Genomic DNA, 115343 nt, shown 5'->3' with positions numbered 1-115343 from the left:
GGGAACCGTGATCTGGGGCAAGCCGGCGTGACCGGCGATCGAGGTCAGCGCCAATGCCCTTTGATAGAAGGCGCCGATCTCCTCGCCGTTGGCGTCCTTCCGCAGGGCAGGCGAGGGTGCCGTTGGGATCACCAGCCCTGTGCCATCCGCAAGCTTCGCCCGGACGCGCGCCGCGAAGGCCGCGCGAATCGGCGTCCAACGTGCGACCTCTGCTGCGGTGATGGACGCTGCGTCCGCAAAGCGCGGGGCGATGTTATCGCCGAAGGCCGGCTTCGTTGCCGTGATCCAGGCGCCCAGCTCGCGCCAGATTTCTGCTCCCTGAAGCACCCGGTAGCATTCGCGCCAGTCGTCGCCACGGTCGTCAAAGATCGTGATCTCGTCGCTGACGCCGAGCTTTGTGCAGGCGTCGCGCATGACCGCGCCGACCGAGCCATCGGCCAGCTCGAGCGCGTCGCGCACGGCGATCAATCTGGTGATGCGCGGCGGCGAGGTCATTGGCAGCAGGACATCGCCGACCGCGGCGAGCGTTGCGGCTTCGCGCGCGAACCAACCGATCGCGTCGTAGGACGGTGCGAACGGGACGACGCCCGTCAACGGAATCGCGTTGTGGGTCGGGCGGAAGCCGAACAGGCCGCAGAAGCTTGCCGGCACGCGCACCGATCCGCCGGTGTCGGTGCCGAGTGCGACGTCGACCAGGCCGGCGGCCACCGCGGCGGCCGAACCTGACGATGATCCGCCGGGGATCCGATCCGGGCAGGCCGCATTCAGTGGCGTCCCGTAATGGGCATTGACGCCTTCGAGGCTGAAGGCGAGTTCGTCGGTCACGGTCTTGCCGCGCAATGAAGCGCCCGCGGCCAGAAGCCGGTTCACGGCCGGTGCCGAGCCTGCCGCCGGCGCGTGCGTGCGCTGCCAGTCGGGGTTGCCGCCGCCGGTGACATGGCCTGCGACATCGATCAGGTCCTTCACTGCGAAGGCCAGGCCACGCAGTGGCCCGGCGGCCGTCGGCTCCAGCGCAACCGGTGGTCCGGGAACGAATGCGCCGATATCGGCATCCGGTCCGCGTCCCGTCGTGTCGGCCGTACCCACGTCAGCCGCGCTTTTCGAGCGCGCTGATGATGGCCGAGGAGTCCGTGACGAAGCCGAAGCACTTCTTCACATTCCACACCGTCGCCTCGGTGCAGAAGTCCGGTGACGAGGTGGCGCAGCAATCTTCGACCAGGAGACAGCCATAGCCGAGGAAGTTGGCATCGGTCAGCGAATGCATCACACATTGGTCGGTATTGACGCCGGCGAAGAGCACCGATCTGACGCCGAGATTGCGCAGGATACTGTCGAGCGGCGTGTCCCAGAAGCCGCTGATGCGATACTTGTCGACCTTGATGTCCTGCGGCTCCTGCGGCAGCTCATCGACGATCGCAGCGGCCCATGAATCCTTCTCCAACACGTGCGCGCCGCTCCCGGGCAGGGGATCACCCAGCCCGACGCCGGTGCCCTTCGGCTTGTAGAGGTGAATCTGGTTCGGCGGCATGTTGGCCAGATCGGGCCGATTGCCCCAGTTCACCCAGATCACCGGCACGCCGGCCTTGCGCAGGGCCGGCAGCAGGCGTTGCAGGGGGTCGATCGGCTTGCGGTCCGGGCGATAGTCGCCGCCGATGTGGTCGACCCAGCCGCCGGCCGCGCAGAAATCGTTCTGCATGTCGACGACGATGATCGCGGTGCGCAGCAGATCGACCGTGACGTTCTGCGGCGCGCAAGCAATGGTCACGGGAACCGGCGTCGGCTGCGGCATCGCCATGTTCACGTCGGTTTCGGTCGCCCACCACGTGTATTGCCGGCCGAGCCCAAGCCGTCCGCCCGAGGTCGGCTCCGCGCGTTGTTCACTCGTCTTCATCGTCTTCTCCTCAGGCGAGGCCGGCGTGCGGATCGCGTTGCGCGCTCGGTGCATGGATGGCGATGAGGAGGTGCAAATTCGCTGCCAGAGATATTTCGCGAGGATTTTCAACGCCGGCTCGCTTGCGCGCCGGTGCCTTTGCCCATGAATCCGACAAACGCTCACGCGGTCTGGATAAAAAGTAAGCATTTGTTTGTTTCGAGCGGACTTCTCAATGTGATTATTGAGTGAAATCAATGCATTGAATCTCTGGCATGCCGCTTGCTGCGCGAAAGTCGCCGGACGATTTAACGCAGTGTGCAAGAGGTTTTTCCATGAGGTCATGCCGTTTGGTTCTTCAGGCCGCGCTGCTTGCCGCAGCGCTCGCGCTTTCCGCAAACGCGGCCCACGCCGATCCGCTCAAGGTCGGCATCCTCATTCCGGGATCGAAGTCCGACAAGGGATGGATGGAGTCGTCCTACGACGGCCTGATGGCCGCCGAAAAGAAGTACGGCGACAAGGTCCAGGTGCAGATGATCGAGAACATCAACTACGCCGACATGGATCAGGCGCTGACCAATCTGGCGAGCAAGAATGAGCTCGTGATCGGCGTCGGCGGCCAGACCCAGGCGTCGGTGTACAAGATCGCGAAGCGCTTTCCCAAGGTGCACTTCTCGATCGTCGGCGGCAATGACGGGGAGAGCGCGCCGAACGTCGCCGGCTATGACGTGAAGCAGGCCGAGATCGCCTATGTCGCCGGTGCGGCGGCCGCGATGCTGTCGAAGACCGGCGCGATCAGCTATGTCGGCGGCCTCGAAATTCCCTCGATCGTTAACGCCGGCAAGGAATTCGGCAACGGCGCGAAGTCGATCAACCCGAACATCAAATATACCGAGAACTATACCGGCGATTTCGACGACGTCGCCAAGGCCAAGGAAGCAACCCTGGCCGCAATCGCGCAAGGTGCCGACATCCACTACCACATCCTGAACCTCGGCCTGCGCGGAATGGAGCAGGCCGCGAAGGAGAAGGGCACCCACATCATCGGCAGCTACACCGATCGCTGCGGCACCGATCCGCTCTACGTCGCCTATTCGATCACCGGCACCGGCTACCAGGTGCAATATGCGATCGACGAGGCGGTGAAGGGCTCGTGGAAGGCCGGCTACAAGGAGTTCGGTCTCAAGATGGGGCCCGAGGCTTCCAGCATGGTGATCTGCGGTGCGACGCCCGAGCAGAAGGCGAAGCTCGATCAGATCATGAAGGACCTGCTCGACGGCAAGATCAAAGTGCTGAAGGGCTGAGGCCTGATGACCGTCATGTCCCAGGCATCGGTCGCAGCCGCAGCCGAGCCGCTGCTCACCCTGTCGGAGGTGACGAAGCGGTTCGGCAGCTTCACCGCGTTGTCGGAGGTCTCGCTCGAGCTCCGGCGCGGCGAGGTGCACTGCATCCTGGGAGAGAACGGTGCCGGCAAGTCGACGTTGTGCAACCTGATCTTCGGCGTGCACCGGCCCGATGGCGGCGTCATGCGCTATCGCGGTGCGCCGTTCCAGCCCGCCGGGCCGGCGGACGCATTGGCGCAGGGCATCGCGATGGTGCACCAGCATTTCAGCCTTGTCGACGACATGAGTGTCGTCGACAATGTGCTGCTGGGCCGCGAGCGCGGCATTCTCAACCGCAAGCAGTGCGCGCAGCAGCTCGAGAAGGTTGCCGCCGAATACGGCCTGCCGCTCGACCCGTTCGCAAGGATCGAGCAGCTCTCCGTCGGCGAGCGGCAGCGGGTCGAGATCGTCAAGTGCCTGATCCGCGATCCCCAGCTGTTCGTGCTTGACGAACCGACCGCGGTGCTGCTTCCGGATGAAATCTCGGCGCTGCTCGATGTCTGCCGCCGGGTCGCGGCCGGCGGCCGCGCGGTGGTGCTGGTGACCCACAAGCTCGCCGAGATCAAGAAGGTCGCCGATTGCGTCACGGTGCTGCGCGGCGGCCGCACGGTGGCAACATCGAGCGATCCGGCCGGCGATATCGACGCGCTGGTGCGCGCGATGATCCAGGGCAATGTCGACGCGCTCGACACCTCCGCGGCATCGATCCTCGGGCTCGAGCCCGTCACGCATGTCGGTCATGGGCCGGCTGCGAAAACCAGGATCGAGGCGCTGCAGATCGACGGCCTGACCGTGAAGGACAGTCAGGGTGTCACCCGGCTCGACAATTTCACGCTCACGGTCGATCGCGGCGAGATCGTCGGCGTTGCCGGCGTCGAGGGCAACGGTCAGAGTGAACTGACGGCCGTGCTTGCCGGCATGATGGAGGCGACCGAGGGACGCATCCATCTCGGCGCGACCGACCTGACCGGCCGATCGCCGCAGCAGATCACGGCGGCCGGCATTGGCATCGTGCCGGAGGACCGGCATGCGGTCGGTTGCGTGCTCGGCATGAGCCTTGCCGAGAACATCTATCTCAACCGACTCGATGAATTCACTCGTTTCGGCTTCCTCAACCGCGCCGCGCTGGAGCGCGAGGCGAACGTCCTGATGCAGCGCTTTGACGTCCGCGCCCGCGGACCGGGATCGCTGTTCTCCTCGCTCTCCGGCGGCAATCAGCAGAAGGCGGTGCTCGCGCGCGAGATCACGCTGCCGAACCTGTCGTGCCTGGTTGCAGCGCAGCCGACCCGCGGCCTCGATGTCGGTGCGGTCGCCGCAGTCTACAGCCACATCCGAGAAGCCTGCGGTCGCGGCATTGCGGTGCTGCTGGTGTCATCCGAGCTCGATGAGCTCCTGACCGTTGCCGACCGCATCATCGTGCTCTACCGGGGCCGCATCATGGGATCCTGCCCGGCCGATCCGGCGCGAAAAGAAGCGATCGGCGCCATGATGGCGGGGCAGCCGCAATGACCGCCGTGAATCAGGAGCGTCCGCCGGCGGCCTTGCCGCGATTTGCGCTGCGTCCGGCACTCATCGTGCCCGTGCTTGCGGTGGCTTTCGCGTCCGCGGTCGGGCTCGTCTTGATCGCGCTGATCGGCGTTTCCGTGCCGAAGGCGGTCGCAGCGTTCGTTGACGGGACCCTCGGTTCGCCGTTCGCGCTCGCGGCGTCGCTCAACCGCAGCTCGGTGTTCGCGCTGGTCGGTTTCGGCTTCGTGCTCGCCAACCGCGCCAACCTGACCAATGTCGGCGGCGAGGGCCAGATCGCGGTCGGCGGCATCGCGGCCACCGCGGTCGCGCTCTATGGCCACGTCAGCGGGCTGCCGCTGGGCCTGGCCTTCATCCTGCCGACGCTTGCGGCTGTGCTCGCCGGCGCGCTATGGGGCGCGCTTGCCGCCGTGCTGAAGGTGAAGTCGGGTACCAACGAGGTGATCTCGACCCTGTTGCTCTCCTTCATCGGGGTCTGGCTGCTCTATTGGTCAGTGCAGTCTCCATCGCTGTTGCGCAAGCCGATGACGAGCTCGGCGACATTGCCTGAATCGCTCGAGATTCCGGAATCGACGCAGCTTCCGCTGCTGACCGGCGACTATTCCTTCCCGGTTCACGTCGGGCTGCCCCTGACACTGATCCTCGCTGTCATCGTCGGCGTGGTCCTGTCGCGAACCATCCTGGGCTTTCGCCTGCGCGCGATCGGTCTCAATCCCGTCGCGGCCAAGCGAGCCGGGTTCTCCTACGCCAGGACCGTCATTTTCGCGCTCTCCACGGCCGGTGCGCTCGGCGGTCTTGCGGGCGCGCTGATGCTGCTCGGCGAGCAATACACGCTGAAGGACGGCTTCTCGTCCGGCTATGGCTTCGACGGCCTCGTCGCGGGACTGCTGTCGCGCGGCTCGATTCCGGGCGTGATCGCCGCGTCGCTGCTGTTCGGCTTCATGCGCTCCGGCGGCATCAACATGGAGATGGTCGCCGCGGTGCCGACCGCGCTGGTGGTGGTGATTCAGGGCCTGATCGTCGTGACGCTGGCGGGCGCCGGCCTCTTCATCGAGAAGTGGGAGCAGCGATGACCTGGGAGCTGTTTGCGGTCTTCTTGGGCTCTTCGATCCGGCTGGCGACCCCGCTGCTGCTCGCCGGCATCGGCGAGATGGTGTCCGAGCGTGCCGGTGTGCTCAACATGAGCATCGAGGGCATGATGCTGATGTCGGCGTTTGCCGCCGCTGTGGGCGCCTGGGCGAGCAGCGATCCGCTGATTGGCCTCCTGATCGGCATCGTCTCGGTCGTCCCGGTCGCGCTGCTGCAGGCGTTCCTCAGCAACACGCTGCGCGCCAACCAGATCGTATCGGGCATCGGCATCAATATCCTGGTGCTCGGCGCCACCACGCTCGCCTATCGCGAGATTTTCGGCGCACGGTCGCGCGCGGAAATACCCGGGCTTGCCAAGGTCAGGCCGCCGCTGCTCGGCGACATTCCGTTCATTGGTCCGGCCGTATTCGATCAGGTGTGGTTGCTCTACGCCGGCGTCGCCGTGATCATCGTCACCGCGCTGGTGCTGCGCTACACGTCGATCGGTCTCGCGATCCATGCGGCCGGCGCGGAGCCCAAGGCCGTCGACAAGTCGGGCCTGTCGGTCGGGAGCATCCGATATGCCTGCGTGGTTTTCGCGGGCTTGATGGCGGCGCTCGCCGGCGCCTTCCTGTCGATCGGCGACATCCACACCTTCACCGAGGGCATGACCCGCGGCGCCGGATATCTTGCGATCGCCTCCGTCATCTTCGGCAAGTGGCGGATCGGCGGGACCGTATTGGCCTGTTTGCTGTTCGGGGCGGCGACCGCGCTGCAATTCCAGTTGCCCGCGCTCGGTGTCGGCGTACCCAACGCGCTGCTGATCATGCTGCCGTATCTTCTCGCCCTGCTGGCGGTGGGCGGCCTTGTCGGCCGTCAGGCGGCGCCATCGGCGTTAGGTGTTCCATACCGGCGCTGATGGCCCCCGGTTCGATAGGCCACTGGCCGGCGTCACGCCGGTTCCATAGAGCGATACGGGTGGAGAGCTAGACGACGATCCCAGCCGGGGTGCTCCTTTGCATGGGGTTGTTTTCGATATTTGAGTTGGTGCAGGCCGCCAGGTTATCAGAAGCGAGCCCTAGTTGCTCCGCTGCCTTGTTGAACGAACACCGGCACTCCAGGCATATGGAAGGGTCTCGCCGTTCAACTCGTACGCGCCGATCGCGCGGAGCTTGAAGATCGCGGGGTTGTGGGAAGCGATGGTCCGGGCATTGCGCCAGTGCCGATCGATGGCGAGCGTCTCCGAGCTGAGCGAGGCGCCACCTACCTCGAAAAGCGTGGTCACTGCGTCGAGCACGAGCTTGATGACGGTCACCTGGGCCTGCGCCGCCGCAAGTTCTGAGGCATCGAGCTGTTGAGGGTCCTGGTGACGGCCGTCAAGCGTCCGCGCCAGCTCGTCGACGGCGGCGAGCACCGTTGCCCGCGCGCCAAACGCCGCGCTGAGGAGCTGGCCGATGACCTGCTGCACCAGGGGATCGTTGCGTGGCAGATCAGCGACCGCATGGGTGAACGTGCGCGTTCGTGCCTTGATCCAGTCGCCGGTATCCGCCGCGGCGCGCTTCGCAATCCCTGCGAGGGTGGCGAGCAGGATCAGCTGGACGTGAGCCGTTCCGAATACTCGGCCTTCCGTTCCATAGCCGGGGCCGATGATCCGGTCCTCGGTCACCGCGACATCCTTGAACTCCGCGGTGCCGCTTGCCGTGAGCCGCTGGCCGAAGCCGTCCCAATCGTCCGCGACGCCGACACCTGGCTGGCCGGTATCGACAATAACGGTAACTCGTTTGCCGTTCCGGTCGGCCGCGACGAGCAGGTGATCGGCGTACAGCGTGCCGGTCGTGTAATACTTCAGCCCATTGAGCCGAAGCCCAGTTCCGTCTGAAGTGATGGCGGTCCGATAACGATCGACCGCGCCAAGTCCTGGCTCGGTAACGGCGACACCGAAAAGGGCGCCCTTTGCAATTGCGCCGAGCCACCGAGCCTTGATGGCCTCATTCTCGTTCAGTTGCAAGTCTTCAACCAGGTTGACGTGTGCCCGCAGCGCCTGCGGCAGGTTCGAGTCCGCGGCGGCGAGGTCGATCAGCAGGTCAAACGTCTGGCGGAGCGTTGCGCCGAGCCCTCCGAACTCGATCGGCACGCGCAGGGCTCCGAAGCCCGCCTCCTTCAACAGTCTGATCTGCTCGGTCGGCAACGTGCGGTTTCGTTCACGCGCCACCGCGCCCGCTGCGATCGTCTCAAAGATTGGAGCGAAGCGCTTGTGAAGGGCGTCGTCGGTGATGTTCGGTATGCCGGGATGAATAGTCATCGTGCTGTGTCCGATCGCTCGATCGGTCCTTGAATGGACGGGTCTTGTTGTTCCGAAGAATAGTCCGCGGGTCGACGAGAGCCAGACTGAATTTCAGTTCTGATGGAGCACGATCGTTTGGAGCGGCAGGATGCGCGGAGAACGATTCTGCTGCGCGGGCATTCTGCCCGATGCCCGCAGTGAGGTGAAGTCGCACATCGAGGTTGCGATGTCCGCGATCATGATCAGCTCATAACACGCCATCTCATCGACGCCAGGTCTATGCATCGTCTCATGCGATCGAAGCGAAGCCTGTTATCTTCGGTGCATATATCGAGAGTTGAGCTGCATGATTTCGATGTCAGGCTCGAGTACGAAGAGTGAGTTTCTCATCCGGTAGCGAGGTACAACGAAAGAAGCGTCTCGAAAGAGATCGATAAACGCGATGGACGATCGATCGCGTCTTGTGGCGAGATGTCGCGCGAAATGAGCCAACGGTGTCGCGCCAAGCGACACGACGGAGAAGTGCGAATGGCGCGACAGATCAGGTTCAATGCGTTCGACATGAACTGTGTCGGCCATCAGTCTCCCGGCGTCTGGGCGCATCCGCGAGATCGTTCCTACAAGTACAAGGATCTCGACTATTGGCAGGACCTCGGGCGAACGCTGGAGCGGGGGATATTTGACGGCATCTTCATCGCCGACGTGATCGGCTACTATGACGTCTACAAGAACTCTCTGTTCCATGCGCTTGAGCAGGCCGCGCAGATTCCCGTCAACGACCCCTTGCAACTGGTCGCTCCCATTGCCTTGGCTACCGAACATCTCGGCATCGGCATCACGGCATCGACGTCATTCGAGCATCCCTACACGTTCGCGCGCAGGCTTTCGACTGCGGATCATCACAGCAAGGGGCGCGTCGGCTGGAACATCGTGACCTCGTATTTGGAGAGTGGGGCAAAGAATATCGGCCAGGGCGGTCTGCGCCGACACGACAACCGCTACGAGGTGGCGGCCGAATACACCGAGGTGCTCTACAAGTTGTTGGAGGGCAGCTGGGAGGAGGGGGCCGTCCTGCGCGATGCCGGGAAGCGGATATTCACCGACCCGTCGAAAGTTCACGAGATCGCGCACAAGGGGCGATACTTTGACGTGCCGGGCTATCATCTCTGTGAGCCGTCGCCGCAGCGGACGCCGGTGCTGTATCAGGCCGGTGCCTCAGGTGCCGGCAAGGCCTTTGCTGCCGGGCACGCCGAATGCGTGTTTGTCGCCGCTCCGATCAAGCCGGTCCTGAAGTCCTACGTGGCCGAGGTACGGCGGCTGGCGGTTGAAGCCGGCCGCGATCCGCGCAAGGTCCTGACCTACAATCTGGTTACGGTGATCGTCGATGAAACCGACGCCAAGGCCGAGGCAAAGTTCAGGGAGTATCAGCGATACGCCTCTTATGACGGCGCGCTGGTGTTCATGTCCGGCTGGAGCGGCATCGACTTCGGGCAATACGCGCCGACCGATCTGGTCAAGAAGGTCGAGACCAATGCGATCGTTTCCGTCGTCGACAATCTCGCCAGTGGCAGCAAGTCCTGGACCATCGAGGAACTGGCGCGCTGGGGCGGTATCGGCGGGCTCGGTCCGGTGTTCGTCGGCTCGGCGTCGACGGTGGCCGATATCCTGCAGCAGTGGGTCGAGGAGACCGACGTCGACGGATTCAATCTCGCCTACGCGGTGACGCCGGAGACCTTCGAGGACGTCGTCAACCTGCTGGTTCCGGAGCTGCAGAAGCGCGGCGTCTATCCGAGCGGCTATCGTCCCGGCACTCTGCGGGAGAAGCTGTTCGGAGAGGGCCCGTATCTGCCCTCGAGTCATCCCGCTGCGGCCTATCGCGACATTGAGGCGGTCAAGCGCCGCGAGCGCGAGGCGGCCGGCGTCGCTCCGCGGCAGCCCGTCGAGGCGTGATGAGCGATGGCCGAGCCCATTCTGCAGTTGCGTGACGTCTCGCTGTCGTTCAAGGGGATCAAGGCGCTCAATGCCCTCAGCTTCGATGTGGAGCGAGGCGAGATTTGCGCGCTGATCGGGCCGAACGGAGCCGGCAAGAGCTCGCTGCTCAACATCATCAACGGAGTCTACCGGGCCGACAGGGGCAGCATCACCTTCAATGGTGAGCAATTTGTCCGCATCCGCCCGGCGCAGGCCGCGCATTTGGGCATTGGCCGGACCTTCCAGCACAATGCCCTGTTCCGGCATCTCAGCGTGCTCGACAACGTGCTGGCCGGACTGATCCGGCATTGCCGCTCGACGATGCTCGAGCACGCCTTCGGTGTCGGTCGGGACCGGCGCGAGTCGCGCGAGTTCAACCAGCGGGTCGACGAGATCGTCGCCTTTCTCGACTTGACCAAACACCGTGACCGGGTTGTCGCGACGCTTCCTTACGGTGTCCAGAAGCGGGTCGATCTTGCGCGTGCCCTGGTCGGTGGCCCCAGCCTGCTGCTGCTGGACGAGCCGATGGCCGGGATGAACCAGGACGAGAAGCAGGAGATGAGCCGCTTCATTCTGGAGACCAACGCGAGCCTCGGCACCAGCATCGTACTGATCGAGCACGACATGAGCGTCGTGATGGGGCTGTCGCATCACGTGGTCGTGCTCGATTACGGCCGCAAGGTCGGCGATGGGTCTCCGGAGGACGTGCGTCGGAACCCGGACGTGATCTCCGCTTACCTGGGCACGACACATTGAGGTCCAGATGAGCTTCTTCGTCGAAACGCTGGTTGGCGGCCTGCTTGCCGGAGTCATGTACTCGCTGGTTGCGATCGGATTTGTGCTGGTCTTCAAGGCATCCGGCGTTTTCAATTTCGCGCAGGGGTCGATGGTGCTGTGTGCGGCGCTGACCTTCGTGACCTTGCGCGACAAGGGTATCGATTTCTGGCTGGCCGCGCTGATCACGCTTTCGGTCATGGTGGCGCTCGGGATCGCGGTGGAGCGCGTCGTGCTGCGGCCGTTGGTCAACCGGCCGCAGATCACGCTGTTCATGGCGACGCTGGGTGTCTCCTTCGTGATCGAGGGCGTCGCGCAGATCGTGATGGGCGCGAGCGTGCACGAACTCGATCTCGGGATCGTCGATACCCCGATCGAGATCGGCGGAGTTCAGATCAGCCAGTTCGACCTGGCGGCCGCGGGCACGGCCGGCATTCTCGTGATCGCGCTCTCGATCTTCTTTAACAGGACACGCGTTGGGATCGCGCTGCGTGCGATCGCCGACGATCCCCAGGCCGCCCTCTCGATCGGGATTCGGCTCCAGACGCTGTGGCAGATCGTCTGGAGCGTTGCCGGCTTCGTCTCCCTGATTGCGGGGCTGCTCTGGGGTGCACGCCAGGGCGTTCAGTTCGCGCTCACCCTGGTCGTGCTCAAGGCGCTGCCGGTGCTCATCATCGGCGGATTCACCTCGATCGCCGGCGCGATCATCGGCGGGCTGATCGTCGGCGCCGGCGACAGCCTCGCTGAAATCTATCTCGGAAGCCTGCTGGGCGGCAGCGTGTCGACCTGGTTTGCCTATGTGCTGGCGGTCGCCTTCCTTCTGATCCGCCCGGCCGGCCTGTTCGGCGAAGCGCCGATCGAAAGGATTTGATGCATGTCTGCGATCGGCACCGACGCCATCGAAGGGTTCAGCGCGACGGATAATACCGCTCAGGCGATGCGGGATCGGCTGCGCGTCGGCGCGGCGGTGCTGCTGCTCGCAGGGCTGCTCGGCATTCCGCTGGTGGCGAACGACTATTGGCTCAATGCCGTTCTGATTCCGTTTCTGATCATGTCGCTCACCGCGCTGGGGCTGAACCTGCTGATGGGGTACGCCGGTCAGGCCTCGCTCGGCACCGGCGGGTTTATGTCGGTCGGCGCGTATGCGACATACAATCTGCTGCTGCGCCTGCCGGAACTGCCGCTGCCGGTCAGCCTGCTGCTCGGCGGCATCATCTCCGGGCTTGTGGGGGTCGTAGCCGGGCTGCCAAGCCTGCGGATCAAAGGCTTCTACCTCGTCGCATCGACGCTGGCGACGCAATTTTTGCTCGAATGGTTGTTCAATCAGTATGGCTGGTTCTCGAACTACTCGACCTCAAGCTCGATCTCGGCGCCGCGGCTTGCAGTCTTCGGCCATGATCTCTCGAGCCCGACGGGCCGCTATTTCCTGACGCTGGCGACCGTCGTCGTCGTGACGGCTGTCGCGACGCGGCTGGTTCGCAGTCAGACCGGCCGGACCTGGATGGCGATCCGCGACATGGATACCGCGGCCGCGGTGATCGGTATTCCGGTTTCCGCCGGAAAACTGAAGGCGTTCTTCGTGAGCTCGCTGGTGATCGGAATCGCAGGTGCACTCTGGGCCTTTGCCTATCTTGGCACGGTCGATGCGCGCAGCTTCAACCTGGACCGTTCGTTCCAGGTGATGTTTGCGATCATTATCGGCGGCATGGGCAGCGTCAGCGGCAACTATCTGGGCGCCGCCTTCATGATCCTGCTGCCGATCCTGCTCGATCATGTTGGGGGTGGATTGTTCGGGGGCGCAATCGATGCCGGACAACTCGAGAATCTTCAGAGGGCGCTATTCGGTGCGTTGATCGTCTGGTTCCTGATCAAGGAGCCGAGAGGGCTCGCTGCGTTGCTGTCGCGGGCATGGACGCAGCTGGCTTCGCGCTTCGACCGCTAGCAAGCGGTCAAACCATCATGCGCGGATGTGAACCACAGCCGCGTCGACCTGAATTCTGCATCACATGGAGGGTAAGCAGATGTCTTTGCGGCAACAGACACGGATCACGAGCAGGGCGATCGGGCTGGCAGCACTGGTGCTGTCGGCGGTCGCCGGCACCACCGCATCGGCGGAAGAGCCCAAAACACAATACTTCCCGCTCGCGACGTTTCGTGCCGGAGCCTACGCGTCGAGCGGCATTCCGGTCTGGGCCGGCGAGATCGACTATTTCCGCTACATCAACGAGGTCGAAGGCGGCATCAACGGCATCAAGCTGGTCTGGGACGAATGCGAGACCAACTGGGAAGTCGAGAAGGGCGTCGAGTGCTATGAGCGGGTGAAGGCGGGCAAGAACGGTTCGCCGGTGCCGATCTTCCTGCCGCATGGCGACCCGATTTCGAAGGCGCTGACCGAGAAATCGGTGGCCGACAAGATTCCGCTGGTGACGATCGCCTATGGCCGCACCGAGGCGATCGACGGGCGGGTGTTCCCGTACAGCTTCCCGGTCGTGTTCAGCTTCTGGAGCGAGGCGTCATCGGCAGTCAATTTCATCGCGGAGAAGGTCGGCGGCAAGGACAAGCTGAAAGGCCTGAAAATCGCGACCGTCTATCACGACTCGCCCTATGGCAAGGAAACCCAGGTCCCGCTTGCCCATCTTGCCAAGACGTATGGCTTCGAGGACATCCAGATTCCGGTGCCGCATCCGGGCAATGAACAATCGGCGCAATGGGCCAAGATCCGCCAGCTCAAGCCTGACTGGGTGTTCTTGCGGGGCTGGGGCGTCATGACGCCGGTTGCGATCAAGACCGCTGCCAAGGTGGGCTTTCCGGTCGATCACATCATCGGGGGCATCTGGTCGGGCTCCGAGGAGGACGTTCGTCCCGCCGGTGCCGTGGCCAAGGGCTATCTCGCGATCACGCCGTTCCCCGCCGGCGCGAATTTCGAGATCCATCAGAAGCTCAAGCAGCACATTCTCGACAAGGGTCTCAGCGATCTCAAGGACCCGAAGAGTTTCGGCTCCGTCTACTACAATTCCGGCGTGGACGAGGCGATCGTTGCGGTGGAGGCGATCCGGACCGCCCAGGCGCATTTCGGTGTGCGGCCGATCAACGGCGAGGAAGCGCAGTGGGGCCTCGAGCATCTCGACCTCTCCGAGAAGCGGCTTGCGGAAATCGGCGCTACCGGTCTTCAGCAGCCGCTGAAGCTCTCGGCGAAGGACCACGAGGGCGGCGGCGCAGGCAAGGTGCTGCAGTGGGACGGCGAGAAGTGGAACGTGGTGTCCAACGGTTGGGTGAAATCCGACCGCGAGCTGCTGTTGCCGCTGATCTATGAGCGGGCCGCCGCCTACGCCAGGGAAAAGGGCATCACGCCGCGCGATGCAACCAACTGATGTTGCCTTGAAGGGTTCGCCGAAGGGATCGCCAAAGGGATCACCATGACCACGTCGCAATTTCTCGAAGTCGATGACATCGAGGTCCTCTACAGTCAGGCGATCCTGGCCTTGCGCGGCGTCTCGCTCAGGGTCGAAGAGGGATCAATCGTTGCTCTTCTCGGCGCCAATGGCGCCGGGAAGACCACTACGCTGAAGGCAATTTCGAATCTGCTCGCGTCCGAGCGCGGACACTTGAGCCGCGGCACAATCACGTGGCGCGGCGAGGTCACCGGAACGCTGGATCCCGCCGACCTTGTCGCCAGGGGGGTGGTCCAGGTTCTCGAAGGCCGTCACGTCTTTCCCCAGCTCACGGTCGAGGAGAACCTTCTCAGCGGCGGGTTCGTGCGCCGACCGAGCCGTCGTGCGCTCGCCGACGACCTCGAGCGCATCTACAGCTGGTTTCCCCGACTCAAGCAGCGCAGTGGCGTGCGTTGCGGCCTGACCTCGGGCGGCGAGCAACAGATGGTCGCGATCGGGCGCGCGATGATGACGCGGCCGACCCTCGTGCTGCTCGACGAACCCTCGATGGGCCTTGCGCCGATCATCGTGGAAGAGATATTCCACATCATCCGCGATCTCAACAGGAATGAGGGCGTCAGCTTTCTGCTGGCCGAGCAGAACGCTCATCTCGTTCTTCAATTTGCGGATCACGGCTACGTGCTGGAGAACGGCAGGGTGGCCACTTCGGGCACAGCCGCAGAACTCGCCGGCCGGGACGATGTTGCCGAATTCTATCTTGGTGCTGCAGCGGCCGGAGCGGCGGCTGCGGAGCCGGTCCAAACCCCGATTGCATGAGCAGGAGCTGCGCATCATGGCGATTCGTTTCGGATATTGGATGCCGCTCGGCAGCGGCGGCTTCGTCATCAGCAATGTTCCGCAGCGCACCGACTGGACGCTGGATTACAACGCCTCGCTCGCGCGCGAGGCCGAACAGCTCGGCTTCGAGTATGGCTTGGCGCCGGCGCGCTTCATCGCGAGCCATGGCTGGGAGTTGCAGCAGGAGGCGATCACCTGCACTGCAGTGCTCTCCGCGCAGACCTCGCGGCTGAAACTGATCAGCGCAATTCACACCGGCTTCTGGCACCCGGCCATGATCGCGAAGGTAGGCTCGACGATCGACGTCTATTCCAGGGGCCGATTTGCGATCAACATCCTCACCGGCTGGTTCAAGGACGAGTTTCGTGCCTTTGGCGAGCCCTGGCTGGAGCATGACGAACGGTATCGCCGCTCGGAAGAGTTCATCCAGGTGCTCAAGGGCCTCTGGACCCAGGATCGCTTCACCTTCAAGGGCGACTTCTACAGCATCAACGACGCCTGGTTGAAGCCGAGACCGATCTCGCAGCCGCACCCGGAGATCTTCCAGGGCGGCAATTCCAAGGCCGCACGCCGCATGGCCGCGAAGTATTCGGATTGGTATTTTCTCAACGGAACCACGGTGGAGGGGGCCAAACAGCAGATCGACGAGGTCCGCGCGCTTGCCAAGGCGGAAGGCCGCACCGTCAAGTTCGGGCTCAATGGCTTCGTCATCCAGCGGCCGACCGAACGGGAAGCGCTCGAGCAGCTCGAAGCGATCATCGCCGGCGCCGATCCCGAGATCGTGCAGGCCTTCGCCGATCAGGTGAAGCAGGCCGGTGCGTCGACTGCCGAAAAGATCGGAATGTGGGCAGATTCGAGCCACGCCAATCTGGTCCAGCCGAATGACGGCTTCAAGACCCGTCTGTTCGGTCCCCCCGAGCTGATCGCGGAGCGCATCCGTGCCTATGAGGCGATCGGCGTCGACATGATCCTCTGCGCGTTCCTGAATTTCACCGACGAGCTGCCGGCGTTCGGCCGCGAGGTGATTCCTTTGTTGAACTCGACCAAAGCGAGCCGGGCCCACGACCATGAGCCTGCTTGAACCTGGCGATCAAGCAAGCGGCGCCTCCCGATTTGTCGGTCTGAGACGCGGTGCTGCGAAGGTCCGTGTCCACGTGCTCAGATATGAATTGCATGCCCAAGCGATTTCAGCGCGGCCTCGTGAAAGGCCTCGCCTTGGGTTGGATGGGCATGGATGGTCATGGCGACATCCTCCAGGCGCGCGCCCATCTCCAGCGCAAGGCTGAAGGCGGCCGAAAGTTCGGCGATGCCGGCGCCTACGCCCTGGATCCCTAGCAAGAGATGGTTGTCGGCTCGCGCGACGGTCCGGATGAAGCCGTCTTCCCGATCGAGCGTCAGTGCGCGGCCGTTGGCCTTGAACGGAAAGAGGTCGGTCTTGACATCGAACCCCTTTTCGATCGCCTCGCTCGGTGACAGGCCAACGGTCACGATCTCTGGATCGGTGAAGCAGATCGCCGGGATCGAAACCCGATCCCAGGCGCGGCGCTGGCCGGCGATGATCTCGGCCACCATCTCGCCTTGCGCCATGGCACGATGCGCGAGCATCGGCTCTCCCGTGACGTCGCCGATCGCCGAGATGCCGTGCATTGAGGTCCGGCATCGGTCGTCGATGCGGATAAAGGGGCCGTCCATGTCGAGATCGAGTTGATCGAGGGCCAAACCGCCGGTCGCGGGTCTGCGGCCGACCGTCACCAGAATCTTGTCGGCACCGAGCGTTGTCTGCTCGCCGGCAGCGGTCTCGATCGCGAGTGCCGTGCCGTCGGCGACCAGCGCCTTTGCCTTCGCGCCGGTCAACACTGTAACTCCGAGCGCGGCCAGGCGCCTGGCGACGGGCGCGCTCAGCTCAGCATCATATTGCGGCAGGATCCGCGGCGCGGCCTCGACGATGGTGACGGCCGCCCCCATTTTCGCGAATGCTGTGCCGAGCTCGAGGCCGATATAACCGCCGCCGACCACGACCAGCCGCCTCGGAATGTTGGCAAGAGACAGTGCCTCGGTCGATGAGATCACGCGACCGCCGTAGGGAAGCAACGGCAGTGGGACCGGCTCGGAGCCCGTCGCGATCACCACCATTTCGGCATGGATGGTTTGTCGGCCGGATTGGGTTACGACCTCGACGGTCTTGCCGTCGCGAAACGAGGCGCGGCCGGTTACATACCGGGCGCCGGCTCGTTTCAGCAGACCGGCCACGCCGCCGTTCAGACGCCGGACGACATCGTCCTTCCAGGCGATGGTCTTGGCAAAGTCGAGCGTCGGCGTCGTCGTGGAAATGCCGAGCGCATTGTTGCCTTCTGCCGCGCGCGCAATGGTTTCATATTCGCCGGCCGCATGGATCAGGGCCTTCGAAGGAATGCACCCGACATTGAGACAGGTTCCACCGGGCTTTTCGGCCTCGACGACGACCGTATCGATGCCGAGTTGGCTGGCGCGGATCGCGCAGGTGTAGCCGCCGGGGCCGGCGCCGATGACGAGGAGCTTGCAGGTGATTTCGGTCATCGTCCTACGCGTCAATGAAGATCATGGCCGGCGTTTCCAGAAGCAGCTTGATGCGCTGCACGAACTGAGCCGCGTCGAACCCGTCGATGACACGATGATCGAAGCTTGACGACAGGTTCATGGTCCGGCGCGGCACGAACGCCGTACCGTCCCAATGCGGCCGGATGGCAATTCGGTTGACGCCGATGATCGCGACCTCCGGATGATTGATGATGGGGGTCGTCGCAAGCCCGCCCAGGGCGCCGAGCGAAGTGATGGTGATGGTCGAGCCGGTGAGTTCGTCGCGGGTGGCGTTGCCGTTCCGGGCGGCTTCCGCGAGCCGGGCGACTTCTGCGGCACAACGCCAGAGGTCGAGCGCTTCCGTGTGCCGGACCACGGGGACCACCAGGCCGGTCTGTGTCTGGGTGGCGACACCAATGTGGACGCCCGCGTGCTGATGTACGATCCCGGCCTCGTCGTCGAAATGCGCGTTCAGGATCGGCTGTTCGGCGATCGCGCGCACCATTGCGCGCATCAGGAACGGCAACAGCGTCAGCTTCGGCCGATCGGATCGTCGCTGGCCGTTGAGCTTGCCACGCAGATCCTCGAGCGACGTGACATCGACCTCCTCGACATAGGTGATGTGCGGGATCCGCGCGCTTGCGATCGACATCTTCTCGGCGATCCTGCGCCGCAAGCCGACGATCTTGATGTCTTCGACCGCGTTTTTCGCCTGATAGGCCGCCGCCGTGGCGGCAGGGCTGCGCGCCAGATGGCCATCGAGGTCATCGTGGGTGATCCGTCCAGCCGGACCTGTGCCGCGAAGCTGGCGCAGATCGACGCCTGCTTCGCGCGCACGCAGCCGGACCGCGGGAGCGGCCAAGGGCCGTTCGCCTGCGCGCTCGAACGGCGTTGCGGCGGGCTGCGGCCTTGGCGGCACGGGCGGCGCGCTCGCTTGCGGGCGCAGGGCGCTTGCGGGATCGTCAGGCTGTCCGGCCGAAAGGCTTGCCGCATGCGGTGGCGGCTTCTTTGTCTGCGTCACCGGTTCGCTGTTGCCGGTCACCTCGAGCCGAACGAAATCCGAGCCGACGGCCAGAACGTCGCCCACCTTGCCGGCGAGCCAGCTGACGCGGCCATCCGCGGGCGAGGGAATTTCCACGGTCGCCTTGTCGGTCATCACGGCGCCGAGCACGGCGTCTTCCCGCACGACGTCACCGACCTTCACGTGCCATTCCACGAGCTCGGCTTCCGCAATGCCCTCGCCGACGTCGGGCAGCCTGACGATGCGCTCGGCCATCTCAGGCCTCCAGCGTTTCGATCAGCGCGCGTCCGATCCGCGCCGGTCCGGGGAAGTAGTCCCATTCCTGCGCATGCGGATAGGGCGTGTCCCAGCCGGCGACCCGGACGATCGGCGCTTCCAGATGGTAGAAACACCGCGACTGCACCAGCGCGCAGAGTTCGGCACCGAAGCCCGAGGTCAATGTCGCCTCATGCACGATCACGCAACGTCCCGTCTTCTTGACCGAGGCCTCGATGGTATCGAGATCGAGCGGCAACAGCGTGCGGAGGTCGATGATCTCGGCATCGATTGCCGTTTCGGTCACCGCGCTCTCGGCGACATGAACCATTGCGCCGTAGGCCAGGATGGTGACGGCGCTACCCTGTCGTCGGATCGCGGCGCTGCCGAGCGGAATTGCGAAATGTCCATCGGCGACTTCGCCGAGATCGTGTTTGGACCATGGGGTCACCGGCCGGTCGTGATGGCCGTCGAACGGACCGTTGTAGAGTCGCTTCGGCTCGAGGAAGATCACGGGATCCGGATCTTCGATCGCCGAGATCAGCAGACCCTTGGCGTCACTCGGGTTCGATGGCACCACCGTCTTGATGCCGCAGACATGGGTGAACAGCGCTTCCGGGCTCTGGCTGTGCGTCTGGCCGCCAAAGATGCCGCCGCCGGTCGGCATGCGTACGACGAGCGGGCAGGTGAACTGGCCGTTGGATCGGTAGCGCAACCGCGCGGCTTCGGACACGATCTGGTCGTAGGCCGGGTACATGTAGTCGGCGAACTGGATTTCGACACAGGGTTTCAGGCCATAGGCGGCCATGCCGACCGCGACGCCGACGATGCCGAGCTCGCTGATCGGCGTGTCGAAGCAGCGGCTGGTTCCGTATTTGGCTTGCAGTCCCTGGCTTGCCCGAAACACGCCGCCGAAATAGCCGACATCCTCGCCGAACACGACGACATCGCCGTCGCGCGCCATCATGACGTCCATGGCATCGCGGATCGCCTCGATCATGGTCCGTCGCGGCATGGCTCAGACTCCGGCCTCTTGGCGCTGTCGGCGCAGATGCGGGGGCATCTGCGAGAAGACGCCTTCGAACATGTCGCGCGCTGAAGGCCGCTGCTCGGAATGCAGCGTGCCATAGGCTTCGGCTGCTTTCTGCGCCGCGACCACGGTGTCGAGGATCTCGGCTTCGGTCTGCTTGTGCCGCTCCTCCGACCAGGCGCCGCGGACGATCAGATGGTTCTTGAGCCGGATCACGGGATCCCCCAGCGGCCAGGCATCGGACTCCGTCTTCGGCCGATAGCCCGCCGGGTCGTCGGAGGTGGAATGCGCGCCGACCCGATAGGTCACGTGCTCGATCAGGGTCGGGCCGAGATTGCGGCGCGCCCGCTCGCAGGCCCATTTCGCCACCGCATGAACCGCGAGGTAATCGTTGCCGTCGACGCGGAGCGCCGGAATACCGAAGCCGAGGCCGCGCGCCGCGAACGTGCCGGAGCCGCCGCGTGCGATGCCCTGGAAGGTCGAAATGGCCCATTGATTGTTGACGATGTTGAGCACGACCGGCGCGCGGTAGGTCGAGGCGAACACCAACGCGGCGTGGAAGTCGGATTCGGCCGTTGCTCCATCACCGATCCAGCCGACCGCAATCTTGTTGTCGTTCTTGATCGCAGAGGCCATCGCCCAGCCGACGGCCTGGATGTATTGGGTGGCGAGATTGCCCGAGATCGAGAAGAACCCGTGCTCCCTGGCGGAATAGAACACAGGAAGTTGGCGTCCCTTGAGCGGATCGTGCGTGTTGGAATAGATCTGGCAGGCCATATCGACCAGCGAATAGCCGCCGGCGATCAGGAGACCCGCCTGGCGGTAGGTCGGAAAGTTCATGTCTCCCGGTAAGAGAGCCTTGCGAAAGGCGCAGCTGACGGCCTCTTCGCCCATATGCTGCATATAGAAAGACGTCTTGCCCTGGCGTTGCGCCATCTGCATGCGCGCATCGAATGCGCGCAACGTCATCATGTGGCGCAGGCCCTCGAGCAATTCGCTATCCGAGAGCGAGCCGGCCCAGGGGCCGACGGCTTTGCCGTCGCGATTGAGCACGCGAATGACGGAGAACGCGAGGTCGCGGATCGCCTCCGCGTCGACGTCGACTTCGGGGCGATCGACCTTGCCCGCGCTCGGGATCCGGATGTTCGAGAAATCCGGCGTGCCGCCGGGGCGCACCGCGGGCTCCGGCACATGCAGTTGCAGCGGCGCGTGCTCCGCGGGTCGCGCCGCCTCGTGCTGCGGGATCATGGTGTCGGGCATGATGTTGGCGTCGGGCATTGGTGTCCGCCTTTCACCTCGATCGCATCGATGCAAAACAGCGCGCCGACGCGGCGGGCGAGCCGCTCGATGACGTCGCGGTCCTTGACGTCTATGGAAGCCGAGATGCGGCATTCGTTCGCTTCCGCTCGGGCGCTGACGGCCGCGAGCCGAAGCCCCGCAACGCGCGTCTGGTCGAGCAGGCGGCCGAGCGCAGCGTGAATGTCGCTGGTCTGGAGTTCGAGAAGAAACACCGCAAAAACCCCGCTTTGTCAGTATATACGTACTGCTAAATCGCGGGATTGTTGTTCTTTTTGTCTGGGTGTATATAGGATTTGCGATATAGAAATTCTGCACTTCGCCTACACGACCAGAATGGAGTTCTTGGTATGGTTTCGGTCGGACGTGCCGCTGCGCCGGTCAAGGCCTCGCGCAAGGACGCGCTTCGGCTCGATGAGATCGATCGCAAGATCCTGCGCGCCTTGCAGCAGGATGCGCGCCTGACGACGGCGCAACTGGCCGACAGGATCGGGCTCTCCACGACACCGTGCTGGAACAGGCTGAAGCGCCTTGAGACCCAGGGTTACATCGATGGCTATGTCGCGCTGCTCAATCAGGACAAGCTCGGCCTGCCTGAAACGGTGATCCTGGAGGTGACGCTCGACCGCCACGACGAGGAAGTGCTCGAACGTTTCGGGCAACTGCTCGCGGACTTGCCGGAGGTGATCGAAGCCTATCTCACCACGGGTGATTACGATTATTTGGTGAAGGTCGCGGTCGAAAGCACCGCCGGCTATGAACGCTTCCTGCGCGAAAAGCTCTATCGCATTCCGGGCATCCGCCACAGCCGGTCGTCGTTCGCGCTGCGTTGCCTGAAGAAGCTGACGTCGGTCCAGGTATGAAGGTGCGCGAAGCGCCGCCTCAACGTGCCTGCGCCGCTGCGGGCAATGCAGACGTCACCCGGTTGACGTCCGCTGCTCATGTTCGCCTTGAAAGCGGGCGGCGCGTCAGAAGGCGGTCTTCTTGCCGATGACGCCGACATAGCTCGATCGTACCAGAGCGCCCCAGCGCCCATCCTTCTTGACGATCACATAGAAGGAATCGGCCGACAATATCGGCTTGTCGTTGGCGTCGTAACGCGTGAACCGCGTGACGAAGTGGAGCTTGTCGTCTGACTTCTGCACCAGCTTGCGAACTGTCCAGGCTGAGCGAGCCCAAGTCGAGGCCTGCGCCAGCTGCGACGCATCGTTCGACTGCGCGTATTCTTCCGGCGTGTTCCAGACCTGCACCTGTCCGCCGGCGATCCGGATGTGCGGATAGTGGACGGTCTTGGCCCAGGCCGCCGCATCTCGCGAATTGAACGCCTTCATGAACTCGTCGAGATAGGCGCATCCCTGCTTCAAGAGCTCGTCGTTCCCGGGATTCAGGCACTCGTCGTCCGCCTGACTTTGAGCGAACGCTGCGCCGCTCATGCCAAACAACACACCCGCAAGCGCCAGCAGTTTGCGAATCTTCACGGTTAGACCTCCCTGATCGGCCAGGTTGACCTGGCTTCGTTGTGATCGACGCAAGCGACGATCGGATTTCCATCTTAGGTAGGCCGAGTGATGAAGCAATGCCGGAGCAGCGCAGTATTTCTGAACAGGGCCTCAGCATTTCTCAATGCAACACCGGGTTCCAGCGGGAAGCGTGGGTAGATCAGAAAAGCCAAACAGGGGTTCAGAAAAAGCGCCTTGCAAGCAGCAGGGCGAGATCGCTTGTCTTGCCGGACAAACAACAACCAACTTCAGGCAGGAGACGATGGTCGCGGGCGATCAATCTGGCATGAGAGGCCGGCTCTGTCGCGTTTCCGAATACCGGACCGGCGGCGGTCGAGTAGCGCGGCAAATCCGGATCGGACAATGAGCAGTTCGGAGCATCTCGGGCGCAGAATGCGGTCGTTCAAGCTGACGCAGGAAGAGGTGATCTTCTGTATCACGCTCGTCCTGATCGGGGCGTTCTCGCTGTTCCTGCCGAAATTCCTCACCGCCGGAAACATTCTCACCCTGCTGAACAACGTCGCAACGCTCGGCATCCTGGCCGTCGGCATGGCGCTGGTTGTCGTCGGCCGCGGCATCGACCTGACCATGATCGCGGTCATGGTGATCGGTGTTGCGTTCAGCATCTGGCTGTCGACCACCGGGGTGCCGTTCGGCTGGTCGCTTGTCGTGGGCGGGCTTCTCGTCATCCTGGTCGGCATCGGCACCGGGACGCTCATCGCCGTGGCCGATGTGCCGCCGATCTTCGCGACCCTCGGCCTTGCATCGGTGATCTACGGTGCCGGACGGATCGTATTCAAATCCGACGTCGTTTACGCCCCGACCGGGCATGACTGGTTCACCTTCCTGGGCACGGGGACGATTGCCGGGATTCCCGTCTCGGTCTGCGCGGCGGCGTTGCTCGCTGGGCTGGTCGCATTGTTCCTGCGCAAGACCCGGTTCGGACGATTCATCTACGCGACCGGCGACAATCCGTTTGCAGCGCGTACCATCGGACTGCCGACCCGCCCGGTGATCATCTCGCAATACGCCGCCAGCGCATTGATCGCCTTTCTCTCGGGCATTCTGATGTGTGCGGTGGTCTCCGGCATCAATACGCGTTTGTACAATTCGACGCTGATCTACGACGTGCTCCTTGTCGTTGTGCTCGGAGGAATCGGCCTCAGCGGCGGGCAGGGCGGCGTCCGCAACGTGGTCGTCGGCACGGTTCTGGTCGGGGTTCTCACCAACGGCATGACGATTCTCAACATCAGCTTCACCGCCCAGAACCTGATCAAGGGCGTGATCCTGCTTGCTGCTCTGGCAATCGATGCGGTGCTCAATCCGCGCGATGAGCAGACGTCGCAAAGCGGCGACATCTAGGGCCGCGTCTCAAGAAACTTCAAACCGGGAGAGGGCATCATGATTTCCATTCTGCGCAGATTGCTGTTGACCGGCCTCATGCTTGGCGGGCTTGCGTCCGCAACGCCGGGCATGGCCGCTGAGGTTCAGCAGGTCGGACGCGAGGCATACCTGAAAGCCCTCAAGGGCAAGAAGGTGATCTTCGTTCCGATCTCCCAGGGCTTCGATCTCAACCAGGCCTGGGTGACGGTGTGGGAACGGCATGCCGCACGCTACGGCTTCACGCTTGAGGTGCGCGACCCCAACATGAACACCGAGGCCGGCATTCGTGCCCTGACGGGTGCGATCGCCGAGAAGCCGGATCTGCTGATCGTGCAGAATCCGGACGTGCAGACCTACGCGCGACAGCTGAAACAGGCTCAGGAGGCCGGAATTCCGGTGCTCCAGGTCAACATGCAGTCGGCGACCCAGACCGATTCCTATGTCGGCAACGACTGGATCGAGATGGGCCGCCTCGAGATGGGCGAACTCGCCAAGGCCTGTGCCAAGGGCAGGGGCCCGTCCACCAAGGTCGTCTGGCTTGCGGGCGTCGAGACCGGGGCGGCGAACATCTACATGCGCCAGGGCATCAACGAGGTGTTGGCCGCAAATCCGGACCTTCAATTGGTGTCGGACCAGGCCGCCAATTATGACTCCGACAAGGCGCGCCAGATCACCGCGACGGTTCTCCAGCAGCACCCCGATCTCTGTGGCGTGATGGGCATCTGGGACAATGCCGAGGTTGGCGCCGGTGCGGCCGTCGCGGCCGCGGGCAAGACCGGCCAGGTCACGATCGTCACCAATGGCGCCGGCAGCCAGACCGGTTGCGACAGCGTCAAGAAGGGACTCTTGACCGTCATCTACAACTTCCATGCCGACATCCAGGGCGAGGTCGCGGCAAGCCAGATCTCCGAACTGCTGCAGAGCAACCGCAAGGCGGGGGCCGTCAAGGACGTCTTCTTCGGGCCGATCACGCGGGTCGACAAGACCAACGCGACCGGCCGCAATTGCTGGACGCTCGACGAACTCAAGTGAGAGAGATGCAGCGCGTCCGGTCGCAAGCCGGCGTACGCATGGAACAGGCCAGATGAGCTTTTCGTCGGATATCGTTCGGTGGCGTTACAGGCTTCTCCCCGATCACGTGGTCGGGGAGGTGCTCACCAAGAAATGGGTCGACAGTGCGATCCCCTTTCTGGCGCTGTCGCTGCTCGTCTTCGGTCTGGGGCCGTTCGTCCCGCACTTTTTCGAATGGACGACGCTCGGCAATCTCGCGCGCCAATTTGCCGAGTTCGGACTGATCGTCCTCGGTCTGACGATCGTGATGATCTCGGGCGGCATCGATCTGTCGGTCGGCTCGGTGTTCGCGCTGTCCGTGCTGATGTCGTTGATCGGCATGAACGTCGAGGGCTGGAACGCCGGCGCCGGGCTTCTGGCCGCGCTGGCGGTCGGAGCCATATGCGGTGCCCTGAACGGGTTCCTCGTCGGCTATGTCAGGATGCGGGCCTTCCTGACGACGTTGGTCAGCCTCATCATCTTTCGATCGCTGTTCGAGATCATCTTTCCGCAGTTCTCGACTGCGATCGTGACCAACGTGTCGGACTCTGCGGTCTTCGAGTATCTCGGCACCGCACAGATCGGGCTGTTGCCGGTTTCGTTCCTGATCACGGCCGTGATCGCAATCGGTATTCACATCGTGCTGTCCCGCACGCGATATGGCTGGCACCTGCTCGCCGTCGGTGGCGCGCGCCGCTCCGCGTACAATGCAGGCATCAACGTCCGCTGGACCATCTTCAGCGCTTACGTCTGCTGCAGCACCCTCGTCGCGCTGTCCGGTTTCCTGTTTGCGAGCCGCATCGGAAGCGCGGCATCGGATGTCGGAGCAGGACTCGAACTGCAGGCGCTCACCGCCACGGTGCTGGGCGGCATCTCTCTTGGTGGAGGCCGCGGCACGGTCGCGAAGGCGACCATGGGAGCGGTTTTCGTGCTGCTCCTGTCAAACAGCTTCCTCGCGCTCGCGATCTCCGGCCCCGGGACCGATCTCGCGCTGGGCCTGATCCTCGTCGCCGCGGTCTTCCTCGACGTGCGTTGGGTCAAGAACCGCCACAAGCTGCTGCGCAGCGTCTACATCTCGCCTGCTTACGCCCGGATGCCCGACGCCATTGCGACCGAGCAGGGCGCCGGCGCGATGGCGCCGAACGATACGCTGCGCGACGTCGGCGTCATCGGCCTCGGCATTCTGGAGGGCGCGGAGGACGTCATCTTCGATCGCGACGACAATCTCTACACGGGCAACCGTCACGGCGACATCCTGCGCTGGTTTCCACCCGATTATCAGCGCTGGGAGGTGTTGGCGCATATCGGCGGGTCGCCGCTCGGAATGGCGTTCGATCGCCAGGGGCATCTCAATGTCTGCGTCGCCGGAATGGGACTTTATCAGGTCGAGATGAACGGCACGGTGCATCGGCTGACTGCGGAGACGAACCGGAGTCTGTTGTCGATCGTCGACGATTCCAACATGAAGCTCGCGGATGACCTCGACATCGCGCCAGATGGCGCGATCTATTTCAGCGAGGCGACGACGCGGTTCGAGATGCACGACTGGTATTCCGACGCACTCGAGAGTCGAGGCAACGGCCGCATCATCCGTTACGATCCGAAGACCAGAAGAACCCGGACGGTGCTGAAGAACCTGGTATTTCCGAACGGCATTTGCATGTCCTACGACAACCAGTCTCTGCTCTTCGCGGAGAGCTGGGCCTGTCGGATCAGCCGGTACTATTTCGACGGACCGAAAAAGGGCCAGGTCGAGGTCGTCATCTCGAATCTTCCCGGCTATCCCGACAACATCAATCGCGCGTCCGACGGGAGTTACTGGCTGGCGTTGATGGGGATGCGCACACCCGCGCTCGACCTGTCACTCGAATTGCCGGGCTTCCGCAAGAGGATGTCGCGGCGCTGTTCCGAAGACGCCTGGCTGATGCCGAACCTGAATACCGGATGCGTGCTCAAGTTCAGCGAGCGCGGCGAGATCCTCGAAAGCTACTGGGATCAGGGCGGCGAGAAGCATCCCATGATCACCTCGATGCGGGAGCACAAGGGCGTGCTTTATCTCTGCGGGATCTTCAACAACCGGATGGGGACTTACCGGCTGCAGGGGGCGGACCCCGCATTTTGCGGCGTGGATAGCTATTGGGGCCGTCGCTCGTGAAATGGATCGACAAACTGCTCGGGCGTCGCGAAGGGGCCGTTACAGTGCCCGTGCTCGACGGACCGTTCCTGCCGAACCAGAAGCTCGAACTGGCTCCGGTGCTCTGCGAGGTCGACGAGGTCGATAATCTCGTCGCGATCGACGCTGGGTTGTTTGCCTCGAAAGGCTCGGAGTTGCTTCGTCTCCAACCGGCCTCCTCGGGCCCGGAGAGACTGGCAGGGTTCGACGCGCCGATCTCGGCGATGGCCGGACTGGGTGAAGCGCTCGCGATCGGGTTGGATGGCAAGGGCATCGTCGTGCGGGGCGCGGCCGCTTCGACGGCAAGGTGGTGCAGCCGTCAGGCGACGTCCTGCGATGCCCGACCGCGATCGCATGGCTGGACGAGTCGACGCTTGCGGTGTGCAACGGGTCGAAGCGGTTGGGCGCGCATGACTGGCGACGGGCATTGATGATGCTGGACAGTTCCGGTTGCGTTGCCGTCGTGGATCTGGCCGAGGACCAGATCAAGGTCGTGGCCACTGGATTGGCGTGGCCAGCCGGCGTTGCCGCATCGGCAGGTCGGTTGATCGTCTCCGAGTGCCTCAAGCACCGCATCGTTGCGGTGACGCTTCCGGACGGCAAGCTTCTCGAACTGGCCGCGGGCCTGCCTGGTTATCCGGCTCGTCTGACCCGTGCGGCCGCCGGTGGCATGTGGCTCTGCTTCTATTCCGTGCGCAATCAACTCGTGGAATTCATCCTGCGCGAGGATGAATACCGGACGCGCATGGTGAACGAGGTGCCGGAACAGTACTGGATGGCGCCTTCACTCCGCTCCGGCCGCAGCTTCAAGGAGCCGATGCAGGGAAGTCAGCTCAAGCAGATGGGCATCCTGAAGCCCTATTCCGTCACGCGGTCCTACGGGCTTGTCGCCTATTGCGACGCGAACACGACGCCTGCCGGGTCCTTTCACTCGCGCGCGGACGGCACGCGGCATGGCGCCGTGGCCGCAGCCGAATACGCCGGCGCGCTCTATGTCGCCAGCCGCGGCTCGAACGCGGTTCTGGAGATTCGCGATCCGGCGGCGGTCCTTTCGGAGTAGATCGAATGCAGCCCATCCTCGAGATCCGCAAAGGAACCAAGCTGTTCGGAAAGATCCCGGCTTTCCAGGACGTCGATTTCGCCGTTTCGCCCGGAGAGGTCCACGCAATTCTGGGCGAGAACGGTGCCGGCAAATCGACCCTGACCAAGATCCTCGCCGGGGTCTACAAGCTCAGCTCCGGAGAGATGTTTCTCAATGGCGCGCCGGTGAGTCTTTCGACGCCCGCAGAAGGCCTGAAGAACGGCGTCGTCATGGTCTATCAGGAAACCAATCTGGTGCCGTCGATGACGGTGGCCCAGAACATCTATCTGGGCGAGGAAAAGACCTTCAATCGGCTGCGCGGCCTCTACATCCAGGCCCGCCAGTTCCTGGCCGGCATGGGATTCCAGGTCGATCCGACCGCGCAGGTGTCGCAGCTCGGAGCTGCGCAAAAGCAGATGGTCGAAATTGCGCGCGCCGTTCATCACAACGCGAAGGTGATCATCTTCGATGAGCCGACGGCGACGCTGACGCCGGAAGAAAAGCGGCATTTCTTCAATCTGATCCGCCGTCTCGTGGCCGACAAGGTCGCGATCATCTTCATTTCGCACGCACTCGAAGAGGCGCTGCAACTGGCCGACCGCATCACCATTCTTCGCGATGGGCGGCTTGTTGCGTCGGATGTGAAAGCAGCGTTCACGCGCGATACCATCATTCAGGCGATGGTCGGACGCAACCTGACGGAAACGCTGCATGGTGACCGCGGCCGTCCGCCCCGGCCGTACGGAGAGCGGGTGCTCAGCGTCGAGAACCTGTCCTTGGGCACGATGGTCCGCAACACGTCGTTCTCGATCTTCGCCGGGCAGGTGACCGGCGTGTTCGGACTGGTTGGCGCCGGCCGGACCGAAATGATGAAAGTGGTCGCGGGCGTGCTGAAACGCGACTTCTTCCATGGCGGCGAGATCAAGTACTGCGGAAAATCGGTTAGCTATCGGGTGCCGCGCAAGGCGGTGCGCGACGGCATCGTCTACGTCACGGAAGATCGCAAGTTCGACGGTTTCTTCGAGACGATGACGGTGGCCGAGAACCTCCATTTGGGCGAGCTCTCGCGCCTCTCGAACCCATTGTCCGTCATCTCCATGACGCAGGCGAAGGAGCTGGCGCGGCAATGGGCCCGCCGGCTTCAGCTGCGGTCGAACAACGACAAGGCCAGGGTGATCGAGCTCTCCGGCGGCAACCAGCAGAAGGTCGTCATCGCGAGATCGCTGATCCAGAAGCCGAAGCTCATCATCTTCGATGAGCCGACGCGCGGCGTCGATGTCGGCGCCATTGTCGAGATCCACCAGTTCATCAATGGCCTTGCCGATGAAGGCCTCGCCGTGGTCGTGATCTCATCCTACCTGCCCGAGGTGCTGGCACTCTCGGACCGCATCCTGGTCGCAAAGCGCGGCAAGATCGTCGAAGAGATCAAGGCTACCGAAGCGACCGAGCAGCAGATCATGTACGCCGCCGTCCACTAGCGAATGGACTCCCAGCACGATCGTGCCGCAGGGCACGCGGACCGCCGTCCGGTCCAACCAGAGATGTGAATGATCAGCGAGGTTACCGTGAAGAGAGTGGGAATCATCGGAGTCGGTCTGATGGGCCATGGCATCGCGAAGAACGTTCTCGCGCGGGGCGGCTTTCCTCTGGCCTTTCTCGATCATCCAGGCAACCAGCCCGTCGACGATCTCATCGGCCTTGGCGCCACCGCCTGCAACAGTCCAGGCGGATTGGCTGACCTGTCCGACCTCATCATCCTCTGCGTGACGGGCTCACCCCAGGTCGAAGCGGTTCTCACCGGCGAGACCGGCGTTCTGTCGCGGCTGCGCAAGGGGACCATCATCGTCGATTGCTCGACCGCGCTGCCGGAATCGACGTTGCGGATGGCTGCTGCCGTCCGGGCGGCGGGCGGACGCTTCCTCGATGCGCCAATGACGCGCACGGCAGTGCATGCGGAGAAAGGGACGCTGAACCTGCTGGTCGGCGGCGATGAAGAAGACCTTGAAAATGTCCGCGCGGTTCTTGCATCCTTCACCGAGAGTGTTGAGCGGGTAGGCCCGGTGAGCTTCGGCCATCGGCTCAAGCTGCTGCACAACTATGTCTCGATCGGATTCATGGCGCTGCTCGGCGAGGCCGCCGCGCAGGCTGCTGACGCCGGCGTGGACCCGGCGGTCTTCGTCGATGTGCTCGCCAAGGGCGGCGGCGCCGGCGCCGCGCTGCAGCGCTTGACGCCCGCCATCGTAAACGACGACGTCGCTGCGGTGCCGTTCTTCATCGGCAATGCGCTGAAGGATATCGACTACTACCGGACGATGGCCGGTACATCGGGCGCCTCCAGGACGATCGCCGACGGCGTTGCCGGCGCGCTCGCGGCAGTCGTCGAGCGCGGCCGCGGCCAAGCCTACATTCCCGAGCTCGTGCGCTTGCTGCGGAAGCAGCAGCCGGCTGCATAGAGGCGGTTCGCGGAGGGCGATCGCCGCCACGAGAATATGAATCAAACGAAGGCGAGGCGTTCGCCGGCCGCCTCAGGTGAGACAGGAGCAGACTGATGACAAAGACCGAAATCCGATTCCCCATCGATGGACAAACCCGAAAGATGTTCATCGATGGCGCATGGGTGGACGCCCGTTCAGGGGAGGTGTTCGAGACGCGCAATCCCGCGACCGGGGAAGTGATCGGTCGCGTTCCGCGTGGCGATGCGGCCGATATCGGTCTTGCCGTCACCGCGGCTCGTCGCGCCTTCGACGGGCCGTGGAGCCGCTTCAAGCCGTTCGAGAGGCAGGCGCTGCTGTTGCGGATCGCCGAGCTGTTCGAGAAGCACTGGGAAGAGATCAGCCAGTCCGACACCGCCGACATGGGAATGCCGATCGTCAGGACACGGGCGAACAAGCTCCGCGTGCTCGGTATGCTCAGATACTACGCGGGCATGGCGACGGCGCTCCACGGCCAGACGGTCGATAATTCGCTTCCGGGCGACATCGTCTCGTTCACGCGGAAAGAGCCGGTCGGCGTGGTCGGAGCCATCATCCCGTGGAACGCGCCGACGGCGGCGTCGGTCTGGAAGATCGGACCGGCGCTTGCGACCGGCTGCACGATCGTGCTCAAGCCCTCCGAGGAGGCGCCGCTGACGCCGTTGCTGATCGCGGATTTGATGAACGAGGCAGGCGTGCCTCCCGGTGTCGTCAACGTTGTGACCGGGACCGGACCGGAAGCGGGCGCGCCGCTCGCCGAACATTCCGGTGTCGACAAGATCGTCTTCACCGGCTCCACCGCAACCGGCCAAGCCATCATTCGCGCCTCGGCCGGCAATCTCAAGCGGGTGTCGCTGGAGCTTGGCGGAAAATCACCGGTCATCGTCTGCGCCGACGCGGACCTCGACAAGGCTGTCCCGATTGCCGCGATGGCTGCGTTCGCCAATTCAGGCCAGATCTGCATTGCAGGTTCGCGCTTGTTCGTCGAGCGAGCGGTCCACGACGAACTGGTCGAGCGGCTCGGCAGGTTTGCCGCGGCCCTGAAAATCGGCGACGGCGCCGATCCCTCGACCGAGATCGGACCTCTGGTTTCCGAGCGGCAGCTCGACAAGGTCGAAGGCTTTCTGAGAAGCGGACGCGACGAGGGCGCGCGGGTGGTGACCGGCGGCCGAAGAGTGAGGGAGGGGAATCTCTCGAAGGGTAACTTCGTCGAGCCGACCGTGTTCGCCGGTGTCTCCGACAGCATGCAGATTGCCCGCGACGAAATCTTTGGCCCGGTCATTTCGGCGCTGCCGTTCGACACGCTCGACGAGGCGGTGACGCGAGCCAACGCGACGCCATACGGGCTCGCTGCCGGTGTCTTCACGCGCGACGTGAGCAAGGCCCACGTCATCTCGCGCAGCCTGCGCGCTGGATCGGTCTGGGTGAACACCTATCACGCCATCGATCCCGCGATGCCGTTCGGCGGCTACAAAATGAGTGGATACGGCCGCGAGGGCGGCACCGAACAGCTCGATGAATACCTCAACACGAAGGGGGTCTGGATCAAGCTGGATTGATCCGACATTCGTCCGCGACGTCATCATCACCAGGCACAATTTATCGAGCGAGTATCATGAAGGACACTTACAAGATCGCCGTCGTACATGGGGACGGTATTGGACCTGAAGTCGCTCGTGCGGCAGTCGCGGTGCTGCAAGCCGGGGTCCAGACCGGCACACTCCAGTTTGTGGAGTATCCGGCGGGCGCCACCCACTTCCTTGAAGCGGGGGATTCGTTTCCGGCAACCTCGTTTGAGGGCTGTCGTGCCGCCGACGCCATTCTCCATGGCGCCGCCGGCATTCCCGGCGTGGTTCATCGTGACGGCACCGAAGCCGGACTGGACTTCACGCTGACGCTGCGCTTCAAGCTCGACCTGTTCGCCAATGTGCGGCCGATCAAGCTCTACAAGGGCGTGCCGTCGCCGCTCGGGCGGCCGGGTTCGATCGATTACGTCATCGTGAGGGAGAACAGTGAGGGCCTCTACGCCGCGCGGGGCGCCGGGGCGCTGTTGCGCGAAGAAGTGGCGGTCGATACGCTCGTCCAAACCAGGAAGGGGATCGAGCGCATCGTCCGGTTCGCGTTCGAACTTGCCAGATCGAGGAACGGGTCGCCAAAGGACGGACGGCGCCGGGTGACCTGCTGCGACAAGGCCAACGTGTTGCGCACCTATGCGTTCTTCCGTGCCGTGTTCGACGAGGTGGCCAGGGATTATCCCGATATCGAAGCCGAGCACGTCCTGGTCGACGCGATGACGGTTCACCTCGTCAACAAGCCATCCCATTTCGACGTCATCGTCACCGAGAACATGTTCGGCGACATCATTTCCGATCTCGGCGCCGCGACCGTCGGCGGCATGGGCATGTCGCCATCCGAGGAGGTTGGTGACGGGATTGGTTTCTTCCAGGCTTCGCATGGCTCTGCCCCCGATATCGCCGGAAAAGGACTTGCCAATCCCTATGGAACGATCCTCGCATCGATCCTGATGCTGCGGCGTCTGGATCAGCGCTACCGTGACAACCGGTTGCGGCTTGGTGCCGACAGGATCGAAGCTGCTGTCCGCGCCGGGCTGGAGGACGCCGCGCTGAGGACCCGTGACATCGGCGGACATGCGACGACCGGTCAGGTCGTCGACGCGCTTCTGAAATTGCTCTGAGCGCGAGGGCGTCAGCGCAGCTGGGCGAGACTCGAACGGATCACAATGAAATCAGTTGCTCGGTGTTCGGACGCCGCACCGGGCCGCGCGTGGTGATCAGACCGATTTGGCGTAGCTTGACGTGGTCGGAGATCGGCACCACGCGAAACTGCTGCGCGCCGGCCTGCACCAGAGCGACCCGCGGTACGATTGCGATGCCGAGGCCCGAGGCGGCCAGAGCCAACGCCGTGGTGGCCGCCTGAACTTCGAATTGCACGTCGAGGCGAACCGCGAGCGTCTCCAGCGTCTCATCGATCAGTCCCCGGACGGCAGTCGTCTTCGAGAGCAGGATGACCGGCTTCTCGACGAGATCAGCGAAGCCGATGCTCGATTGCCCCTCGTCGAACGCCGGCGGGACACACGCGAAAAGCGGATCCTCAAGGATCGGCTCGAACTCATAATCCCCCATGTCCGCAACTTGCGGGCCGATGCCGAACTCGACATCCTGGCGTTTCAGCAGTTCAAGCATCGGCGCCGTGGATATCTCCATCAGCTGCACCTGGCTTCGCGGATAGCGGACCTTGAACGTTGCCAGGATATTGGGGAGCCATCCGGACGCAAGCGTTGGAACGCAGGCCATCCGGATGTGGCGGCTGCGGGACTGCGCTGATTCCGTCAGCAAATCGAGCCCGGACTGCACTTCCTGTAACGCTCGCTTCGCCTGCTCGAACAAGATCCGACCCTCAGGCGTGAGCAGCACTTTCTGCGGCGTTCTACGAAAAAGCAGGACGCCGATCTGCTCCTCCAAATCGCGGACCTGCATGCTTACGGCTGATGGGGATCGGTTCGATTCTTCGGCTGCTTTCCGGAAGCTTTCGTGCTCTGCAGCGAGCAAGAAGGTATGCAGAAGCTTGAGATTGATGTTCGACAAGTCTTGGATACCTCGGTCGATGCCTACTTGTTCTGGAATGCAGAGCGACCCCAGCACCGATCGATATATATCTGGCGAAAGAGGCTGCCGTCTTGGAGAAAACAGGACACAGTTGCGGTGCAGCATACTCGGCGATTAGCCAACTTGCGCATGCCGGTGGGAAAAGAAAAGATGACGCCGATGCGACGCTTCGCCGAGCCTTCCGAGGTCGCCTACACGATCCGTTCCTCGCCAGCGACGGCGCAAGCTATGTAGCGGGACCCATTCTTCTCGTCGACGGCGGATACATCTGCTGGTGATGGTGCAGTCAAGCGTGCAGCTTGCACCTTCATGGCGCAGATCGTGAAAATGCAGATCCTCGATCTTCAACTCGGTCTCGCTCATCAGACTTTCCGACCAGACCCAGGTGGTTGAGCGCGAAGCGGGCCAGGCGAACGGCAGCGCGCGGCTTGAGGGGCGCTGGCGATCAAGGCTGCGCTCCATGTCGAGCGGCCAGTCTTCGCCGTCCTTGCGGCGGCGAATGATCTCTGCTGCCACGTAGCGGTTCCTGCGGCGGACCTGGACGCGCCAGTTCCCGGACGGCAGCTGAATGAAGCTGGCCGCGGCCGTGTGTAGTCCCTATTTCGTGTGCGCGACGTGTGCACTGACAGGTCAAAACGGGTACATCCGTGTGCAATTTCGGCTAATTTGGAGTGCACATGGCCATGGTTCATTCTGTTGAAGTCTAAGGTAAATAATTGAAATCGCAAGACTATCGCTTTTCCGTGGCTCCGATGATGGACTGGACTGACCGGCATTGCCGCGTCTTCCATCGCCTGATGTCGCGCAGGGCGCGGCTTTATACGGAGATGTTGACGACTGGCGCCATCATCCATGGCGACCGGGCGCGGCTGCTCGGCTTCGATGCCCGCGAGCATCCGGTGGCGCTGCAACTCGGCGGTTCCGATCCGGCCGATCTCGCCACCGCAGCCCGGATCGGCGAGGAGTTCGGCTACGACGAGATCAACCTCAATGTCGGCTGTCCGTCCGATCGGGTGAAGGACGGCCGCTTCGGCGCCTGCCTGATGGCGGAGCCGGCGCTGGTGGCCGCAGGCGTCGCGGCGATGAAGCGCGCGGTGCAAATTCCGGTCACGGTGAAGTGCCGGATCGGTATCGACGACCAGGATCCGGAGGTCGCGCTCGATACCCTGGCACGCGGCGTCATTGCCGCCGGTGCGGATGTGCTGGTCGTGCACGCCCGCAAGGCCTGGCTGAACGGATTGTCGCCGAAGGAGAACCGCGACATCCCGCCGCTCGACTACGATCGGGTCTATCGCCTCAAGGCGGCGCTGCCGGATGTGCCCATCATCATCAATGGCGGCATCACGAGCCTTGCCGAAGCAAAGCAGCATCTCGCGCATGTCGATGGCGTGATGCTGGGGCGGGCGGCCTATCAGGAGCCGTGGCGGCTGCTGACCGTCGATTCCGAGCTGTTCGGCGAAGCGCCGCCGCACGCGACGATGAAGGATGTGTTCGCGGCGATGCTGCCCTATATCGCGCGGCAACTGGCCGAGGGCACGCGGCTGCATTCGATCACGCGCCATTTCGTCGGCGCCTTCCACGGCGTCCCCGGCGCGCGCGCGTTCCGCAGGCATCTCGCGGAGAACGGCGTTCGGCCGGGCGCCGGGATTGATGTGCTCCGCGATGCGATCGCGCTGGTTGACGATCGCGCACGCGCAGCGGTGGCGGCCTGACGATTCAACCTGGCGTCATCGCGCGAGCGCCTTCCCGTTCCGATCAATCGGAACGGGGCTCTGGACTTTTGTATTGACGCGTTTTCTTCACGCGAACCGCTATCCACTTCGCTCGAAAACGCGCTAGCGCTAGTCGACCACCGTGCGCGGGCGCCGGTGGCGGCTCGGGGTGTTGATGCTGCCGGTGACGTCGGGATAGCCGGTCAGGCTCAGCGTGTCGGAGCGGACGCCCCAGCTCTCGAGCCGGTCGAGGAAGCTCATGCCGAGCAGATTGGTCTTCATCTGCCCGCGCTGCACCACCAGCGCCGGGACCGATTTCTCGACCAGCTTGCCGACCGCGAGACGATCGAGCGTCAGCCGCGCCGCCTTGGTGTGACCGCCGGCGGTCTCGAGGTCGACATTGTAGTCGAGCATGTCGGTCGGCAGCCCGATCGCCTTGGCGGTTTCCCAGGTCAGCACCACCGAGGTCGCGCCGGTGTCGATCACCATCGGCGCACTGACACCGTTGATCTTGGCGCGGAAGGCGAACTCGCCGCCCTGGCTGCGGGCGATCTGCACCGCGGGGGCGGAGGTGGACGTGGACGCCGAGGCGGTGATGCTGCGGCCGAAGATCTGGGTCAGGTTCTCCCTGGCGCGCGCGATCTGGTCGGGATCGCCATAGGCGACGACGGCGCCGGCGGTTGCCATCAGAAGCAGGATCACGAGGAGGATGCGGGTCACCATGCACCTCCGGCCGCGGCGGTGCTCAGGCGCGCGTCGGACGCGGCTCCATGCGCTGGAGCCCGGCCTCGGTCATCCGTGCCGGCAGCGCCGCCATCACCGACCGCCGCTCCGTGCTGTCCATCTTGTGCCAGCGCGCGATCTCCGGAAGCGTGCGGCCACAGCCGAAGCAGAGCTTCGTCCTGGGGTCCATCATGCAGACTGCGATACACGGTGTCTCTGAGCTCATTCTTCAACTGTTGAACCGTTTCGGCCGCCAGTGCAAGCCGGCCGAAGCGGGATGCGCCATCACGCCCCGGCTTTTTGTCGCGAGCATGGTCGTCGCGCGAACGCCTTGCATTTATTGGCAGCCAAGACCGCGTCACGTGTTTCCGCGACATGCTCTACAATCCAGTGCCGGCACTCATGATCGACTTGCGGCGTACGCTTTTCCGGTCGGCGGCCATCGTGGGCTCGGCGGGCTCCGGCTGCATCGGCGGCGATTCTTCCGCCATCGGTGCCAGCGCGCTCATCACCCGCTCCGGCGGCAAGGTCACGATCACCTCGGTGCCGATGCGCAGCTTCGATTTCAGCGTGAAGGTGCCGCCATGCATGTCGATCAGGCTCTTCGCGATCGGCAGGCCAAGGCCCGCACCCTGTTCCGCCGACTTGATCGAGTTGGAGCCCTGGCCGAACGAGGCCAGTACCACCGGGATCTCGTCCTCGGCGATGCCGCTGCCGGTGTCCTTGACGCTCAGATACTGCCCGCCCGACGCGGTCCAGCCGACCTTGAGCCAGATCTCGCCGCCCTGCGGGGTGAACTTGATCGAGTTGGAGAGCAGATTGAGCACGACCTGGCGGATGGCGCGCTCGTCGCCCCAAATCCGGGGCATGCCGTGCTCGAACACCTCGTGGATGGTGATGCCGCGGCTCGAGGCGCGCAGCTTCAAGAGATGATGGCAATCGGCGACGACATGCACCAGCGCCACGGCCTCCTCGTTCAGCTCGTAGCGGCCGGCCTCGATGCGCGACAGGTCAAGGATCTCGTTGATAAGGTTGAGCAGGTGCACGCCGGAATTATGGATGTCGGCGGAGTATTCCTTGTAGACCGGCACCGCATGCGCGCCGAAGATCTCGCTCTTCATCACCTCGGAGAAGCCGAGGATGGCGTTGAGCGGCGTGCGCAGCTCGTGGCTCATCTGGGCCAGGAAGCGCGACTTGGCGACATTGGCGGATTCGGCGCGGTGCCGTGCTTCGTCTGAGATCGCCTTGGCCTGTTCCAGTTCGCCGATCAGCGCATCCTTTTCGGCGCGGGCCTCCAAGGTTGCCAATGTGGTCGAATGCAGGCGGTGCGCCAGCAGGGCGAAATAGCCCTCGGCGGCGAGCGCCAGCAGCGCCAGCACGTAATTGTCGAATGCGCCGTTGAGCACGAGGTCGAGCGCGATCCCGACCGTCACCGGAACGGTCGCCGCGAGCGCTGCGATCGGCAGGCTCGCCGCCAGCATGCTGGAGACCGCGATCACCAGCAGCATCAGGAACATCATCAGCGTGTTGGAGGCGAGATCGCGCCCCGCGGGGTGGATCAGGATCGCGGTCCAGCACAGGCCGTAGAGCAGGTCGAGCAGCACGAAGCGCGTGCGCCATTTGCGGGTCACCGCGACCGAGGTCGGTTCGGCGAGGAAGCGGGCGCAACTGCGGATGATCGCGACGTGGACGCAGAGGATGCCGACGGTCCAGGCGCCGGCCACGATCGGCTTCATCCAGAGGCCGAACAGCACGCCGGTGGCCACCACCAGCAGCATCACGACGTAGGAGGCCGAGATCCGGGTCTGGGCGTATTGGCGGAGCAGCTCGGCGTCGAACGCCGGGCGGGTTCCACTGGTTGACGTTAACCGATCCCGCGCCTCGCGCACCCGCTGCGCGGCGACGCGCCGGCTGTTCACCGGCACCGTCACCTGAGGTCCTGCCGGAAGCGCGACAACTTCAGGCTTTTCTGCGGGATTACTCATAAACAACACAAATCCTGCCAGCGAACCGCGCGGGCCTTTTGCATTGTCTATCTGTGACGCCAAATCATTAAGCGATGACTTAAAGAGCTAAAGAAACTCGTTAACCGGAGGTTAAATTAACTTTTGCGCGGGCGGTGCGCCGTTGCGCAAAGCCGCGCACTTGCACGCGCCGCAGCGCTTGTGAACATCGGGAGATGCCGCCGCAGGGCAGGTGACCCGCCTGCGAGGGTCGCCATGACCGGATGCAAGGAGGCGTTAACGCTGCAGACGCGCCAGCAGGCTCGACGTATCTCGAGATTGACAGTGCACTAAACCGCCCGACTAGAAGTTGAGTGCACTCCAGCAGTGTCAGCGCAATTCAAAGAATGCTCCCGACACGCCGGGCACGCGTCCAAGCACAGCCACTTGGTGTTCTTGCGGACGAACGAAATCTCCGCGCTGAACCGGCGGTCAACGTGGTGGCCTGGAGAACGATGACGGTTCTAACGCTCGTCCCGCATATATGGACTTCGCTGGGAGACGAGTCGCAAGTCTTGATCCGCTGCTATCGTCTTTGGCCCGTACATGTGCGGCACGCTCACCGGATTGCCCCACAAGGTCCAAGCAATAGCGCCACTGGCAAGTATTCCACCGCAGATCGCCAAAAGGTCCTGCCTCATTGCGCGCCTCCATATACGGTCGGCAATCTCGAAGCATAAATCAGGCCACCCCGTCGCGCACGGCAGGTCGAGGGCATATGATGGATCCCTGATTTCGGAACCGCACAGTCTGCTCAAATCCGCAGCCGGTAGCCTAGCAAATCAGCTTGCTGGGACTGCCCGGGACCGAGATCCGGCGCGGGAATATTGTATTGTTGTCCACAGTGGGTATCGCGCAACACCGCGCGGGTTGGAATCGCCGTAAGGTACGTGCGGGCTTTTCCCACTTGAACCCGTTAGCGGTTCAATGCCTTTGTGGCGGCGACGCTGCCCGAGCATTTGCCAGACAATTGTAACGCATTGCGACTTCATTTCCAGAACAATGGCGCGGCTGGCGTGGACCTATTTCGAGCTGAGAAGATCGCCACGGTCCCGGACCGGTCACATCATGACTGCCGCTTTTGTGGAGCTACACTTACCCTTGTCAGAACAATCATGGAATCTGAAAGCGGAATTGTCGTTCATATGTTTGAATGCGGGCGGTGTGGGGACCGTACTTGGACCGACTAAAGGTTAGCAGCAAGCGCAAGACCGAGGTCAATCGCTCACCACAACTGGGACAGCACCGATCCTCATAAACGCACCAGCGTCCTGCCTGGTGTTGAAGTTGCGCAAGCATGTAGCGTTCACCGCTGCGCACAGAGAGCTTCCCCAAACTGCTAGACAGTGCACCGATCGGTCTGAGCGGAACTCGCCAAACCGGCCCGAGCCACCGGTCAACGCACAACGTGACGGCGGCCACATCGCGCAAAAGTTCCCTGCATAACTTCCTCGCACACCATTACCACTCGCTTGCCTGCAGGCGTGGCAACTGCTGGATTTGTATGCTGCGAACTCGTTGCCAAGAAGTCACGCCGCCGAACCGAATGGACAGCTGACGTCATTATCGTGGCGGCGCTCGCGCCCGCAGCTTATTGATGAGGGATAGATGGGGCGGCATTTTTTCTGAGCCCCACGCAATCTGTTTCTAATGCGTTCATTGATCAGAGCTCGAGTTGGCAAGAAACCCATTTCAGATGTCATGGAGCATGTTGCGAAATGAATCTTGACCATCAGTCTATCACCAATCATTCAGGCCATCCGCAGTCAGCGATGTCCGCTGCCGCTCAAGCGGATGGAAACCAAAGCAACAAGACGCGCTTTGGATTCAAGGCGACTGACCTCATCGTCTACCCTGCGCACGGTGTCGGTCAAATCGTTGCGATCGAAGAGCAGACTGTAGCCGGCGCCTGCCTCGAGTTCTTCGTCGTCTATTTCGAGAAGAGCAAGATGACACTACGCGTTCCAACGAGCAGAGCGGCCAAAACCGGAATGCGTCGGTTGTCCGACCCCAGCACCATCCAGCACGCACGACGAATCCTGGGTCAACCACCTCATAAGGCGCGGGGCAACTGGTCCCGGATTGCTGAAGAGTACGAAAGCAAGATCAATTCGGGTGATATCGTTGCAATTGCCGAAGTGATGCGCGATCTCCACAGGCGCGCTGCCAGCCCTGACCAGAGCTACGCCGAACGGCAGCTCTACACGACGGCCGTTGATCGCTTGTCCGAAGAAGTAGCTCTTGTTAGCGGCATCACCGAACAAGAAGCGGCGAAAGAACTTGAAAACGTGATAGCCGCCGAAGTCAGGCGCAGCGCCTAATTGAGGCTTCTCGAACCAGTCGCTATTCGCCTGAAACGAGCCCCAGCGAGAGCGCAAGCCGGGGCCTTTAACCTCAGCAAACGGCCTCAGCGTCCGGCAGGGAGCTGAGGCCGAGGAGCGCCCGTGGGGTAAGGGAAAGATTCTGGACACTCCCAAGGTCACCTAAGACTGCCGCTCGCGTGACGGGCATTTGCATATGTAAATGAGCGCTCTGATTTCTCCCAGGGACGGCCCGCGCCAAAGGAAAAGGGGCCGCCTGACGAGACGGCCCCTTAACCGGAAACATTTTGAAACATCGATCTTAATGAAATAACCGGCAGCGAAATCCTACTTTCATTCGCAATCGCAGCAATTCCGCAGAAATAGCTACCCCAATAGAAGTAGGTCCGGACTTGAGAGCAGACCCAAGGGTGACCGTCGGAGAATTTCGTGGACTGATCCAGTTCCACTTCGGAAGCATGTTCAGCTGATCAACAGAGCGCCGACGCCTACGATGAGCGCTGCGAACGATATCGCCGCCAGCGCTATGAATCTGTACTCGGCGCCATCCGTGCGATGATCGTATCCGCCGTACATCGCCGCACGTTGCGCTCCGGCTGTAGTGCCCGCATTCACAACGAAGCAGTCGGAAGCGAAGAACGGCCCCAGCACGTTGGGGGCCTAAATTGGCCGATGCTGGGGCCGGTCGCCTATCCGGGGCTAGCAAGGATTAGGCATCGACACGCTGATGGCCTTCGCGGGTTCCGACACTAACATGGGTTAAGTCTGGTGCGTTTCCCCCCGCAATTGCGCGGACATGATTGCAAAAATTGCGTCGTGCTATGAACCGGGTCGGCTATCTCACTCAGCACGGGACGCCCGGCCCAGGCTCGCTGCCGGTCATCTCGAAAGAGACGAGCGTCGATTGGCGTTCGGCTGGACAGCGACCAGCAAGGACACCTGGCAGCTGTGCTCAGCTCCCAGAGGGCCCCTCCCTGGCCGCGTCAGGCCTCCGGCGGGACAGGCGAAGGGATACTGGGCGGGCGCGAGCTGTCCCTGAAGGAGCGGGATTCTTAATCAACCGAGAGTTTTGGGCTTGCCGCCGCACATCTTCTCGAACATCCGGCATTGGCAGGAGCGAGCCGGACGGATAGGCTTGGTCTTATTTTAGCGAAACACTTTCAGTTCGTCTCACGGGAGGAGTGCGGTGAGGCTGATTTGGATCTCCGTCGGACTCTTGATTGGATTTGGTTGTTCCTCTATTTCCGCTGCCGCGAAGCCGGTCGTTGAACTTCTAGCAGCCTGCGATCAAGTTGCGGCTCATCCATTTGATAGTACGCGACCGGCGGGAGTCGCTGGCGTCAGTTCTGAAAAGATCGTCGCACAGGTCGCAATCGATGCATGCGAGCGCGCAGCGAAGGTGGCTCCAAACGAGCCCAGGATTGCCCTCCAGCTCGGTCGGGCATATCAGGCCGCAAAGAACTTTGATGCGGCCCGGCGGCAATACGCCAAGGCGTTCGAGGGTGGCAGCGTTCAAGGTGCGGCCAACCTGGCGTCGCTTTATCTGATTGGCGAGGGCGGCATCCCGAAGGATGACGCCGAAGCGCTCCGCCTCTCGAAATTCGCTGCAGATCACGGGAATGCGCAAGGTCAAAACGACCTTGGAGTTCTTTATCTAGGGGGACGCGGCGGGCTGCCCCAAAACGATAGTGAAGCCGCCCGTCTTTTCGGGCTTTCCGCAGATCAGGGCTTCGCGCCGGCGCAATATAATCTCGGCAGATTATATCAAACGGGACGTGGCGGCTTGGCCAAGGATGAGTACGCGGCCGCCCGTCTATACAGAACGGCAGCAGAGCGTGATAACGCCTTCGCGCAAGTCTATCTCGGGATCTTTCATCTCGAGGGACGCGGCGGGGTCACCAAAGATGAACGCGAAGCGGGCCGCCTGTACAAATTGTCGGCCGACCAAGGCAATGCTCTCGGAGAGGCCTACCTCGGGCTTGCCTACGCGCGAGGTCACGCAGGGGTATCGAAAGACGAGCGCGAAGCCGTACGACTTTTCAAGCTTTCGGCCGACCAAGGTAACGCCGTTGGCCAGGTGAACCTCGGATTTGCCTATGAGCGTGGAGCGGGCGGGCTGGCAAGAGACGATCGTGAAGCTGTGCGCCTCTACAAACTGTCAGCTGAACAAGGCAACGATCAGGCGCAAACCAACTTGGGCGCGGCGTATTTGCGCGGCTCCGGTGGGTTAGCTAGGGACGAGGCCGAAGCAGTACGGCTTTATAAGCTCGCAGCAGAACACAGGAATGCGCAGGCGCAGGCGAATCTAGGACTTGCCTATTTGGGTGGAGTCGGAGGACTGCCGAAAGATGTCGTCGAGGCAGTTCGGTTCTTCAAAATGGCTGCAGAGGGTGGCAACGCTCAAGGTCAGGCAAATCTGGCAGCTGCATACGAGCGCGGCGATGGCGGGTTGGCAAAAGATGAGCGCGAAGCCGTCCGCCTGTACAGGCTAGCCGCAGACCACGGAAATCGTTTTGCCCAGGCGGCATTGGCCCGTCTCGGCGTGCTTCGGCCCGCGGCACCTCAGATAGCGACCGAACTATCCGCGGGCGACGTGCGCGTGAGGATGGTTTCAGGCAACGGGACCTTTTACGTGCCCGCTCTCATAAACGACACCTTGAAGTTAAACTTCGTTGTTGACAGTGGAGCCTCCGACGTTTCGATCCCGGCCAATGTTGCTCAAACCTTGATGAGGACCGGCACGATCAACGAAAGCGACTTTACTGGATCGGCGAACCACCGCCTTGCTGATGGTTCGATTGTCTCATCGAGGACATTCATCATCAGATCTTTGAAGGTTGGAGATCGAACGGTGACCAATGTTCCCGCAAGCATCGCACGCGCCAATGCCCCTTTGCTGCTTGGACAGTCTTTTTTGAATCGGTTCAGATCTTGGTCGCAGGACAACGTAAACCACGAACTTGTCCTTCAATAAGGTCTCACACTCAGGGGTGATCTCATCGGCACGTACGACCACTATGGCGAGTCGCCGCCGACGCGTTCCTTGCCGCACCTTCTATGGAGCAATTCTACATCAGAACATCGAGGGGACCGGTGCGGATGGCCCGTATGACTGCCGAGTTTGCTGCCGTTCGACTGAGAAGGAGACAAAAGCGGTGAACGTCTTCAAAAGCGCAATTGAGGGGAACGATTGTCTTCCGTCGTGTTCGTTGAAGATTATGTCCAGCTAGTGTTCGACGGTGACGTCCCCACGATGTTTGTCTGTAATTGCGGTGACAGTGCATTCAAGTGACAGACCACGCCCCGACGTGCATCATACGGCATGGCTCGCCTTGCCCGTGTCGTGATCCCCGGTTGCCCGCACCATCTCACGCAGCGTGGCAATGGCCGCGCGCGGACCTTCTTTGGCGACGGCGACTATGCGCTCTACCGCGACCTGCTCGCCGCCCATTGCGCCGCGGCCGGGGTTGAAGTGTGGGCCTGGTGCCTGATGCCGAACCACGTTCACCTCATCCTGGTACCGTCCGATCCCGACGGGCTGCGCCGCGCGCTGGCGCGCGTGCATCGCATCTACGCCGGAACGATCCAGGCGCGGCGCAAACGCACCGGTCATTTCTGGCAAGGCCGGTTCGGCGGCGTCGCGATGGACGAGCCGCATCTTGCCGCGGCGCTGCGCTACGTGTCACTCAATCCGGTGCGGGCGCGTCTGGTGCAACGCGCCCAGGACTGGCACTGGTCGAGCACGCGCGCGCATCTGCGCGGCAAGGACGACGGCGTCTCGGCGCTGGCGCCGGTGCGCGATCGCTTCCCGGATTTCGCCGATCTCATGGCATGCGAACCGGAGGCGGATCTGTTTGAGAGCCTGCGTGCCGCCGAGAGCATCGGGCGGCCGCTCGGTGACGAGCGTTTCCTCGCCCGCATCGAGCGCAAGACGGGCCGCATTCTCAAACCAGGCAAACGCGGGCCTAAGGCGTCTGTGGAGCAGCACGATTGAGCGCGAAGAATTAAGTGCACCGTCACCGTAATAATGTGATCGAACTCGAACATGCTGCTCAGTCCGAGGCAGGATGATGGTTCCCGCATTTCCTTATGCACGGCAGCAAGGCCGACTTGTTGCTCTATGTGATTGCGGGATTTTCCAATCGGTCCAGACTACTCACATGTCACCAGCTGAAATGATGAAACGTGCCGAAGCCTATGAAGCAATGGCTGGATGGGCTGACCAGTTGAACCGGACCCGCTTCCATGAGGTGGCCGATAACTGGAGGAAGGTTGCTTGCCAGGTCGAGGCTCTTGAACGATCTTCCGTCTACCGGATGATCCGCCGAGCCTCGCATCCACACCCCGAGCCGGTTCTTCGAGCGGAGCGCGCGGCGAAGCAAGGCGTTGGCGCTTGGCAACCATGAAGCTACTAACAGAGTATATTGAGCGCGCTTTGCAATTTGAGCGCCTCGCCGCCGCGGAGAGTGATCCCAGGCTGAAAGCGCAGTTCATTCAGCAGGCAAAGGACTATCGGAAGTTGGCCGCCGATCGGGCCAAGCGCTACGGGCTCCCCCCACCGAGCCCTTCGTCTGAGGCTGAGTAAGCCTTGTTGCATCCTTTCCGGCGTTACAGAACCGTCTCGATCAGACCCAACGTCTTCGCCTCCTGCGCCTCCAAATACCAATTTGACGGCGCCTTCTGCATGACCTCATCGATCGTTACGTTCGAGCCCAGTATAAGATTTTGAAAGCCCTCGTTCTGTATGGCGATCGAGCATTCGATTTCGTTGAGCGTCGCTCTCACAACCGCAATGCATGTTGTTAAAGGGCCATCGATCACCAAGCTCTTCGAAAGCTTGCGTTCATGGATCATCAGTCGCGTGCCGCGCGCGAGGTACCTGTTCGGCCGCGCAAAGAAGCTCATGAACGTAACGCCCGCCGAATAGATCACAGCCTTACCGAGGAACACGAAGCGACGTTGCGGCTCCGTCTCGCTCGCGAACCGCACGTCCTCCCCCATCATTCGGGCGACCTCGGGGTCGCCGCCCAAGGTCGACAGTTCGATCACGACAAGATCTTTATCGGCCGCGTTGTCGAACTGCGTTCGAAAGGCGGTGTACATGTTGTAGTCGACAATGCCCGAGAGGCTAATGGCCGGCGACTTGAAGGCTGTGGCCGGTAGCGTTGCGAGTTGCATCTAACAATCCCTTGGCGGCTTTCGTCCTGGACTACACGCAGATGCCGTAACTGGTTCCCGATCGGCCCACGGACCGGGCGGACGCGGCTCCAAGAATCTGCAATTACTGCTGGCATTTCATCATTGGAGAGGTTCATGCCAGCAGGATCGTGGTCCGCTGAAGAAGAGAACGGAGCTATTGCAATTGATCCGGGAGACCGGGATGACACGGCGCGAGATCGCCCAGAAGCTCGGCCTTACCGAGGCGGCGGTCAGCGCCCGGCTGACTATCATCCGAAGGCGGAGTAACGCGACCTATGACGCTGATAGGTTCGGCTAGTCGTGCCGATTGTTCAGTTTCTCCTCCACTTCTAGCGAAGCCGCGAGGGCTGCTTCGCTCGCAGCCAGGACACGATAACTGTGCTCCATCCGCTCGAGAAAATAGCGAGTGAACGTGTCGTCGGCCGTCTCTTTGGCCCGCCGGTAGTGTTCCGCCCTCACCAGGTAATCGCCCGCGCTCATGACCGGAAAATCCATCAGCGTCCGGAGCGTTCCAGAGCGCCGGGAGGGACGCCGCCCTAGCGGACCGCCCGCTAACCGTCTCTGTCCTATGCGCGATCGGTCGATGCCAGCTCAGGTCGCCTAAAGAAAGCGACCCCAGCATCCGGATCATGCTGGGGTCAATCTGGATCGCTGACAGTAGCAGCCGTCTTTAGTTTAGGGCTGAAAAAATACGAAATGAAAATCACCTGCCCCTCGGGGTTATCATCGCGTAGGCCGGCCGCTGCAAAAATAACCCGTGTGAATCTGCTCCCAGATTTTCTCAATACACGTGGAGGAGCCGGAATTTTGTTCCTTTCGCGGAACCATACTGCCGACCTCGGCAGTATCGTCGTCTTTTGCCCCTGCGGCTGAGGTTAGACCTTCTTGACCGCCTTCTTCACAGACGCCGCAGACTTGCCGGTTTTCCGCGCCTCGTAGCCTCATAGGACCCCATAGTCCTGCGACTACGGTGGCAGTGCATTAACCGCCGACTACCAGCTACAATTTCGGAATAATGGAAGTGTGCCCCTGATTTGCCCGACATGTCAAGCTGCCAAATCGAATGCCGGCGGCCGGCCCGCTCCTTTGCATGGGGTTGTTTTCGAAGTTTTGGTAGCGCGCACCTTCAAGGGGGAATTCTCCATGGCAGACGCCGCCGCAGGGCAGGTGACCCGCGGGCGCGGGTCACCGTGGCCGGATGCGAGGCGTTAACGCTGCAACCGCGCCAGCAAGCTCGACGTATCCCAGCGCTTGCCGCCCATCTTCTCGACCTCGGCGTAGAACTGGTCGACCAGCGCGGTCGCGGGCAGGGTAGCGCCGTTGCGGCGGGCTTCGGCCAGCGCGATCGAGAGGTCCTTGCGCATCCATTCGACGGCGAAGCCGAAATCGTACTTGCCCTCGTTCATGGTCTTGTAGCGGTTCTCCATCTGCCAGGATTGCGCGGCGCCCTTGGAGATGGTCTCGATCACCGCGGTGACGTCGAGGCCGCTCTTCTTGGCGAAGTGGATGCCCTCGGAGAGGCCCTGCACCAGGCCGGCGATGCAGATCTGGTTGACCATTTTTGTCAGTTGGCCCGCGCCTGCCGGTCCGAGCAATTTGCACATCCGCGCGTAGGCGCCGGTAATGATCGGCTCGGCGCCGGCATAGGCGTCCTCGCTGCCGCCGCACATCACCGTCAGCACGCCGTTCTCGGCGCCGGCCTGGCCGCCGGACACCGGCGCGTCGACGAACTTGAAGCCGGCCTTGGCGGCGGCGGCATCGAGCTCGCGGGCGACCTCGGCGGAGGCGGTGGTGTGATCGACGAAGGTCGCGCCCTTCTTCATCCCGGCAAACGCGCCGTCCGGCCCGATCGTGACCGCGCGCAGGTCGTTGTCGTTGCCGACGCAGCACATCACGAAGTCCTGACCTTCGGCGGCACCCTTCGGTGTCGGCGCCGTCTTGCCTCCGAACTTGTCGGCCCATTGCTTCGCCTTCGCCGCGGTCCGGTTGTACACGGTGACCTCATGGCCGCCCTTTTTCACGAGGTGCCCCGCCATCGGGAAGCCCATTACGCCGAGACCGAGAAAAGCGACTTTAGCCATATCTGCTACCTTGTGTCTGAGACCTTGTGGTTTGCCGTGGTGATCGCCCCTTGGGGGCGTGCCGGCAACGGCGCGCCGGGCAGGGCATTCCGTCCATGGAAGGAGCCGCACCATACCTCCTGTGCAGCGGAGGGCAACGGCCTTGGCGGGATGGCAGGACCCGGTTTTGTGCTAGGATTGCCGCACCAAAGAACCTCACAAAAAAGGGAGTGTCTCGCATGGGCATGAGCGTCGGTGTGCTCGATCATTTCAATATCCGGACCCGAAATCTCGCCGCCACGGTGCGGTTCTATGAGGACATTCTGGGCCTGGAAAAGGGTGCGCGGCCGAACTTCGCGTTCCCCGGCGCGTGGATGTACAGCGAAGGCAAGGCGGTGGTGCATCTGGTCGATATTTCGTCGACCGACGAGGCACAAAAGCCGGATTCCGGCGTCGTCCATCATGTCGCCTTTGCCAGCCGGGGTTTTGACGGCATGCGGCAGCGGCTGCAGGCCAAGGGCATGGAGTTCGACTCGCGCCAGGTTCCCGGCGGCGATCTGTGGCAGATCTTCGTCAACGACCCCAACGGGGTGATGATCGAATTGAACTACGAGGCCGCCAAGGAAGGCGGCGCGGCAGCACCGGTCGAGCGGCACGACGACGTCGGAGCGAGGTAGCCTTTTGCGCTGCAACGCTCTATGGGTGCTCCCTTGAATTTTCTGGGAGATGCGCGGTGAGCGTGACGCAGCAACAGGTTCTCGATTGCCTTGCCAAGGTGATGTCGCCGCGCGGCGTCCCCTTGACCAACGCCAATGTGCTGTCGGCGATCACGGTCACCGACGGCAAGGTGTTCTTCTCGATCAATGTCGACGCCGCGGAAGCCCGCGCCTGGGAAAGCGTGCGGGCGCAGGCCGAGAACGCCGTGCGCGCCATACCCGGCGTCAGCGTCGCGATGATCGCGCTGACCGCGGAGCGCAAGGCGGGCGCTGCGGCGTCTCCGCCGCGGCAGGCCGGCGGCGTCCCGCCCGCATCCGCGCACCGGCATCCGCACCCGCCCGGTGCGCAATCGCCGATGGCGCGCCAGGCCGAGATCCCCGGCATCGCCGCCGTCATCGCGGTTGCCTCGGGCAAGGGCGGTGTCGGCAAGTCGACCACCGCGCTCAACCTCGCGCTCGGCCTGCGCGACCTCGGCCTGCGGGTCGGGCTGCTTGATGCCGACATCTACGGCCCGTCGGTGCCGCGGCTGACCGGCATCCGCGAGAAGCCGCAGCTCAACGACGACAAGAAGATGATCCCGCTACAGCGCTTCGGCCTGTCGATCATGTCGATCGGCTTTTTGGTCGAGGAGGACACCGCGATGATCTGGCGCGGGCCGATGGTGATGTCGGCGATCACCCAGATGCTGCGCGACGTCGCCTGGGGCACCCTCGACGTGCTGGTCGTCGACATGCCGCCCGGCACCGGCGACGCCCAGCTAACGCTGGCGCAGAACGTCCCGCTCAAGGGCGCCGTCATCATCTCGACGCCGCAGGACCTCTCGCTGATCGATGCACGGCGGGGGCTGGCGATGTTCAAGAAGGTCAACGTGCCGGTGCTCGGCATCGTCGAGAACATGAGCTATTTCCAGTGCCCGCATTGCGGCACCCGTTCGGACATCTTCGGCCATGGCGGTGCCCGCCACGAGGCCGAGAAGCTCGGGGTGCCGTTCCTCGGCGAGATCCCGCTGCACATCGCGATCCGCACCGCCTCCGATGCCGGCACCCCGGTGGTCGAGAGCGAGCCGGACGGCCCGCACGCGGCGATTTACCGCGCGATCGGCGGCAAGGTCCGCGAGCAGCTGCAAGGCGTGATTGCCGCCGCCTGAGCCCAGGGTGCTGTCCCGGCGAGCCGACCGGCCCGGGATGCCGGCGTCCGGCAGGCCTTTCTTCACAGGGCTGTCGCCCCTGGTGCCTCTGGACGATTGCTGAATCGGTTTCGCCCTGTATGTTTGTGCGACAGAGGCCGAATCGTACCACCCTTGGATTGGTCGAAGGCGGTCACGGGTGAGGCCGAACTTGCAGAAGGGTCGTGGGGCGACCGTCGACATGGCAGCATCACGCGAAGCAAAGAAACCACGCCGCAAGCATCTGACGCGGGAGAAGCGCGAAGAGGCTTCCCGCCTCGCGTTCAACGCCGCGAAGAAATCCGACTCGATCGGCGAGGCCGCCGAGGCGATCGCCAAGATCTATGGCGTCAGCAAGACCACCGCGCAAAGCTGGATCCGGCGCGGGCGACATTTGGCCGACAAGGCCAAGAAGGCGCGGGAGACGACGCGGCGCTGATTGGCCGGGGAGCGGACGAGCCGGATGGCCCGCACGCGGCGATTTACCGCTGATCGCAGGCTTGCGCCGCGCGTGGGCTCAGGGCGTCATCGCCACCGCCCAAGCCCGCATTTTCCAGCCGATTTCCTGCGCCATCAGACTTTCGTTTAATTGGCGCGGTCATGCCATTGTCGCGTTTCCGTGAAGGCTCCTTCCGTGGTAAAGGGCCGACCCAGAGCGCCCCGGCAGGCCTTCCTGCGTGCTGCCGGAGAACCGCTTGCGGTCATTGGGAAACGCCCCTCAAGGAGAAGCCTTACGATGAAGCGTCGTGATTTTTTGAAAGTGTCGGCGGCCGGTGCTGCCGCGACGGCGGTTGCTGCGCCGGCGATTGCGCAGTCCTCGCCTGAAATCAAGTGGCGCCTGACCTCGAGCTTCCCGAAGTCGCTGGACACCATCTATGGCGGTGCCGAGCAGGTGGCGAAGTACGTCGCCGAAATGACCGACAACAAATTCCAGATCCAGGTGTTCGCGGCGGGCGAAATCGTGCCCGGCCTGCAGGCGCTGGACGCGACCTCCAACGGCACCGTCGAGATGTGCCACACCGTGTCCTACTACTATGTCGGCAAGGATCCGACCTTTGCGATCTACGCCTCGGTGCCGTTCGGCCTCAACGCGCGCATGCAGAACTCCTGGTGGTACCAGGGCGGCGGTGAGGCGCTCGGCAACGAGTTCTTCAAGAAGTTCGGCGTGATCGGCTTCCCCTGCGGCAACACCGGCACCCAGATGGGCGGCTGGTTCCGCAAGGAGATCAAGACGGTCGCCGATCTCTCCGGCCTCAAATTCCGCATCGGCGGCATCGCCGGCCAGGTGTTGCAGAAGGTCGGCGTGGTGCCGCAGCAGCTCGCCGGCGGCGACATCTATCCGGCGCTCGAAAAGGGCACCATCGACGCGGCCGAGTGGGTCGGTCCCTATGACGACGAGAAGCTCGGCTTCCAGAAGGTCGCCAAGTACTATTACTATCCGGGCTTCTGGGAAGGCGGCCCGACCGTGCACGCCTACTGCAACCTGGAAAAGTGGAACGCGCTGCCGAAGAACTATCAGGCGATCCTGACCAACGCGACCGCCAACGCCAACAGCTGGATGGCTGCGCGCTACGACATGCAGAACCCGACCGCGCTGAAGCGGCTGGTTGCCAGCGGCACGCAGCTGCGTCCGTTCACCAACGAAGTGCTCGAGGCCTGCCTCAAGGCGACCAACGAGCTGTGGGGTGAGATCTCGGCCAAGAATGCCGATTTCAAGAAGTCGATCGACGCCATGCAGGCCTACCGCTCCGACCAGTATCTGTGGTGGCAGGTCGCCGAATACACCTTCGACAGCTTCATGATCCGCTCGCGTACCCGCGGCTAACGGCGTCCCAAGCGTTCGCGAGAAGAGAACGGCAGAAAATTCAACTCAAGTAGCCCGGCCTCCGCAAGGAGGCCGGGTTTTTTGCGTCTGGCATTCGGCAAGGGGATGTTCCATGCTCGCACTCCAAGCCTCGGCACGAAGGCGGCGCGTGATCGGTGACCGGTCACGACGGCAAAGAAAAGCGGCGCGACGATGCAAAGCAGTCGACGCTCGGACAACACAATCACACAGGGCAGGATTCAAAAATGAAGCGCAGGGATTTCATCAAGGTGACGGGACTGGGCGTCGCCGGCGCCGCGACCGTCGCAGCGCCGGCGATCGCGCAGTCGATGCCGGAGCTGAAATGGCGCCTGACCACCAGCTGGCCGAAGACGCTCGACACGCTGCACGGCGGCGCCGAGCTGATGGCCAAGGCCGTCGGCGAGGCCACCGACAACAAATTCCAGATCCAGACCTTTGCCGCCGGCGAGATCGTGCCCGGCCTCCAGGTGCTCGATGCGGTGCAGAACGGCACGGTCGAGATGGGCCACACCGCGCCGTATTATTACTTCGGCAAGGATCCGACCTTCACCTTCGGCTCCTCGGTGCCGTTCGGGCCGAACATGCGGTTGAACCAGGCCTGGTACATTCTCGGCGGCGGCAAGGAGTTGCTGAACGAGTTCTACAAGAGCTACAACGTCACCTCGCTGCTGGCCGGCAACACCGGCTGCCAGATGGGCGGCTGGTTCCGCAAGGAGATCAACAGCGTCGACGATCTCAACGGCCTGAAATTCCGGATCGGCGGCTTTGCCGGGCGCGTGATGCAGAAGCTCGGCTGCGTGCCGCAGCAGCTTGCCGGCGGCGACATCTATCCGGCGCTCGAGAAGGGCACGATCGACGCGGCGGAATGGGTCGGCCCCTATGACGACGAGAAGCTCGGTCTCTACAAGGTCGCGCCGAACTACTACTTCCCCGGCTGGTGGGAAGGCGGCCCGATGCTGGTGGCGATGATCAATCTCGACAAGTGGAACGCGCTGCCGAAATACTATCGCAATGTGCTCGAGCAGGCCGGCCATCTCGCCAACAACTGGATGATGGCGCGTTACGATCAGGCCAATCCGCTCGCGCTGAAGAAGCTGCTCGCCAGCGGCACCAAGCTGCGTCCGTTTCCGGCACCGGTGATGGAGGCCTCCTTCAAAGCGGCCAAGGAGCTGCACAACGAGGTGGCGGCGAGCAACGCCAACTTCAAGAAGGTCTATGACTCCCTGACGTCGTTCTCCAACAACGGCTATCAGTGGTTCCAGGTCGCCGAAGTCGGCTACGACAATTTCATGGCGCGGCACTCCCAGGCCTGACGACGCTGCCTTCAACGTGAGCAGGAATCCCGGGGCATGGCTCCGGGATTTTTGTTTGGAGTTGGCGAGAGTGTAGCCAAATGAATGCTTTTTGGGCCGGATTCGTGCTATCGTTGCCGCGGCAGTGTGAATCAGGGCGCCATATGCGTTTCCTCGGTCTTATCCTGCGGACGCTGTTTCTGACCCTCGTGGTGGTGATCACGGCTCGCGTCGCGAGCCCGCAGAACGAAACCATTTGGTCGGCCTACGACACCCCCTCCGATCTGTTTCGCATCATCCTCGGTGCCGCGGTCTGCCTCTTCGTGGCCGTGCAGATCTTCAGATATTCCAGAGATCCGGCTGACATGCGCCGCTGGGTCGTGATCGGCGGCGCCGCCGTGCCGTTGGCACTGATCTGCGCGGTCGTCATCTGGTAGGCAGCCGTCGCCGGGAGCTCGTCCGCAGCATCTTGTGGCGGCATTCGCGCGACCTCGTCGATCAGAACGGAAACGGCAATGAGCGCACGGGAAGCCGGCTATCGAAGCTCAATCCGGTGCCCGGCCCGGTGCGGTAATGGCCGTTATAGTGCCCGCCGCCCGGGCAATAATTCGGATCCTGGCGCTCGTCGATTGTCCGGCGATGGCTTCGCTCCCGATAGAGCGTCCGCCAGCAATGGCAGTTCTGGTCACAGGCGAGCCGGACCTGAACGACGTTTGCAAGACGTTGTGACGGCAGCCTTGTGACGTCGACAGGTGCCGCGCAGACGTCCGATGCCATCATGGCAGCCGCGGCGACGACAAACAGACGCGTTGTGTTTTTCATATGTGTCTCATCGAGCCCATCGGTGAATCTCGGGAGCCGGCTCAATTGCGAAAGCGTGCCGCTATTTCTTTCGCGGTTGCTTTGGCGGCGATGCAGGGGGCGTTGGTACGGCACTCGGTGTTGTGCGGACCACCGGGTTCTTCTGCACGGTGGGGCCGCCCAGATTGCTTGGCTTTTTCGGACCGCCGACCGCGCTCTGCGCGGCCGCGGCTCCGGCCCAGATCGCAACCAGGATTGCCGCTGGGGCGAGCAGATTTTTCATGGGTCGGCTCCTCCTGATGTAACTCTGTGCGGCGGATGTCAGCGGGCAGGGGGCGTGTTTTCGCTGACCTGCTGCGGAGCGGGAGCGGGCACGTCCTCCATGACGCATTTGCGCCAGTCGTCGGATGCGCAGTTTGTCGGCCAGCCGCCGCCAAGCGCCATGAACAGGGCCGCGCTGTCCGAGAGGCGCGTCGCCTGGGCCTGAACGCGGACCACGGCAGCCGTCAGATAGACCTGCTGGGCATTGAGCACGACCACCTGACTGACCTGCCCAAGCGAGAGCTGCTTCTGGATGATGTCGAGGCTGGCCTTCGCGGCGAGCTCGGCCTTGACCGCGGCTTGCAGCGCACGCGAGTCGGCCTGCAGGCTGCGCAAGGCGTCGGCGACGTTCTGCATCGCGGTGACGACGGCCTGGCGATAGAGCGCGTCCGCCTGGTCCACCGCCGCCTCGGCGGCCTTCTGCTTGTGGTAAAGCGTCAGGCCGTCGAACAGCGGCTGGGTCGCGCTCGCCGCGATCACGTAGAAGCTGGTGCCGGGCGTGAATAGCTCGGCCAGGCTGAAGCCGGCGACGCCGGTATTTCCCGTGATCGTGAGGTTGGGCAGCCGCGCCGCGATCGAGACGCCGACCAGGGCGTTGGCCGAATGCAGCTGCGCCTCCGCGGCCCTGACGTCCGGACGCTGGCGTATCATCTTGCTCGGCACGCTCACCGGCAGGTTTGCCGGCAGCGCCAGGCGGTCGAGCGTGAACTTTTGCAGGATTTCGTCGGCGGAGAATTGCCCGGCCAGCGAGGTCAGCAAATCGCGCTGAACCGCGAGCTGCTTTTCCAGCGGCGGCAGCAATTGCTCGGACTGGGCCAGCGCGGCCTCCTGCGCCAGCACGTCGACCTGGGCGGCGCCGCCCGCGTTGAACTGGTTCTTCACGATGTCCAGGATGCCGCGTTCGATCTTCACGACGCGCTGGATCGCGGCGATCTGGCCGCGAAGCGATGCCTCCTGGATCGCCGCGGTGACGACATTGGCGGTCAGCGCGAGGTAGGCCGCCTCCAGCTGGAATAATTGCTGCTCGGAGAGCGCGTCGAGGCTCTCGACCTGGCGAATATTCTGGCCCCAGATGTCCGGCACGAAACTGACGTTCAGTTGCGCGGTGTGAAGCGAGAACACCGAAGGCGACTGGCCACCCGGGCCGGACGGCGACGCGCCGGAAATCTGCTGCTGGGAGGGCGTGTAGTTTGCGCCGACCTGCGGGAAGAACAGCCCGCGCTGCGCCAGCGCGTTGTATTGCGCGATCTTGATCGACGCTTCGGCCGCTTGCAGCGACGGATTGTGCTCGACCGACATCTTGATCAACTCGTCGAGCGGCTTCGAGCGAAAGGCCGCCCACCAGCGCAGCGAGACATCCTCTCCGCTGACGAAATGCTGCTTCGGCACGCTGGGGCCCCCGGCATTCGCGCTGGGGGAAGCGAGCTTCTCCGGGGTGTAGCGATCGACGTCGGGGGCCGGCGGCGGCGTGAAATTCGGGCCGACGGCGCAGCTCGCCAGCAACAGCCCGGCGGCGCCCGCGCCGAGCGCCGGACGCAGCGCGCGGCTCGTGCTCCGCGCCAGTGCGGCAACGATCCTTGCGGCGGTTCCGGACATCAGCTGCCCCCCTCATGTGCCGCACCGGGCGGTGCTTCGGGCGCGCCGTCTTCGCTCGGCACGTCTTCTCTCGCCCGCGACAGGAAGATCTTGCGCAGGGCAGGCGCCACGATCAGGAGCAGCAGCGGGCCGATGAACATGCCGCCGACCACCACGGTCGCGAGCGGCCGTTGCACCTGGCTGCCGATGCCGTGCGACAGCGCGGCCGGAAACAGGCCGACGCCGGCGGACAGCGCGGTCATCAGCATCGGTCGCATGCGCTGCTCGGCGCCGTTGAACACGGCCTCCGCGATGTTCATGCCCGAGGCCCGCAATTCGCGGAAATAGGTGATGTTGAGGATGCCGTCCATGACCGCGACGCCGAACAGCGAGATGAAGCCGATCGCGGCCGAGATCGAGAAATCGAGCCCTGCAAGGTACAGCGCGATCAGGCCGCCGCCGACCGCGAAGGGGATGCCGGCCAGCGCCAGCAGGCTGTCGCGCAGCGAGTTGAACAGGCTGTAGAGCAGCACGAAGATCAAGAGCAGCGTCACCGGCACCACGATCATCAGCCGCGCCTTGGCGGCTTCGAGGTTGTCGAATTCGCCGGACCAGATCATCCGGTAGCCGGTCGGAAGCTGCACGGCCTCGGCGACGCGGGTCTGCGCCTCCGCCACCGTGCTGCCGAGATCGCGGCCGCGCACGCTGAACTTGATCGGGATATAGCGCTGGCTCCGCTCGCGATAGATGAACGAGGCGCCGGTATCGAGCGAGATGTCGGCGAGCTCGCTCAACGGGATATAGGCGTTGGTGCCGGACGGCGTCTGGTAGGCGACCTTGATCTCGCGCACCTCGTCGATGCTCTGGCGGAATTTCGGATCGAGCCGCACCACCACGCCGAACTGCCGGTCGCCCTCGAGCACCGTCGTCGCGCTGGTGCCGCCGAGCGCGGCCTGCACCACGGTGGTGACGTCGCCGGAGTTGAGGCCGTAGCGCGCGGCCTTCTCGCGGTTCACCTTGATGTTGAGGTTGGGTTGCCCGACCAGATGGAAGATGCCGAGATCGGCGACGCCGCGGATCTTGGCCATCTCCTCCGCGGCCTTGGCCGCGAGCTGCTCGAGCACGGCGAGGTTCGGGCCGATGATCTTGACCGAGTTCGCGCCCTTGACGCCCGACAGGGCCTCTTCGACGTTGTCCTGGATATATTGCGAGAAGTTGAAGGTGACGCCGGGCAGTTCGTCGTCGAACTCCTTCTGCAACTCCTCGGTCAGCTTCTCCTTGGTCAGCCCGGGCGGCCATTGGTCGAACGGCTTGATCGGCGCGAACAGCTCGACATTGGAGAAGGCCGAGGCGTCGCTGCCATTGTCGGGACGGCCGTGCTGCGACACCACCGTGATGATCTCGGGGTGGCGCAGCAGGATCTCGCGCATCTTCCGGGTCGGTTCGGTGCCGGCCTCGAGCGACATCGTCGATGGCATCGAAGCGCGGATCCAGAAATTGCCTTCCTCGAGCGCCGGCAGGAATTCGCTGCCGAGCCGGCTCGCGGCAAGGCCGCTGATCGCGAGGAAGATGATGCCGGCTGCGACCGCGACCCTCAGATGGGTCAGCGACCAGCGCAGCACGGGAGTGTAGGCCCTGCGCAGCGCGCGCACGATGACCGTTTCGGTCTCCTCGATGTGCTTCGGTAGCAACAGCGAGGCCAGCACCGGCGTCACCGTGAATGTCGCCAGCAGCGCGCCCGCGAGCGCGTAGCCGTAGGTGCGCGCCATCGGCCCGAAGATCTGGCCTTCGACGCCCTGCATGGTGAACAGCGGCACGAACGCGGTGACCGTGATGGCCGCGGTGAAGAACACCGCCTTGTCGACCTGCAATGCGCTGACGAAGATCATGCGCAGCCGCTCGGTCCAGCCCGGCGTGGGCCGGCCGTTGCGCGTCGTGGGATCGTCGCCCCAGTAGCCCTCGGCGAGGTTCTGCAGCACGCGCAGCCGGTTCTCCGGACTGGACTGGAAGTTGCGGAAGATGTTCTCCATCATGATGACGGCGGAATCGACGATGATGCCGAAGTCGACGGCGCCGAGCGACAGCAGATTGGCATCCTCGCCCTGCAGCACCAGGATGATGATGGCGAAGAACAGCGCGAACGGGATGTTGGCGCTGACGATCAGCGCGCTTCTGAGGTCGCCGAGGAAGACCCACTGGATCACGAACACCAGCAGGCAGCCGAACATCAGATTGTGCAGCACCGTATGGGTCGTCACGCTGACCAGCGAGGTGCGATCGTAATAGGGGACCACCTTGACGCCGGGCGGCAGGGTGCCGTCGCTGTTGATCTTGGCGACTTCCTCCTCGACCTTCGGCACGATGTCGTTGGTGTGCTGCGTGCGTCCCATCACGACGATCGCCGCGGCGACGTCGTCGTCCTTGTCCTTTCCGGCGATGCCGAGCCGCGGCACATAGCCGACCGACACCTTGGCGACGTCCTTGATCTGGATCGGCAGGCCGTTGGATTGCGTCAGGACGACGTTCTCGATGTCCGCGACCCGGTAGCCCTTGGTGACGTCGTCATCGCCGCCGGAATTGATCAGGCCGATGCCGCGGATGTTGACGGATTGCTGGCCGATCGCGATCTCGCGGCCGCCGACATTGATGTTGGCGTTGCCGAGCGCGCTGATCAGCTGCGGCACGGTGATGTTGTAGGCTTCGAGCCTGGCCAGATCGGCGTCGACGTTGAACTGCTTGGTGGTGCCGCCCCAGGAGTTGATCTGCGCCACGCCGGGAAGCGTCATCAGCCGGCGGGCGACGACATAGTCCTGTAAGGTCCTGAGATTGGTCAGCCCGAAATTCGGCGGACCGACCAGCTGGTAGCGGTAGATCTCGCCGACCAGGCTGGATTGCTGGATTTGCGGGATCTGGTTGCCGGGAAGCTGGACGTTCTGCGTCAGGTTGTTGGTGGCCTGCGAGAGCGCGAAATAATAGTCGACGCCGTATCTGAAGGTGACCCGGACGAACGACAGGCCGTAGAACGAGGTCGAGCGGATGTTGACCACGCCCGGCGTCGAGTACAGCCCGACCTCCATCGGGATCGTATAGTACTTCTCCATTTCCTCGGCGGAGAGGCCGGCGGCTTGTGCCGTGATCTCGAGGATGACGGGCGCCGGATTCGGATAGGCCTCGATGTTCAGCTTGGTGAAAGCGGCGAAGCCGGCGGCGCAGAACACGGCGAGGCCGAGCACGATGACGGCGCTTCGGGTCAGACCGAATTGAAGGAGGCTCTTGATCAAGGTACTGCACTTACTCTTGAGCGGACCGGAGCGCGGTTGGCACGGGCTAGCCGGTGGCCGCGTTGGCGAACTTGTTGCTGAGGAAGATCGCGCCGGTGGAGGCGACCTTCTCGCCGGCTCCGAGACCTGAGAGGATCTGCCGCCAGCCGTCCTGCTCCATGCCTGTCGTCACCGTGCGGCGGTCGAACTTGCGGCCGTCGGTCGTGACCCAAACCGTCATCGTTCCGTCGCCCTCGCGCACGATGGCGTCGAGGGGAACGCTGACCGACAGTTTCGGCGGTTCGGTCTCGATGGTGAAGCTCGCCAGCATGCCGGCGCGCAGCTTGTGCTGGGGATCGTCGATCACCGAACGCACCAGCTGACGGTGCGAATTCGGATCGATGTTGAGGCCGAGCGTCGACACGCGGCCGCGAAACACCTCGTTCGGGTAGGCGGGCACCCGCACTTCGACCGGTTGGCCGATGCGGTAGGCCGGGGCATCGGTCTCGATCACGTTGGCGACCATCCACATCGTCGAGATGTCGGCCAGCGAGTAGGGCGCCGGCGCATTGCCGGGCTGCACGTAGAGACCCGGCGCGGCATTGCGGGCGATGATCCGGCCGGAGATCGGGCTCGGCACCACCAGGATCGAATCGACCTTGCGGTCGGCGACGATGCGGTCGATCTCGGCGTCGGTCTTGCCGAAGATGCGCACCGCGTCGCGCCCGGCCTTGTAGTTGCCTTCGGCGGTCTGCTGATCGGATGTCGCCTGGTCGACGTCCTTCTGCGCTCCGCCGCCGGTCTTCAACAGCTGCTTGACCCGCGCCAGCGTCCTGGTCTGCAATTCGAGCACGCCGGCCGCGGCGAGCAGCGACGACTCCGCCTGCAGCAGATCGGGGCTGTCGATCGTGAACAGCCTGTCGCCCTTCGCGACCTCGTCGCCGACGTTGAGCGGCGTGTCAACGATCCTGCCGGGATTCGGAGTGAAGGCCTGCACCAGCATGTTCTGGTTGAAGTCGATCGAGCCGACCGCGTTCTTCAGTGTCCGGAACGAGCGCTGCTCGGCGGCCATGATCTTCACGGAGGCCGCCTGCTTGTCGTTCAACGCGACATATTGCTGCTCGACATTGACGTCCTGCGGCGCCGTCTCCTGCGCCGCCTTTGCGCTCACGACGCCGTCGGTGCGCGTCACGAACCAGGCGCCGGCGATCACCAGCGCCAGCATCGGCATCGCCGCAAAGCCCATATACTTCATTCGAAATGACATCGCCCGCCTGGCCAATTCTGCTTGAAATCTCGCGCGAGAGACGAGGTCTTGCCGCATCGTGGGCCATCGTCGATCTCTCGGAGAGAACAGGGAAACTGTTATCAGGGCTAGCTGACGCCAGCCTTACATTCGCCGTGTTCAATCGCCGGTCCGGACCTCGAATTTTGATTGCGGTGCGTGCGGGTTTATCTATTTTGCGTGGGGATCGGAGCGGCCCCAGATAGCCAAAACATAGCGCTATGAGCGCCACTCCGGGCGTTGTGCTCAAAACCGTGTCGTTTGCATATCGCACTTGCCCAACGCGTAGTCTGTTGCAGAGTTTGTTGCGTCGCTGGCGTATCGCGACAGGGTGTGCAAACAGAAGAGCGATGGAATGAAGACAGGATTGCTGCGATGCGCCTTCTGATCGTCGAGGACAATGTCGAACTCTCGAGACTACTTGCCAGCGGGTTGATGGCGGCGGGATATGAGTCCGATATCGTCAACAGCGTTGCCGAGGCGCGCGATGCGCTGCGCAGCGTCAGTTATGCCGCCATGATCCTCGATCTCAGCCTGCCAGACGGCGATGGCCTGTCGGTGCTGTCGGAGCTGCGCCGCAGGAATGATCCACTGCCGGTGCTGGTGCTGACCGCGCGCAACGGATTGCAGGACCGCGTCAACGGCCTGCGCAGCGGCGCCGACGACTATCTGGCGAAGCCGTTCGCGCTGGAAGAGCTGGTGGCGCGGCTCGAAGCCATCCTGCGCCGGCCCGGCCAGCTGCTCGGCTCCTCGCTCAAGCTCGCCAATCTGATCTACGATACCGAGAGCAGGCAGGTGTTCGTCGACGGCGCGCCGCACGTGTTCTCGGCGCGCGAGACGTCGGTGCTGGAGATCCTGTTGCGGCGGCAGGGGCGGGTGGTGCCGAAGAAAAACGTCGAGGATCACATCTTCGGCCTGTCGGGCGAGGTCGCCTCGAACGCGGTCGAGGTCTACGTGTCGCGCCTGCGCAAGCTGCTCGCCGAGCACCAGGCCAAGGTCATCATCCACACCATTCGCGGCGTCGGCTATCTGATGGCGGAGGAGAAATAGCGGTGTTCCGCTTCAAGTCGCTGACTTCGCGGATCGTTTTCCTGCATATCGTGGCGGTCGCGGTCGCTGCGATCTTTCTGCCGCTGCTGCTGCTGTGGCTCTTGAATTCGGAGATCAACCATCTGCATCGCGAGGCGATGCGCGATCAGGCCGCCGATCTCGGCCAGAACCTCGCGGTCGACTCGGACGGCAAGGTGCAGCTCAATTTGCCCGACAGCCTGCGAGGGCTCTATTCCGACGCCTATGGCCGTTACCGCTACGACATCTACGATGCGGACGATCATCTGCTGTTTTCGTCGCATCGCGGGCCGCCACGGCTGCCGGCTGCGCCTGACCGGATTTCCGGTGCCAGCGTCACCAAGCTGCTCGGCGGCCAGACGTTGCGCATCCAGGTTGCCGAGGACCTGTCGCATCGCGACGTCATCATCGACGACATCGTCTCCAACTTCTTCCGTCGGGTCGGCTGGATCACCATCCCGATCCTGTTGATCCTGCTTGCGACCGACATCCTGATCTTCCGCCGCGCGGTCGTGCCGCTGCTGCGGGCCTCCGAGGAGGCCAGGAGCATCGGACCTGCCAGAACCGATATCCGGCTTCCGACCGAAGGGATTCCAAGCGAGATCCTGCCGCTGGTGACCGCCGTCAACCAGGCCTTCGACCGTCTGGAGGAGGGCTTTCACGCGCAGCGCCAGTTCACGGCCGATGCCGCCCATCAGCTTCGCACGCCGCTCGCGATCCTGACGACCCGGATCGAGACGCTGGATGTGGCAAAGGGCACCAAGGAGCTGCATGCCGACATCGAAAGCATGAGCCGCATCGTCAGCCAGCTCCTGGAGATCGCCGAGCTCGATACGCTGGTACTGGATCCCGGCGAGACCGCGGACCTGCGTGCGGTCTGTGCCGAGGTGGTCGGCTCGATCGCGCCTTACGCGCTGGCGCAGCACAAGGACATCGCGCTGCGCGGCGCCGACGGTCCGGTGCAGGTCAGGGGCAATGCCGAGATGCTGCAACGCGCGATCTTCAATCTGGCGGAGAACGCCATCAAGTACACCGCCGACCAGACCTCGGTCGATGTCGAGGTGCACGCGGACGGTTCGGTGCAGGTGCGCGACTGCGGGCCGGGGATTGCGCCCGCCGAGCAGGGCCTGATCTTCCAGCGCTTCTGGCGCGGCGACCGCCAGCGCCAGCGCACCGATGGCGCCGGGCTCGGGCTCTCGATCGTGCGCGGCGTGATCGACGATCACGACGCGACGGTCAAGGTGGAGAACCTGGCGTCCGGCGGCGCCCAGTTCACGCTGAGCTTCCGCCTCGCCAAGGCACAGCCGGCGTCCGCGTGAACGCCTCGCGATCCCGTGCTGCGGGCCTGCCGGCTTATTTCACCTTGCCGTTCGACAGATCCATGATCATGCGCGTCGTCAGATAGAGCCGCGGCACGATGCTGTTGAGCTGCACGTATTCGGCATCGTTGGAGTGCGCGCCGAAGCCGGAGAGGCCCATGCCTTCGACCACGGCGCCCCTGGCCTTGAGCGCGGCAAAGGCGGCGTCGGTGCCGCCGCCGGTCGCCCTCTCGGCCACGTTCAGCGGCAGGCCCAGTTCCTGGTAGATCGTCTTGCCGTGGCCGGCGACGCGGCGCGAGGCGTCGGTGGCCTCCAGCGGCGGGCGGCGCACCTCGAACTTCACCTCGACCTTGGAGTCGGGCAGCAGACGGTTCTCGATCTTGTCGTGCAGAGCTTTCTCGAGCGCGTCGAAGTCGGACACCTTGAGCGCGCGCGCATCGGCCTGCGCCGAGGCCTCGGCCGGGATCACGTTGCGGTTGGTGCCGGATTTGGACACCGTCCAGTTCAGCTTCAGGCCCTGCTCGGGTTTCGACAGGTCCTTCATCTGCAGCACCTGGTGCGACAGCTCATACAGCGCATTCACGCCACCTTCCGGCCGTGCGCCTGCATGCGACGACTTGCCGTGCACCGTGAGATAGGCCGAGCCGATGCCGCTGGTGGCGAGGCGGAGCGTGCCGCTGGCGTCGCTGCCTTCGAACGAGAACACGGCATCCTGCTCGGCGGCAAGGCGGGTGATGGTTGAGCGCCAGCCCGGCGAAGAGATCTCCTCGTCGCCGTTGATCAGCACCGTCAGCGTGCCGTAGTCCTTGAAGTTGAGCTTCTGCAACAGTGCCACGCTGTGGAGGATGGTGGCGATGCCCTGCTTGTCGTCGGCGATGCCGAGGCCGTAGGCCTTGTCGCCATCGACGCGGAACGGTTGGTCCTTCAGCATGCCCTTGAGATACACCGTGTCCATATGCGCGATCAGCATGATCTTGGCGCTGCCGGTGCCCTTGAACACGGCCTGCACGGCGGGGCCGATTGTCTCCGGCGTATCGTCCAGGCGATAGATGTCGGTGGTTTGCAGGATGTCCACGCTGCCGCCGAGCTGCTTGAGCTGGCCGGCGATGCGCGCCGCGATCTGGTTGAGGCCTTCGATGTCCTTGCTGCCGGATTCGATCTGCACGAGGTCGCGCAGGGTGTCGAGCAGCGGTTGCTGCTCCTGCTGCGCCAGCGCGCGAAGGTCGGCTGCCGGCTCCGCATGGGCTACTGCAGCGGCAAACACCATGCTGAAGGAGGCGACGAGCGGGCGGATGAACGAGCGGGCGGGATGCGGTTGGGGCATGAGCGGCGGTCTGTGAGTTGGAGGACGATCCCTATCCCCTTCACAGGACTCGACGCCGCCGTCAACGGTTCCGGCGTGCCCCGCTCCCGCAGGGCACGCCGAAGCAGCTGACGTCGGCTATTGCTTCGGTTGCCCGAAATCGAGCGGCGGCAGCTCGATCTGCGGCACCTCGATCTTGACCTTGTTGAGGTCGACGTCGAGCGGCTTGTCGAGCAGTCCGGTGACGACGACCGGGAAGGCGATCACCAGCGCCACCATGATCGCTTGCAGCCCGATCCAGGGCATGGCGCCCCAGTAGATGTCGGAGCTCTTCACTTCCTTCGGCGCCACGCCGCGCAGATAGAACAGCGCGAAGCCGAACGGCGGGTGCAGGAACGAGGTCTGCATGTTGACGCAGAGCATCACGCCGAACCAGATCAGCGCCGCGTCGGGACCGACCACCGGCGCCAGCACCTTCTGTGCGATCGGCGCGATCATCGGCAGGATGATGAAGGCGATCTCGAAGAAGTCGAGGAAGAATGCCAGGAAGAAGATGAACAGGTTGATGAAGATGAGGAAGCCCCAGACGCCGCCGGGCAGCGAGGTCAGATGGTGCTCGAGCCAGGTGCCGCCGGACACGCCGAGGAACACCACCGAGAAGCAGGTCGAGCCGATCAGGATGAAGGTGACCATGCAGGTGATGCGCATGGTGGTCTCGTAGCCCTGCTTGATCAGGTCGCGCAGGTCCGGGATCTTGACGGCCTCGAGGCAGATCCAGACCACCGCGGCATAGGTGATCGCGAAGGCGAGCTTGAAGATCAGGTTCTCGGTGTAGAGCATCGCGATGATGGTGCCGATGCCGCCGGCGATCACGCCGACGATGAGCACCTTGCGGCCGGTTGCGCTGAAATCCTTGTGGTGGATGGCGGCGAGCACGATGGCGCCGACCGCGCCCATGGCGCCGGCTTCGGTCGGGGTCGCAAGGCCCATCATCATGGTGCCGAGCACGACGAAGATCAGCACCGCGGACGGGATGATGCCGAGCAGGCACTTCTTCCACAGCGCCCAGCCGGTCAGCGTGCGCGCTTCGATCGGCACCGCAGGCACATGGCTCGGCTTGAAGATGCCGAGCAGGAAGGTGTAGCCGGCGAACAGCAGGATCTGGAACACCGACGGGCCCCAGGCGCCGAGATACATGTCGCCGACCGACTTGCCGAGCTGGTCGGCGAGCACGATCAGGACGAGAGAGGGCGGGACGAGTTGCGTGATGGTGCCGGAGGCGGCGAGCACGCCCGTGATGTAGCGGATGTTGTAGCCGTAGCGGATCATCACCGGCATCGAGATCAGCGCCATCGCGATCACCTGTGCCGCCACCGTGCCGGTGATGGCGCCGAGGATGAAGCCGACGATGATCACGGAATAGCCGAGGCCGCCGCGGATCGGGCCGAACAGCTGGCCCATCGAATCCAGCATGTCCTCGGCGAGCCCGCATCGCTCCAGTATCGCGCCCATGAAGGTGAAGAACGGGATCGCGAGCAGGAGCTCGTTGGACAGCACGCTGCCGAAGATGCGGCCCGGGATCGCCTGCAGGAAGTTGAGGTCGAAGAAGCCGAGATAGATCGAGAGGAACCCGAACGACAGGCCGACCGCGGCGAGCGTGAACGCCACCGGATAGCCGATCAGCATCGCAATGATCAGGCCGCCGAACATCAGAGGCGGCATCATCTCCAGCGTGATCATTGCGTCGGCCTCTCATACTTCGCGTCGATGGTCACATAGCCCTGCAGCGCGGCGATCCGCTTGATCACCTCTGAGACGCCTTGCAACGCAAGCATCACGAAGCCGGACGGGATAACGAACTTGATCGGCCAGCGCAGCAGGCCGCCGGCATTACCGCTCATCTCGCCGACCGCATAGGCCTGGTAGAAGAACGGCCAGGACAAATAGGCGAGCAGCAGGCAGGACGGGATCAGGAAGCACAGCGTGCCGATCAGGTCGAGCCAGAGCTGGCCGCGTTCGGACAGCATCAGATAGAGGATCTCGACGCGGACGTGCTCGTTGCGCTTGAAGGTGTAGGAGGCGCCGAACATCACGAGGATCGCGAACATGTACCACTGCGCCTCGAGCCAGCCGTTCGAGGAATAGCTGAACGCGTAGCGGATCATGGCGTTGCCGGCGCTGACCAGGCAGGCGATCAGCACGAGCAGATTGCAGACATAGCCGATCTTCTCGTTCAGTCGGTCGATGGCCTGACTGAGTGCCAACAATGGGCGCATCAAGATCTCCGTGGCCGCGCCATCGGCGCGCCGAATATTTCAAGCATCATCTGGCCGCCGCGCACAGGCGCACGGAGCCACGGCTCACTTTCAGGAGCAGTTGCAAACGTTCATCCTCCCCCGAAATCCGCTTCCGCCGTTCTTGGCTGCCGGATCGTCGGCGGGAGCCGACGGGAGGGCAACGGCCTATCCGGCCAGACTGGCGTGAAAGCTGAGGCACCAAATCAGCGCCGCGGAACGCCGTCAATCGGAAAATGGGCAAATTGACGGCGCGGCAAACCGTTGTCCCGCCTTGGTAAAACGGGAGCGGCAAGGGCATCCGGAAAGCTACGGATGGATGCTAGCCGCCGGTGACGCTCATGTGGCGGCTGACGCTCGGGCGGTTGTGGCGGCGGTCGATGATGAAATCGTGCCCCTTCGGCTTCAGCCCGATGGCGCGGTCGATCGCCGCCGCGAGCAGGTCGTTGTCGGCGGAGGCGCGCAGCGGCCGGCGCAGGTCGGAGGCGTCTTCATGGCCGAGACAGGTGTGCAGCGTGCCGGTGCAGGTGATCCGCACCCGGTTGCAGGACTCGCAGAAATTGTGGGTCATCGGCGTGATGAAGCCGAGCTTGCCGCCGGTCTCGGCGACGGCGACATAGCGGGCAGGGCCGCCGGTGTCGTCGGCGAGGTCGGTCAGCGTGTAGTGCTTCTCGAGCCGCGCGCGCAGCAGCGACAGCGGCACGTACTGATCGATCCGGCCTTCGCCGATGTCGCCCATCGGCATCACCTCGATCAGGGTCAGGCCCATGCCCTTGCCATGCGCCCATTCCATCAGCGCCGGGATCTCGTCCTCGTTCATGTTCTTCAGCGCGACGGCGTTGATCTTGACCGCGAGCCCGGCCGACCGCGCCGCCTCGATGCCCGCCAGCACCTTGTCGATGTCGCCCCAGCGAGTGATGGCCCGGAATTTTGCGCCGTCCAGCGTGTCGAGCGAGACGTTGACGCGGCGTACGCCGCAATCGGCCAATTCCCCGGCGAAGCGGGCGAGCTGCGAGCCGTTGGTGGTCAGCGTCAGTTCGTCGAGCGCGCCGGTGGTCAGATGCCGCGACAGCGAGCGCACCAGGCCCATCACGTTGCGGCGGACCAGCGGCTCGCCGCCGGTGAGGCGGATCTTGCGCACGCCCTTGGCGACGAAGGCCGAGCAGAGCCGGTCGAGCTCTTCCAGCGTCAGCAGATCGGCCTTCGGCAGGAAGGTCATGTCTTCCGACATGCAGTAGAAGCAGCGCAGGTCGCAGCGGTCGGTGACGGAGACGCGCAGGTAACGGATGGTCCGGCCGAACGGATCGGTCATCGGCCGAAACAGCGTGTCAGGATGCGCTTGCGTTGAGACGTTCATTCAACCCGGGCCTTCAACCAAAGTGCTGAAACCAGTTCCCTGCCTGCCGCGCCGTGATCGGCGCCGCGCATTCGCAATCTATGCATGTTGGCACGTTGTCACAATGCGTTCCAAGGGAGGATACGCAACATGCAAAGCCGATCGCAAAGCGATAGGTGAGCCATATCGCGTGATGCATGATCGCAATCGCCGATGTGCCTCCACACAATAGAAAAAACCCGGCTTGCGGCCGGGCTTTTGTGCAGTGCAAATCTCGCGCAGTGCTAGCGCGTCGGTGCCGGCGCGGCGGCCGGCGGCGGTGCCGCACCCGGAGCGGGGAATGCGGAATCCGGAGCGGCGGCAGCGGGAGCCGCGGCGGCAGCCGGCTTCGGCTTCTTCTTTCTCGGGCGCATCGCCTTGTGCGCGCGCGGCGGCGGGCCGGCGGGTTGTAACTCGGCGAACACCGGGCTCGGATCGAGAGTCGTGGTGGCCGGGCTCGTGAAGTCGCCCGGCGTGCGGGTCACGGTCACCGGCACCGTCGCCGGCTGGAACTTCGGCATATTGAAGGTGACAGAGAAGTTGGCCTCCGGCGTCGGGACCGACACGGAGCAGGGCGTCTTGCAGCCCGGTCCGAGCGAGGTCACGGCATCGGCACCCTGCGGCGCCGAGTCCAGTTGCACCTGCATCGGCGGCGGCGCCGACTTGAACGAATCCAATGAGAAGGAGGAGCAGCCGGCCAGGCTCAGCCCGGCGGCCGCGATTACGATGATACGACGCATGATCCACACTCTACTGCGGCAATCAGCCACAATCCCCGCGCCGACCATAGGAGCGTCGGAACAGAGGCGCAACAGGGGGTGGCCCGCTCGTTAAAGGATGGTTAACGGCAAAATCGCATGGCAAAGTATTGCCGAGCGATATCAGCATGTTGCGGAATTGTTATGCCGCGATCAGGGCGGCGACGGCGGCCGGCAGATCGCGCATATGGCTGATCAGCCGGTCGGGCTTCAGCTCGGTCATCGGGACGTCGGTATAGCCGAAGTCGACGCCGATCACCGGGACGCTGGCACGCCGGGCGACCCCGACATCGGGGCCGGCATCGCCGACCATGATGGCGCCGGGCAGCTTTCCACCGGCGCGGGCGACCGTCTCGCGCAGGAACGCCGGGTCGGGCTTGGCGACGCCGAATGTGTCCTGGCCGCAGATCGCGGCAAAGCGCGGCGTCAGGCCAAGCCGGTCGAGCAACAGCTTCGACAGCCATTCCAGCTTGTTGGTGCACACCGCAAAGCGATGGCCCTTGGCGGCGAGCTGGTCGAGCGCGGCTTCGAGCCCGTCGAACGGGCGCGAGCCGTCGGCGATGTGCTCGGCGTAGAAGTCGACGAAATCCTTGGTCAGGCGGTTGAGATCGCCGACGCTGACCGTGCGGCCGTCCACCTCGAGCCCGCGTTCCAGCAGCTTGCGCGCACCGGCGCCGATCATGTTGCGTGCCGCCGCCAGCGGCACCGGCGCCAGGCCCTCGCGGTTGAGCACATAATTGAGCGCACCGATCAGGTCGGGCGCGGTGTCGACCAGCGTGCCGTCGAGATCGAAGACGATGATGGGGGGAGATGAGGCGGGCATGATGCTTTTGGCTATCGGGCCGTGCGCTGCGATGCAAGAGCAGATGCAGGCGTGCCATGAAATTGCCGGGACGCCGCGTTCCCAGCCAGTCCGACATTTTCACCCATCCCGGGATGCGCGCCGAGGGCAAAGAGCTGTTTTCGGCGATTTTGGCCGCGGTGAATGCCGTTTCGGCCTAAAGACCGGTCCGGATGGCGCTATTCCTGCCCGTGAATCGAGGCTAGATATGCGCCCGCCGGGCCGCCCGATGGCGTGCCCGGAACGGACAATTGAGGGGCTATCGGCACGTGAACATGGACGCACTGAAACGCCAGGCGGCGGCGCGCGCGCTCGAAGAGGTGCGCGACGGCATGAAGCTCGGCCTCGGCACCGGCTCGACCGCCAAGCACTTCGTCGAGCTGCTCGGCGACAAGGTGCGCGCAGGCATGAAGGTGATCGGCGTGCCGACCTCGGAGGCGACCCGGGCCGATGCGATCCGCTGCGGCGTGCCGCTGACCACGCTGGACGAGATCGACCATCTCGACCTCACCATCGACGGCGCCGACGAGATCGACCCGGCGCTCAACCTGATCAAGGGCGGCGGCGGCGCGCTGCTGCGCGAGAAGATCGTGGCTGCCGCCAGTGATCGCATGATCGTGATCGCCGACGACAGCAAATGGGTCGACGTGCTCGGCCGCTTTCCGCTGCCGGTCGAGGTGATCCCGTTCGGGCTCGCCGCGACCCAGGCCGCGATGGCGCGGGCGTTCGCGCAAGCCGGCGTGTCCGGCCAAATGATCATCCGCAAGGGCAAGGACGGTCACGCTTTTGTCACCGATGGCGGCCACTGGATCGTCGATGCCCATCTCGGCCGGATCGGCGACCCGCCGCGTCTGGCCGGTCTGCTCAGCGTGATCCCGGGCGTGGTCGAACACGGCCTGTTCATCGGGCTTGGCAGCGTCGCCGTTCTGGCCGGCGCGCAGGGAATTCGGGTTGTTGAACGGCCATGAGGCCGCAAGCAAGGAGACTTGGAATGAAGCGTTTTTCGGGACTTTTGTCGGCAGCGGCCCTGGCGGTCGGACTGGCGCTCGCGACCGCACCGGCGATGGCGCAGCAGCCGCAGCTGCCGCCCATGCCGAAGGTCAAGCAGTCGACCCCCGCGGCGATCGGCTACGCCAAGGAAATCCTGGCGATGAAGAACGTCGCGGTGATGTACAACGGCGCCGTTCCCGGAATCATCGAGAAGACCAAGACCGGTCTCTTGCAGCAGTACCTGAACTACCAGAAGGATCTCGACGAGACGGCGCTGGTCGTCGCCAAGCAGTTCGCGGGCAGCGAGAAGGAGATCGGCGAGGGCATGGCCCAGATCTACGCCGCCGAGTTCACCGAGCAGGAGCTGAAGGATCTCGTCGCGTTCTACAAGACGCCGCTCGGCCAGAAGCTGCTGGTCGCTGAACCCACTGCAATCAACGGATCGCTGCAATATATGCAGCAATGGGCGCAGCAGTTCGGCGTGATCATCAACGGCCAGTTCAAGGCCGAGATGAAGAAGCGCGGCAAGGATATCTGAGAACGATACCTATATGCCTGTGACCTCGCCCCGCTTGCGGGGCGAGGGGAAGAGAGAGGTACTGCCATGGCCGAGTTCGACGTCGACCTGTTTGTCATCGGTGGCGGTTCGGGCGGCGTGCGCGCCGCGCGCATTGCCGCGAACTACGGCGCGAAGGTCATGGTCGCCGAAGAGTACCGGATGGGCGGCACCTGCGTGATCCGCGGCTGCGTGCCGAAGAAGCTGTTCGTGATCGGCAGCCATGTCCACCAGGAGATCGAGGACGCCGCCGGCTTCGGCTGGAGCATCGGCCAGGTCTCGTTCGACTGGGCCACCCTGGTCGCCAACAAGGACAAGGAGATCGCCCGGCTCGAGCGCGCCTACACCACGAATGTCGAGAAGTCCGGCGCCAGGATCGTCAAGACCCGCGCGGTGCTGGAGGATGCCCACACGCTCCGCCTCGCCACCGGCGAGAAGGTGACGGCGAAATACATCCTGATCGCGACCGGCGGCGCGCCCAACCATGGCCCGGCCGTCCCCGGCATCGAGCACGTGATCTCCTCCAACGAGGCATTTCACCTGAAGGAGCTGCCGAAGCGGATCGTGATCCAGGGCGGCGGCTATATCGCGCTGGAATTCGCCGGCATCTTCGCCGGCTTCGGCTCGGACGTGACTGTGATCTACCGCGGCGACAATATCCTGCGCGGCTTCGACGAAGACGTGCGCACGCATGTCCGCGCCGAGATGGAGAAGCGCGGCATCACGATCATCACCGGCTGCACGGTGGTGAAGATCGACAAGCACGGCAAGGATTACACCACGCATCTGTCGAGCGGCTCGAGCATCGCCTCCGACCAGGTGATGTTCGCGATCGGCCGGCATCCCAACGTCGCCAATCTCGGGCTGGAGACGGCCGGCGTCGCCATCAATCCCGCCAATGGCGGCATCCAGGTCGACGGCTGGTCGAAGACCTCGGTCGACAACATCTATGCGGTCGGCGACGTCACCCACCGCACCAACCTGACCCCGGTCGCGATCCGCGAGGGCCATGCCTTCGCCGACACCGTGTTCGGCAAGCGCCCGGTGCAGGTCGACCACGCCACGATCCCGACCGCGGTGTTCTCGCAGCCCGAGGTCGGCACGGTCGGCCTGACGGAGGAAGAGGCGCGGGCGCAGTTTTCCCACGTCGACATCTACAAGGCCGATTTCCGCCCGATCAAGGCGACGATGTCCGGCCGCGACACCCGCGTGCTGATGAAACTCGTGGTAGACGGGGCGAGCGACCGCGTGCTCGGCTGCCACATCGTCGGCGACAGCGCCGCCGAGATCACGCAGGTGGTTGCGATCGCCGTGAAGATGAAGGCGACCAAGGCCGATTTCGACGCCACCGTCGCGCTGCATCCGACCGCCTCCGAAGAGCTGGTGACGATGCGCACGCCCACCGCGCGCCACGTCCGCCAGGCGGCGGAGTAGGGCGCGTCCACCGCGGGGGCGTTTTCGCGCGGCAGAGGAAGGGCAGATGAAGTTTCTGGCGCTGTGGCTGATCTTGCTCGCGGCACCGGACCTCGCATCTGCAGAGGACGCCGTCTTCAAAGTCGGCGTCGCCAAGCGCGACTTCAGTCCTGCCGAGCCCTACGATTGGCGCGGCGCCACGCTGCACGCGCTCCGCGTCACCATCTGGTACCCCGCCGTGGCCGATGCGCGCGAGCAACCGCAATGGATCGGGCCACGCATCATCCCACTCGTCAGCACCGGCAGCGCCGCACCCGATGCGGCGCCGGCGGCGGGGCCCCGCCGCGCGCTGATCCTGTTGTCCCACGGTTTTGGCGGCTCCGCATCCACTCTCGCCTGGTTCGGCGCAGCGCTTGCGGCGCACGGATTCATCGCCGTCGCGGTCAATCACCCCGGCAACAATGGATCCGAACCTACGACGGTCGACGGTTACACGCTGACGTGGTTGCGCGCTGTCGACCTCAGCGCGGTGATCGACGCCATGCGTGCGGACAGCGTCTTCGGCGACCGGATCGATCCGGCGCGGATCGGCGCCGCCGGCCATTCATATGGCGGCTACACCGTGATCGCCATCGCCGGCGGCATCACCGATCCGGAACGCACTCCGGCGTTCTGCCGCTCGCCTGCCGCCGACGCGCTGTGCACGTCGCAGTTGGGCGCTGCAGAGCTGCGCCAGAAGAGCCTGTCACGCCTGGCGACCGACCCCGATTTCCGGCAACGCTACGGTCTTGCCGGCCAGTCCTATCGTGACGAGCGCGTTCGCGCCGTGTTCGCAATGGCGCCGGGGCCCGTGCCTTCGTTCACGCCGGAGAGTCTCGGCGCCATATCGATCCCGGTCGCGGTCGTCGCGGGAAGCGCCGACGAGATCACGCCGCCGGCCTCCGGTGCCGAAGCGCTCGGCAAGGCGGTCCCCCATGCCACGCTCAAGCTGTTTCCGGGCGCAGGCCACTTTGTCTTCTTCGGGACCTGCACCCTGGCAGGGCGCCTGGTGATTGGACGGACCGTATGCCGCGATCCCGACGGGACCGATCGGGATGCGGTTCATGCCGAGTCCGTCAGGCTGGCGGTCGGTTTCTTCACCGCGAATCTGCACTGAACGACCTCGACCGCAGGACGGCGGGTTGCGTCATGCCCGGCCTCGCGCCGGGCGCCCATGTCCTCGTTCCCACGAGAGCGGGGCGTGAGGACAAATTTTACCGTTGCGCGGCGTCAATACAGCATTGCCTTGGCCGCCAAATCCCGCAGAATTGGCGGGCCGGGAAGGGTTATGGCCGTTTGGAACCTTGTGCCGAACCAGAAGTTGATTTTTCAAGCATATGAATTCAACGGATTGAGGGAGCCGCTCATGACAGGCCCAACCGAGCAAGAGATTCGGACCCGCGCCTACGAATTATGGAAGGACGCCGGCGAGCCGCCGGGCCGGATGGACCAGCTCTGGTACCAGGCCGAACGCGAATTGCTGGCGCGCAAGGCCGCCAACGGCGAGGCGCATTGCGATATCAACGGCCATCACAAGGCGACCACGTTCCAGTAAAACGCCGATCGAGATTGATGCAATCAACGGCATGCGATCGCCGCGTCCCGAGGGCGCGGCGATCGCATCTGTGTTGCGAACCCTGCTTTGAGTTCGCGCGCAACCAGCCGCGGTTCGGAACATCTCACTCCCGCCGACATTGATCCCGGTGTCCCGAACGACGGAGGAGAAGAAAATGATCCGACCGATTGCTGTTGCCCTTTCAGTTCTCGTCGCCTCGACGTCCCTCGCTCTGGCTCAGGCCAGCTCGAGCTCCAGCGGCAGTGCAAGCTCCAGCGGCAGTGCGAGCTCAAGCAAGAGTTCGAGCGGTTCCGGCAGCGCCCAGGGCTCGGCCGCCACGACGGGACAGGGGCAAGGCCAGAAGCCGCCGAGCACGACAGACAAGTGATATAGACAAATGATCAAGGAGGCCGCCCGCGTAGCGGCCTCTTTCATTTGTGGTGGCCGCCATCTATCGATGCCAGGCCCGGAGGCATCCATGAACGACGCGATCGATCTTGCACAGAAGCTGTCGACATTCAGCGACCACTGGTCGCCGCGCACCGTGGCGCAATTCAACGCCTGCGACGTCATGGTAGTGAAGGTCGAGGGCGAGTTCGTCTGGCACAAGCACGACGACACCGACGACTTCTTCCTGGTGCTGAAAGGCGTGCTCGACATCGAACTGCGCGACCGCACCGTGACGCTGAAGCCGGGCCAGATGTACATCGTACCGAAGGGCGTCGAGCACCGCCCCGTCGCGCGGGAAGAGGTGCATCTGTTGCTGATCGAGCCGACGGGGACGCCGAACACGGGGGATGCGAAGACGGCGGCGGCGCGGAAGGTGGTGTAAAGCCCCTACAGGAAAGGTTAAATTCCATAACCGGATCAATGCGATCAGCCCTGTCCAGTCCTTGCTAAGAAAATATTCCGCTTGGCGTTTGACCCAACTCAGATGTTCAATATGCGCGTCTCACCCGATCGAGGGGCGCTGCGCATCGTCAGGAGTGTTGCGGTGAGATGCGGTGGACGCCGCTCGCGCACTGACGACGTGCGCGATGCGGCGGACGGCGAAGTCGTGCAGACCTGACGCCCTAGCGGCAGGTGTCTCCCGCGGAACGCGAAAGCGTTTCGCAGCGACGGTGACAAACAAGCCCAGTCTCACCGGGGCGAGCACGTATAAGCCGTAAAACCATCGCGCAGGGAAAGCCGGGTTGTTTCCGGTTACACCTGTGGTCCTACCTCCCGCGTTTTTTATTACGCGGGACCCATGGGTGCGATCGGCACCCGGCTTTCCCTGCGCCCTCTGATTGAAGAGCGGCGAAACGAAATGCAAAAGCTCGGACGATTCATGTCGCGAGAGTGCGAAGCGGCGTCCTCATCCACAACTGTCATCGCCCGCGAAAGCGGGCGATCCAGTATTCCAGAGACAGCCTTTGCTGAATCGATAAGCCGCGGCGTACTGGATCGCCCGGTCGAGCCGGGCGATGACACTGAAGTTGGGGCCGCGTGGGGATGCAACGACGGCGGAGAAGGTTTGCGCTCATCCCTCCGCCTCGAGCCATTCCGCGGCGCCGCGCCACAGCGTGTCGCGGTGCTCGCTGCGGAAGAAGCCGAAATGGCCGATCTTGCTGACGCCGGCGTCCGCGGGTCGGATCGAGACGATCTCAGGCGTGACCGATGTAAACGCGGAGCACAGCAATTCGACCGCGGGCCGCGTCGCCCAGGTGTCGTCGGTGACGCTGAAGGCGCGGAGCTTGCCGTTGAACTTCGCGAAATTCGCGCGCGCCGCGAGCGCGGGATCGTCGAGCAGATAGCGCTCGCGCATCACCCAGCTTCGCCATTGCTCGAACACGCCCCGCGGCAGGTCCATGCCAAGGCCGGCCCAGGCCGGCACGTAGCCGAGCGTGCGCGCCAGCGGCATGCCGATGCCGTTCATGAAGGCGACGACGCGGTAGCGTTCGGGCGAGGCCATCAGTTTCCAATAGGCGGCCTGCGCGGCGATCAGGAGAGCGCGCGGGATCTCGGTGTTGTTGGCCAGCAAGCCCAGCGCCTGGCCGCCGAAGGAATGGCCGACATAGGCGAGCGGCAGATCGCTGTAGCGGTCGCGCATCCAGCTCACCGCGGCGGTGGCGTCGAGCGCGGCCCAGTCAGCCATCGTGGCCTTGAAGCCGGAGAGCGACTTCGGCTTGTTCAAGCCGGTCGCGGCAAGCGGTCTCGAGTCACCGGTGCCGCGGTAGTCATAGGTCAGCACGGCCGCGCCGCGGCGGGCGAGGTAGCCGGCAAAGCCGCGATAGACCTTGCGTGGCACGGCGGTCGCCGAATTGATCAGCACGGCGCGGCGCTTCTTGCCGCGCGGCAGGAACAGCGTCGCGGCGAGCGGATAGCCGTCCGCCGCCGGCACGACGATATCGTCGCTAAAAACGTCGTCCGGCGTGGCCTCGGCCACGGCTATTTGGCTGGCATTCATGGTATGGTCCAGCAAAGGCGAATTCGGTTTTTCTTGCAAGGGCTTGACGGAATTGCCGGAATCCTTCTAGCGGGGGAGCGGGCGGCTGTGTATAAGCCCTGCTTTCCCGGCGATTAAGTCGCGGTTTTTGCTCAGGAGTTGACCTCATGTCCGAGCGGTGGACACCCGATAGCTGGCGCACCAAGAAGGTGCTGCAGGTGCCCGATTATCCCGATGCCAAGGCATTGGCCGATGTCGAGGCCCAGCTCGCGAGCTTTCCGCCGCTGGTGTTCGCGGGCGAGGCGCGCAACCTGAAGAAGGCGCTGGGGCGGGTCGCCGACGGTGAGGCGTTCCTGCTGCAAGGCGGCGACTGCGCCGAGAGCTTTGCCGAGCACGGCGCCAACAACATCCGCGACTTCTTCCGCGTGCTGCTGCAGATGGCCGTGGTCATGACCTATGCCGGCGCGCTGCCGGTGGTGAAGGTCGGCCGCATCGCCGGGCAGTTTGCCAAACCGCGCTCCTCGCCGACCGAGAAGCAGGGCGATGTCGAGCTGCCGAGCTATCGCGGCGACATCGTCAATGACATCGCCTTCACGCCGGAAGCGCGCATTCCCGATCCGCAGCGCCAGCTGATGGCCTATCGGCAGTCGGCGGCGACGCTGAACCTGCTGCGCGCCTTCGCCACCGGCGGTTTCGCCAATCTCGGCAGCGTGCATCAATGGATGCTCGGCTTCCTGAAGGACTCGCCGCAGTCCCGCCGCTACAAGGAGCTCGCCGACCGCATCTCGGACGCGCTGAACTTCATGCGCGCCTGCGGCCTCGACCTCGAGAGCCATCCCGAGCTGCGCGCCACCGATTTCTACACCAGCCACGAGGCGCTGCTGCTCGGCTACGAGCAGGCGATGACGCGGGTCGATTCCACCACCGGCGACTGGTACGCGACATCGGGCCACATGATCTGGATCGGCGATCGCACCCGTCAGCTCGATCACGGCCATGTCGAATATTTCCGCGGCATCAAGAACCCGATCGGCCTGAAATGCGGTCCGTCGCTGAAGCCGGACGAGCTGCTGAAGCTGATCGACGTGCTCAGCCCCGACAACGAGCCGGGACGGCTGACGCTGATCAGCCGGTTCGGCGCCGACAAGGTCGGCGACCATCTGCCGGGCATGATCCGCGCCGTGCAGCGCGAAGGGCGCAAGGTGGTGTGGTCGTGCGATCCGATGCACGGCAACACCATCACCTCGACCTCCGGCTACAAGACGCGGCCGTTCGACCGCGTGCTGGCGGAGGTGAAGTCGTTCTTCCAGATCCATGCGGCCGAGGGCACCCATGCCGGCGGCGTGCATCTGGAGATGACCGGGCAGGACGTCACTGAATGCATCGGCGGCGCGCGCGCCATCACCGACGAGGATCTCAACGACCGCTACCACACGGTGTGCGATCCCCGCCTCAATGCCGAACAGTCGATCGACATGGCCTTCCTGATCGCCGAGCTCTTGAAGCAGGAGCGCGCCGGCAAGGCCAAGCCGATGCCGGCCGCTGCGGGCATGTGATTTGGGACGTGTGGGGGCAGTGACTTGCTGAGGTTCTGGCGAGCCACCATCAACTCGCGCAACGGGCTGGCGTTCGCCATTCGCTCGGAGCAGGCGATCCGCGAAGAGGTGGGGGCGCTGGCGCTGTCGCTGCCGCTGGCGTGGCTGGTCGGCGCCACCGTGATGCGCCGGGTCGAGCTGGTCGCGACCGTGGTGCTGGTGCTGGTGATCGAGCTGCTCAACACCGCAATCGAGAAGCTCGCCGACCGCCTGACCATGGATCACGATCCGCAGATCGGCCGGGTCAAGGACATGGGCTCGGCCGCCGTCGGCGTCGCGCTCATCATGGCCGGGCTGTTCTGGCTGTTCGCGCTCGCCGAACGCCTGGGCGCGTTCTGACCGTGATCCGGAAAAGTGGGAACCGGTTTTCCGATCAGATCATGCTCAAAACGAAAGAACGACGGTCATGGTGCGATTTCTGCAATCGCACCATGACCGAAGGGCCATTGAAGTTTGCTCTTGTGCAGGACAACTTAAGCGGATGAGCGAACAACAGATCAAGATCACCCTGGCGCAACTCAATCCGACGGTCGGTGACGTCACCGGCAACGCCGCGAAAGCGCGTGCTGCGCGCGAGAAAGCCAAGGCCGACGGCGCCGACCTCGTGGTGCTGTCGGAGCTGTTCATCGCCGGCTATCCGCCGGAGGATCTGGTGCTCAAGCCGGCGTTCCAGTCGGCCTGCCGTGCGGCGGTCGAGGAACTGGCGCGCGAGACCGCCGATGGCGGCCCGGCTGTTCTGATCGGCACGCCTTGGGTCGAGGACGGCAAGCTCTACAATGCCTGCGCGCTGCTCGACGGCGGGCGCATCGCGGCGCTGCGCTTCAAGGCCAATCTGCCGAATTACGGCGTGTTCGACGAGAAGCGGCTGTTCGCCCGCGGCCCGGCGCCGGGCCCGGTGACCGTGCGCGGCGTGCGCATCGGCGTGCCGATCTGCGAGGACATCTGGCTCGAGGAATCCGAGGACTACGAGAACGTCGTCGAGTGCCTCGCCGAGACCGGCGCCGAGATCCTGGTGGTGCCGAACGGCTCGCCCTATGCCCGCGACAAGGCCGATCTCCGGCTCTCGATCGTGGTGGCGCGCGTCACCGAAAGCGGGCTGCCGCTGGTCTATCTCAACGAAGTCGGCGGCCAGGACGAGCTGATCTTCGACGGCGCCTCGTTCGCCCTGAATGCCGATCTGTCAGTGGCGGCGCAGTTGCCGGCGTTCGAGGAGAACATCACGACGCTGACCTGGCGCAAGACCGCGGATGGCTGGCGCTGCTCCGGGCCGACCACGCCGCAGCTCGAGGGAGACAAGGCCGATTATGCGGCCTGCGTGCTCGGCCTGCGCGACTATGTCCGCAAAAACGGTTTTCCCGGCGTGCTGCTCGGCGTCTCCGGCGGTATCGACTCGGCGCTGTGCGCGGCGATCGCGGTCGATGCGCTCGGCGCCGACAAGGTGCGCGGCGTGATGCTGCCGTTCCGCTACACCGCGCAGGTCTCGCTCGACGATGCCGCCAAGCTCGCCGCCGCGCTCGGCATCCGCTACGAGATCCTGCCGATTGCCGATGCCGTGAACGGCTTCGAGACGATCCTGGCGCCGGTGTTCAAGGGGCTGGAGCGCGACATCACCGAGGAGAATTTGCAGGCGCGCGCCCGCGGCACGCTGCTGATGGCGATCTCCAACAAGACCGGCGCCATGGTGGTGACCACAGGCAACAAGTCGGAAATGTCGGTCGGCTACGCCACGCTGTACGGCGACATGAACGGCGGCTTCAACCCGATCAAGGACATCTACAAGACCGAGGTGTTCCGCCTGTCGAGCCTGCGCAATGCCTGGAAGCCGGACGGCGCGCTCGGGCCGTCGGGCGAGGTGATCCCGGTCAACATCATCATCCGGCCGCCGACCGCGGAATTGCGCGAGAACCAGACCGACCAGGATTCGCTGCCGCCCTACGACGTGCTGGACGCAATCCTGGAGCGTCTCGTCGAGCGCGAGGAGCCGCTTGCGACCATCATCGCAGCCGGCTTTGAGCCTGATGTCGTGACCCGCATCGATCGCCTGCTCAACATCGCCGAATACAAGCGGCGGCAGGCGGCGCCGGGCGTGAAGGTGACGCGCAAGAATTTCGGCCGCGACCGCCGCTATCCCATCACCAACCGCTTCCGCGATTTCGGCAAGGCACTGCCGACGCCCGATGACAAGCTGGTGACGCGCACCTCGCGTGCGTCGGCGGAGGCGTTTGAGGGGTAACCTTTACTGCTTCTTCTGCTGGATGAAGGTCGGGCCGACGGTGCGGATCTGGCCGTCGCTCGCGGGCGCGGCCGGGGCCGGCGCCGTGGCGTCAGCGGCAGCCGGCTGCTGAGCGGCGGCTGCAGGCGCGCCCTTCTTGCCGGCGGCGGCCTTGGTCTGCGCGCGCTGCTGCATCTTCCGCGCGCTCTCCTCGGTGACGATGATGTCGCCCTGCTGCGCGGCGGACGCCTGATCGTCGACCGCCTTCAGCGCCTCGGCCCAGCTCTGGCCGGCCGCCCGGCAGGAGCACGACGGATTGAACTCGGTGCGGTACTTGAAGGCGTTCGGCAGCGACGAGTAGGACTGGCCGTTGATCGAGACCGCCTGGTTGATGTCCTCGCCGGGATTCCGATAGGCGAACAGGCTGGCCTCCGTGGCCGGGCACTGCGCCTTGCAGATCTGCTCGTCGGCGGCGAAGCGCGCCTGGCTGGTCGCAAACGAGATCGGGAAATAGGCGCCGTCGCAGGTGCGGACGCAGACGGTGCGGAAGGTGCCGGACTGCGCGCCATATTGCGGGTCGGGCGGGGGCAGCTGGCTGTTCGGATTGCCGCCGCCACCGCCACCGCCGCCGAACAGGTTCTCGAGGAAGTTGCCCGGGCCGCGCGATGCGGCCGCGGCGTATTGCGGGCCGCAATTGTTCTGCGCCAGTGCGGTCAGCACCGAGCGGCGCTGGTTCTCGCGGTCGGCGCCGCCGAGCCCGCCGGAGCGCAGCCGCTCCAGATTGGCGGTCATCTGGTCGAGATTGGCGCGCATCTGCTGGATCTGGTTGTTGACCGGACCGCACTGCGCCGAATTGTTGTTGAAGAGGGACAGGAAGCCGGAGCTGTCGCAGCCCATGCGCCGCGCCTGCGCCGTCACCCGATCGAGCTCACCCTGCTGGCGGGTCGCCGCGTCCTGGTAGCGTCGGATCTGCTCGTCCCGTGCCGGATCGCCGCTGCCGCCGCCGCGATCGATCGCCGCCAGCTGGCCCTCGAGCCGGCTGCACATCGGGTTGGCCTGCGGCGCGCCTTGCGGCGCCGGGCCGGGCGGGCCCGGGGGCACCTGCGCCAGCGCATCCGTGGCGGGCAGGGCGATGCCGGCCAGCACGGCGCAAGTCAGAAACCAGCGGGAGAAGCGAGAACGCGAGCGATTGGGCATATCCGGCCATTAAAACGACGCCGCCCGGCGATCAACGCCAAAGCGCGCAGGCAAGGCCGCTGCAATAGCGGTTTCTCGGGGCAGCGTCACGTCGTTTCCGGGGCGCCGGTGTGGCAGTAACCCCGTTTATCCAGCGGCTTGGCTTAGCGCTGGCAGGTGATGGCGACGTATTCACCGCAAGCATTGCCGCTGCATTTCTCGTTTGCGGCGTGCGGAACCGCGCCGGTGATCTCGTCGGGATCGACGCGGCGGTAATTGGTGGCCTGCGCAAAATCGCGTGAGCGGCAATAGGCGCGGGCGGCGGAGGCGCCGCAGCGGTCGCCACGGGCCAGGCACTGGTCGATGCCGTAGCCGTCGGCCTGGTTGGCGACGATGAAGACGCGGCTGTCGGCCAGCGCGGCCGAGGGGGCAAGGAAGGACGGGACAGCGAAGAGCGTGCAGGCAATCAATGCTGAAATCGGCCGCATGGTGCACCAGTGAAATGGCGGGGGATCCGCTGGTCTTCCGGTACGCCCAAATCCTTAATAATGATTAACCATGAGGGCATTGGCGTGATTTTGCTGGGCGGGCGGCCGTAATGGGCTCCAAAACAGCCCCTTGACGCGATGGAGGGGTCATGAGACACGGTGGAACCATGAACGGCCACCTCGCCATCTGCAGCATTTGCCGCGAGATTATGAGCTAGCGATTCGCTGGCTGAGGCCGTCTTTTCTCAATCGCCTGAGAATCACTGGACGCCCGGCCGCAAGGGATGGGTACCCATGGATTTGCGCCTCTACGATACGTTGACCCGGGAGAAGCGGCCGTTCGTGCCGCTCGATGCCGACAATGTCCGCATGTATGCCTGCGGACCGACGGTCTACGATTTCGCCCATATCGGCAATGGCCGCGCCGCTGTTGTCTTCGACGTGCTGTTCCGCGTACTGCGCCACCGCTATGGCGCGGATCACGTGACCTATGTCCGCAACATCACTGACGTGGACGACAAGATCAACGAGCGCGCTGCGCGGGACTATCCCGGCGTGCCGCTGAACGAGGCGATCCGCAAGGTCACCGAGCTGACCTACCAGCAGTATCAGGACGACGTCACCGCGCTGGGCTGCTTGGCCCCGACGGTGCAGCCGCGCGCGACCGAGCACATCCCGGAGATGCGGGCAATCATCGAGAGACTGGTCGCCGGCGGCTTCGCCTATGTCGCCGAGGATCACGTGCTGTTCTCGCCGCAGGCGATGAACGCGGCCAATTCGGTGCTGCCGCGCTACGGCGCGCTGTCGAAGCGCTCGCTCGACGAGATGATCGCCGGCGCCCGCGTCGACGTCGCGCCCTACAAGCGCGACAACACCGACTTCGTGCTGTGGAAGCCGTCGAAGCCGGGCGAGCCGTCCTGGCCGTCGCCGGCAGGCATTGCGGTCGAGGGCCGGCCCGGCTGGCACATCGAGTGCTCGGCGATGGCCTGGAAGCATCTCGGCGAAAAATTCGACATCCATGGCGGCGGCATCGATCTGGTGTTCCCGCATCATGAGAACGAGCTGGCGCAGACCTGCTGCGCGTTCCACTCCGACCGCATGGCCAATGTCTGGATGCACAACGGCTTCCTGCAGATCGAAAGCGAGAAGATGTCGAAGTCGCTCGGCAACTTCTTCACGATCCGCGATCTCCTGGCGGATTGGCCAGGCGAAGTGCTGCGGCTTGCGATGCTCAAGACGCACTACCGCTCACCGCTCGACTGGACGCTGAAGAGCGCCGAAGAGAGCGCGAAGACACTCGACGACTGGTATGCGGTCGCGGCCGATGCCGAGCCCGGCGCGCCGTCGCAGGCCGTGGTCGAGGCACTTTACGACGACCTCAACACGGCGCAGGCGATGGCCGTGCTGCACGGCCTGCGCAGCGCGTCGTCGAGCAGCGAACAGCGCCGCAGGGAATTTGCCGGTTCGCTGCGGCTGCTCGGTTTCCTGTCGGAGAGCGCGGCCGCGTGGGAGGCGCGCAAGCAGCAGGCGAGCGGCGTCGATGCCGCGGCCGTCGAGGCGCTGCTTGCCGAGCGCAGCGCGGCGCGGGCGCGCAAGGACTTCAAGGAGTCCGATCGGATCCGCGATCAGCTCGCCGCGATGGGCGTGGTGATCAAGGACTCCAAGGAAGGCACCACCTGGGAGGTCGCGCGATGAGCCGTTCCGCACCCGCATTGCGCCCGTATCTGCCCGACGACGCAGCCGTTCTGGCGGCGATCTTCGCGGCCTCGATCATGGATCTGACCGGTGACGATTACAGCGAGGCGCAGCAGGAGGCCTGGGCGGCGGCGGCCGACGACGAGCAGGCGTTCGGCAAGAAGCTCGCCGGCCAGCTGACGCTGATTGCGACGTTGCAGGGCGCGCCGGTCGGCTTCGCCTCGCTGAAGGGCGCCGATCACATCGACATGCTCTATGTGCATCCGCGCGCGGTCGGGCAGGGCGTCGGAGCTGCGCTGTGCGATGCGCTGGAGAAGATCGCGAGCGCCCGTGGCACCAAGACCCTAAAGGTCGATGCCAGCGATACCGCGCTCGAATTCTTCCGCAAGCGCGGCTATGTCGCGCAGCAGCGCAATTCGATCACCATCGGCGACGAATGGCTCGCCAACACCACGATGCAGAAGACGCTCGACGGCGTTGCCACGCCCGGAGGCCACGCATGAGCCGCGAGCGCCTCTATCTGTTCGACACCACGCTGCGCGACGGCGCGCAGACCAATGGCGTCGACTTCACCTTGCAGGACAAGCGGGTGATCGCGGGCATGCTGGATGCGCTCGGCATCGACTATGTCGAGGGCGGCTATCCCGGAGCCAATCCGACCGACACCGAGTTCTTCGGCAGCAAGCCCGCGTTCGACCACGCGCGCTTCACTGCGTTCGGCATGACGCGGCGGCCGGGCCGCTCGGCCTCGAACGACCCCGGGCTTGCCGGCATCCTCGAGGCCAAGGCCGACGCGATCTGCTTCGTCGCCAAATCCTCGGCCTACCAGGTCCGGGTCGCGCTCGAGACCAGCAACGAGGAGAACCTCGCCTCGATCCGCGACAGCGTCGCCGCCGCCAAGGCGCTCGGCCGCGAGGTGATGGTCGACTGCGAGCATTTCTTCGACGGCTACAAGGAGAACCGCGACTACGCGCTCGCCTGCGCAACGGCGGCCTATGAGGCGGGCGCGCGCTGGGTGGTGCTGTGCGACACCAATGGCGGCACCATGCCGCATGAGATCGGGACCATCGTCGGCGATGTCGTCAAGCATGTGCCCGGCACCCATCTCGGCATCCACGCCCATAACGACACCGAGCAGGCGGTGGCCAATTCGCTGGCCGCGGTGCGCGCCGGCGCGCGGCAGATCCAGGGCACGCTCAACGGCCTCGGCGAGCGCTGCGGCAACGCCAATCTCTGCTCGCTGATCCCGACCCTGAAGCTGAAGCAGGAGTTCGCCGACAGATTCGAGATCGGCGTCACCACCGAGAAGATGGCGACGCTGATGAAGGTGTCGCGCACGCTCGACGACATGCTGAACCGCGCGCCGAACCGCCATGCGGCCTATGTCGGCGAGAGCGCCTTCGTCACCAAGACCGGGATCCATGCCTCGGCCGTGATGAAGGATCCGCAGACCTATGAGCACGTGCTGCCGGAACTGGTCGGCAACCACCGCAAGGTGCTGGTCTCCGACCAGGCCGGCCGCTCCAATGTGATGGCCGAGCTCGACCGCGCCGGCATCGCCTATGACAAGAGCGACCCGCGGCTGACGCGGCTGGTCGAGGAACTGAAGGAGCGCGAGGCCGCGGGCTTCGCCTACGAATCCGCCAACGCCTCGTTCGACCTCTTGGCACGCCGCACGCTCGGCAAGGTGCCGGAATATTTCAAGGTCGAGCAGTTCGACGTCAATGTCGAGCAGCGCTACAACGCCAACGGCCAGCGCGTCACCGTGGCGCTCGCGGTGGTGAAGGTCGATGTCGACGGCGAGCATCTGATCTCGGCCGCCGAAGGCAACGGCCCGGTCAATGCGCTCGACGTCGCGCTGCGCAAGGACCTCGGCAAGTACCAGAAATACATCGACGGGTTGAAGCTGATCGATTACCGCGTCCGTATCCTCAATGGCGGCTCCGAGGCGGTGACGCGCGTGCTGATCGAGAGCGAGGACGAGACCGGCGAGAACTGGACCACGGTCGGCGTCTCGCCGAACATCATCGACGCGTCATTTCAGGCGCTGATGGATTCACTGGTCTACAAGCTGATGAAGTCGGGCGCGCCGGCGTGAGACTGGCGTGACGGCACGAAAGGGACGTCATTGCGAGCGAAGCGAAGCAATCCATCCGTCCGCATGCTCGAATCGATGGATTGCTTCGTCGCTTCGCTCCTCGCAATGACGAGGGAGGACAGACATGATCGACCACGTCTCCGTCGGCGTCCGCGATCTCGAACGCGCCGCACGGTTCTATGAGCCGACGCTGGCCGCGCTTGGCCTGAGCCGCCTGGTCACGCGGCCGGCGACGATCGGCTTCGGCAAGGCCTATCCCGAATTCTGGATCAATCTGCGCGCTGCGATGGCGCCCGTGCCGCATGAGAGCGGCACCCACATCTGCCTGCGCGCCAAGACCACCGCCGAGGTCGACGCCTTCCACGCCGCCGCGCTGGCTTCGGGCGGCGCATCCGACGGTCCGCCGGGCCTGCGCCCGCACGATCGCGTGCGCTATTACGCTGCGTTTGTCCTCGACCCCGACGGCAACCGCGTCGAGGCCGTGACCTTTCCGAGCGAGTGAGTTTGGCTAGCCTACACGCATCTCATCCGTCATCCTGAGGAGCGCGTAGGGCGTCTCGAAGGATGAATCGGCCACCAGCGGGGCCGTTCATCCTTCGAGGCTCGCTCCGCTCGCACCTCAGGATGACGGGGATAGTTTGGCGCCCGCGCTCCTCTACAGCCGCCGCGCCACCTCGGGGGCGAGTTCCTTCGCGGCCGCCGGCTTGCCGGCCACCGCCGAACGCAGCCGCGGCAGGATCTCGTCGACGCGGTCGGCCATCAGCACGTTGATGGGCAGCGTCGGCCGGATGAACTCGGTCGTGCGCATGTGGTTCAACAGCGAGAGCAGGGGCTCCCAGAAGTTGTCGATGTTGGCGAGCAGGATCGGCTTGGAGTGACGGCCGAGCTGCTGCCAGGTCAATTGCTCGACCAGCTCCTCGAGCGTACCGATGCCGCCGGGCAGCGCGACGAATGCATCCGAGCGCTCGAACATCAGCCGCTTGCGCTCATGCATGTCGGGGGTGACGATCATCTCCTGAACCGAGGTCAGCGCATTCTCGCGCGCGCGCAGGAATTCGGGAATGATGCCGGTGACCGAGCCGCCATGATCGAGCGTGGATTTGGCGACGGCGCCCATCAGGCCGATCGAGCCGCCGCCATAGACCAGGCGCACGTTGTTGTCGGCAAAGGCCTTGCCGAGCGCGACGGCAGCTTCAACGAAGCGGGGATTGTTACCGGGGCCGGAGCCGCAATAAACACAGACAGTCTTGATTTGGTTCATACGATCCTTGTGGCACTGCAGCGTAAAGAGGGTCAAGATCAGCATATGGGGATTGAGGGCCAAAAAATCCCGCAAATTCCCGCGAATCGCGAACAATTTTCGTCATAAGCCTGTACGCCGCGTTCAAACGATCTATATGACGGGCACAATGGCAAATCGTGGAAAAGATGTGGCAGCGCACCGGCGCGCCATGACGGCGCGAGCGGGCTCCTGATGGTGCCGCCGCAACAGTCTGTGACCGGCGCCGCGCAGCCCACGGCCACGACGCCGGCCGCCGAGAAGGGCACGCTCCTCGGCACCCTCGTTCATCTCTGGCCCTATATCTGGCCGGGCGATCGCGCCGATCTGAAGATGCGGGTGATCTGGTCGGTGGTGCTGCTGCTGTTCGCCAAGCTCGCGACGCTGTCGGTGCCGTTCACCTTCAAATGGGCGATCGATGCGCTGAACGGCACGGGTTCGGCGCCGGTCGCATCGTCGAACTGGATGGTCTGGCTGATCGCCTCGCCGGTGCTGATGACGATCAGCTACGGCGCGGTGCGCATCATCATGGCGGTGCTGACGCAGTGGCGCGACGGCATCTTTGCCCGCGTCGCGATGCATGCGGTGCGGCGGCTCGCCTACATCACCTTCGTCCACATGCACGAGCTGTCGCTGCGCTTCCATCTCGAGCGCAAGACCGGCGGCCTGACCCGGGTGCTGGAGCGCGGCCGTTCCGGGATCGAGACCATCGTGCGGATGGTGATCCTGCAGCTGATCCCGACCATCGTCGAAGTCACGCTGCTGGCCGGCGTGCTGCTGTGGCAGTTCGACTGGCGCTACGTGCTCGCGGTGCTGATCACGGTCGTCGTGTTCATGTACTACACCTACGTCGCGACCGAGTGGCGGATCGAGATCCGCCGCAGGATGAACGATTCCGACACCGAGGCGAACACCAAGGCGATCGACTCGCTGCTCAACTACGAGACCGTGAAGTATTTCGGCGCCGAGGAGCGCGAGGCGCGGCGTTACGACCGCTCGATGGAGCGCTACGAGCAGGCCAGCGTGAAGACCTACACTTCGCTTGCGGTGCTCAACACCGGGCAGGCGATCATCTTCACCGCGGGGCTGACCGCGACCATGCTGATGTGCGCATTCGGCATCCGCAACGGCACCCATACGGTCGGCGATTTCGTGCTGATCAACTCGATGATGATCCAGCTCTACCAGCCGCTGAACTTCATGGGCATGGTCTATCGCGAGATCAAGCAGGCGATCATCGACATCGAGAAGATGTTCGACGTGCTGGCGCGCGATCCCGAGGTGAAGGACATTCCGGGCGCCAGGCCGCTGGTGGTGTCGACAGGCAGCGTGCGCTTCGAGGATGTCCGCTTCTCCTATGAATCCGACCGGCCGATACTGAAAGGCCTGAGCTTCGAGGTGCCGGCCGGCAAGACGGTTGCGATCGTCGGTCCGTCAGGCGCCGGCAAGTCGACGATCTCGCGGCTGTTGTTCCGTCTTTACGACGTCTCGAGCGGCCGCATCCTGATCGACGGCCAGGACATCAAGACCGTGACCCAGGCCTCGTTGCGACAGGCGATCGGCATGGTGCCGCAGGACACCGTGCTGTTCAACGACACCATCCGCTACAACATCCGCTACGGCCGCTGGGATGCCGGCGACGACGAGGTGGAGGAGGCGGCGCGTCTGGCGCAGATCGACGGCTTCATCCGGATGTCGCCGCAGGGCTACGAGACCCAGGTCGGCGAGCGCGGCTTAAAGCTCTCCGGCGGCGAGAAGCAGCGCGTCGCGATCGCACGCACGGTCTTGAAGGCGCCGCCGATCCTGGTGCTGGACGAGGCGACGTCGGCGCTCGACAGCCACACCGAGCACGAGATCCAGGGCGCGCTGGAACGGGTGTCGCGCAACCGCACCTCGCTCGTGATCGCGCACCGGCTGTCGACCATCGTCGGCGCCGACGAGATCATCGTGCTGGACCAGGGCCGGATCGCCGAGCGCGGCACCCACGCGCGGCTCCTGGCCGCCGACGGGCTCTATGCCAGCATGTGGAACCGGCAGCGTGAGGCCGAGGAGGCTCGCGAACGGCTCGCCCAGGTCGGCGACGACGGCACGGCGCCGAATCGGCTGCCGCCGGCGGTGGCCGAATCCTCTGAGGATTCCACCCCTGACGCGGGTGAGAAGCCCTTGCCGACCGCCGCGGAATAGTCGATTAGGGCATGATCCGGAAACGTGCGAAGCGGTTTTCCGAAAAGATCATGCCTGAAACGACCAACCAAAGCGCGACGATCGCGCCTTGAGGCCACTCCCGCCGCAGGGGCGGGGTACCACAGCGAGTTCTGATGTCGATCGCCAATTCCATCCGTGCGCAGATCCCGCCGATCCACCCGGAGGGCTATCCCTTCATCGGCGGTTTCGCGCTGGCGAGCCTGATCCTGTTCTGGATCTGGACCCCGCTGGGCTGGATCGGGACGCTGCTCACGGTCTGGTGCGCGCTGTTCTTCCGCGATCCCGTCCGGGTGACGCCGCTGCGCGACGGCATCGTGGTGTCGCCGGCCGATGGCCGGGTCTCCATGGTGGTGCAGGCGCTGCCGCCGGCCGAGCTCGGCCTCGGCGACAAGCCGCTGCCGCGGGTCTCGGTGTTCATGAGCGTGTTCAACTGCCATGTGAATCGCAGCCCGGTGGCCGGCCGCATCGACCGCATCGCCTATCGCCCCGGCGCCTTCATCAATGCCGAGCTCGACAAGGCGAGCGAGGACAATGAGCGCAATTCGCTGGTGATCTCGAGCTCGAACGGGCGGATCGGCGTGGTCCAGATCGCGGGCCTGGTGGCGCGCCGCATCGTCTGCTTCGTCAAGGAAGGCCAGTCGATCGGGGCGGGCGAGCGTTTCGGCCTGATCCGCTTCGGCTCGCGGCTCGACGTCTACCTGCCCGAGGGCACCAAGGCGCTGGTGTCCGAAGGCCAGACCGCGGTTGCCGGCGAGACCATCCTGGCGGATTTCCGCGGCGCTGATCCGGGCCGCACCTACCGCGCCGATTAACGCTGTTTCAGCCGGTCGATCAGCCGGTTCCGGCTCCGATGGCGGAGCCGGGCGGCGCTTGCTATATTGTGGTCCATGATGCCATCAGACCCCAATTCCATCGAGTTGCGCCGCCGCCGGTTCCGTCCGATCCCGGTGCGGATGCTGGTGCCGAACATGATCACGCTGCTGGCGATCTGCGCCGGCCTGACCGCGATCCGGCTGTCGACTGAAGGGCGGATGGAGCTTGCGGTCGCGGCCATCGTGTTCGCCGCGATCCTCGACGGCATCGACGGCCGCGTCGCCCGCATGATCAAGGGCCAGTCGAAATTCGGCGCCGAGCTCGACAGCCTCGCCGACTTCGTCAATTTCGGCGTCGCGCCGGGCCTGATCCTGTATTTCTGGCAGCTGCATGAATTGAACAATGGCGGCTGGATCGCCGCGATGGTGTTCGCGATCTCCGGCGGCCTGCGGCTGGCGCGCTTCAATGCCTCGATCGACGATCCGAACAAGCCGGCCTTCGCCGCCAATTATTTCACCGGCGTGCCGGCGCCGGCCGGCGCGATCACCGTGCTGTTGCCGATCTATCTCGCCTTCCTCGGCGTGCCGATGCCGCCGGCGACCTTGACGGCGTTCTACACGCTCTTGATCGCCTTCCTGATGGTGTCACGGCTGCCGGTGTTCTCCGGCAAGACGGTGAAGATGCGGGTGCCGCCCGAGATGGTGCTGCCGGTGTTCGTGTCGGTGGTGTTCTTCGTCGCGCTGCTGATCGGCTATCCCTGGCACATCCTGTCGGCGGGTTCGGTGGCCTATTTGATCAGCCTGCCGTGGGGCTGGAAGTCCTATCGCGACCAGGAGCGCCAGCTTGCGGCGCAGACGCAGGGGGCGAGCGCGGCGTCGCCGGCCACTGCTGCTTCCTATACGGCGCCGGTCGCGGATACGGACCACGACGATCGTCCGACGCATCTGCATTGACTTCCCGACCCGTCATCCTGAGGAGCCGCGTAGCGGCGTCTCGAAGGATGCACGGCCACGATCTCGCAGCTGGGCCGTCGATCCTTCGAGACGGCGCTGCGCGCCTCCTCAGGATGACGGTCATGGAGCTGTGACGCCCAAATATCAGCCATGAGCGGGGCTCGGTTGGGTTCGCCCCTGATCTCGGTTATAGGCTGAGATGGCTCAGCGAACGCCAAAAATCAGGAGAGAAACGCCGTGACGACATCCGCTTCCGCCCCGCTGCCTGCTTCCGTCCTCGAGGCGTTGGGACGCTATGACACGCCGACGATCTGCAACGCGATGGAGATTGTCGCGCCGGAGCGCCGTCTGATCGGCTACACCGTGAAGCCGCTGGTCTGCCCGTTCCCGACGCTGCCGCCGATCGTCGGCTATGCGCGCACGGTCGCGATCCGCTCGGTGCTGAAATCCGGCCTGTCGGCCGAGGAGCAGTCGAAGCGCCGCATCGACTATTACGAATACGTCGGCACCGGCTTCGGTCCGCGCATCTCCGTGATCCAGGACATCGACGGTCCCGACGTCGGCTATGGCGCGTTCTGGGGCGAGGTGCAGAGCGCCGTGCACAAGGCGCTCGGCTGCCTCGGCGTCATCACCGACGGCTCGATCCGCGACATCCCGCAATGGGCGCCGGGCTTCCAGGCGCTGGCCGGCTCGATCGGCCCGTCGCACGCCTGGGTGCACGCCGAAAGCTTCGGCGGCGAGGTCCGTGTCGCCGGCATGACGGTGCGCTCCGACGACCTGATCCACGCCGACAGCCACGGTGCGATCGTGATCCCCTACGAGATCGCGGCCAAGCTGCCGGAGGCCGCCGAACTCTGCGGCCGCCGCGAAACCCCGATCCTCGACATCGCGCGCAGCAAGGACTTTTCGCTCGAGAAGCTGAAGGACGCGCTGAAGCGCTCGTCGGAAATCCACTGAGGCGCCGAGTCTCCACCGCGCGCTCCCGATCACCTCTCCCAAGGGAGAGGTGAACGTCCGCCACCGCCCACGCCGATCACGCCGGCGCGACCTTGGCGATCTCGTTCGCGCCGCGAACGGTCATGTCGATCGCGACATAGAGGATCACGGCGAGGCCGACATAGGCGATCCAGCGGTGGTTCTGCAGCAGCCGTGCGATGAAGGTGGCAGCGGCGCCCATCATCGCGATCGAGAGCGCGAGGCCGAATACCAGCACGATCGGCTGCTCGCGCGCCGCGCCCGCGACCGCCAGCACATTGTCGAGCGACATCGAGACGTCGGCAACGATGATCTGGGTGGTGGCCTGCCACAGCGTCTTGCGCGGCACCTCCGCGCCGCCGGTGCCATCCACGGCCGTGGTCTCGTGCGCGCTGGCACGCAGCTCGCGCCACATCTTCCAGCACACCCAGAGCAGCAGGATGCCGCCGGCGAGCAGCAGGCCGACGATTTGCATCAATTGCGTGGTGACGAGGGCGAACAGGATGCGCAGCAAGGTCGCGGCGCCAATGCCGATCAGGATCGCCTTGCCGCGTTGCTGCGCCGGCAGGCCGGCCGCGGCGAGGCCGATCACGACGGCATTGTCGCCGGCGAGCACGAGGTCGATGACGACGACTTGCAGCAGTGCGCTGAGGGCGTCGAGTGAGAACAGTTCGGACATGGATCATCCCCTTTAAGGTCGGGGAGTGGGCCGCTTCGACGAAGCCGGATCTGCCGTCATGCCGACGGCAGATCCGTCATGACGTTGTCACGTCGCCGGTCGAGGCAGGGCCACTCCAACTGAGTTCCAGTCCGACATCGCAGCTTGTGGCTGCCAGAGGGGCCCGGCCTGGGATTACGGTCGCCAAGCGCGATGCGATCATTCGTCATCGCGCTTGCGCTTTTTTTGAGCATGATCCGTTCGGAAAACCGCTTCACACTTTTCCGGATCATGCTAGCCCGGACGGATTGCTGCTTCTTCCTCGAAGAACAGCGCCGCCTGGTCCGGCTCGCCGAGGATCGCCGCGGCGCATCCCATGAAGGTGAAGGCGCCGGCAAAATCCCACAGCGTGAGTTTCGCCACGCTCGTGCGCGCGTGGATCACGCGCGCCGCGAGCGCGGCAATGGCTGCCTCTGCGAACAACGCCAGGCTGAGCGCGGGCAGCACGAGCGCGAGCTCAACCAGACGCACCGTCAGGACAATCGGCAGCGCAGTCAGCGCTGCGAAGAGCAGGAGCATGCCGAATGGTTCCAGCGAGGGAGCCTTCCGCGAGTGCCTGCCTGGAATGGTCGAGGACATTCCAAATCCCTGCCGATGCAAATCCTTCAATCGGAGTCTTGTCGTTCACCCCGAGATTATCAGAATGCATGTCCCTTGACGCGCGGCGCGGCGCCGCGCGACCGCAGGCCGCGCGACAGATTGTGCACCTCGTGGCCATCAAGGAGGGGCGTTGACGGGTCATTTCGGCGCCGTTTCGGGGCTGATGGTGCTGCGGCATGCCATGGCAAAGTCCACAACGGGGATTTATCTTTGCTGGCAGCGCTGGGCGGACGATCGAAAGGCAATTTCGATGAACATGACGGGCAAGACGGTGCTGATCACCGGTTCCACCGACGGCGTCGGCCGCTATGTGGCGATGAAGCTGGCATCTCGCGGCGCCCGGGTCCTGATCCACGGCCGCGACACCAAGCGGGCGCAGGTCCTCGCCGACGAGATCAAGCGGGTCAGTGGGCGCGAGCCGATGTTCTACCAGGCCGACCTGTCCTCGCTCGCCGAAGTCCGCGAGTTCGCCCAGCTGGTGCTCGACGACCAGCAGCGCCTCGACGTGTTCGTCAGCAACGCCGGCATCGGTTCGCAGAACGAGGGGCCGGCGCGGCAGACCAGCAAGGACGGCCACGAACTGCGTTTCGCGGTCAACTATCTCGCCGGCTTCCTGCTCGCACATCTGTTGCTGCCGCGGCTCAAGGAGAGCACCCCGGCGCGCATCGTCAATGTCGCCTCGCTCGGCCAGCATCCGATCGATTTCGCCGACGTGATGATCACGAAAAACTACAGCGGCGCACGCGCCTACGCGCAGAGCAAGCTGTCGCAGATCATGTTCACGATCGATCTTGCCGCGGAGCTGGAAGGCAGTGGGGTGACGGTCAACTCGCTGCACCCGGCCACCTACATGAACACCACGATGGTGCGCGCCTCAGGCGCGACGCCGATCTCGACCGTCGAGCAGGGCGGCGACGCCATCCTGCGTCTGGTCGAGGACGACGACGTCGCGGACAAAAGCGGATTGTTCTTCGACGGCAAGCGTGAGGCCCGCGCCCACGCGCAGGCCTATGACGCCGAGGCGCGCAGGCGGTTGCGGGAGTTGAGTTTGAAGCTGGTCGGATTGTAGGATCCCAGACCCGTCGGCCGGCCGGAGCGGATCGCATCAGATAACCGCCGACACTGGCCCGAACGCCGGGTTCCCGGCCATAGCCGATATTTACTAACGGCTTGGTCAAAAGGAACTAGAGCTCCCGCCGGACGTTGACACGGCAACCCAAGCAGAACGGACAGATCAAGCAACGCAGGGAGCCAGCGATGGACCATGTGGTGACGGATGACGCGCGCGAAAACGGGCGGCTGAGGGGGACCGTTTCGGCTGCCCGCGGGGGGATTATTTTCGTTGATGTAAACGGCCAAGTCGTGGGAATGGACAGGACCGCTCGGGAGGGACTCGACGGTGAGGTGAAGCAACTGAAATTGCCGCTTCGCGACGATGGCGCACGCGATGCCGGTTTCGTCGATTGTTTCGCGTCCGCCGAAACCGTGAGAATCCGCGGCGTGCCGACGCAGGTGTGCGTCATCCAGGAACGTGAATCCACGGAACGGCGGGCCACGGAGCGGGAGGTGATGACTGCGATCGAGTCGGTGCTGGCGGACACCTCCTCCTTCGCTCGCAGCATCATCGATCGGATCAAGACGTTGTCCTTCGCGCCCTCCGGCACCGCGGCCGAGGACCTTGATCCCCTCACCGAGCGCGAGAAGGAAGTCCTCGGATTGATCTGCCAGGGCAAGAGCGACCTCGAGATGAGCGTTGAACTCAACGTGTCGCACAACACTGTGCGCAACCACATCTCATCGCTTTACCGCAAGATCGGCGTCAACCGGCGCAGTGCCGCCATTCTCTGGGTGCGCGAGCGGGGCATCGCCCCGGCAAGCTTGCGCGGCCGCCGCCGCCGCCATCCACCTTCCGATCGGGAGTCGCTCTAGTGTCCCGAATCTGAAGTTCGCATCCTTTGCCGCACATTCGGAGCGGACTTCAGATTCGATAAGGACGCTAGCAAATTTATGATTCGAGTCTGCTTTGTGAATGCGAAGTTCGTGGAAGTGGCTGCCGCGAGATCGCACGAACTTCGCATTCAGCACACGAGATGCGTCGAACCTACTAATGGTCTGGTAGTTCTAGCTCTCTTGCGCCCAACCCCTGTTTGTTGTTCCTTCAACGAAATCATCAGGTTCACTGGGAGCCTCCGTAACTCGGATGCTGTGGCGCCGGCAGCGCTGCAGCCATTGGGCCAACGGTCAGTCGAGAAGGCAATGTCTCCGTGGCCGCGCGCTTGCTTCGATTGTATATCGCAGGAAATTCGGCCAGTTCGCGCCGCGCCCAGCAGAATCTCGACCGCTTGCGGACGTCCATCGGCGCGCATGGATGGGACGTCGAGATCATCGACGTATTGGATCGGCCGGAGCTTGCCGAAGGTGCGCGCATCATTGCGACACCGACCCTGTCCTACGAAGATGCGACTCGCACGCGACGCATCGTCGGCGATCTTGGCGACACGGTGCGGGTTCTGGAATTTCTCGGGATCGACCGGAAGGACGAGGCATGAGCGCTGAGGAAGCAGGGATCACCGGCGTGTTGGAGCGCGTCAAGACCGGGGTCGAAGCCTTCGACGAGTTGGTGATGGGAGGGTTGCCGAGAGCCCGCTCCACCGTGGTCGGCGGTACGCCAGGCAGCGGCAAGACCGTATTTGCCACCCAGTTTCTCGCTCACGGCATTACCCAGTTCGACGAGAACGGCGTATTGGTGACGTTCGAGGAGCCGCCCGCCGACATCCAGGCCAATATGAGCGGTTTTGGCTGGGATCTGGCAAAATGGAAGAGGGAGGGCCGGCTCGCCTTCGTCGATGCGAGCCCGCCGCCGAACGATGAGCTTGTGATCGGCGAGTTCGATCTTGCGGGGTTGTTGTCGCGTATTCAGCACGCGGCGAAGAGCGTCAATGCCCAGCGGGTAGTCCTGGATTCACTCACTCAGTTGTTCGATCACTTCATCGGCGACCCCAAGATATTGCGCCGCGAGCTGTTTCACATCAGTACGGCGCTGAAGAAGGCGGGGCTGACCGTATTGATGACGGCGGAGCGAAACAGCGAATATGGCGAGATCACCCGCCATCGCCTTGAGGAGTTCGTTGCCGATAACGTTGTCATTCTGCGCAACGTGCTCTATCGGGAAAAGCGCCGCCGCACGATCGAGGTTCTGAAGATGCGCGGCAGCCATCACGTCGAAGGCGAAGCGCCGTTCACGCTACTGGGCGGACGCGGGGTGGTGGCGATCCCGCTCTCGTCGCTACGGCTGGAGCAGCATTCGAGCACGGTGCGGGTGACGAGCGGCAATGCCGATATCGACGAGATGTGCGGCGGCGGCTTCTTCCGCGACAGCGTGACGCTGGTCAGCGGGGCGACGGGCACAGGCAAGACGCTGCTGGTCACCAACTTTCTCTCCGGCGGGGTCAAGGCCGGAGAAAGAGTCCTCATGTTCGGTTACGAGGAAAGTCGCGGGCAGCTGTTCCGCAACGCCAGCGGCTGGGGCGCCGATTTCGCAGGCATGGAAGCCGACGGTAAGCTGAAGGTCGTCAGTCTGTACCCTGAGGCCCAGGGCTTGCCCGATCACCTGCTCACGATCCAGGGGATGGTCGATGAGTTCAAGCCGAACCGGATCGCGGTCGACAGCTTGTCCGCGCTGGAGCGCATTGCCCCTGAAACCGGCTTTCGCGAGTTCCTGATCAGCTTGACGTCTTTCATCAAGAAGCGGGAGATCGCGGGTCTCTGCACCGCGACAAGCAAGTCGCTGATCGGTGGCGAGAGCGCCAGCGAACAGCACATTTCGACGATGACCGACTCGATCATTCTGCTGCGGTACATCCAGGAGCAGGAAGTCATGCACCGGGGCTTGATGGTGCTGAAGATGCGCGGCAGCGAGCACGCCAAGGAGATCAGACGCTTTTCCATCGACGGTTCGGGCATGCATCTGGGCGGACCGTTCAAGGAGGCGCCGAACGTATTCAAAGCGTGATATCCACCGCGAACGGTAGTTGGAATACGCATGACGGATACTCGGATTGGCTCAAAGGTCGCGCAGTCGGACATCCAATTCCTCATCGAGAAGAACGCCGACGGTATCATCGTCGTCGATGAAGCCGGGTTTGTGCTGTTCGCCAATCCGGCGGCGGAACGCCTGTTCGGGCAGCCGTCATTGGCGCTGATCGGATCGCCGATCGGCTTGCCGATCGTGGCGGGCGAGATGAGCGAGATTGCAATCCATCAGCCCGGGGGCGGGCTGGTAGATGCCGAAATCCGCACCGTAGAAACCAGCTGGGAGGGCCGGCCGGCGCGCCTCGCGAGCGTGCGCGACGTGTCGGAGCGCCGGGCGTTGGAAGACCGCATGCGTCATGCCGCCAAGATGGAGGCCGTCGGGCGGCTCACCGCCGGCATCGCGCACGACTTCAACAATTTGCTAGCCGTGGTTCTGGGCAATCTGGAAGGCGCGAGGCGCCGCATTGGCAGCGAAGAGGGCGCACTCGTAACCATGCTCGACAACGCCACGCGCGGCGCCCGGCAAGCGGTCGTCCTGACCAGTAAATTACTCGCTTTCGCAAGGCGCAAGCCTCTCGAATACCGTCGCGTGGATCTTTCCGAATTGATCGCCGGCATGTCGCACTTGCTGCAACGTACCCTGGGCGAGGGCATTTCGATACGGACGGACATACCGCCTCAGCTATGGGCGGTCGAGGTCGATCCAACCGAACTGGAGTCGGCGATTCTCAACCTCGCCGTCAACGCGCGTGACGCAATGCCGGATGGCGGCGAACTCGCGATCATGGCGGAGAATATCGATCTCGCGCGTGATGAGTCGGAGGATGGCGACGGCGAGGCCGGACCTTACGTCAAGATCTCGGTCGCCGACACTGGCATGGGGATGACGCCTGAGATCCAGAACCGCGTGTTCGAACCTTTTTTTACCACAAAGACCGATGGAAGGGGCACCGGCCTCGGCCTTAGTCAGGTTTATGGCTTCGTCAAACAGAGCGGCGGGCATCTCAGGCTTGAAAGCGAGCTCCACGTCGGGACCAGGATCGACATCTATCTTCCCAAGGCCGCGATGCTTTCAGATCAGGCAGTCTCTCGCGCCGAGGCCAGCTCGGAATTCAGGGCCATCCCGCGGGCCCGCGGTGGGGAGACGATCCTTGCGGTCGAAGACGACGAGGATGTCCGCGCTACCACCGCGGGCAGCCTTCGTGAACTCGGGTACAGGGTGCTCGAGGCGGCAGACGCGAGTGCTGCGTTGAGTTTGCTGAGAAGTGATGCGCAAATCGAGCTGTTGTTCACCGACCTTGGCCTGCCCGGCCAAATCAATGGCAAGGCATTAGCGGATCAGGCGCGGGCGCAGTATCCCGGCTTGAGGGTGCTGATCACGACGGCCTATGCCGGTGATGTCCTCATTCGTGAAGGACGGCTCGATCCGGACATCGAGTTGCTCAGCAAGCCGTTTTCATTCGCCGAGCTCGCAACGCGAATCCGTGGCCTGCTCGACGGCGGGCCTCCGCAGCCCGGCCGCATCCTGTTGGTCGAGGACGAGTTTCTCTTGCAGCTTCTCGTCACGGATATGCTTGCGGAATCCGGGCTCGCAGTAGATGGCGCTGCGAGTTTCAAGGAGGCCGCCGCCAAGGCGCGCTCGGGCATCGAGGGGCTGATCGGCGCGGTCGTTGATCTTGGCCTGCCGGACAGGCCGGGGGATGAACTCGTTGCGGAGCTTCGCAGCCTGTATACCGACCTGCCGGTCGTGCTCGCGACCGGCCATGTGGACGAGGATGTGCGGCAACGCTTCTCCGCTATGCAAGGCGTCCAATTGCTGGCGAAGCCATTCTCTGCCGAAGATCTGACGACGGCCCTTGGAAAAGCGGGCGTGAGACTTTGGCGCGCGAGCCTGAGCCGATGAGGGCCGGTCGGACCGGAATGGCAATCGAGAATCGTCGGGATGCGTTGTCGGAGACAACGATTGCGCCTCGATCGGCTCGATGCGTCGTTGCTTCGCCGATAGATCCGGAATCTCTCGATTCCGGATTCGGTTCCGTGGGCCGCCCCGGAATGACGGAGCAATACATAAGCCGTACGCCTCAGCTCACCCGCCGCTCGCGGTTCTCCCAATACGGCCTGCGCAGCTCGCGCTTCAGGATCTTGCCGGCGCCGGAGAGCGGCAGCGGGGTCGCGGTGATGTCGACGCTGCGCGGGCATTTGTAGCCGGCGATCAGCGTCTTGCAGTGCTCCATCAGCTCTTCCGGCGTGGCGTCGGCGCCGCTCTTCATCACCACCACGGCGTGGACCTGCTCGCCCCAGCGCTCGCTCGGGATGCCGATCACGGCGCATTGCGCCACCGCCGGGTGCTGGGCCAGCGCGTTCTCGACCTCGGCCGAATAGACGTTCTCGCCGCCGGAGATGATCATGTCCTTGACGCGGTCGACGACGTAGACGAAGCCGTCCGCATCCATGTAGCCGCCGTCTCCGGTGTGCATCCAGCCGTCGATCACGGCGCGCGCGGTCTCCTCCGGCCGCTCCCAATAGCCCATCATCACCATGTCGCCGCGCACCGCGATTTCGCCGACGGTGCCTGTTGGCACCACCTTGTCCTCCGCATCGACGATCCTCACCTCGGCGCCGAGCGTCGCGCGGCCGGCGCCGCGATGCCGGCCCTTGGCGCGGCCGTCGCCGATATGCTCCTTCCAGTGCAGCAGCGTCGCGATCGGCGACAGTTCGGTCATGCCGTAGGCTTGCGTGAACTCGACATGCGGCAGCGCCTTCATCGCCCGCATCAGCACGGCGTCGCTGATGACCGAGGCGCCGTAAGCGATCCGCTTCAGCGACGACAGGTCGTAACTGCCGAGCGTCGGGTGATCGACGAACATCTGGATCATGGTCGGCACCAGCAGCACGTCGGTGACGTGCTCCTTCTGCACGGCGGCCGCGACGCCGTCCGGCGTAAAGCCCTGGATCACGACGTTGGAGCCGCCGGACAGCAGCACCGAATACATCGCCGCGCCATTGGCGAGGTGGAACATCGGCGCCGCGTGCAGGTAGATCGTGCTCGCCGGCCACAGGCCTTCGCCGAGCGCGTTGAGCGCATTGGCCATCAGATTGCCATGGCTTAGCATCACGCCCTTGGAGCGGCCGGTGGTGCCGCCGGTGTAGAAGATGCCGGCGAGATCGTCGCGGGTGCGCATCGCATCCGCCATCGGTTCGCTCTGCGCGATCAGCGTCTCGTAATTCTCCATGCCGGCGGGCGTCTCGCCTTCGTCGGCGCAGATGAGCTTGAGGCCAGGGATGGCGCCTGCCAGCGTCGCGCCGACCGCCGCGAACGCCTTGTCGACGAACAGGATCGTCGCGCGGCAGTCGCGCAGCGCATCCTCGTTCTCGATCGGAGACCAGCGGATGTTGAGCGGCACGATCACGGCGCCGGCCCAGCCGACCGCGAGGTAGAGTTCGAGATAGCGATCGGAGTTCAGCGACAGGATCGCGACGCGGTCGCCATTGTCGGCGCCAAGCGAGCGGATGGCGGCGGCGAGGCGGGCGACGCGGTCGCCGACCTCGCGCCAGTTGCGCCGCCGCTCACCGCAGACGATTGCGAGCCCGTTTGGATTGACCTGCAGCGCCCGCCGCAGTCCGTGCGTGATGTTCACTCGTCTCCTCCCTTGATGCGTTTCCCTTGCGAGGCGGTTTGCCCGCCTTCTGTGCAGCCGGAACGGCTGCCTTGCGCGTTGTTGTCTCGCGCGTTGATGTCACTTGTGTTGTTGTTTTGGCGATGCCCTCGGTGAGGCGGATCGCGAATTCCTCGGCGACGGCACGGCCGATCAGCTCACCGCCGGGCTGGAACCAGTGTCCGATCCAGTTCAGCGAGCCTGCGATCGCGAACGCCGCGAGCTTCGGGTCGCAGGGTTTCACCGAACCGTCCTTGACGCCGGCGGCAATATAGTCGCGGAAGGCGCGGTCGATCCGCCGCTTGGCGGTCTGCACGATCTTGCGGTTGTGCTCGCTGAGATCGCGGATGTCGAAGCGGACCAAGCTCTTGCCGTAGTCCTCGGTCATCAGCTCGGCATAGCGGACGATCAGCTTGCGCAGCTTGTCGAGCCCCGAGCCGCCGCCGGCCGAGGTCTCGGCGATGCAATCGTCGACCAGCTCGTTGCCGATCGACCAGCACTCGTAGAGGATCTCGTCCTTGCCGCGGAAGTAATTGTAGAGTGCCGGCTTGGTGATGTTGAGCCGCCTGGCGACCTCGTTCAGCGTGGCGCCGTGATAGCCCTGTTCGAGGAACAGGGCGACGGCCGTGCGCAACACCGCCTCGCGCTTCTCGTCGCGGGCGCGGCGCCGGCTCTCGAACGGCAGCCAGGGGGACTCGTTGCTGGAAGAGGGGGAGCTGGCGTCCATCGCGTCGGTTGTTGTCGCATTGACTCCGGAAGATGGCCCGTATATTACCCATGGGTAATAAATAGTCCAGTGGGTAATTTCCGGGAGGGCACGCGATGACGTCACGCAGCTATGTTGCCGGGGTCGGCATGATCCCGTTCGTCAAGCCCGGCGCCAACGCGCCGTATCATGTGATGGGCGCAGAGGCCGCCAGGCTCGCGCTCGCCGATGCCGGGCTCGATTACGGCAAGGTGCAGCAGGCCTATGTCGGCTATGTCTATGGCGATTCCACCTGCGGCCAGCGCGCGCTCTATGGCGTCGGCATGACCGGCATCCCGATCGTCAACGTCAACAACAATTGCTCGACCGGCTCGACCGCGCTGTTCCTGGCGCGGCAGGCGATCGAGTCGGGCGCGGCCGATTGCGTGATGGCGCTCGGCTTCGAGCAGATGAAGCCCGGCGCGCTCGGCGCCGTGTTCACCGACCGCCCCAGCGCGTTCGACGATTTCGATGCCGCGGCCGACAGGCTGGTCGACGCGCCTGGCGTGCCGCTGGCGCTGCGCTATTTCGGCGGCGCCGGCCTGAGCCACATGAAGAAATACGGCACGCCGCTGAATGCTTTTGCCAAGGTGCGCGCCAAGGCGAGCCGCCACGCCAAGAACAATCCGCTGGCGCTGTTCCGGAAGGAAGTCACCGCCGACGACGTGATGAACGACCAGGTGATCTGGCCCGGCGTGATGACGCGGCTGATGGCGTGCCCGCCGACCTGCGGCGGCGCCGCCGCGATCCTGGTCTCGGAGAAGTTCGCCGACCAGCACGGCCTCAACAAGCAGGTCCGGATCGCGGCGCAGGCGATGACGACCGATACGCCGTCGACTTTCGGTGCGTCAGACATGATGCAGGTGGTCGGCTACGACATGGCGCGCGATGCCGCGGGCAAGGTCTATGAGGCGGCGGGCATCGGGCCAAAAGATCTCGACGTCGTCGAGCTGCACGACTGCTTCGCCCATAACGAGCTGATCACCTATGAGGGACTCGGCCTGTGCGGGCAGGGTGAGGCCGCGAAATTCATCGACGACGGCGACAACACCTACGGAGGGAGGATCGTCACCAATCCGTCCGGCGGGCTGTTGTCGAAGGGCCATCCGCTCGGCGCCACCGGCCTTGCGCAATGCTACGAGCTGACCCGGCAGCTGCGCGGCACCGCCGCGGCAACGCAGGTCGAGGGCGCGCGGCTCGGCTTGCAGCACAATCTCGGCCTCGGCGGCGCCTGCGTCGTGACGCTCTACGAACGCGCCTGAGGCCGTCATGGTCGATCAATCCGCCGTCGGGCGCGAATTTTCGCCGGTGACCGCGCGCGTCGAGCCGGGACGCCTGCGCTTCTTCCTCGACACGCTCGGCGAGACCAACCCGGCCTATCGCGATGGCGAGGCGACACCGGTGCCGCCGACCTATCTGTTCTGCCTCGAGATGATGGACGCGCCCGATCCGTTCGAATTCCTGACCGCGCTCGGCATCGATCTCGCCCGCGTGCTGCATGGCGAGCAGCGCTTCGACTATCACGCGCCCGTGGTGGTCGGCGACACCCTGACGTTCCACCCGCGTGTCACTGGGGTGACCGAGAAGAAGGGCGGGGCGATGACGCTGATCGTGGTCGATACGCCGGTCACCAACCAGAACGGCGTCCATGTCGCCGATGTCTCGCGCACCATCGTGGTGCGCAATGCGAAGCCGTCATGACCAGCGTTCCGTCGGTCGGCGACCGCATCGTCCACAAGGAATTTCCGCCGATCACCCGGCATCGCCTGGCGCTGTATTGCGGCGCTTCCGGCGACCACAATCCGATCCATGTCGACATCGACTTCGCGAAGGCGGCCGGTTTCCCCGACGTGTTCGCGCACGGCATGCTGGTGATGGGCTATCTCGGCCAGGCGCTGACGGATGCGGTGGCGCCGTCGCGCATCCGCTCGTTCGCGACCCGCTTTGCCGCGATCACCCAGCTCGGCGCCAGGCTGACCTGCGAGGGCACCGTGACCGAGCTGATCGAGCAGGGCGGCGAGAAGCGCGCCAAGCTCGCGCTGACGACGAAAGACCAGAACGGCGAGATCAAGCTCGCCGGCGAAGCGATCATCGCGCTCTAGGGAGAGATCATGTCGAAACTGCAAGGCAAAGTCGCGCTCGTCTCAGGCTCGGGCCGCGGCATCGGGCGGGCGATCGCGCTGAAGCTTGCAAGCGAAGGCGCGCGCGTCGTGGTCAACGACCTCGATGCCGAGCCGGGCAATGCCGTCGTCGCCGAGATCAAGGCCATCGGCGGCGAGGCGATCGCGGTCAATGGCAGCGTGACGGAAGCGGGCTTTGCCGATCGTTTCGTGGGCCGCGCGATCGAGCAGTTCGGCGGTCTCGATATCATCGTCAACAATGCCGGCTACACCTGGGACTCGACGATCCAGAAGATGTCGGACGAGCAGTTCCAGGCGATGCTCGATGTGCATCTGGTCGCCCCGTTCCGCGTCCTGCGCGCGGCATCGGAGCCGATCCGGGTGATGGCGAAGAAGGAGGCCGAGGCCGGGCGCGAGGTGTTCCGCAAGGTGGTCAACATCTCCTCGATCGCAGGGCTCTACGGCAATGCCGGGCAGGCCAGCTATTCCTCGGCCAAGGCGTCGCTGATCGGACTGACCCGCACGATGTGCAAGGAATGGGGCCGCTACAAGGTCAACGTCAATTGTGTGGCGTTCGGCCTGATCAACACCCGCCTGACCCAACCGATCGAGAGCCAGCAGAAGACCATCGATGTCGCCGGCCGCGACATCAAGGTCGGCGTCCAGCCGCAGATGCTGGAGGCGATGGGCCGCATGATCCCGCTCGGCCGCGGCGGCACGCCGGAGGAGGCCGCGGACGCGGTCTATCTGTTCTGTGCTCCGGAATCGAATTACATCAGTGGCCAGGTGATCGTCGCCGGCGGCGGTCTGCTAGTTTAGCACGAGGACAGTATGCATTACCGATCGTCCTGGATGACCGAGGAGCTCGACACCTTCCGTGACCAGTTCCGCAAATTCCTCGCCAAGGACCTGGCGCCGCACGCCGAGAAATGGCGCGCGCAGAAGCTGGTCGACCGTTCCGCCTGGCGCGCGCTCGGCGAGATGGGCGCCTTGCTGCCGAGCGTGCCCGAGGCCTATGGCGGCCTGGGGGCGACCTTCGCCTATGACGCTGCCGTGCTCGACGACCTCGAGAGCACGGTGCCGGAGCTGACCACCGGCGTCTCCGTGCACAGCGCGATCGTGGCGCATTACATCGTCAACTACGGCTCGGAGGAGCAGAAAAGGCGCTGGCTGCCGAAGATGGCCTCGGGCGAGATGGTCGGCGCTATCGCGATGACCGAGCCCGGCACCGGCTCCGATCTGCAGGCGGTCAAGACCACGGCGAAGAAGCAGGGCAATTCCTACGTCATCAACGGCCAGAAGACCTTCATCACCAACGGCCAGGCCGCCGACCTCGTGATCGTCGTGGCGCGCACCGGCGCGCCTGGCGCCAAGGGCATCTCGCTGATCGTGGTCGAGACCGCCGGCGCCGAGGGCTATCGGCGCGGCCGCAACCTCGACAAGATCGGCCTGCATGCCTCCGACACCTCGGAGCTGTTCTTCGACAATGTCGCGGTGCCGCCGGAAAACCTGCTTGGCAATGAGGAGGGCAACGGCTTCGTGCAGCTGATGCAGCAATTGCCGCAGGAGCGGCTGTCGCTCGCGATCGGCGCGGTCGCCTCGATGGAGCGCGCGGTGAAGATCACCGCGGACTACACCAAACAGCGCACCGCGTTCGGCAAGCCGCTGATCGAATTCCAGAACACCGCATTCACGCTGGCCGAGCGCAAGACCGAGGCGATGATCGCCCGCGTCTTCGTCGACTGGTGCGTCGAACGGCTGGTTGCAGGCGACCTCGACACCGTGACGGCGTCGATGGCCAAATGGTGGTGCTCGCAGAAGCAGGTCGAGACCGCCGACGAATGCCTGCAGCTGCACGGCGGCTACGGCTATATGCAGGAATACCCGATCTCGCGGATGTTCATCGATTCCCGCATCCAGAAGATCTATGGCGGCACCAACGAGATCATGAAGGTCTTGATCGCGCGCTCGCTGTAGGGTTGAATGTTGCTCCCGCACCATGCCGGGACGATTTCATCATTGCTGGGGGCCGTTGTTGGATACGCCTGCGACCGGTGCCGAGGCTACGGAGGCCCCAATCACCTTGCGGCCTCCATACACCCGCGGTGCTTTCGTAGCGGCCGTCATCTGGTCTCTGCGCGTCGTCTTGTCGGTTAATCTGTGGTGTTTCTTCTTGTGGCTCGCGGGTGCATCCGGGCCGGGCGGAACGCCTTCCTTCGCGGCCATCGTCGGCAGCGTCGGAGGCGCATCGCTGCTGATGTGGCTGCTGGTCATGCCAAGAAGGCGCCGCGCACGAAATGAATGCAGCATCATCTTCCTGCGTGGCTTCAGGCAGGAAGCCCGCGCGGACGTTCCCAATCGCGTGTTGCCGTGCATCGGCTGCTACGGCCGGATCATGCGGCTGCGCAACGTCGTCAAGACAGGAACGCAGGATCAGATCGCGGGATTGAACGGCGAGTCCATGACGGACACAAGGGAGCAGCCCTACGTTCGCGATGACTGGAAGCCGGTTCTGCTCGCGCTGCTCCAGCAGGCCGATCTTGCTGTGATCGACTTCTCCGTCTCGAGCGAAAGCCTGTTTTGGGAGATCGAGCAGTGCTTGCGGCGGCTGCCTGCCCAGCGCATCGTGCTGATCACGGAGCTGAGCGAGTACGCGAAGGAGAACCATTCAGAGCTTTGTGGCAGATTCCCGGACCTGCTGTACGCGCCAGCACCGATCCCGGTCTATCCTTCCCGATTTCTCATCCCTTTGCGGTTCTGGAGGTGGTGGTTCTTCGAGTATGAGCGACGGGTCGATCATTGCATGAAGGCAATTGCGGCGCAGTCGTTGCAGACGGCGTTGCTTGCCAGTGATTGGCATGGACCTTCAGGCCAAGCGAAAAGTACGGTGGCATCCTGAGATGTCTGGAAGACGATGAGATTGCTTCTCGATATCGTCATCGCGTTGCTGGTGTTGCCGGTCTTTCTGGTTGCCGCGCTGCTGGTGGCGGTCGTGTTCGGGCTTGTGGGCGGCGGCGCGAGCGCTTTCGTCTCCGCCTGGCCCGTTATCGAATACTATCATGACCGGTTCCTCCTGTCGGTCATTCCGTCATCCTGGACCGCGGGCCTTATTCGTCGCGCCGAGGCCTGCGTGGATTTCTATTCTGATCAGAATCGGCGGCGTTAGGGCATGACCCGCCGTCTCCGGCAGCCGGATCGGATCGGCATTGTCGGCGAGGCCGGCCTTGGCGAACAGGTCGCGGCCCGGAATCTCGAGCCACAATCTCGAGATTTTCAGGTACACAAGAGTGCACCATAGTTCGATGCTTTCGCATCGCCCCGGAATTTCCGGGAGAATAGGCCTGTCCCATCCCGGCCGCATGGCTCAATGCGGCCGCCGCATTGCGCGGCGACTTCGGCCTTGCGCCATATTTCCGACTATCCTACCCCCGTGGGACCAAATTCCGCGCGAGCCGCGAGCGCGCGCCAATGCCGCAGGGAGCCCACATGACCAAAAGCAACGCCCGCACCGGAGGCCAGATCCTGATCGACCAGCTGGTCGCGCAAGGGGTGGAGCGCGTCACCTGCGTGCCGGGCGAGAGCTATCTGGCGGCGCTCGACGCCCTGCATGACAGCCCGATCGACGTCGTGATCTGCCGCGCCGAGGGCGGGGCGGCGATGATGGCGGAGGCCTATGGCAAGCTCACCGGGCGTGCCGGCATCTGCTTCGTCACCCGTGGTCCGGGTTCGACCAACGCCGCCCATGGCGTGCACATCGCGATGCAGGATTCCACGCCGATGATCCTGTTCGTCGGCCAGGTCGACAGCGGCATGCGCGAGCGCGAGGCGTTCCAGGAACTCGACTACAAGGCGGTGTTCGGCACCATGGCGAAATGGGCGGTCGAGATCGATCGCCCGGATCGCATTCCGGAGCTGGTTGCGCGCGCGTTCCGTGTCGCGTTGCAGGGCCGTCCCGGTCCTGTCGTGATCTCGTTGCCCGAGAACATGCTGACCGAAACCGCGGCGGTCGCCGACGCGCCGAAGGTCGAGCCGGCGGCGAGCTGGCCGGCGCCGGCCGATCTCGAGCGTCTCGGCACCATGCTGGCATCCGCCAAGGCACCGCTGGTGGTGCTCGGCGGCTCGGCCTGGACCGCCGACGCCACCAAGGGCATCGCGCGCTTTGCCGAACGGTTCGACTTGCCGGTCGCGACCTCGTTCCGCCGCGCCTCGCTGTTCGATGCCGACCATTCGCATTATGCCGGCGATCTCGGCATCGGCCCGAGCCCGAAGCTCAGGGATCGCTTCACCGGCGCCGATGTGATCCTGCTGATCGGCGGCCGCATGTCGGAGATGCCGTCCTCCTCCTATACGCTGCTCGACATTCCCTCGCCGAGCCAGCAGCTCATTCACGTCCATCCCGGCTCCGAAGAGCTTGGCCGCGTCTACCAGCCGGCGCTGGCGATCCAGGCGACGCCTGCCGCCTTCGCGGCTGCGGTCGAGACCATGAAGCCCGCGGCCGCGCCGGCCTGGACGGGCGAGGCGGCCAAGGCGCACGCCGATTATCTTGCCTGGACCGACAAGCCGCGCGAGCTGCCCGGCAGCTTCCAATATGGCGAGGTCGTGACCTGGCTGCGCGACCGGCTGCCGAAGGATGCGATCGTCTGCAACGGCGCCGGCAATTACGCCGGCTGGATCCACCGCCATCATCGCTTCCATTCATTCGCCGCGCAGCTGGCGCCGACCTCGGGCTCGATGGGCTACGGCGTGCCGGCGGCCGTGATGGCCAAGCGGCATCATCCGGATCGCGTCGTCGTCGCATTCGCCGGCGACGGCTGCTTCCTGATGAACGGGCAGGAGTTCGCCACCGCCGTGCAGTATGACGCGCCGCTGATCGTCGTGGTCATCGACAACGCGCAATACGGCACCATCCGCATGCATCAGGAGCGCGATTATCCCGGCCGCGTCGTCGGCACCCAGCTCAGGAACCCGGACTTCGCGCTTTACGCCAAGGCGTTCGGCGGTCATGGCGAGCGGGTCGAGCGCACCGAGGACTTTGCGCCCGCCTTCGAGCGCGCGCTGGCCTCCGGCAAGCCGGCGATCCTGCACTGCCTGGTCGATCAGCGCGCGCTGTCGGTCGGCAAGGACTTTGTGCCCGAGGCATGATCCGGAAAAGTGCGAAGCGGTTTTCCCCGCGACAAACGCAATGCGTTTGCCCGAAGATCATGCCCAATCAAAAGGCGAAGCGCTGATGACCGGAACGGGGCGTCACGTCGCGATCATCGGCGCCGGCGCGGTCGGCGTGATCTCGGCCATCGAGGCGCTGCGCGCCGGTCATCGCGTCACGCTGATCGATCCCGGCGAGCCCGGCGGCACGCAGGCCGCGAGCTATGGCAATGCCGGCTGGCTGTCGTCGCATTCGGTGATCCCGCCGGCGGAGCCCGGCACCTGGAAGAAGGTGCCGGGCTATCTGATGGATCCGCTCGGGCCGCTCGCGATCCGCTGGTCGTATGTGCCGAAGGCGCTGCCGTGGCTGATCAGGTATCTGCTGTCGAGCTGGACCGAGGCGCAGGTCGAGGCCACCGCGCGGGCGATGCGCGATCTCTTGAAGGATGCGCCGCTGCTGCACCGGCAGCTCGCCGAAGAAGCCGGCGTACCCGAGCTGATCGAGCGGCGCGGGGTGATGCATGTGTTTCCCTCGCGCGCGCCGTTCGACCGCGATCTCGGCTGGCGCATCCGCAAGCGCGTCGGGATCGAATGGCTCGAGCTCGATGAGGATGAGATGCGCCAGCGCGAGCCCGATCTGCATCCGCGCTACAAATTCGGCGTCGTGGTCGAGGAGGCCGGCCGCTGCCGCGATCCCGGCGCTTACGTCGCAGCACTCGCCGCGCACGCCGTCGCAAGCGGCGCCGAGCGCGTCGCCGCCAAGGCGACCGGCCTCAAGCTTGCCGGCGACAGGCTCGTCGCCGTGGTCACCGAGCGTGGTGAGATCGCCTGCGACGCGGCGGTCGTCGCCGCCGGCGCGCGCTCGAAACAGCTGACCGCATCGATCGGCGATCCGCTGCCGCTCGAGACCGAGCGCGGCTATCACGTCATGATCGAGCACCCGGAGTCCGGCCCGCGCAATTCGATGATGGCCTCGGATGCCAAGATGGTCGTCAACTGGACCGACAAGGGCCTGCGCGCCGCCGGCACCGTCGAGATCGCTGGCCTCGACGCCGCGCCGAACTGGAAGCGCGCCGAGATCCTGCGCGAGCATCTGTTCAGCATGTTCCCGAAACTGCCCCGGGACATTCCACCGTCGCGGATCAAGACCTGGTTCGGCCATCGCCCGAGCATGCCCGACGGGCGGCCCTGCATCGGCCACAGCAGCGCCTCGCGCGACGTGGTCTATGCCTTCGGCCACGGCCATGTCGGGCTGGTCGGGTCGGCCCGCACCGGCCGGCTGGTCGCGCAATTGCTCAGCGGCACGGCGCCGGAGATTCCGCTCGCCCCGTTTTCGCCGGCGCGCTTCCTGTAAGGGGACGTGGATCTCAGCTGTCGCCGGCCCAGGCCGTGATCGCGGCCGGCGCGATCACGCGTCTTGGCATATGCGGATTGATCGTGCCGGCGCTGACGTCCCGCGTCTGATCGAGCAGGGTGCGCGCGAACGCCTTGGCATCCTGCTCTGTCGTGAAGGTGCGGGTTTGGCGCGCGAAGCGGTGATGTCCGGCGTCAGGGTCGTTTCGCACGGCGAACGAGACGTACCAGATGGCCTTGTCCGTCTTCATCGCGCGGCCCTGCTGGCGGTGGTCGGCGCCCGCCACCGGGACGTCGTGGCCGATATTCGATATGCAAAAAGTGCCAAGATGAAGATTCCTGAAATACAGCAGACGACGGCTAATTGGCCCCCCTGTGGACAAGGAATGCTACAGGATCGGCACACATACCGATACTGGCGGCATATTACCTCTCAACCGCTGGGTGAATGACAATGCCCTATTGCGAATTTGGTTCCTGCGGTCGGACGTGGTGGCTTTCCGGTGGTTAAATCGATCTTCCAGCGGCGCGCGAGATGATCTTGGGAAGCGTGCTGTCGCGGAAACGGACGCGACCTAGACAGCATCGCCTTGCTTGCCGGCCGCGGCAGCGGCAATGGCCTTCTCGACCTCTGCGGCGAGTGCGGTGAGATGGTCGGCCAATCTGGTGAACAGCTCGCGCTTTCGGATGTCGGTGGCCAGGTCGCGGATCAGTGCGCACTCCGCCGCGTCGCGGCGAAGCTTCTCAAGGTGCTTCAACATATCCTGCATGGTGCGGCCCAGTACGCTCTCGTCAGTGAACGGTAGGCGGCGGGAACTTGCGGGACAATAACCTGTGATAATTTCGGCTCCGCGCGTCGGGCTGGCCGCCCGCCCGACAAACACTCGGCGGTGCATCGGTCGGACAGGCTGAAGCACGATCCGAAAAAGTGCGAAGCGGGTCCCCTCGCGACAAACGCGGAACGCGTTTGCGCGGAGATCATGTTCAAACAAAGAGCCAAAGCGATGACGATTCAACCAAATCTCATCGCGCTCTAGCGGCGGTCGAGGATTTCCCGCACGCGCAACGCAAGCTTGGCTTGCGAGACCGGTTTCTCCAGGAGCTCGACGCCCTGGTCCAGCCGGCCATGATGTATCACGGCGTTCTGCGAGTAGCCCGTCATGTAGAGAATCTTGAGTCCATGCCGCATCTCGGCAGCTCGCTTTCCAAGCTCGCGGCCGTTCATGCCCGGCATCACAATGTCGGTGAGCAGGAGATCGATATGCGGCTGCTCCTGGAGCAGGATGGTCAATGCGGACTGCGCGCTCCCAGCCATCAGCACGCGATAATTCAATTCTCGCAGCAACTCGCTGATATAGGTGCGGAGATCCTCGTCATCTTCGACGACCAGGATGGTTTCGATCTTGCTCGACTCGGCTACGGCGACCGGTTCGTCAATCTCTTCCTGCTCGAGGGCCGGCCCACGGTGGCGAGGGAAATACAGCTTGACGTTGGTGCCGTAGCCGAGCTCGCTGTAGATCTTGATATGGCCGCCCGACTGCTTCACGAAGCCGTAGACTTGGCTGAGCCCGAGGCCGGTGCCGTGTCCGACTTCCTTGGTCGTGAAAAACGGTTCGAAAGCATGGCTCAACGTGTCGTGGCTCATCCCGACACCCGTGTCGGTGATGCTGATGACCACATACTGCCCGGGACTGAGTTCGGGATTTCGTAAGGAGTATGCGTGATCGGCCGACACGTTCGAGGCCTCGATCGTCAGTTTGCCGCCTTCGGGCATCGCGTCGCGTGCATTGATCGCGAGGTTCAGGATGGCTGCTTCCAATTGGTTTGGATCGGCTTCAATCTGCCAGAGCCCGGCGCTGCCGACGGTCTGAACGTCGACGCGTTCGCCAAGCGTTCGTTGCAGAAATTCCTGCGAGCTGTTGAGGAAGTTGTTCAGCTCGATCGGTTTCGGTGACAGGGCCTGTCGGCGCGAGAAGGCGAGCAGGCGGCTGGTCAGGCTCGCTGCGCGCTGTGCGCCGCGTTTCGCATGAGACAGGGCGCGTTGGAAATTGGGATTGCCGGCAAGCTGCCGGCCATGTCGCTCCATCGTTTCGAGGTTGCCGATCACGATCATCAGCAGGTTGTTGAAATCGTGCGCGACGCCTCCGCTGAGTTGTCCGACCGCCTCGAGCTTTTGCGAGGCAAGCAGTTGATCCTGAACCTTGGCGAGCTCCTCCTGTGCGTTGCGGCGCTCGCTGATGTCGCGGGTCACCTTGGCGAAGCCGACCACGGCACCGCTCTCGTCCATGATCCTGTCGATAACCACCGACGCCCAGAACTTGGTGCCGTCCTTGCGGACACGCCATCCTTCGGCTTCGAACCGGCCGCTTTGCCTTGCTTGCTCGAGCGCGCGGTCGGGCACGCGGTTTGCGCGGTCCTCTTCCGTGTAGAATCGCGAGAAGTGCTGGCCGATGATCTCGTCCGGCGCGTAGCCCTTGATCCGCTCTGCGCCGGGGTTCCAGGTGACGACGACGCCCGAGGCATCGAGCTGAAAAATGGCATAGTCCACGACGGCCTCGATCAGCCGGCGATAGCGCCGTTCGCTGTCGAGCAGCGCCTTGGTGGCTTCGGTCCGCTCGGTGACATCGCGCGTAACCTTGGCGAAACCGATCAGCGACCCCTTGCGATCTCTCACCGCATCGATCACGACGGTCGCCCAGAAACGGCTTCCGTCCTTGCGGACCCGCCAGCCTTCCGAGCTGAAACGTCCCTGTTCGGCGGCGACCGCCAGTGCCTTTTGCGGCAGTCCGGCGGCCTGATCCTCGGGAGTATAGAAGGTCGAAAGCGGTCGCCCGATGATTTCGTCGGCGCTATATCCCTTCAGCCGGGCGGCGCCGGAATTCCAGCTTGCGATCGTGCCGTCTGGCTCGACCAGATAGACCGCATAATCGGTGATCGCGTCGATCAGCAATTGAAGCCGTTGGCTGTCCGACACGTCGGCTGTATTGGGATTCATTCGAAGATAGCGGCCCGCCGCCGACCCCTCGTGCAAATTGATCAAGATGCACCGGTTAACGTCAACATTTTGAACTCGTTCCCCGCCGCCACGGCAACGAAAATATAGGAACCAAGTGGATGTCACCGCACTGCAGGCGCATGGAATTGCGGATGGCGGCAGCGATATCGATCCGCGATCGATCCGTTCGGCTTTTCAGAAATTAACTTGACACCAGACCCAACTCAGATGTTTAATGCGTCCGTCTCGCCCGACACGAGGGGCGCTTCGCGGTCGTCACGAACGCGGGTCGAGATGCGGTGGACGCCGATTGTGCAGTCGACGAATGCGCATGAAGCGGACGGTGAAATCGTGCAGGCCTGACGCCCTAGCGGTAGGTGTCTCTTCCGATTGCGCAGTGCGCGTTGTGAAGACGGTGACAACAAAGCCAAGTCTCGCCGGGGAGAGCACGTATAAGCCGTAACCCATCGCGCAGGGAAAGCCGGATTGCTCCGGTTACACCTGTGGTCCTACCCCCCGTGCTTTCTACCTATTGCACGGGGCCCATGGGTGCAATCGGCACCCGGCTTTCCCTGCGCCCTCACCAACGGAGAGGGCGGAACGAAAGAGCAAAGCTCGGACAATTCATGTCGCGAGAACGCGAAACTGTATCCTCGTCCACAACTGTCATCGCGCGGCTCGCCGCCTCCGCTAAAGCTTCGGCGCGCCACGGACTGCTTGCCTCGTCGAAGCCTTGGCGTAGACGGGACCGGGCGATCCAGTACACCGCGGCCTCTCGGCTCAAGCATTACTGCCTCTGGAATACTGGATCACCCGCTTTCGCGGGTGATGACACCGACAGTGTGGCAAGTGAATCGAAACCCATCCTCATCGTCGTCCTGGCGAAAGCCAGGACCCATTACCCCGAATGCTCATTGTTGTGCGACGCTGGGGCCGCGGTCCCGTTCATCACCGAATGCGGTGGTTACGGGTCCTGGCTTTTGCCAGGACAACATCGGCAGTTTGTCTTTCCCGCTAACCGATCCGCACCACCATCTTGCCGAGCGCGGCGCGGGTTTGCATGGTGGTGAACGCCGCGCGGAAATCGTCGAACGCGAACACCTTGCCGACCACGGGCGTCAGCCGGCCATCGTTCAGCCACGCCGACAGTTGCGTCATCACGCGCGCCTGCGCCTCCGGCTCGCGGCGCGCGATCTGGGCAGCGTCGACGCCGATCAGAAGGCCGCCCTTCAGGAGCGGCAGGTTGAATGGCAGCGCGGGGATCTGGCCCGCCGCAAAGCCGACCACGACATGGCGGCCGTTCCAGGCGATCGAGCGGAACGCCTGCAGCGAGACCTCGCCGCCGACCGGATCGAAGATCACGTCGGGACCATGGCCGCCGGTCGCCTCCTTCAGCGCGTCGCGCCAATCGGGCCTGGTGTAGTCGACCACGGCGTCGGCGCCGAAGCTGGCGGCGAAGCTGCGCTTCTGCTCGGTCGAGGCCGCGGCGATGACACGCGCGCCGAGCAGCTTGCCGATCTGGATCGCGGCGATGCCGGTGCCGCCGGCGGCACCGAGCACCAGGAGCTGCTCGCCGGCCTTGAGCGAGCCGCGCTCGCCGAGCGCGTACAGCGCCGTGAGGTAGTTGGTGCGGAAGGCGGCTGCGGCCTCCATCGACAGGCCGTCGGGCATGATCTCGACCACAGCCGGCGGCACCACGATCTGCTCGGCCAAAGCACCCGAGCGCGCCGC

107 protein-coding genes (2 of these 107 cut by a window edge) are annotated in these 115343 nt (G+C 64.2%); 66 read left to right on the top strand and 41 right to left on the bottom strand.

What is annotated here, in order from left to right; translation table 11 throughout:
* A protein-coding gene (locus ACVINW_RS35040) for an amidase (protein ID WP_456755499.1) crosses the window boundary here: on the bottom strand, positions 1 to 1086 show its 5' portion. Its footprint begins 123 nt before the window's first position; 1086 of the gene's 1209 nt are visible here — the first part of the coding sequence; the start codon lies at positions 1084 to 1086; its stop codon lies off the left edge, out of view.
* 1 nt (position 1087) lies between these two features.
* Positions 1088 to 1891 (bottom strand): cysteine hydrolase family protein, encoded by an 804-nt coding sequence (locus tag ACVINW_RS35035; RefSeq protein WP_456755498.1) that lies wholly within the window; start codon positions 1889 to 1891, stop codon positions 1088 to 1090.
* Between the two features lie 329 nt (positions 1892 to 2220).
* Between ACVINW_RS35035 and ACVINW_RS35030 the strand changes: the two genes are divergently transcribed.
* Genes ACVINW_RS35030 through ACVINW_RS35015 form a run of 4 tightly spaced genes read left to right on the top strand, consistent with a single transcriptional unit; the run spans position 2221 to position 6763 of the window.
* Positions 2221 to 3174, top strand: a complete 954-nt coding sequence (locus ACVINW_RS35030; RefSeq protein ID WP_456755497.1) for a BMP family protein — start codon at positions 2221 to 2223, stop codon at positions 3172 to 3174.
* A gap of 6 nt (positions 3175 to 3180) precedes the next feature.
* Entirely contained in the window at positions 3181 to 4761 is a 1581-nt protein-coding gene (locus ACVINW_RS35025; protein ID WP_456755496.1) for an ABC transporter ATP-binding protein, read from the top strand.
* Complete coding sequence (locus tag ACVINW_RS35020; protein WP_456755495.1) at positions 4758 to 5849, top strand: ABC transporter permease; 1092 nt, start codon at positions 4758 to 4760, stop codon at positions 5847 to 5849. The genes ACVINW_RS35025 and ACVINW_RS35020 overlap by 4 nt, the downstream gene beginning before the upstream one ends.
* Positions 5846 to 6763, top strand: a complete 918-nt coding sequence (locus ACVINW_RS35015; protein WP_456755494.1) for an ABC transporter permease — start codon at positions 5846 to 5848, stop codon at positions 6761 to 6763. Before ACVINW_RS35020 ends, ACVINW_RS35015 begins: the two co-directional genes overlap by 4 nt.
* 159 nt (positions 6764 to 6922) lie before the next feature.
* Here the strand turns inward: ACVINW_RS35015 and ACVINW_RS35010 are convergent, their stop codons facing one another.
* Positions 6923 to 8146, bottom strand: a complete 1224-nt coding sequence (locus ACVINW_RS35010; protein ID WP_456755493.1) for an acyl-CoA dehydrogenase family protein — start codon at positions 8144 to 8146, stop codon at positions 6923 to 6925.
* A 93-nt stretch (positions 8147 to 8239) separates the two neighbouring features.
* Positions 8240 to 8368, bottom strand: coding sequence for a hypothetical protein (locus ACVINW_RS35005; protein ID WP_456755492.1), 129 nt, complete (start codon positions 8366 to 8368; stop codon positions 8240 to 8242).
* Positions 8369 to 8656: 288 nt separating this feature from the next.
* Here ACVINW_RS35005 and ACVINW_RS35000 point away from each other — a divergent pair, with 288 nt between their 5' ends.
* The 7 genes from ACVINW_RS35000 (at position 8657) to sfnG (ending at position 16183) form a co-directional block, all read left to right on the top strand.
* Positions 8657 to 10078 carry an LLM class flavin-dependent oxidoreductase gene (locus ACVINW_RS35000; protein WP_456755491.1) on the top strand — a complete coding sequence of 474 codons (1422 nt, stop codon included), beginning with the start codon at positions 8657 to 8659 and terminating at the stop codon, positions 10076 to 10078.
* Positions 10079 to 10084: 6 nt separating this feature from the next.
* Complete coding sequence (locus ACVINW_RS34995; RefSeq protein ID WP_456755490.1) at positions 10085 to 10855, top strand: ABC transporter ATP-binding protein; 771 nt, start codon at positions 10085 to 10087, stop codon at positions 10853 to 10855.
* A gap of 7 nt (positions 10856 to 10862) precedes the next feature.
* A complete protein-coding gene (locus tag ACVINW_RS34990; protein WP_456755489.1) occupies positions 10863 to 11744 on the top strand; it encodes a branched-chain amino acid ABC transporter permease in 882 nt (293 codons plus the stop codon).
* Positions 11745 to 11810: 66 nt separating this feature from the next.
* Positions 11811 to 12815, top strand: a complete 1005-nt coding sequence (locus tag ACVINW_RS34985) for a branched-chain amino acid ABC transporter permease (protein ID WP_456756570.1) — start codon at positions 11811 to 11813, stop codon at positions 12813 to 12815.
* A gap of 79 nt (positions 12816 to 12894) precedes the next feature.
* Positions 12895 to 14244 (top strand): ABC transporter substrate-binding protein, encoded by a 1350-nt coding sequence (locus ACVINW_RS34980; RefSeq protein ID WP_456755488.1) that lies wholly within the window; start codon positions 12895 to 12897, stop codon positions 14242 to 14244.
* Positions 14245 to 14289: 45 nt separating this feature from the next.
* Positions 14290 to 15081 (top strand): ABC transporter ATP-binding protein, encoded by a 792-nt coding sequence (locus ACVINW_RS34975; RefSeq protein ID WP_456755487.1) that lies wholly within the window; start codon positions 14290 to 14292, stop codon positions 15079 to 15081.
* A gap of 16 nt (positions 15082 to 15097) precedes the next feature.
* Positions 15098 to 16183 (top strand): dimethylsulfone monooxygenase SfnG, encoded by a 1086-nt coding sequence (sfnG, locus tag ACVINW_RS34970; protein ID WP_456755486.1) that lies wholly within the window; start codon positions 15098 to 15100, stop codon positions 16181 to 16183.
* A 77-nt stretch (positions 16184 to 16260) separates the two neighbouring features.
* Here sfnG and lpdA read toward each other — a convergent pair whose 3' ends face one another.
* The 4 genes from lpdA to ACVINW_RS34950 are packed head-to-tail and all read right to left on the bottom strand — an operon-like array spanning position 16261 to position 21212.
* Positions 16261 to 17658: a dihydrolipoyl dehydrogenase gene (gene lpdA / locus ACVINW_RS34965; protein WP_456755485.1), complete on the bottom strand. Its 1398-nt coding sequence runs from the start codon at positions 17656 to 17658 to the stop codon at positions 16261 to 16263.
* 4 nt (positions 17659 to 17662) lie between these two features.
* Complete coding sequence (locus ACVINW_RS34960) at positions 17663 to 18934, bottom strand: dihydrolipoamide acetyltransferase family protein (protein WP_456755484.1); 1272 nt, start codon at positions 18932 to 18934, stop codon at positions 17663 to 17665.
* A 1-nt stretch (position 18935) separates the two neighbouring features.
* Positions 18936 to 19949, bottom strand: a complete 1014-nt coding sequence (locus tag ACVINW_RS34955) for an alpha-ketoacid dehydrogenase subunit beta (protein ID WP_456755483.1) — start codon at positions 19947 to 19949, stop codon at positions 18936 to 18938.
* 3 nt (positions 19950 to 19952) lie between these two features.
* On the bottom strand, positions 19953 to 21212 hold the full coding sequence (locus ACVINW_RS34950; protein WP_456756569.1) for a thiamine pyrophosphate-dependent enzyme: 1260 nt from the start codon (positions 21210 to 21212) through the stop codon (positions 19953 to 19955).
* 32 nt (positions 21213 to 21244) lie between these two features.
* Here ACVINW_RS34950 and ACVINW_RS34945 point away from each other — a divergent pair, with 32 nt between their 5' ends.
* Positions 21245 to 21514 (top strand): hypothetical protein, encoded by a 270-nt coding sequence (locus tag ACVINW_RS34945; protein WP_456755482.1) that lies wholly within the window; start codon positions 21245 to 21247, stop codon positions 21512 to 21514.
* Positions 21515 to 21610: 96 nt separating this feature from the next.
* Positions 21611 to 22123 (top strand): Lrp/AsnC family transcriptional regulator, encoded by a 513-nt coding sequence (locus ACVINW_RS34940; protein ID WP_456755481.1) that lies wholly within the window; start codon positions 21611 to 21613, stop codon positions 22121 to 22123.
* Between the two features lie 105 nt (positions 22124 to 22228).
* On the opposite strand, the gene ACVINW_RS34935 is transcribed toward ACVINW_RS34940, so the two are convergent.
* Positions 22229 to 22738, bottom strand: coding sequence for a hypothetical protein (locus ACVINW_RS34935; protein WP_456755480.1), 510 nt, complete (start codon positions 22736 to 22738; stop codon positions 22229 to 22231).
* 384 nt (positions 22739 to 23122) lie between these two features.
* On the opposite strand from ACVINW_RS34935, the gene ACVINW_RS34930 reads away from it, so the two are divergent.
* The 9 genes from ACVINW_RS34930 (at position 23123) to ACVINW_RS34890 (ending at position 33612) form a co-directional block, all read left to right on the top strand.
* Positions 23123 to 24121, top strand: a complete 999-nt coding sequence (locus tag ACVINW_RS34930) for an ABC transporter permease (protein WP_456755479.1) — start codon at positions 23123 to 23125, stop codon at positions 24119 to 24121.
* Between the two features lie 39 nt (positions 24122 to 24160).
* Complete coding sequence (locus tag ACVINW_RS34925) at positions 24161 to 25174, top strand: sugar ABC transporter substrate-binding protein (RefSeq protein WP_456755478.1); 1014 nt, start codon at positions 24161 to 24163, stop codon at positions 25172 to 25174.
* 52 nt (positions 25175 to 25226) lie between these two features.
* Positions 25227 to 27347: an ABC transporter permease gene (locus tag ACVINW_RS34920; protein ID WP_456755477.1), complete on the top strand. Its 2121-nt coding sequence runs from the start codon at positions 25227 to 25229 to the stop codon at positions 27345 to 27347.
* Positions 27344 to 27796: a hypothetical protein gene (locus tag ACVINW_RS34915; protein WP_456755476.1), complete on the top strand. Its 453-nt coding sequence runs from the start codon at positions 27344 to 27346 to the stop codon at positions 27794 to 27796. The genes ACVINW_RS34920 and ACVINW_RS34915 overlap by 4 nt, the downstream gene beginning before the upstream one ends.
* Positions 27793 to 28425: a hypothetical protein gene (locus tag ACVINW_RS34910; protein WP_456755475.1), complete on the top strand. Its 633-nt coding sequence runs from the start codon at positions 27793 to 27795 to the stop codon at positions 28423 to 28425. Before ACVINW_RS34915 ends, ACVINW_RS34910 begins: the two co-directional genes overlap by 4 nt.
* A 5-nt stretch (positions 28426 to 28430) precedes the next feature.
* Positions 28431 to 29924 (top strand): sugar ABC transporter ATP-binding protein, encoded by a 1494-nt coding sequence (locus ACVINW_RS34905; protein WP_456755474.1) that lies wholly within the window; start codon positions 28431 to 28433, stop codon positions 29922 to 29924.
* A gap of 69 nt (positions 29925 to 29993) precedes the next feature.
* Complete coding sequence (locus ACVINW_RS34900) at positions 29994 to 30899, top strand: NAD(P)-dependent oxidoreductase (RefSeq protein ID WP_456755473.1); 906 nt, start codon at positions 29994 to 29996, stop codon at positions 30897 to 30899.
* A gap of 95 nt (positions 30900 to 30994) precedes the next feature.
* Positions 30995 to 32476: an aldehyde dehydrogenase family protein gene (locus tag ACVINW_RS34895; RefSeq protein WP_456755472.1), complete on the top strand. Its 1482-nt coding sequence runs from the start codon at positions 30995 to 30997 to the stop codon at positions 32474 to 32476.
* Positions 32477 to 32532: 56 nt separating this feature from the next.
* Complete coding sequence (locus tag ACVINW_RS34890) at positions 32533 to 33612, top strand: isocitrate/isopropylmalate dehydrogenase family protein (RefSeq protein ID WP_456755471.1); 1080 nt, start codon at positions 32533 to 32535, stop codon at positions 33610 to 33612.
* Between the two features lie 40 nt (positions 33613 to 33652).
* Here the strand turns inward: ACVINW_RS34890 and ACVINW_RS34885 are convergent, their stop codons facing one another.
* Together ACVINW_RS34885 and ACVINW_RS34880 are read right to left on the bottom strand one after the other, a co-directional pair.
* Positions 33653 to 34522, bottom strand: coding sequence for a LysR family transcriptional regulator (locus ACVINW_RS34885; RefSeq protein WP_456755470.1), 870 nt, complete (start codon positions 34520 to 34522; stop codon positions 33653 to 33655).
* Between the two features lie 135 nt (positions 34523 to 34657).
* Positions 34658 to 35059 carry a hypothetical protein gene (locus ACVINW_RS34880; protein WP_456755469.1) on the bottom strand — a complete coding sequence of 134 codons (402 nt, stop codon included), beginning with the start codon at positions 35057 to 35059 and terminating at the stop codon, positions 34658 to 34660.
* A 200-nt stretch (positions 35060 to 35259) separates the two neighbouring features.
* Between ACVINW_RS34880 and dusA the strand changes: the two genes are divergently transcribed.
* Complete coding sequence (dusA, locus tag ACVINW_RS34875; protein ID WP_456755468.1) at positions 35260 to 36255, top strand: tRNA dihydrouridine(20/20a) synthase DusA; 996 nt, start codon at positions 35260 to 35262, stop codon at positions 36253 to 36255.
* 129 nt (positions 36256 to 36384) lie between these two features.
* On the opposite strand, the gene ACVINW_RS34870 is transcribed toward dusA, so the two are convergent.
* The 3 genes from ACVINW_RS34870 to ACVINW_RS34860 all read right to left on the bottom strand — a co-directional run bounded on the left by ACVINW_RS34870 (position 36385) and on the right by ACVINW_RS34860 (position 38963).
* The gene (locus tag ACVINW_RS34870; protein WP_456755467.1) at positions 36385 to 36975 is read right to left on the bottom strand and encodes a TIGR02281 family clan AA aspartic protease; all 591 of its coding nucleotides are present in this window, start codon (positions 36973 to 36975) and stop codon (positions 36385 to 36387) included.
* A 25-nt stretch (positions 36976 to 37000) separates the two neighbouring features.
* Entirely contained in the window at positions 37001 to 37204 is a 204-nt protein-coding gene (locus tag ACVINW_RS34865) for a DUF1289 domain-containing protein (protein ID WP_456755466.1), read from the bottom strand.
* Positions 37205 to 37358: 154 nt separating this feature from the next.
* On the bottom strand, positions 37359 to 38963 hold the full coding sequence (locus ACVINW_RS34860) for a sensor histidine kinase (RefSeq protein ID WP_456755465.1): 1605 nt from the start codon (positions 38961 to 38963) through the stop codon (positions 37359 to 37361).
* Positions 38964 to 40699: 1736 nt separating this feature from the next.
* On the opposite strand from ACVINW_RS34860, the gene ACVINW_RS34855 reads away from it, so the two are divergent.
* From ACVINW_RS34855 to ACVINW_RS34845, 3 genes are all read left to right on the top strand, one after another.
* The gene (locus ACVINW_RS34855) at positions 40700 to 41302 is read left to right on the top strand and encodes a CarD family transcriptional regulator (RefSeq protein ID WP_456755464.1); all 603 of its coding nucleotides are present in this window, start codon (positions 40700 to 40702) and stop codon (positions 41300 to 41302) included.
* 1186 nt (positions 41303 to 42488) lie between these two features.
* Positions 42489 to 44276 (top strand): retroviral-like aspartic protease family protein, encoded by a 1788-nt coding sequence (locus ACVINW_RS34850; RefSeq protein ID WP_456755463.1) that lies wholly within the window; start codon positions 42489 to 42491, stop codon positions 44274 to 44276.
* Positions 44277 to 44624: 348 nt separating this feature from the next.
* Positions 44625 to 45296 (top strand): transposase, encoded by a 672-nt coding sequence (locus ACVINW_RS34845; RefSeq protein ID WP_456755462.1) that lies wholly within the window; start codon positions 44625 to 44627, stop codon positions 45294 to 45296.
* A gap of 614 nt (positions 45297 to 45910) precedes the next feature.
* Here ACVINW_RS34845 and ACVINW_RS34840 read toward each other — a convergent pair.
* The 3 genes from ACVINW_RS34840 to ACVINW_RS34830 all read right to left on the bottom strand — a co-directional run bounded on the left by ACVINW_RS34840 (position 45911) and on the right by ACVINW_RS34830 (position 48582).
* The gene (locus tag ACVINW_RS34840; RefSeq protein WP_137479178.1) at positions 45911 to 46480 is read right to left on the bottom strand and encodes a peptidase S14; all 570 of its coding nucleotides are present in this window, start codon (positions 46478 to 46480) and stop codon (positions 45911 to 45913) included.
* Positions 46481 to 46795: 315 nt separating this feature from the next.
* On the bottom strand, positions 46796 to 46996 hold the full coding sequence (locus ACVINW_RS34835; protein WP_456755461.1) for a hypothetical protein: 201 nt from the start codon (positions 46994 to 46996) through the stop codon (positions 46796 to 46798).
* 713 nt (positions 46997 to 47709) lie between these two features.
* Positions 47710 to 48582 carry an NAD(P)-dependent oxidoreductase gene (locus ACVINW_RS34830; RefSeq protein WP_456755460.1) on the bottom strand — a complete coding sequence of 291 codons (873 nt, stop codon included), beginning with the start codon at positions 48580 to 48582 and terminating at the stop codon, positions 47710 to 47712.
* 218 nt (positions 48583 to 48800) lie between these two features.
* Here ACVINW_RS34830 and ACVINW_RS34825 point away from each other — a divergent pair, with 218 nt between their 5' ends.
* From ACVINW_RS34825 to ACVINW_RS34800, 6 genes are all read left to right on the top strand, one after another.
* A complete protein-coding gene (locus tag ACVINW_RS34825) occupies positions 48801 to 49238 on the top strand; it encodes a VOC family protein (protein ID WP_456755459.1) in 438 nt (145 codons plus the stop codon).
* Positions 49239 to 49294: 56 nt separating this feature from the next.
* Entirely contained in the window at positions 49295 to 50425 is a 1131-nt protein-coding gene (locus tag ACVINW_RS34820) for an Mrp/NBP35 family ATP-binding protein (protein WP_456755458.1), read from the top strand.
* Between the two features lie 220 nt (positions 50426 to 50645).
* A complete protein-coding gene (locus ACVINW_RS34815) occupies positions 50646 to 50882 on the top strand; it encodes a hypothetical protein (protein WP_456755457.1) in 237 nt (78 codons plus the stop codon).
* A 297-nt stretch (positions 50883 to 51179) separates the two neighbouring features.
* The gene (locus ACVINW_RS34810) at positions 51180 to 52268 is read left to right on the top strand and encodes a TRAP transporter substrate-binding protein (protein ID WP_212022595.1); all 1089 of its coding nucleotides are present in this window, start codon (positions 51180 to 51182) and stop codon (positions 52266 to 52268) included.
* Positions 52269 to 52513: 245 nt separating this feature from the next.
* Positions 52514 to 53602, top strand: a complete 1089-nt coding sequence (locus tag ACVINW_RS34805; protein ID WP_456755456.1) for a TRAP transporter substrate-binding protein — start codon at positions 52514 to 52516, stop codon at positions 53600 to 53602.
* 143 nt (positions 53603 to 53745) lie between these two features.
* Positions 53746 to 54018: a hypothetical protein gene (locus ACVINW_RS34800; protein ID WP_456755455.1), complete on the top strand. Its 273-nt coding sequence runs from the start codon at positions 53746 to 53748 to the stop codon at positions 54016 to 54018.
* Between the two features lie 61 nt (positions 54019 to 54079).
* On the opposite strand, the gene ACVINW_RS34795 is transcribed toward ACVINW_RS34800, so the two are convergent.
* The 5 genes from ACVINW_RS34795 to ACVINW_RS34775 all read right to left on the bottom strand — a co-directional run bounded on the left by ACVINW_RS34795 (position 54080) and on the right by ACVINW_RS34775 (position 60793).
* Complete coding sequence (locus tag ACVINW_RS34795; protein WP_456755454.1) at positions 54080 to 54403, bottom strand: hypothetical protein; 324 nt, start codon at positions 54401 to 54403, stop codon at positions 54080 to 54082.
* A 61-nt stretch (positions 54404 to 54464) separates the two neighbouring features.
* Entirely contained in the window at positions 54465 to 54665 is a 201-nt protein-coding gene (locus tag ACVINW_RS34790) for a hypothetical protein (protein ID WP_456755453.1), read from the bottom strand.
* A 38-nt stretch (positions 54666 to 54703) separates the two neighbouring features.
* Positions 54704 to 56299 (bottom strand): efflux transporter outer membrane subunit, encoded by a 1596-nt coding sequence (locus ACVINW_RS34785; RefSeq protein WP_456755452.1) that lies wholly within the window; start codon positions 56297 to 56299, stop codon positions 54704 to 54706.
* The gene (locus ACVINW_RS34780) at positions 56299 to 59559 is read right to left on the bottom strand and encodes an efflux RND transporter permease subunit (protein WP_456755451.1); all 3261 of its coding nucleotides are present in this window, start codon (positions 59557 to 59559) and stop codon (positions 56299 to 56301) included. The genes ACVINW_RS34785 and ACVINW_RS34780 overlap by 1 nt, the downstream gene beginning before the upstream one ends.
* Before the next feature lie 46 nt (positions 59560 to 59605).
* Complete coding sequence (locus tag ACVINW_RS34775; protein ID WP_456755450.1) at positions 59606 to 60793, bottom strand: efflux RND transporter periplasmic adaptor subunit; 1188 nt, start codon at positions 60791 to 60793, stop codon at positions 59606 to 59608.
* 405 nt (positions 60794 to 61198) lie between these two features.
* On the opposite strand from ACVINW_RS34775, the gene ACVINW_RS34770 reads away from it, so the two are divergent.
* Both ACVINW_RS34770 and ACVINW_RS34765 read left to right on the top strand, forming a co-directional pair.
* On the top strand, positions 61199 to 61873 hold the full coding sequence (locus ACVINW_RS34770; RefSeq protein WP_456755449.1) for a response regulator transcription factor: 675 nt from the start codon (positions 61199 to 61201) through the stop codon (positions 61871 to 61873).
* Positions 61874 to 61875: 2 nt separating this feature from the next.
* Positions 61876 to 63210: a sensor histidine kinase gene (locus ACVINW_RS34765; protein WP_456755448.1), complete on the top strand. Its 1335-nt coding sequence runs from the start codon at positions 61876 to 61878 to the stop codon at positions 63208 to 63210.
* A 34-nt stretch (positions 63211 to 63244) separates the two neighbouring features.
* Here the strand turns inward: ACVINW_RS34765 and ACVINW_RS34760 are convergent, their stop codons facing one another.
* From ACVINW_RS34760 to ACVINW_RS34735, 6 genes are all read right to left on the bottom strand, one after another.
* Positions 63245 to 64534, bottom strand: a complete 1290-nt coding sequence (locus tag ACVINW_RS34760; protein ID WP_456755447.1) for a M20/M25/M40 family metallo-hydrolase — start codon at positions 64532 to 64534, stop codon at positions 63245 to 63247.
* A 117-nt stretch (positions 64535 to 64651) separates the two neighbouring features.
* Positions 64652 to 66253: a TRAP transporter large permease gene (locus tag ACVINW_RS34755; RefSeq protein WP_456755446.1), complete on the bottom strand. Its 1602-nt coding sequence runs from the start codon at positions 66251 to 66253 to the stop codon at positions 64652 to 64654.
* Positions 66250 to 66789 (bottom strand): TRAP transporter small permease subunit, encoded by a 540-nt coding sequence (locus tag ACVINW_RS34750; protein ID WP_456755445.1) that lies wholly within the window; start codon positions 66787 to 66789, stop codon positions 66250 to 66252. Before ACVINW_RS34750 ends, ACVINW_RS34755 begins: the two co-directional genes overlap by 4 nt.
* Before the next feature lie 340 nt (positions 66790 to 67129).
* A complete protein-coding gene (moaA, locus tag ACVINW_RS34745) occupies positions 67130 to 68164 on the bottom strand; it encodes a GTP 3',8-cyclase MoaA (protein ID WP_456755444.1) in 1035 nt (344 codons plus the stop codon).
* A gap of 263 nt (positions 68165 to 68427) precedes the next feature.
* A complete protein-coding gene (locus tag ACVINW_RS34740) occupies positions 68428 to 68922 on the bottom strand; it encodes a hypothetical protein (RefSeq protein WP_456755443.1) in 495 nt (164 codons plus the stop codon).
* A gap of 160 nt (positions 68923 to 69082) precedes the next feature.
* Positions 69083 to 69763 (bottom strand): HAD hydrolase-like protein, encoded by a 681-nt coding sequence (locus ACVINW_RS34735; protein WP_456755442.1) that lies wholly within the window; start codon positions 69761 to 69763, stop codon positions 69083 to 69085.
* 56 nt (positions 69764 to 69819) lie between these two features.
* On the opposite strand from ACVINW_RS34735, the gene ACVINW_RS34730 reads away from it, so the two are divergent.
* The 6 genes from ACVINW_RS34730 (at position 69820) to ACVINW_RS34705 (ending at position 74334) form a co-directional block, all read left to right on the top strand.
* Positions 69820 to 69942 (top strand): hypothetical protein, encoded by a 123-nt coding sequence (locus ACVINW_RS34730; protein ID WP_456755441.1) that lies wholly within the window; start codon positions 69820 to 69822, stop codon positions 69940 to 69942.
* Positions 69943 to 70050: 108 nt separating this feature from the next.
* Positions 70051 to 70749: a ribose-5-phosphate isomerase RpiA gene (gene rpiA, locus ACVINW_RS34725; RefSeq protein ID WP_456755440.1), complete on the top strand. Its 699-nt coding sequence runs from the start codon at positions 70051 to 70053 to the stop codon at positions 70747 to 70749.
* A 23-nt stretch (positions 70750 to 70772) separates the two neighbouring features.
* A complete protein-coding gene (locus ACVINW_RS34720) occupies positions 70773 to 71309 on the top strand; it encodes a DUF2059 domain-containing protein (protein WP_456755439.1) in 537 nt (178 codons plus the stop codon).
* A 66-nt stretch (positions 71310 to 71375) separates the two neighbouring features.
* Positions 71376 to 72761 (top strand): glutathione-disulfide reductase, encoded by a 1386-nt coding sequence (gene gor, locus ACVINW_RS34715; protein WP_456755438.1) that lies wholly within the window; start codon positions 71376 to 71378, stop codon positions 72759 to 72761.
* A gap of 73 nt (positions 72762 to 72834) precedes the next feature.
* Complete coding sequence (locus tag ACVINW_RS34710; protein ID WP_456755437.1) at positions 72835 to 73896, top strand: alpha/beta hydrolase family protein; 1062 nt, start codon at positions 72835 to 72837, stop codon at positions 73894 to 73896.
* A 249-nt stretch (positions 73897 to 74145) separates the two neighbouring features.
* The gene (locus ACVINW_RS34705; RefSeq protein ID WP_456755436.1) at positions 74146 to 74334 is read left to right on the top strand and encodes a DUF2934 domain-containing protein; all 189 of its coding nucleotides are present in this window, start codon (positions 74146 to 74148) and stop codon (positions 74332 to 74334) included.
* 237 nt (positions 74335 to 74571) lie between these two features.
* Here the strand turns inward: ACVINW_RS34705 and ACVINW_RS34700 are convergent, their stop codons facing one another.
* Positions 74572 to 74739 carry a hypothetical protein gene (locus ACVINW_RS34700; protein WP_456755435.1) on the bottom strand — a complete coding sequence of 56 codons (168 nt, stop codon included), beginning with the start codon at positions 74737 to 74739 and terminating at the stop codon, positions 74572 to 74574.
* 73 nt (positions 74740 to 74812) lie between these two features.
* On the opposite strand from ACVINW_RS34700, the gene ACVINW_RS34695 reads away from it, so the two are divergent.
* On the top strand, positions 74813 to 75166 hold the full coding sequence (locus tag ACVINW_RS34695) for a cupin domain-containing protein (protein WP_456755434.1): 354 nt from the start codon (positions 74813 to 74815) through the stop codon (positions 75164 to 75166).
* Positions 75167 to 75856: 690 nt separating this feature from the next.
* On the opposite strand, the gene ACVINW_RS34690 is transcribed toward ACVINW_RS34695, so the two are convergent.
* Positions 75857 to 76783, bottom strand: coding sequence for an alpha/beta hydrolase family protein (locus tag ACVINW_RS34690; RefSeq protein ID WP_456755433.1), 927 nt, complete (start codon positions 76781 to 76783; stop codon positions 75857 to 75859).
* Between the two features lie 146 nt (positions 76784 to 76929).
* On the opposite strand from ACVINW_RS34690, the gene ACVINW_RS34685 reads away from it, so the two are divergent.
* From ACVINW_RS34685 to ACVINW_RS34675, 3 genes are all read left to right on the top strand, one after another.
* Positions 76930 to 78318 carry a class II 3-deoxy-7-phosphoheptulonate synthase gene (locus ACVINW_RS34685; RefSeq protein WP_456755432.1) on the top strand — a complete coding sequence of 463 codons (1389 nt, stop codon included), beginning with the start codon at positions 76930 to 76932 and terminating at the stop codon, positions 78316 to 78318.
* A 24-nt stretch (positions 78319 to 78342) separates the two neighbouring features.
* A complete protein-coding gene (locus ACVINW_RS34680; RefSeq protein WP_456755431.1) occupies positions 78343 to 78696 on the top strand; it encodes a diacylglycerol kinase in 354 nt (117 codons plus the stop codon).
* Between the two features lie 142 nt (positions 78697 to 78838).
* Positions 78839 to 80590, top strand: coding sequence for an NAD+ synthase (locus tag ACVINW_RS34675; RefSeq protein ID WP_456755430.1), 1752 nt, complete (start codon positions 78839 to 78841; stop codon positions 80588 to 80590).
* Between the two features lie 3 nt (positions 80591 to 80593).
* Here ACVINW_RS34675 and ACVINW_RS34670 read toward each other — a convergent pair whose 3' ends face one another.
* Both ACVINW_RS34670 and ACVINW_RS34665 read right to left on the bottom strand, forming a co-directional pair.
* A complete protein-coding gene (locus ACVINW_RS34670) occupies positions 80594 to 81766 on the bottom strand; it encodes a DUF2865 domain-containing protein (protein WP_456755429.1) in 1173 nt (390 codons plus the stop codon).
* Between the two features lie 143 nt (positions 81767 to 81909).
* Positions 81910 to 82233: a hypothetical protein gene (locus ACVINW_RS34665; RefSeq protein ID WP_456755428.1), complete on the bottom strand. Its 324-nt coding sequence runs from the start codon at positions 82231 to 82233 to the stop codon at positions 81910 to 81912.
* Positions 82234 to 82527: 294 nt separating this feature from the next.
* Here ACVINW_RS34665 and cysS point away from each other — a divergent pair, with 294 nt between their 5' ends.
* The 4 genes from cysS (at position 82528) to ACVINW_RS34645 (ending at position 86528) form a co-directional block, all read left to right on the top strand.
* A complete protein-coding gene (gene cysS, locus ACVINW_RS34660; RefSeq protein WP_456755427.1) occupies positions 82528 to 83928 on the top strand; it encodes a cysteine--tRNA ligase in 1401 nt (466 codons plus the stop codon).
* Positions 83925 to 84431, top strand: coding sequence for a GNAT family N-acetyltransferase (locus ACVINW_RS34655; RefSeq protein ID WP_456755426.1), 507 nt, complete (start codon positions 83925 to 83927; stop codon positions 84429 to 84431). The genes cysS and ACVINW_RS34655 overlap by 4 nt, the downstream gene beginning before the upstream one ends.
* Positions 84428 to 86026 (top strand): citramalate synthase, encoded by a 1599-nt coding sequence (cimA, locus tag ACVINW_RS34650; RefSeq protein WP_456755425.1) that lies wholly within the window; start codon positions 84428 to 84430, stop codon positions 86024 to 86026. Before ACVINW_RS34655 ends, cimA begins: the two co-directional genes overlap by 4 nt.
* A 124-nt stretch (positions 86027 to 86150) precedes the next feature.
* Positions 86151 to 86528: a VOC family protein gene (locus ACVINW_RS34645; RefSeq protein WP_456755424.1), complete on the top strand. Its 378-nt coding sequence runs from the start codon at positions 86151 to 86153 to the stop codon at positions 86526 to 86528.
* A gap of 153 nt (positions 86529 to 86681) precedes the next feature.
* Here ACVINW_RS34645 and ACVINW_RS34640 read toward each other — a convergent pair whose 3' ends face one another.
* Positions 86682 to 87287, bottom strand: a complete 606-nt coding sequence (locus tag ACVINW_RS34640; RefSeq protein WP_456755423.1) for an LOG family protein — start codon at positions 87285 to 87287, stop codon at positions 86682 to 86684.
* Between the two features lie 213 nt (positions 87288 to 87500).
* On the opposite strand from ACVINW_RS34640, the gene ACVINW_RS34635 reads away from it, so the two are divergent.
* From ACVINW_RS34635 to ACVINW_RS34620, 4 genes are all read left to right on the top strand, one after another.
* Positions 87501 to 89489, top strand: coding sequence for an ABCB family ABC transporter ATP-binding protein/permease (locus ACVINW_RS34635; protein WP_456755422.1), 1989 nt, complete (start codon positions 87501 to 87503; stop codon positions 89487 to 89489).
* 134 nt (positions 89490 to 89623) lie between these two features.
* Positions 89624 to 90322, top strand: coding sequence for a phosphatidylserine decarboxylase (locus ACVINW_RS34630; RefSeq protein WP_021081990.1), 699 nt, complete (start codon positions 89624 to 89626; stop codon positions 90320 to 90322).
* Between the two features lie 78 nt (positions 90323 to 90400).
* Positions 90401 to 91276, top strand: a complete 876-nt coding sequence (gene pssA / locus ACVINW_RS34625; protein WP_456755421.1) for a CDP-diacylglycerol--serine O-phosphatidyltransferase — start codon at positions 90401 to 90403, stop codon at positions 91274 to 91276.
* 237 nt (positions 91277 to 91513) lie between these two features.
* A complete protein-coding gene (locus ACVINW_RS34620; protein WP_212022559.1) occupies positions 91514 to 92233 on the top strand; it encodes an RraA family protein in 720 nt (239 codons plus the stop codon).
* A 76-nt stretch (positions 92234 to 92309) separates the two neighbouring features.
* On the opposite strand, the gene ACVINW_RS34615 is transcribed toward ACVINW_RS34620, so the two are convergent.
* Both ACVINW_RS34615 and ACVINW_RS34610 read right to left on the bottom strand, forming a co-directional pair.
* Positions 92310 to 92930, bottom strand: coding sequence for a TerC family protein (locus ACVINW_RS34615; RefSeq protein ID WP_456755420.1), 621 nt, complete (start codon positions 92928 to 92930; stop codon positions 92310 to 92312).
* A gap of 273 nt (positions 92931 to 93203) precedes the next feature.
* Entirely contained in the window at positions 93204 to 93488 is a 285-nt protein-coding gene (locus ACVINW_RS34610; RefSeq protein WP_456755419.1) for a hypothetical protein, read from the bottom strand.
* A 331-nt stretch (positions 93489 to 93819) separates the two neighbouring features.
* Here ACVINW_RS34610 and ACVINW_RS34605 point away from each other — a divergent pair, with 331 nt between their 5' ends.
* The 5 genes from ACVINW_RS34605 (at position 93820) to ACVINW_RS34585 (ending at position 99504) form a co-directional block, all read left to right on the top strand.
* Complete coding sequence (locus ACVINW_RS34605; protein WP_456755418.1) at positions 93820 to 94638, top strand: SDR family NAD(P)-dependent oxidoreductase; 819 nt, start codon at positions 93820 to 93822, stop codon at positions 94636 to 94638.
* Positions 94639 to 94826: 188 nt separating this feature from the next.
* The gene (locus ACVINW_RS34600) at positions 94827 to 95498 is read left to right on the top strand and encodes a response regulator transcription factor (protein WP_456755417.1); all 672 of its coding nucleotides are present in this window, start codon (positions 94827 to 94829) and stop codon (positions 95496 to 95498) included.
* 335 nt (positions 95499 to 95833) lie between these two features.
* Positions 95834 to 96118, top strand: a complete 285-nt coding sequence (locus ACVINW_RS34595) for a circadian clock KaiB family protein (protein WP_456755416.1) — start codon at positions 95834 to 95836, stop codon at positions 96116 to 96118.
* A complete protein-coding gene (kaiC, locus tag ACVINW_RS34590; RefSeq protein ID WP_456755415.1) occupies positions 96115 to 97581 on the top strand; it encodes a circadian clock protein KaiC in 1467 nt (488 codons plus the stop codon). Before ACVINW_RS34595 ends, kaiC begins: the two co-directional genes overlap by 4 nt.
* A 30-nt stretch (positions 97582 to 97611) precedes the next feature.
* Positions 97612 to 99504 (top strand): response regulator, encoded by a 1893-nt coding sequence (locus ACVINW_RS34585; RefSeq protein WP_456755414.1) that lies wholly within the window; start codon positions 97612 to 97614, stop codon positions 99502 to 99504.
* Positions 99505 to 99682: 178 nt separating this feature from the next.
* On the opposite strand, the gene ACVINW_RS34580 is transcribed toward ACVINW_RS34585, so the two are convergent.
* Together ACVINW_RS34580 and ACVINW_RS34575 are read right to left on the bottom strand one after the other, a co-directional pair.
* Entirely contained in the window at positions 99683 to 101239 is a 1557-nt protein-coding gene (locus ACVINW_RS34580; protein ID WP_456755413.1) for an acyl-CoA synthetase, read from the bottom strand.
* Positions 101169 to 102089, bottom strand: a complete 921-nt coding sequence (locus ACVINW_RS34575) for a TetR/AcrR family transcriptional regulator (protein ID WP_456755412.1) — start codon at positions 102087 to 102089, stop codon at positions 101169 to 101171. Before ACVINW_RS34575 ends, ACVINW_RS34580 begins: the two co-directional genes overlap by 71 nt.
* Here ACVINW_RS34575 and ACVINW_RS34570 point away from each other — a divergent pair.
* From ACVINW_RS34570 to ACVINW_RS34530, 9 genes are all read left to right on the top strand, one after another.
* The gene (locus tag ACVINW_RS34570; protein WP_456755411.1) at positions 102080 to 103264 is read left to right on the top strand and encodes a lipid-transfer protein; all 1185 of its coding nucleotides are present in this window, start codon (positions 102080 to 102082) and stop codon (positions 103262 to 103264) included. The genes ACVINW_RS34575 and ACVINW_RS34570 overlap by 10 nt on opposite strands.
* Before the next feature lie 7 nt (positions 103265 to 103271).
* The gene (locus tag ACVINW_RS34565; RefSeq protein ID WP_456755410.1) at positions 103272 to 103703 is read left to right on the top strand and encodes a MaoC family dehydratase N-terminal domain-containing protein; all 432 of its coding nucleotides are present in this window, start codon (positions 103272 to 103274) and stop codon (positions 103701 to 103703) included.
* On the top strand, positions 103700 to 104104 hold the full coding sequence (locus tag ACVINW_RS34560) for a MaoC family dehydratase (protein WP_456755409.1): 405 nt from the start codon (positions 103700 to 103702) through the stop codon (positions 104102 to 104104). The genes ACVINW_RS34565 and ACVINW_RS34560 overlap by 4 nt, the downstream gene beginning before the upstream one ends.
* Before the next feature lie 9 nt (positions 104105 to 104113).
* On the top strand, positions 104114 to 104941 hold the full coding sequence (locus ACVINW_RS34555) for an SDR family NAD(P)-dependent oxidoreductase (protein WP_456755408.1): 828 nt from the start codon (positions 104114 to 104116) through the stop codon (positions 104939 to 104941).
* 12 nt (positions 104942 to 104953) lie between these two features.
* Complete coding sequence (locus tag ACVINW_RS34550; protein WP_456755407.1) at positions 104954 to 106099, top strand: acyl-CoA dehydrogenase family protein; 1146 nt, start codon at positions 104954 to 104956, stop codon at positions 106097 to 106099.
* Between the two features lie 58 nt (positions 106100 to 106157).
* Entirely contained in the window at positions 106158 to 107021 is an 864-nt protein-coding gene (locus ACVINW_RS34545; RefSeq protein WP_456755406.1) for a hypothetical protein, read from the top strand.
* A 15-nt stretch (positions 107022 to 107036) separates the two neighbouring features.
* On the top strand, positions 107037 to 107288 hold the full coding sequence (locus tag ACVINW_RS34540) for a hypothetical protein (RefSeq protein WP_456755405.1): 252 nt from the start codon (positions 107037 to 107039) through the stop codon (positions 107286 to 107288).
* 320 nt (positions 107289 to 107608) lie between these two features.
* The gene (locus ACVINW_RS34535) at positions 107609 to 109264 is read left to right on the top strand and encodes a thiamine pyrophosphate-binding protein (protein ID WP_456755404.1); all 1656 of its coding nucleotides are present in this window, start codon (positions 107609 to 107611) and stop codon (positions 109262 to 109264) included.
* 85 nt (positions 109265 to 109349) lie between these two features.
* On the top strand, positions 109350 to 110618 hold the full coding sequence (locus ACVINW_RS34530; protein WP_456755403.1) for an NAD(P)/FAD-dependent oxidoreductase: 1269 nt from the start codon (positions 109350 to 109352) through the stop codon (positions 110616 to 110618).
* A gap of 13 nt (positions 110619 to 110631) precedes the next feature.
* Here the strand turns inward: ACVINW_RS34530 and ACVINW_RS34525 are convergent, their stop codons facing one another.
* From ACVINW_RS34525 to ACVINW_RS34510, 4 genes are all read right to left on the bottom strand, one after another.
* The gene (locus ACVINW_RS34525; protein ID WP_456755402.1) at positions 110632 to 110904 is read right to left on the bottom strand and encodes a hypothetical protein; all 273 of its coding nucleotides are present in this window, start codon (positions 110902 to 110904) and stop codon (positions 110632 to 110634) included.
* A 288-nt stretch (positions 110905 to 111192) separates the two neighbouring features.
* Positions 111193 to 111387 carry a hypothetical protein gene (locus tag ACVINW_RS34520; RefSeq protein ID WP_456756568.1) on the bottom strand — a complete coding sequence of 65 codons (195 nt, stop codon included), beginning with the start codon at positions 111385 to 111387 and terminating at the stop codon, positions 111193 to 111195.
* Positions 111388 to 111650: 263 nt separating this feature from the next.
* Positions 111651 to 113612: a PAS domain S-box protein gene (locus ACVINW_RS34515; protein WP_456756567.1), complete on the bottom strand. Its 1962-nt coding sequence runs from the start codon at positions 113610 to 113612 to the stop codon at positions 111651 to 111653.
* Positions 113613 to 114626: 1014 nt separating this feature from the next.
* A protein-coding gene (locus tag ACVINW_RS34510) for an NADPH:quinone oxidoreductase family protein (RefSeq protein WP_456755401.1) crosses the window boundary here: on the bottom strand, positions 114627 to 115343 show its 3' portion. It continues 261 nt past the right edge of the window; the window shows 717 of its 978 coding nt (coding positions 262–978); its start codon lies off the right edge, out of view; its stop codon occupies positions 114627 to 114629.

The organism is Bradyrhizobium sp. USDA 4461 (assembly GCF_054055655.1).
This window is presented reverse-complemented; position numbering and strand designations above follow the sequence as displayed.

Coding starts and splice junctions, on each gene's coding strand:
- ACVINW_RS35035 (WP_456755498.1), bottom strand. CDS start 1,891: ATGAAGACGAGTGAACAACGCGCGGAGCCGACCTCGGGCGGACGGCTT.
- ACVINW_RS35025 (WP_456755496.1), top strand. CDS start 3,181: ATGACCGTCATGTCCCAGGCATCGGTCGCAGCCGCAGCCGAGCCGCTG.
- ACVINW_RS35020 (WP_456755495.1), top strand. CDS start 4,758: ATGACCGCCGTGAATCAGGAGCGTCCGCCGGCGGCCTTGCCGCGATTT.
- ACVINW_RS35015 (WP_456755494.1), top strand. CDS start 5,846: ATGACCTGGGAGCTGTTTGCGGTCTTCTTGGGCTCTTCGATCCGGCTG.
- ACVINW_RS35010 (WP_456755493.1), bottom strand. CDS start 8,146: ATGACTATTCATCCCGGCATACCGAACATCACCGACGACGCCCTTCAC.
- ACVINW_RS35005 (WP_456755492.1), bottom strand. CDS start 8,368: ATGATCGCGGACATCGCAACCTCGATGTGCGACTTCACCTCACTGCGG.
- ACVINW_RS35000 (WP_456755491.1), top strand. CDS start 8,657: ATGGCGCGACAGATCAGGTTCAATGCGTTCGACATGAACTGTGTCGGC.
- ACVINW_RS34995 (WP_456755490.1), top strand. CDS start 10,085: ATGGCCGAGCCCATTCTGCAGTTGCGTGACGTCTCGCTGTCGTTCAAG.
- ACVINW_RS34990 (WP_456755489.1), top strand. CDS start 10,863: ATGAGCTTCTTCGTCGAAACGCTGGTTGGCGGCCTGCTTGCCGGAGTC.
- ACVINW_RS34985 (WP_456756570.1), top strand. CDS start 11,811: ATGCGGGATCGGCTGCGCGTCGGCGCGGCGGTGCTGCTGCTCGCAGGG.
- ACVINW_RS34980 (WP_456755488.1), top strand. CDS start 12,895: ATGTCTTTGCGGCAACAGACACGGATCACGAGCAGGGCGATCGGGCTG.
- ACVINW_RS34975 (WP_456755487.1), top strand. CDS start 14,290: ATGACCACGTCGCAATTTCTCGAAGTCGATGACATCGAGGTCCTCTAC.
- sfnG (WP_456755486.1), top strand. CDS start 15,098: ATGGCGATTCGTTTCGGATATTGGATGCCGCTCGGCAGCGGCGGCTTC.
- lpdA (WP_456755485.1), bottom strand. CDS start 17,658: ATGACCGAAATCACCTGCAAGCTCCTCGTCATCGGCGCCGGCCCCGGC.
- ACVINW_RS34960 (WP_456755484.1), bottom strand. CDS start 18,934: ATGGCCGAGCGCATCGTCAGGCTGCCCGACGTCGGCGAGGGCATTGCG.
- ACVINW_RS34955 (WP_456755483.1), bottom strand. CDS start 19,949: ATGCCGCGACGGACCATGATCGAGGCGATCCGCGATGCCATGGACGTC.
- ACVINW_RS34950 (WP_456756569.1), bottom strand. CDS start 21,212: ATGATCCCGCAGCACGAGGCGGCGCGACCCGCGGAGCACGCGCCGCTG.
- ACVINW_RS34940 (WP_456755481.1), top strand. CDS start 21,611: ATGGTTTCGGTCGGACGTGCCGCTGCGCCGGTCAAGGCCTCGCGCAAG.
- ACVINW_RS34930 (WP_456755479.1), top strand. CDS start 23,123: ATGAGCAGTTCGGAGCATCTCGGGCGCAGAATGCGGTCGTTCAAGCTG.
- ACVINW_RS34925 (WP_456755478.1), top strand. CDS start 24,161: ATGATTTCCATTCTGCGCAGATTGCTGTTGACCGGCCTCATGCTTGGC.
- ACVINW_RS34920 (WP_456755477.1), top strand. CDS start 25,227: ATGAGCTTTTCGTCGGATATCGTTCGGTGGCGTTACAGGCTTCTCCCC.
- ACVINW_RS34905 (WP_456755474.1), top strand. CDS start 28,431: ATGCAGCCCATCCTCGAGATCCGCAAAGGAACCAAGCTGTTCGGAAAG.
- ACVINW_RS34900 (WP_456755473.1), top strand. CDS start 29,994: ATGATCAGCGAGGTTACCGTGAAGAGAGTGGGAATCATCGGAGTCGGT.
- ACVINW_RS34895 (WP_456755472.1), top strand. CDS start 30,995: ATGACAAAGACCGAAATCCGATTCCCCATCGATGGACAAACCCGAAAG.
- ACVINW_RS34890 (WP_456755471.1), top strand. CDS start 32,533: ATGAAGGACACTTACAAGATCGCCGTCGTACATGGGGACGGTATTGGA.
- ACVINW_RS34865 (WP_456755466.1), bottom strand. CDS start 37,204: ATGAGCTCAGAGACACCGTGTATCGCAGTCTGCATGATGGACCCCAGG.
- ACVINW_RS34860 (WP_456755465.1), bottom strand. CDS start 38,963: ATGAGTAATCCCGCAGAAAAGCCTGAAGTTGTCGCGCTTCCGGCAGGA.
- ACVINW_RS34855 (WP_456755464.1), top strand. CDS start 40,700: ATGAATCTTGACCATCAGTCTATCACCAATCATTCAGGCCATCCGCAG.
- ACVINW_RS34845 (WP_456755462.1), top strand. CDS start 44,625: ATGGCTCGCCTTGCCCGTGTCGTGATCCCCGGTTGCCCGCACCATCTC.
- ACVINW_RS34840 (WP_137479178.1), bottom strand. CDS start 46,480: ATGCAACTCGCAACGCTACCGGCCACAGCCTTCAAGTCGCCGGCCATT.
- ACVINW_RS34835 (WP_456755461.1), bottom strand. CDS start 46,996: ATGGATTTTCCGGTCATGAGCGCGGGCGATTACCTGGTGAGGGCGGAA.
- ACVINW_RS34830 (WP_456755460.1), bottom strand. CDS start 48,582: ATGGCTAAAGTCGCTTTTCTCGGTCTCGGCGTAATGGGCTTCCCGATG.
- ACVINW_RS34825 (WP_456755459.1), top strand. CDS start 48,801: ATGGGCATGAGCGTCGGTGTGCTCGATCATTTCAATATCCGGACCCGA.
- ACVINW_RS34815 (WP_456755457.1), top strand. CDS start 50,646: ATGGCAGCATCACGCGAAGCAAAGAAACCACGCCGCAAGCATCTGACG.
- ACVINW_RS34810 (WP_212022595.1), top strand. CDS start 51,180: ATGAAGCGTCGTGATTTTTTGAAAGTGTCGGCGGCCGGTGCTGCCGCG.
- ACVINW_RS34805 (WP_456755456.1), top strand. CDS start 52,514: ATGAAGCGCAGGGATTTCATCAAGGTGACGGGACTGGGCGTCGCCGGC.
- ACVINW_RS34800 (WP_456755455.1), top strand. CDS start 53,746: ATGCGTTTCCTCGGTCTTATCCTGCGGACGCTGTTTCTGACCCTCGTG.
- ACVINW_RS34795 (WP_456755454.1), bottom strand. CDS start 54,403: ATGAAAAACACAACGCGTCTGTTTGTCGTCGCCGCGGCTGCCATGATG.
- ACVINW_RS34790 (WP_456755453.1), bottom strand. CDS start 54,665: ATGAAAAATCTGCTCGCCCCAGCGGCAATCCTGGTTGCGATCTGGGCC.
- ACVINW_RS34785 (WP_456755452.1), bottom strand. CDS start 56,299: ATGTCCGGAACCGCCGCAAGGATCGTTGCCGCACTGGCGCGGAGCACG.
- ACVINW_RS34775 (WP_456755450.1), bottom strand. CDS start 60,793: ATGAAGTATATGGGCTTTGCGGCGATGCCGATGCTGGCGCTGGTGATC.
- ACVINW_RS34770 (WP_456755449.1), top strand. CDS start 61,199: ATGCGCCTTCTGATCGTCGAGGACAATGTCGAACTCTCGAGACTACTT.
- ACVINW_RS34760 (WP_456755447.1), bottom strand. CDS start 64,534: ATGCCCCAACCGCATCCCGCCCGCTCGTTCATCCGCCCGCTCGTCGCC.
- ACVINW_RS34755 (WP_456755446.1), bottom strand. CDS start 66,253: ATGATCACGCTGGAGATGATGCCGCCTCTGATGTTCGGCGGCCTGATC.
- ACVINW_RS34750 (WP_456755445.1), bottom strand. CDS start 66,789: ATGCGCCCATTGTTGGCACTCAGTCAGGCCATCGACCGACTGAACGAG.
- moaA (WP_456755444.1), bottom strand. CDS start 68,164: ATGAACGTCTCAACGCAAGCGCATCCTGACACGCTGTTTCGGCCGATG.
- ACVINW_RS34740 (WP_456755443.1), bottom strand. CDS start 68,922: ATGCGTCGTATCATCGTAATCGCGGCCGCCGGGCTGAGCCTGGCCGGC.
- ACVINW_RS34735 (WP_456755442.1), bottom strand. CDS start 69,763: ATGCCCGCCTCATCTCCCCCCATCATCGTCTTCGATCTCGACGGCACG.
- ACVINW_RS34730 (WP_456755441.1), top strand. CDS start 69,820: ATGAAATTGCCGGGACGCCGCGTTCCCAGCCAGTCCGACATTTTCACC.
- ACVINW_RS34720 (WP_456755439.1), top strand. CDS start 70,773: ATGAAGCGTTTTTCGGGACTTTTGTCGGCAGCGGCCCTGGCGGTCGGA.
- gor (WP_456755438.1), top strand. CDS start 71,376: ATGGCCGAGTTCGACGTCGACCTGTTTGTCATCGGTGGCGGTTCGGGC.
- ACVINW_RS34705 (WP_456755436.1), top strand. CDS start 74,146: ATGACAGGCCCAACCGAGCAAGAGATTCGGACCCGCGCCTACGAATTA.
- ACVINW_RS34695 (WP_456755434.1), top strand. CDS start 74,813: ATGAACGACGCGATCGATCTTGCACAGAAGCTGTCGACATTCAGCGAC.
- ACVINW_RS34690 (WP_456755433.1), bottom strand. CDS start 76,783: ATGAATGCCAGCCAAATAGCCGTGGCCGAGGCCACGCCGGACGACGTT.
- ACVINW_RS34685 (WP_456755432.1), top strand. CDS start 76,930: ATGTCCGAGCGGTGGACACCCGATAGCTGGCGCACCAAGAAGGTGCTG.
- ACVINW_RS34675 (WP_456755430.1), top strand. CDS start 78,839: ATGAGCGAACAACAGATCAAGATCACCCTGGCGCAACTCAATCCGACG.
- ACVINW_RS34670 (WP_456755429.1), bottom strand. CDS start 81,766: ATGCCCAATCGCTCGCGTTCTCGCTTCTCCCGCTGGTTTCTGACTTGC.
- ACVINW_RS34665 (WP_456755428.1), bottom strand. CDS start 82,233: ATGCGGCCGATTTCAGCATTGATTGCCTGCACGCTCTTCGCTGTCCCG.
- cysS (WP_456755427.1), top strand. CDS start 82,528: ATGGATTTGCGCCTCTACGATACGTTGACCCGGGAGAAGCGGCCGTTC.
- ACVINW_RS34655 (WP_456755426.1), top strand. CDS start 83,925: ATGAGCCGTTCCGCACCCGCATTGCGCCCGTATCTGCCCGACGACGCA.
- cimA (WP_456755425.1), top strand. CDS start 84,428: ATGAGCCGCGAGCGCCTCTATCTGTTCGACACCACGCTGCGCGACGGC.
- ACVINW_RS34645 (WP_456755424.1), top strand. CDS start 86,151: ATGATCGACCACGTCTCCGTCGGCGTCCGCGATCTCGAACGCGCCGCA.
- ACVINW_RS34640 (WP_456755423.1), bottom strand. CDS start 87,287: ATGAACCAAATCAAGACTGTCTGTGTTTATTGCGGCTCCGGCCCCGGT.
- ACVINW_RS34635 (WP_456755422.1), top strand. CDS start 87,501: ATGGTGCCGCCGCAACAGTCTGTGACCGGCGCCGCGCAGCCCACGGCC.
- ACVINW_RS34630 (WP_021081990.1), top strand. CDS start 89,624: ATGTCGATCGCCAATTCCATCCGTGCGCAGATCCCGCCGATCCACCCG.
- pssA (WP_456755421.1), top strand. CDS start 90,401: ATGCCATCAGACCCCAATTCCATCGAGTTGCGCCGCCGCCGGTTCCGT.
- ACVINW_RS34615 (WP_456755420.1), bottom strand. CDS start 92,930: ATGTCCGAACTGTTCTCACTCGACGCCCTCAGCGCACTGCTGCAAGTC.
- ACVINW_RS34610 (WP_456755419.1), bottom strand. CDS start 93,488: ATGCTCCTGCTCTTCGCAGCGCTGACTGCGCTGCCGATTGTCCTGACG.
- ACVINW_RS34605 (WP_456755418.1), top strand. CDS start 93,820: ATGAACATGACGGGCAAGACGGTGCTGATCACCGGTTCCACCGACGGC.
- ACVINW_RS34600 (WP_456755417.1), top strand. CDS start 94,827: ATGGACCATGTGGTGACGGATGACGCGCGCGAAAACGGGCGGCTGAGG.
- kaiC (WP_456755415.1), top strand. CDS start 96,115: ATGAGCGCTGAGGAAGCAGGGATCACCGGCGTGTTGGAGCGCGTCAAG.
- ACVINW_RS34585 (WP_456755414.1), top strand. CDS start 97,612: ATGACGGATACTCGGATTGGCTCAAAGGTCGCGCAGTCGGACATCCAA.
- ACVINW_RS34570 (WP_456755411.1), top strand. CDS start 102,080: ATGACGTCACGCAGCTATGTTGCCGGGGTCGGCATGATCCCGTTCGTC.
- ACVINW_RS34565 (WP_456755410.1), top strand. CDS start 103,272: ATGGTCGATCAATCCGCCGTCGGGCGCGAATTTTCGCCGGTGACCGCG.
- ACVINW_RS34560 (WP_456755409.1), top strand. CDS start 103,700: ATGACCAGCGTTCCGTCGGTCGGCGACCGCATCGTCCACAAGGAATTT.
- ACVINW_RS34555 (WP_456755408.1), top strand. CDS start 104,114: ATGTCGAAACTGCAAGGCAAAGTCGCGCTCGTCTCAGGCTCGGGCCGC.
- ACVINW_RS34550 (WP_456755407.1), top strand. CDS start 104,954: ATGCATTACCGATCGTCCTGGATGACCGAGGAGCTCGACACCTTCCGT.
- ACVINW_RS34540 (WP_456755405.1), top strand. CDS start 107,037: ATGAGATTGCTTCTCGATATCGTCATCGCGTTGCTGGTGTTGCCGGTC.
- ACVINW_RS34535 (WP_456755404.1), top strand. CDS start 107,609: ATGACCAAAAGCAACGCCCGCACCGGAGGCCAGATCCTGATCGACCAG.
- ACVINW_RS34530 (WP_456755403.1), top strand. CDS start 109,350: ATGACCGGAACGGGGCGTCACGTCGCGATCATCGGCGCCGGCGCGGTC.
- ACVINW_RS34520 (WP_456756568.1), bottom strand. CDS start 111,387: ATGCAGGATATGTTGAAGCACCTTGAGAAGCTTCGCCGCGACGCGGCG.
- ACVINW_RS34515 (WP_456756567.1), bottom strand. CDS start 113,612: ATGAATCCCAATACAGCCGACGTGTCGGACAGCCAACGGCTTCAATTG.